Genomic DNA, 115343 nt, shown 5'->3' with positions numbered 1-115343 from the left:
CCCGCAGCTGTGGTTCAGGTTCCGAAAGGTTTTTACGCACCCGGCGCAACGTCTGGTCTTGCTCGTCCGTGTGACCGGACAGGCAGACGTCGGCGATCAGGGCCGTCAGAAGCTGCATGGCCGACGCCCGGAAGAAGTCGTCGCGCGCAGAGGCCGAGCGGGGATTGTCGGTCATGATCCACGTTGCGACGGCGACGATGTCTTCTTCTTTCGTGCTGCCATGTCGCCCGATCCAGTCGAGCGCGTTGAAGCCGACGCCTGACGCCGAGGGATCGAGAATGATCACCTTTCGGCCAGCCTTGCGTCTATGCTCCGATACCATCGGCGCGACCTCGCTCGATGGATCGAGGACAACGAGACCGCCACCCCACTTGAGCGCGGTCGGGACCGTTACCGACGTCGTCTTGAAACCGCCGGAGCCGGCGAAGACGATGCCATGCGACGAGCCGAAGGAGCCATCGAAGCACAGGAGCGGGCTCTTGCCCCCCGCACCCCAGGTCGACGGATCGTCAGTGCGGAACGACACAGCCGCAACGCTGTCGCGATCGACGCGATACCGTTCGCCGATGACGATGCCGCCGGGATCGGGGAAAAGTCTTGCGGCCTCCTGCACTTTCATCCAGTCGGCCTCGCCATGCACCGCTCGCTTTCCGCCGATCCGCCGCGGTCCGGCTTTGGCAAAAGCAGCGTTTCCCATCATCGCGACGCGCAGCGCGAAGACGCCGGCGAGGAATGTTGTCGATGCGCCAAGCATCGTTGCGGGGTCCGCATATCCTAGCACGGATTGACCTTTCGGAATGTCGCCAGCGATCCCGGCCAGGCGAAGCCCGTCGCGTAGCACCGCGATGAGGATTGCCACTCCATTTCCGCCGACGACACCCCATCCTGCCGCCTTGATGCTCGCTGCGCCATTCGCCGCGAACAGATAGATCATACCGATTGCAGCCGCAGCGGCATAGGGCAGCGCGAGGCCGATACGCCCGAGCATCAGCTTGGCTTGCGCGGTCTTGCCGAACGCGGCCAGCCAGTGTTCGATCCCCGGCATGAAAACCACGACGACGATCATCGTCGTGGCCGGGATCGCGGCGAGGACCACTTTACTCGCCGTCATGAGCGAACGCCTCCGCGCCTATCGCGGTAAGTCGCGATTGCTCCGCATCGTTGCCCTTGAGGCGGCGACTGGCATCGATCAGCAGGCCGAGCAGTAGTGCCCGCTTCTCGTAGCGCAGTCCTGCCTTGACGATCAGTCCACCGAGTGCGATTTTTTCGCGCGTGTCTTTCTTTCGGGCGTCGGTCGTTATCGTGTGGGCCATCCGTTCAAGCCTCACGACCGCTGCCCGCAGCAGTGCCAGTTTCGATCGTCGTGACCGTCTCGCCTGCGGTCCTGCCGTCACCAGCATTTCTCTTCCCGGTCGAAGCCGGCTTGCCTCCGCGAAACCGCCCGGCGATCTCTTCGAACGCAGCCTGTAGCTCGCTTTCCTCGATCTCGATCTCACCGAGACCGGCCTTCAGCGCGATCCGGCCGATGCGCTCGGCCTCGCGTGTTTCTGCTTGTCTCAGTTGATCCTGCAATCTGGCGATTTCTTCCCTGATCTTCGATGATGGTTTCTTCATTCCGGTCGCATCTCCCTGGAAATCTTGGCGGCTCTGTCACGCTGCAAGACTTTCCCAAAAGCACCTCCGAAGGAATGTGCAGATCTGCACGTCGGCAAAGCCGACACTTTGGAGGATGATCCCGCCGTTCCGAAGGAGCGGATCCAAGGGCGCAATTATACGTCGCTGATGCGACGTGCTTGCCCACGGCCCTGCCAAGGCGGTCAAGAGGGCCGTCGTAGGGTTGCCCGCTCGCCTGGCTGCTCTTTGGGAACGAGGTTCGAACCGGGAGTGTTTTACGCCGTGGCCATCGCCCATTTCTCAGCCAGCATCGTCAGCCGCGGCGGCGGCCGTAGTGCCGTGCTGTCTGCGGCCTACCGGCACTGCGCGAAGATGGAATATGAGCGCGAGGCCCGCACCATCGACTACACCCGTAAAGAGGGGCTGCTGCATGAGGAATTCACGCTTCCGGCCGACGCCCCGAAATGGGTCCGCGCGATGATTGCCGACCGCTCTGTTGCCGGAGCTTCGGAAGCCTTCTGGAACAAGGTCGAGGCGTTCGAGAAGCGCTCCGATGCGCAGCTTGCGCGCGACCTGACGATTGCGTTGCCCCTGGAACTCACGCCCGAGCAAAACATCGCCCTGGTAAGGAACTTTGTGGAAAAGCATATCCTCGCCAAGGGCATGGTGGCCGACTGGGTTTACCATGACAATCCAGGCAACCCGCATATCCACCTGATGACCACATTGCGTCCGCTGTCCGAGGATGGGTTCGGATCGAAGAAGGTCGCAGTCATTGGCGAGGATGGCCAGCCCGTCCGCACGAAGTCCGGGAAAATCCTCTATCAGCTCTGGGCCGGGTCGACGGATGACTTCAATTCCCTACGCGATGGATGGTTCGAGCGGCTGAACCATCACCTGGCGCTCGGCGGCATCGATCTCCGTATTGATGGGCGTTCCTATGAGAAGCAGGGCATCAAGCTTGAACCCACCATTCATCTCGGCGTCGGGGCGAAAGCCATCGAGCGCAAGGCGCAGGAGCGGGGCGTCCGGCCAGAACTCGAACGGATTGAATTGAACGAAGAGCGGCGGAGCGAAAACATCCGCCGCATTCTGAACAATCCAGCCATCGTGCTTGACCTGATCACGCGAGAAAAGAGTGTCTTCGATGAACGCGATATCGCCAAGGTTCTGCATCGTTATGTCGATGATCCGACTGTTTTCCAGCAACTGATGTTACGCATCACCCTGAACCCGGAAGTCTTGCGTTTGCAGCGCGACACGATCGAGTTCGCGACCGGAGAAAAGGTGCCGGCCCGCTATTCGACCCGGGCGATGATCCGGCTCGAAGCGACGATGGTGCGGCAGGCGTCGTGGCTGTCGAACCGGGACGGTCATGCTGTCTCTGAAGCTGCTTTGGACGCAACGTTCCGGCGGCATGAGCGGCTCTCGGAAGAGCAGAAAACCGCGATCGAGCGGATCGCGGGTCCCGCCCGGATCGCCGCCGTGGTCGGCCGTGCAGGTGCTGGCAAGACCACGATGATGAAGGCTGCCCGCGAGGCGTGGGAACTGGCCGGATATCGTGTGGTCGGCGGCGCGCTTGCCGGCAAGGCGGCGGAGGGGCTGGAAAAGGAAGCCGGCATCCACAGCCGGACGCTCGCGTCTTGGGAGCTGCGCTGGAATCGGGGCCGTGACGTTCTCGATCACAAAACCGTCTTCGTCATGGACGAAGCAGGTATGGTCGCCTCAAAACAGATGGCCGGCTTTGTCGATGCCGTCGTCAGAGCAGGTGCCAAGATCGTTCTGGTCGGCGATCCCGAACAGCTCCAGCCGATCGAAGCGGGCGCTGCCTTCCGCGCCATCGTCGACCGCATCGGTTATGCCGAACTCGAGACAATCTATCGCCAGCGCGAGGACTGGATGCGCAAGGCGTCACTCGATCTGGCTCGGGGCAATGTCGAAAAGGCGCTGACCGCCTATGATGCCAATGTCAGGATCACGGGAACGCGCCTAAAGGCTGAGGCAGTCGAGCGGCTGATCGGAGACTGGAACCACGATTACGATCAGACGAAGACAACGCTGATCCTTGCGCATCTGCGCCGCGACGTGCGGATGCTGAACATTATGGCCCGCGAAAAACTCGTCGAACGCGGCATTGTCGGTGAGGGCCATGTGTTCAAAACGGCTGACGGCATTCGCCAATTCGACGCGGGCGACCAGATCGTCTTCCTGAAGAACGAAGGGTCGCTCGGCGTCAAGAACGGCATGATCGCTCATGTCATTGAGGCCGCACCGAACAGGATCGTCGCTGTCATCGGAGAGGGTGATCAGCGCCGGCAGGTCATCGTCGAGCAACGCTTCTACAGCAATCTCGATCATGGTTACGCCACGACGATCCATAAAAGCCAAGGCGCGACCGTCGACCGAGTGAAGGTGTTGGCAAGCCTCTCGCTGGACCGGCATCTGACCTATGTGGCGATGACCCGCCATCGCGAGGATTTGCAGCTTTACTACGGCCACCGGTCCTTCGCCTTCAACGGCGGCCTGGCCAAGGTACTCTCCCGAAAGAATGCCAAGGAGACCACGCTCGATTACGAACGCGGAAAGCTTTACCGCGAGGCGCTGCGGTTTGCGGAAAGCCGCGGGCTCAACATCGTTCAGGTGGCCCGCACGCTCGTGCGCGACCGGCTCGACTGGACGCTGCGCCAGAAGACGAAATTGGTCGATCTCGGCCAGCGCCTTGCTGTCTTTGCAGAGCGTCTCGGTCTGCACCACCCCTTAAAAAACCAAACGATGAAGGAGGCCGCGCCCATGGTCGCAGGCATCAAGATATTCCCCGGTTCTGTAGCCGATACGGTGGAGAACAAGCTCGACACCGATCCAGCCCTCAGACAACAATGGGAAGAGGTCTCGACCCGTTTTGCTTACGTCTTTGCTGATCCCGAGACCGCCTTCCGGGCGATGAACTTCGATGCGGTGCTAGCGGATAAGGAAACGGCCAAACTGGCGCTTCAGACGCTGACGACCGCCCCGGCGTCGATCGGACCGCTGAAGGGCAAGACCGGCATTCTTGCCAGCAAGACTGAGCGCGAGGACCGTCGCGTTGCAGACCTCAATGTTCCGGCCCTGAAGCGCGATCTTGAGCAGTATCTGAGGATGCGCGAGACCGCCGTGCAGCGGCTGCAGGCTGACGAGCAGGCATTGCGTCAGCGCGTGTCGATCGACATCCCGGCATTGTCGCAGGCAGCACACGTGGTGCTGGAGCGCGTGCGTGATGCGATCGACCGCAACGATCTGCCGGCGGCCATGGCCTATGCACTCAGCAATCGGGAAACCAAACTGGAAATTGACGGGTTCAACCAAGCCGTCACCGAACGGTTCGGGGAACGCACACTGCTCACCAATGCCGCGCGCGAACCCTCCGGAAAGCTCTTCGACAAACTCTCCGAGGGGATGCAGCCCGAGCAGAAGGAGCGTCTGACAGAGGCCTGGCCGATCATGCGCGCGTCCCAGCAGCTCGCCGCTCACGAGCGCACCGTCCAGACCCTGCGGCAGGCCGAAGATTTGCGTCTCGCCCAGCGCCAGACGCCGGTGATGAAGCAATGAGGCGGCGGCTTCTCCTGTTCCTGGCCGGCGCGGGCGGGGCGATCGCGGCACTAGTGGCAGTCGCCTATATGGGCGGCTTTCGGTTGAACCTGACGCCGAGCGAGCCGCTTGGGCTCTGGCGTATCGTGGCCCTGCAGCGTCCGGTCGAAGCCGGCGATCTCGTGTTCATCTGCCCACCGGCAACCGCTTCATTCGAGGAAGCACGGCACCGCGGCTATGTCAGGCGTGGCCTCTGCCCCGGTGGCTTTGCGCCGCTGATCAAGACAGTGGCGGCGCTTCCCGGACAGCATGTGGAAATAGGCGCGAATGTCACTGTCGACGGTAGGCCTCTCGCCTCATCGATCGTTCGCGCGAGCGATGGCGAGGGCAGAGCGATCACACCGTTCAAAACCGGCATCGTGCCACTGAGATATCTGTTTCTTCACTCATCCTTTGCGAGCTCCTATGATAGTCGGTATTTCGGGCCGGTTCCGGACACGGGCCTTCTCGGCCTGGCGCGGCCGGTCCTCACATTCGATCCATAACTGGCGGCGATCCTGCCTGCTCATCGCGGTATCCGTCGCATGCGGCTGGACTGCCTGGAGCGGCCATGTCTTGACCCTTCCGGTTGCTGTGTTGTTTCCGGCGCTCTGGGCGATGTCGCCGTCCAGACTGACCGCGTTGCTCGTGTCGGCCGGATATTTTCTGGCTGCTTCGCGTGGGCTGCCGCAGGGTGTCGCCAACTTCTATGCCGCCGATCTATGGCCTGGGCTTCTGCTCTGGACATCTGCTTCACTCACCTTCGCCGGCGTGCATGCGGTGCTCTGGAAGGCGCGACCGGAAGGCAAGTCTCCGGGAGAAGGTCGAACGGGATTGGCAATGGCGGCGCGCTATCTGGCGGCGGCGGTGCTTATGGGGCTGCCGCCCTTCGGCATAACCGGCTGGGCACATCCGCTCACCGCTGCAGGCGTGCTCTTTCCGGGATGGGGATGGTGCGGGCTGGTCGCCATGACAGCCGGCCTCGCGATAATGACATCGCGATGTTGGCCGGCTGTCGCCATCGTCCTGGGAGGATTCTGGCTCTGGTCCGCCGCTACGTGGACATCACCGAATCTACCCGAGGGATGGAAGGGCGTCGACCTCGAACAGGGCTCGAGCCTCGGACGAGACGGCTCGCTTGACTATCACCGTGACCTGATTGCAACGGTGCGCGCGGCGGCATCAGAGAAAACCCGTTTCATCGTTCTTCCCGAAAGTGCATTGGGCTTCTGGACGCCGACCGTCGCGAGGTTTTGGAGCCAAGGCTTGCGAGGCTCGGAGCTCACTGTGATCGCCGGCGCTGATGTCATCGATCCGGGCGGCTACGACAATGTCATGGTCGCGATTTCGGCTGACGAAGCTCGAATTCTCTATCGCCAACGCATGCCGGTCCCGGTGTCCATGTGGCAGCCATGGCGGGCATGGACCGGGCAGGGCGGTGGTGCCCGCGCCAACTTCTTCGGCAATCCAGTTGTGCAAAGCGACGGCCAGAAGCTCGCCGTGCTGATCTGCTACGAACAGCTCCTGCTTTGGCCGGTCCTGCACTCGATGCTGCATTCCCCCAGCGCAATCGTCGCCCCGGGCAATGGATGGTGGACCGCGGGAACGTCGATCGTTGCCATTCAGAACGCGAGCGTGGTCGCCTGGGCAAAACTGTTCGGACTGCCCGTCGTCACGGCGTTCAACAAATAAGGAGATGTTCGCGATGGTCGATGCCGCCCTCATCAAGGAATGCAGCGATCCCGGCCTGAAGCCGGCGATCGTCGAGCAGTTCATAGAGCGGGCAGGGGTACCGGACCCGCTCGCAGTCACGGTCCGCTCCGGAAACCGCGTCATACTGGTGCCCAGACCGAAGACGGCGGAGGAGGCGTTGGTGCTGATCCGCGACAACCTTGGTCGCAATACCGTTCGTGTTGGCATTACGCAGTATCCCGCAGGGCTCGGCATCGTGGAGGCGGGCCAGCTGAAGCCGGACCTGGTCGATGCTTGTGAGAACATGCGCTTGGGCACGGCCCTGTTCGCCAAGGTCTACCGGATCGTGACCAAATGGTACGGCAACCCGACCGAGAGGCAAGTCCTGCCGCAAGTGTTCGACGATGCGATCATCGCCTGGCAGACGGGATTTTTCGAAGGAACGGCAGTGTTTCGGGCGGAAGATCCGGGTAATATAAAGCTCGCCCAGCCGGGGCCGGTCAGGCGCGAAGGCACCGACACACAAGCGGGCCTTCCGGAGGATGAAGCCAAGCCCGAAACACCAGCCGAAGCTTCGGGATCCGATCCTAACAAAGCAGGGATCAGGATCGACCTGTCCGGCATCGGTGCTCATCAAAAGTAGGCGTTACCATCGGTTGATCAATCCAAAGCAATTGCCCAGCAACGGTTTCAGAGTGCTTGGGCTACGCTCGAAAATACTGATCGGAACGGAATCCCTGGCGTCGGACGCATCTTGGATGTGAAGATTTGCACGTTCGCGATGGCAATCCCCGCTGGCATCTCGTTGAAATGACTCTTATAAAGGCCGGGACGCAGTACGTGCTGTGTTGCGGCTTAGAATCCGCAGATGAAAGGTTGGCGCTGACCGAAATGGCGCCAGGAATCCTCTGACCTTATGGCCGGGGGCCTGTGACTCATGTCCAGGCGCTTCGGTGCTAAAGGTCTCAGGGCCGATTCATCTCGGATTCTAACCCCCGGCTAGGGTTCATAGGGTTCAACGTCAGCGGGGGCGGACCGCAGACAAAACCAGGGTTGGAAGAATGGAATCGGAAGATGTGAACTTGTCGAAGGAAGTCGAGCTCCGGCCAGTGGTGGGGCTAACGCGGGGACTACCTCCCGCCGACTTGGAGAGCCTTACCGTCGACGCGATCCGAACGCACCGGCGGTTAGTCGAAAAGGCTGACGAACTGTTCCAGGCACTGCCGGAAAGCTATAAGTCAGGTGAATTGACCGGTGGCCCACAGCATCTTTGTTTCATTGAGGCCAGCATCGAGATGCACGCGCAGATGAGCGCAGTAAGCTCCCTGCTTAGCATCCTCGGCTACATCCCGAAGGTGACCGTTAACTGATCCGGTTTCAGTACCACGCCTGGTGAGCAATTCGGCGACAGGCGCTCTCACATCAGCTTTCTGCGGATTGCAAGCGCGGTGAGATGGGCCTTGCTCCGAACTTCGAAGCGCTTCATCGCCTCACGAAGCTTGACGCGGACGCTGTTGTATTTGACGCCCTCCACATCGGCAATCTCCTCCATCGTCATGCCGACGGCGATCCATCTGAGATAGGTCGCTTCTTTAGGATCGAGCCAGGCGGCATCTTCCACGGTCGGAGTGGTCTGAAGGAACGAGATGCGGGTATGGAGTTGTCCGACAGCAGCCGCGGCTGCGACCGCGTCGATCTCGCGGTTGAGATCGATCTCTGGCCGTTCTGACGCCAGGGTGAACATCGACATCGAGCCGTTGGCAGTCTTGATCGCAACAGTGACCCCGGAGCGGATGCCGAAATCGGCAGCATGCGCATAGAAGGCACGCTCTTCCTTCGATTGCTTCGCGCGATCCTGTTCGCTGGACCACGTAAATATTTGCTTTCGTGACTTCGCGCGTTTGACGACGGGATCTACCTTGTCGAATTTTTTGTCGAAATAGGTCGACCGCCAGTCGCGATGATAATTGGTAACCGCGATGATATGTTTGTGTTGGATATGGAGATAGGCGTAGCCGGTGAAGCCAAAATGTTGGGTGAGGTCGGAAAGGCCCTGCGTCAGGATGCTTTCGTCGCCTTGTATCGCCGCGAGATCGGTCAGCTTGTCCAGCCAGTGCTGCATTTTCTCACTCCGTTTTAGTGGTCAGGTGGAACAGATCATGAGAGTCCCTCAACGTTTCTTATAGCACCAATCTGATGAACAACCTAAGATTGTATAGGATAAATTATGGAACTTTTCATTTCGAGAAGATTGAGCCCGGCATCTCATGCCGGGCGAAATTGGCTCTGGGCCAATTGCGTCGTTCGCGCTTGTAAAGCCTCAGGCAACGATCTTTCCCGGAAGGACGGCATTGTCCTGCGGGCTGGCGGCGCGGGTCGCAGGTGCCGCCACTAGGCTGCTCACTTCGTCAAGGCGCCTGACCTGCTCGGGGTCGAGTTTGAGCGAGATGGCGCCGATATTACCTTCGAATTGGCTGAGCGTGCGCGGCCCGATCATCGGCACTGCACCATGAAGGGTGGCCCAGGCGATCGCCACCCGATCGGGACTCGTGCCGAGTTCATCGGCAATAGCCAGAACGGTATCGAGAATACGGGTCCGCTGTTCACTGTTTTCAGCCTGGAACACACGGCCGCCCATGCCCTCGGCGCGGCCGGTTTCACCCTTGCGATATTTGCCGGTAAGCACGCCGCCACCGAGCGGCGACCAGGTTACGATGCCAAGACCAAGCGCCTTGGACGCAGGGAAAAGATCTGCCTCGGGTTCGCGATGCACAAGGCTATGCTCAAACTGGGCGGCGGCGATCGGCACGGCGCGGGTCAGTTCTGCAACGGTGACGGCACGCGCCAGCCGCCATGCCGAAAAATTCGACAGGCCTGCATAAAGGATCTTGCCGGCACGTGCGAGATCGTCGAGACCACGGACGATCTCTTCCGAAGGCGTCAGGCCATCGGGGTGATGAACCCAGTAGATGTCGATGCGGTCGGTCTTGAGCCGCCTGAGGCTCGCTTCGACCGAAGCGACCATGGCCTTGCGGCTGTTGCCGGTCACCAGACGATCGGCGTTGGGCGCGGCCCCGTTAGTGAACTTTGTCGCGAGCACGAAATTCTCGCGGCGGCCCTGAAGCAGCTCGCCAAGAATTTCTTCGGATTGGCCGAACTGGTAGACGTCCGCTGTGTCGATGAAATTGCCGCCAGCATCGACGTAGGCATTGAAGATCTGGGCGCTGTCTTCTGCCGTGGCGCCATGTCCCCAGCCGGTTCCGAACGACCCTGTTCCAAGTGCAATCTGCGACACACGCAGGCCGGTGTTTCCGAAAACTGTGTAGTCCATGGTATTTCCTCTTTTGCTGGATTTTTCAGGCGGTCTGCAATTCCGGTCCGGGTTGTGCCCGGTTGATTGCGAAGACTGCGAGTGCTGCGATCAGGCACAGGATGCCGGCGATGTAGAAGGTAGGGAGATAGGTTTCGTATACGATGCGGGTCAGACCTGCCCCCCAGGCTGCGAGTGCGGAGCCAAGCTGGTGGCCAAAGAACACCCAGCCGAAAACGATCGTGGCGTTGCCTCCGAACCTCTCGGCTGCAAGCTTTACCGTCGGCGGCACGGTGGCCAGCCAGTCAAGGCCATAAAAGACGGTGAACAGCGTCAGTTCGTAGAAGCCGAAATCCGTAAAGGGAAGGTAGAAGAGTGAGAGACCGCGAAGGCCATAGTACCAGAACAGCAGCCAGCGACTGTCGAAGCGATCGGAGAGCCAGCCGGAACCGATGGTCCCAACCAGATTGAAGGCACCGATGGCGGCAAGCATCCAGGCGGCGGTGATCGGCGCGATGCCGAAATCGCCGCAGATGGATACCAGATGGGTCTGCACGAGCCCGGTCGTGGTGGCGCCGCAGATGAAGAAGGTGCCGAACAGGATCCAGAAGGTTCCCGAGCGCGATGCGTCGACGAGCACCCGGATCGGTGTGACAAGCGTGTGAGCAAGCGACGATGCTTGTGGAGCCTCGGCAGGCGCTTCACTTGCCCCGTAAGGAAGAAGGCCGACATCTGCCGGATGATCGCGCATCAACATTAACACAACGACGGTAGCCACCGCGAGTAGTCCGAGCAGAAGGCTCAGCGCGATGCGCCATCCCCATGCCTGCTCGAGCGCCGCAAAGGCGGGCATGAACAGCACCTGGCCGGTTGCAACACTCGCGCTCAGAAGACCGATCACCAGCCCGCGACGCGCGACGAACCAGCGCGTCGCGACTGTGGCGCCGAGCACCATCGCCGTAAAACCGGTCCCCAGTCCGACCACGACACCCCAAAGCAGGAAGAGCTCGGCCAGGCTGGACATGGTGAAAGAACCAACGACACCCATGGCAATCAGGACAATCGAAAAAATCGACACTCGCTTGACACCGAAGCGGGTCAGAAAAGCGGCTGCAAACGGGCCGACAGCGCCGAACAGCAGAAAGCGTATGGCAAAGGCTGCGGAAATGTCGGCGACGCTCCAGCCATATTCCTTCTGCAGTGGCCCAATCAGGACGCCAGGCGCACCGACCGCACTCGCCCCGACCATCATGGTGAGAAAGGTGACGGCGACCACCACCCAACCATAATGAATTCCTTTTCGGGACAGGTGGGCTGCAAGCGGCGAAAGTTTTTGCGAGTAGGCGTCGGGTGCTGTCATGAGATCCTGCTTATTTATCGGCATATGCCCGTTTAAGGCTAAATTTCAGAAGGAACGCAGGATTTCCTGCAATGCCGTCAGTTTGATCGGACCAAGCCGGCTCTCGATTTCCTGTTGGCAGTTTGCCCACAGGGGACGCGCCTCCCCGAGCACATGCGCGCCCTGATCGGAAAGCGATGCGGCGGCTTCCCGATGATCGTCCGCGCCACGCGTCATATCGACAAGTCCCGCCCGCTCAAGCACACGGACATTCCGTCCGATAGTAGAACGGTCAAGCCCAGCATCGCGACCTAGCTCTGTTATGCTGACGGGTTGCAACCGTTCAATCGCTCTCAACAGCGAATACTGCGCAATATTGATGCCAAGAGACGCGAGCGCCTCGTCGTACACTGAGCTGACTTTGCGGGTCGCCTGGCGGAGCATTGTAGAGTAACATATTGTCATACTATGCGTATATACCCTGAAATCGGATCTGTCGAGCCATTTGGCCATCCTGCCCTCTGATCGTGATCATCGAGAATGCTCCTATAGACAAGGCGCACCAGGACGGAGGGATACCCCGAAATGCTTCAATCCCCTCCCTGGCCCCCTCCTTCCAGTACGCTGACGCGAGCCTGGAGTCGTTGAACTTCGCTCTCGAGGGCACGCAATCGGCGATCAACCGCAAACATATAATCGCCCTGCGGGTCGTCCATTCCCGAAATTATGTCGAGGAACAACCTCGACTTTTCGAAGAACTTCGACGTCGAGGCTCTGAACGTTGCATACATCTGTTACCTGCTTTCCGGGCTACCTTATCAAACCGGGTGGAAGGTAGCCCTCTTCACCGGAGGGAGCTCTTCTACTCATCCAGGAACTGGATGGCGTGGCTGAGGAAGCGTTCTGGATATTGGAACTGAGCGCCATGGCCGGCACCGGGATAGACGATCAGTTGGGCATTCGGAATGTTCTGGACCATGTGCCAGGAATTGATCGTGGCGATCATCACGTCGTTCACTCCATTCACGATCAGCGTCGGCTGGGTGATCTCCGACAGATGAGCGAAGGGCTGTTCCGGGTCGAGCGGCGTTACGAAAGCGGTGTTGGCCTCGATCTCGGCCTGCATGAGTTCAACCGAGCTCGGCGGATCCTGATCAACCCGTTGGTGTCTGCGCTCCCAGAAATCACGACCAGCCTGCTTCGCGGTCTCCGATGGTCCGAAGAACAGGAACAGGAAGTCATCCACGACCGGTAGCGGCCGCGGCGCGACCTCAAAAATCTTGGGATTCGGGTCCGGGTTCCCGCCGCGCGGCTGCGTACCGAGCAGCATAAGTTTGCGAACGAGGTCAGGATGACGCCGGGTAAAGTCCTGCGTGACCATGCCGCCCAGAGAAAAGCCGACGACATCGACGGTTGACAGTCCAAGCGCCCGAATGACGCTCGCGGCATCGTCGGCGTAGTCTTCGATGCGGGTCCGCGGCGTTCCCGTTGAGGACGCGCAGCCACGGTAGTTGTAGAGGATCACCTCCCTGCCCTCTGCGAGGCCATCGGTCATGATCGGATCCCAGTGGTCCATGCCACCGCGGAAATGCTGGAAGAACAGAAGCGGTGGCTGGCCGCTTTCGGCATTCCCCCAGCGACGATAGGCGAAATTTGTGCCGTCGATGTCAACGAAACTCGTCGGTGCGGTGAGATGGTTGTCGGACATTGGGTTTCCCCTTGATATTCTCCGAATAAAATGATGGTCATCATCGAAATGTCAAGCTATAATGATGTCGGTTATCATTTTTACGAGCTGCGACGAGGAAACCTGCAATGCGCGTGACGAAGCAGAAAGCTCAGGAAAACCGCGACAGAATTGTCGCCACGGCGGCTTCCCTGTTCCGTGAACGTGGTTTCGACGGCGTTGGTGTCGCGGACCTCATGGAGCAGGCGGGCTTTACGCATGGCGGGTTTTACAACCATTTCCGCTCGAAGGAGGACTTGGTCGGGGAAGCGACGATCAAAGGCTTCAAGGAGCTGAATGAGCGCTACCAGGATGTCGACGCAATGACCGCGATCGATCTCTATATTTCTCGCGAACATAGGGATGCGCCTGCCCAGGGCTGCCCGGCGGCAGCGCTTGGCGGCGACGCGGTGCGCCAACCCGAAAGCGTGCGGTCAAATTTCGCGGACGGTATAGAGGCCATGACTGCAATAATCGAGAAAGGTTTGGCGTCTGCGGGTAGAGGAGAGACGGATCTGCGTGCCTCAGCTCTGGGCATCGTCGCGCAGGCCGCCGGCGCGATCATGCTTTCGCGCGCGTGTCCAGACGACTCTGCCCTCGCCGACGAGATCCTGGAGACATGCCGAGCGCAATGTTTCTCCCTCATCGAAGCAGCGCGATCGAGATCGATTGCGGGCTGATCGATGGAATTGACGGGTTTTTGACAGGGATACGATATGGCTGCCAGAGTTTTTATCGATGGTGAACACGGCACGACGGGCCTGCAAATCCGCGCGCGTCTGCAACGTCGCACCGACATCGAATTGCTTTCTATTCCCGAACAGGAGCGTCGTAATCACGGCCTTCGCGAGGAGATGCTGAATGAGGCCGATGTGGCCATTCTATGCCTTCCTGAAGACGCATCGCGTGAGGCAGTGGCGATGGTCGAAGGAAACAGCAATCTGCGCATCATCGACACGTCCACGGCTTTCCGCGTCGATCCGGACTGGGTTTATGGATTTGCAGAAATGGACAGTTCGCAGCCGGACGCGATCCGGTCAGCTCGGCTCGTTGCCAATCCGGGTTGTTTTCCAACAGGTGCGATAGGACTGATCCGGCCACTCAGGATGGCCGGGATCATGCCGAAGGATTATCCTGTCAGCATCAACGCCATCTCCGGCTACACGGGCGGTGGAAAGCGCCTTATAGCCCAGATGGAGGATGAGAACGATCCCGATCCGATCTCGGCGAACGCCTTCCTCTACGGTCTGACGCTCACCCACAAACATCTCCCGGAGATGAAGGTTCATAATTTGCTTGACCGGTCGCAAGGAATGATAGTCCAGAGTGCCACTCTTCACCGATCAACTTACCCCGAGACAGGGGATCCGGTCGGTCCACGAAATTCTTGCCACGCATTATCAGGGGAAACCGTCGGTCTCCGTCGTGCCGCTCGAAACAAGCAGCACATTGGTCCGGATCGATGCTGAGGAGCTCGCCAACACCGACAGAATGAAGCTCTACGTCTTTGGGGCCGACGAGCACATCAATCTGGTCGCCGTCCTCGACAATCTCGGCAAGGGGGCGTCTGGAGCTGCTGTGCAAAACATGGATCTGATGCTTTCGGGGTGATCTGGGCAAGGGAGCGCCGGAAGACTTCCTTCGATCTCGCATCACAGCTGGGCAAACGCAACTGAAGACGGTGGGACGCGTGCATCTTAAGGACAGAGACAAAACTTTTCATGACAAGAGTGCCGAGTTACTTTCGCATTTGGCGAACTGCAATCGGCTCGATATCTTGCGGCTGCTCCTCGACACTGAAATCAGCGTTGGAGATCTATCCCGAAAAATCGGCTTGTCGCAGTCGGCACTCTCCCAACATTTAGCAAGACTTCGGTCGTCAGGTCTTGTCGAGACACGGCGGGACGCACAGACGATTTATTATACAACGCGGCACGATGGCGTGCGCAAACTTCTGCAATGCCTGGAGGAGATAACCTCAGATGGTCTACAGGAGAAACTGGCACGTTGAAGGCAACAGTGCTGAGCGGCGACCTCTGCTAAAGCAGCTGCTGTGCCGCTGGTCGATGCATGTTCAGCGTCTCTCTACTTTTTCAGAGCACGGATGGCGAACTCAGCCAGCTCGTCGACACTGGCGCTCGCCCGCTTGTCCCTACATTGGGCAACTATTTGCGGATGGCAGAGGTTCATCGTCGCAGCACTGAAGCATCTTGTCGCCGACACCGGGTCCTGTTCGGCGAACTCACCATCCCGGATGCCCTCGGTGATGATCTCGCAAATTAGGGCCTGAACGCTCTCGACATGACGCTCGATGACGTTCCAGTCGTGCTCGATGGCGACGACAATGATTTCGTGCACGTTGGCGTCATCCAGCAATACATCGTTGGTCCAGCGATGGTGGTCTTTGAGATACGTGCGCAACCTGACCGTCGCGCTCGCCGGACTGTGGCGCGCGTCATGGGCGATATTGTAGCAACTATCAAGTATGCGAGCACACAGGGCCTGATGAATGTGCCGCTTGGTCGGGAAGAAACGGTAGATGTTCGCGCTGGACGTGCCCAGGCTGTCGGCAATATCCGCGACCGTTGTCTTGCTATAGCCGAAATGCCTGAACGTCTGATCTGCCGCATCGATGATACGATCGATCGTCATATGTCGCTTTTCGCGACTGTCAGTTTTGGAAGACCGTTTCATAATCGTGTCCACGACGCGTCTGCAAATATCCTATTCGAGTAACGGTTATCTTGTGTGGCGGGAGGGAGCGCAACCCCCTCCCGACGTGAACGCGTAGCGTCAAAAATGTGCGTCGATATCGACGATGTCGATCAGCTTGTGATTGACGAACTCTTTCAGTCCAAGGCCGATCAATTCGCGGCCGTAACCCGAACGCTTGATGCCGCCGAACGGAAGATCCGCCTCGACCTTGGTCGGATGGTTGACGAACACCATACCCGTTTCGATCTGTCGAGCAACCTGCGCACCGTGCGCGGGGTTGGAGGTGAAGACCGAGCCGCCGAGGCCGAACGGAGAGTCATTGGCAATGCGTACTGCATCTGCCTCGTCCTTCGCACGGAACAGCATCGAGACAGGACCAAAGAACTCCCAGTAACGGGCCGGATTGTCGTCTGCGAGATCGGTGAGGATGGTTGGCTGTACGAAGGCGCCCTGGTTAGGCACGGGAGGACCGACCTCCTCGGCCTTGGCGCCGAGCTTGACCGCCTCGCGGATCTTGTCCTTCACCTCATCCGCAGCGCCCTTCGACGATAGAGGTGCGAGCGTCGTCTTCGGATCGAAGGGGTCGCCCGCGACCAGTCCCGCCACACCCTTGCGGTACTTGGTCAGATATGCGTCATAGACTTCATCGACGACGATCATCCGCTTGGAGGAAACGCAGACCTGACCGCCGTTCCAGTGACGTCCGAAGACACCCCAGTTGACCGTCTTGTCGAGATCGGCGTCGGCGAGAACCACAAAAGCGTCGGCGCCTCCGAGTTCAAGCGTTGATTTTTTCAGGGCTTTGCCGGCCTGTGCCGCAACAACCGACCCGGCACCTTCCGAACCGGTCAGCGCCACGCCATGCACGCGATCGTCATTGAGGATCAGTTCGATCTGCGACCGCGTGGCGTAGAGATTGCGGAACGCGCCATCTGGCAGTCCCGCCTGCTTCATCAGATCCTGGAAGGCCGCGGCACTTTGCGGCACGTTGGAAGCATGCTTCAGCAGCACCGTGTTGCCTGCCGAAAGCTGCGGCGCGATGATGCGGGCGATCTGATAGTAGGGGAAGTTCCACGGCTCGATAGCCAGCAACACGCCGAGCGGCTCGTGAACGAGGATCGCCTCGCCCTCAGTTGCATCAAGCACAGGCAGCTTTTCCGGCTTCAGCAGCGCCTCAGCATTGCGGACGTAATATTCGAAGATCTTCGCCGACAGTTCGACCTCGGCCTTCGCTTCGGTGAACAGCTTACCCATTTCCAGCGTCAGCAGTTTTGCGTAGTCGTCGCTGTTGGCGCGCAACAGATCGGCCGCCTTCTGAAGGATACGCGCACGCTCGGCAAAAGGCGCTGTCCGCCAGCCGAGGAAGGCGTTATGCGCTTTGCCGATGGCATCGCGAACCTCCGCGTCCGTCGCATCCGGGAAGGTCTTGAGCGTTTCGCCCGTATAAGGGTTGATGGTAGCGTAAGCCAAAATGAACTCCTGTCGTTGAAAATGCCGGACGCACCTGAGTTGCAGGCGACTTTCGGGGTGATGAAGCCGAAGTTGATGGGTCATGTGTGGCGCCGGCTCCGGCAAGCCCGTCGAAGCGCCAAAACGCCGTCCGGTGTGATGACACTCCTTGTTTGAATTGCATCCTTATGTCATCTAATATTGATACTTATCTTTCGTTAGTACCATCGCTTCAATTAGCTTTGTCAAAGTGTCGCACTGGCGCGACACTCCTCGTTGGATCTTGAGGTGAAAGTGGCCCGCAAAGACTGGAAAACCCGTCGCGGCAACCTGATGGCTGAAGCCTGTCCTTCGCGTCTCGTGCTGAAGCGGATGACCAACCGTTGGGCGATCCTCGTGCTGATCGCACTTCAACCTGGGACGCGTCGGTTCAGCGATCTGCGTCGTACCGTTGGCGGCATCAGTGAGCGAATGCTGTCGCAGACATTGCAGGGGCTCGAACGCGACGGCCTGGTTGAGCGTAAGGCCTACCAGATCGTGCCGCCGCACGTGGAATATACGCTGACGGAGTTGGGAAACGAGGCGGCATCACAAGTTCGCGCGCTGGCAGACTGGATTGAAACCAGCCTGCCGGTTATCGCAAAACACTGGGAATTACATGGGACGATGCCGCAGGGTGAAGATTGAGCCAGGGGCACCTGTGGACCGCCGGCAGGACTGAAAGGGATGGGAAAATGCCAAACGACCAGCGTCACGATACCGGCGCGAACCACAACAATGCAGGCGCGCAAACCCGCGCCAAGCGCCTTGTGAACGACCCGGTCTGTGGCATGGCCGTCGATCCGGCCACAGCAAGCAACACCCTACGCTACGGCGGCGATGTTTTCTATTTCTGCTCGGCCCGATGCAAGGCGAAGTTCGAGGCCGGTCCAGCTCAGTACGTCGTGGACGATACCTCGCCCCAGACGCATCAAGGCGCGCCCGATGGTCACCATCAGGCGCCGATGCAGACCGCCGGCTATGCCCATCAAGAACATCACGCCGAACACCACCATCACAGCCACGGCCTTGATCACGGGCATGGACACGTCACTCATCGTCACACCTCGCCCGTAGTCTCCGGCCCTGTTCCCGAGGGCACGATCTGGACCTGCCCGATGCACCCGGAGATCCGCCGTGAGGGTCCGGGTAGCTGCCCGATCTGCGGCATGGCGCTCGAGCCACTCGTGGCGAGCGCCGATACCGGTCCAAGCCCTGAACTGAAGGACATGACCCGCCGGTTCTGGGTCGGCCTCGTGCTGGCGCTACCCGTGTTCATGCTGGAAATGGGATCGCATCTGATCCCCGCCCTGCATCATCTGATCCCGACCCGCATATCGATCTGGGTGCAACTGCTGCTCGCGACACCCGTGGTGCTTTGGGCTGGATTGCCATTCTACGAGCGTGCCTGGGCCTCGCTGGTCCATCGCAGCCTGAACATGTTCACGCTGATTGCCATGGGCACCGGCGTGGCATGGGCCTACAGCATTGTTGCGACACTGGTTCCTGGCGTTTTCCCTGCGGCTTTCCGTGCTGCGGACGGCACAGTCGCGGTCTATTTTGAAGCGGCAACCGTGATCACCGTGCTGGTTCTGCTCGGTCAGGTGCTGGAACTGCGCGCCCGTGAACAAACCTCCGGCGCAATCCGGGCGCTCCTCGATCTGGCCCCCAAGACGGCGCGCAGGATTGGCGCGGACGGTTCGGAAGAGGACGTGCCGGTCGACGCCGTCGTTCTCGGCGACAGGTTGCGGGTCCGGCCCGGCGAGACGGTTCCCGTCGACGGCCTGGTCGAGGATGGGCGCTCATCGCTCGATGAATCGATGATCACCGGCGAATCCATGCCGGTCACCCGCGCCACCGGCGACAAGGTCGTCGGCGGCACGCTGAACCAGACCGGCGCGCTGGTCATCCGCGCCGAGAAGGTCGGCCGCGACACCATGCTTGCCCGCATCGTGCAGATGGTGGCGGATGCACAGCGCTCGCGTGCGCCAATCCAGCGCATGGCCGATCAGGTGGCGGGCTGGTTCGTGCCCGTCGTGATCGCCATCGCAGTGCTGGCATTTGTTGCCTGGGGGATCTGGGGACCGGAACCGCGTCTCGCCCATGGACTGGTCGCCGCCGTATCGGTGCTGATCATTGCCTGCCCCTGCGCGCTCGGGCTAGCGACCCCGATGTCGATCATGGTCGGCGTCGGCAAGGGCGCGGGTCTCGGCGTGCTGATCAAGAATGCCGAAGCACTCGAATGTATGGAAAAGGTCGACACGCTCGTCGTCGACAAGACCGGCACCCTGACGGAAGGCAAGCCGGCCGTCACGCGGATCGTCGCCGCCGACGGGCAGTCCGAGGATGAGATCCTGCGGATCGCGGCAGGCGTCGAAGCGGTTTCCGAGCATCCATTGGCGCTCGCCATCGTTGCGGCAGCGAATGCGCGTGGTATCGCAATCCCACAGGTTGCGGATTTCGATAGCCCGACCGGAAAGGGCGCGCTCGGCACGATCGAAGGTCGCCGAATAACCCTCGGCAATGCCGCGTTCCTGGCTGAGAATGGCATCGACGCAGCGCCACTCTCGACACAGGCCGATGCGCTGCGCCATGACGGGGCGACCGCAATCTATATCGGCGCGGACGGACGGGCGCTCGGCATCTTCGCAATCGCCGATCCGGTCAAAGCAACCACGCGTGTTGCGCTCGAGGCGCTTCACGCCGAAGGCATCCGTATCGTCATGCTGACCGGCGACAACCGCACTACGGCGAAGGCCGTCGCACGTACGCTTGGCATCGACGAGGTCGAGGCCGACGTCCTGCCGGATCAGAAGGCGTCCGTGGTGGAACGGCTGAAGGCAGAGGGCAAGGTGGTTGCCATGGCGGGCGATGGCGTCAATGACGCGCCTGCCCTTGCAGCCGCCGATGTTGGTATTGCCATGGGCTCGGGCACCGATGTGGCCATCGAAAGCGCAGGCGTAACGCTGCTCAAGGGCGATCTGACCGGCATCGTCAAGGCGCAGCGTCTATCGCAGGCGACGATGCGGAACATCCGCCAGAATCTGGTCTTCGCATTCATCTACAACGCTGCCGGAATTCCGGTCGCGGCGGGCCTGCTTTACCCCGTCACTGGCTGGCTTCTGTCGCCAATCATCGCAGCCGCCGCCATGGCGCTGTCTTCCGTCAGCGTCATCGGCAATGCGTTGCGGCTACGGGCGAAGAGCTTTGAATGAGCAAGCCACTGGCGAGACCGCCACAACGCCATCAGACAAGGAGATCAGAGTGAAACATTTTCTGTGTAAATACATCCCGCCACGGGCCGATTTTCTGGCGACCCTTACCGACGAAGAGAAGGTCTGGATGGGTCGCCACAGTGATTTCCTGAATGACCTGCTTGGCGAAGGCACGATCATTGCACATGGACCCGTCATCGATCCGAGCGGTACTTACGGCGTGTCCCTGTTCAGTATCGGAGACGATCACGATATCGCGGAGATAACAGCCCGCGATCCCATCGTCGCCCAGGGCATCGGTCACTACGAACACTATCCGATGCTGCACATCAAAAGCCGAAACTGAGGGGCGAACGCCGCCCTCAACCCAGCTCAACCACGACCTTGCCCTTGGCGCGGCCGCTCTCGACGAGGCTGAGCGCCTTGTTGAGGTCGCGGAAGGGGAAGGTGCGGTCGAGAACCGGCTTGATCGTACCCTCTTCGATGAGTTTTGCGATTTCGGCCAGTTGCCCACCATCGGCGCGCATGAACAGGAAGCTGTAGTTCACGCCAAGCCGCGCCGCAGCCTTCCGCGCCTTGCGGCTGATCAGGCCGAGCACCAGGCGTAGGACGAAGTTCAAGCCTTGCGCCTTGGCAAAGGTCGGTGTCGGTGGTCCCGATATCGAGATCAAATGCCCACCGGGTTTTAGGACCCGCAGCGATTTCTGCAGCGTTGCGTCGTCCTGGCTGTGCAGCACGAGATCGTAACCCGACAGCTCCTTTTCGATATCCTGCGTCCGGTAGTCGATGGCGACGTCCGCGCCGAGACCCTTCACAAGATCGATGCTGCTGGCGCCGCAGGTGGTGGCAACCGTCGCGCCGAGATGCTTGGCGAGCTGAATGGCGATCGTTCCGACACCCCCCGATCCCGCCTGGATGAACACTTTCTGGCCCGGTTTGACCTGGCCAACCTCGACCAGTGCCTGCCAAGCGGTCAGCGCGACGAGCGGCACGCCCGCAGCTTCCGTGACAGAAAGATTGGCGGGTTTCAGCGCTACATCGTCTTCATGGATAGCGATGGCTTCGGCAAAAGCGCCGATGCGCCCGTCACGCGGGCGGGCATAGACGGCGTCGCCGACCTTGAAACGCCGCACCTGCGATCCGACAGATGTCACCGTGCCGGCCAGATCGTGACCGAGGATGAACGGCGGCTTGTAGGCCAAGATCGGTTTGAACTCGCCATTGCGGATCTTGATGTCCAGCAGGTTGAGACCGGCCGCTTCAATCCGAACCACAACGTCTGACGGGCCGGGCGCCGGCGCCGGCAGGACATGCTCGACAAGCGGCTCACCCTTTTTGTATTTCTCCACCACATAGGCTTTCATTTTCTTCTCCGTTTTGCCGCCCGAGCGCCTTGCGCAAGTCCGTCAGCGATTCAATTGTTCTCGTTGTCAGTTCGTCGGTCGGCGTTGCACGACCAGATTGCCGACGGAGACCTGCACCGGTTCGTCATTCTGGTTAAGCGTGGTCGTGCGCACCTTGACCATTCCGCGATCAGTCTTCGAGCGCGAGGGACGCACCTCCAGCACCTCGATCACCAGATGCAGTTCGTCGCCCGGCCGAACCGGGCGTGGCCAGTTCAATTCGTCAAAGCCCGCGCCGATGATCCCGCCAGCCAGCGAAAAGCCGCTATCGACGGTCAGCCGCATGGTGATCGCCGCCGTGTGCCAGCCGCTCGCGGCAAGTCCGGCGAACAGCGTGCTCTTGGCCGCCTCCCCATCGAGGTGAAACGGCTGCGGATCGTATTCCCTGGCGAAACGATGGATCTCTGCTTCATCGACCCTATGCCGCCCGCTGATAAAGCGCTGACTTTCTGACAGGTCTTCCAGATAAAGCTTCGTCATGTTTCCGATTCCCTCCTCATCATTCAGCCGTGCGGGTTCCGCCGGGTTTCGGATATACGGCCATGCAGGTCGAGGTTCCGTGCCCGTGCAATTTGGCTTCCGCGCTCTCCGCCCTGCCCTCGCAGGCGATCGTGGTGCGGCCCCGCGAAAGAACCCGGCCTGTCACCAAGATTGGTCCGCTGCCCACCGTTATCGGGCGGAAGAACTTGACGGCGGTTTCATGGGTCGGCGCGAGACCGCCGGGATCGAGCATTGTCAGCGCCGCGAGGCCCATCGCACTGTCAAGCAAGGTCATCAGCCACCCGCCGTGGACGATGCCCATCGGATTGTGGAAACGCGTTTCAGGCACAGCTGCGAGCTTCACCTCGCCTTCATTGACACTCACCAGCTCAAACGGGATCACGTCATTCATCGGCGGCGCGCCCCTCGGCCAGCGCCTTTACATAGTCGAGACCGGAAAGACGAGCGATCTCGCTGGCGTCGAGAAGCGCGGGAGCGACAGTCATTGCAGCGGCTCACGCTTCGGCTTTTTGTCTGCGGCGTGCGAGAGCACATTGCGCGTTGCAGCGGCAAGGATTTCGTCCGACAGACCTCTATCCTCGACTGCTCTGGACAGCATCAGCGCGCCGACGAGGGTTGAAAGCGTGGCGATGGCCTGCTCTCGCCTGTCATCGTCGCTTTCACCTTTGACGCTGGCCTCCAGTTGCTGCAAATACTCCTCCACCCCCTTCTGCATGACGTTTCGCACCTCAGGGCCCTGACGCGCGACGTCGGGTCCAAGCGCCGCAAGCGCACAACCGTCGCCTACAGCGCTGCGGTGCCAGTCGGATAGATAGTATCGCACGACCGTGTCGAAGGCGTTGTGACTGTCTTTCTCGACAGCAGAAGCAATCCGGTCGCGGGTCTGATTGAGAGCAACCTGCGTCGCCTGCGCGATCAGATCGTCCTTGGACTGGAACTGCTTGTAGAAGCCACCATGCGTCAAACCGGCGGCCTGCATCAGCGTGCTGACGCCCACACCATCAAACCCTCTTTCCCGGAATAGCCGGCTGGAGGTTTCGATGACGTTCTGGCGGTTTTCTTCGGCCTTCTCGCGACTGACTTTCATGGCCTTTTCCTCTGACGTTCGATCACTTCTTACATATGATGAGTAACATCTTACTCAAGTCCCTGCCGCGGCGATTAGAGGTTGCCTCTGGGGTAAGCAGCCAGCGCCTATTGTGATGCTGCGAGGTGGCGCAGAAAGTCGGCCTTGCCGAGCGCAGCACCGTTGGCGCGCAGCAGCGCATAGGCCGTCGTGACGTGGAAGAAGAAGTTCGGCAGCGCATATCCGGTCACATAGGCTACGCCATCGAACTGCAATGTGCCGAGCTTCGGATAAGGGAACAAGATCGAGCGGTTTTCTGCACCATCGAAATCCAAACGGTCGATCGACCGCAGATAATTGATCGTGCGCTGGCATCGGGCTTTGAGTTCGGCGACGCTTTGCTCGGTGTCCGGCATCGAAGGCGCGGCGATCCCTGCCAGTCGCGCTACGGCGTTCTTTGCGGTGTCGGAGGCACGCTGAATCTGCCCCGGAAACGGCAGCATGTCGGGCGCCAGCCTTGCTTCAAAAATGGCGGTTTCGGAAATTCCCTCGCTCAACGCCTTTTTCATCCACACCTCAAGATTGCCAAGGGACTGGATGAACACGGGTATCGTTGCGTCGTATAACTTGAGCGTCATGGGATGCGCCTCAACCATCGAGGAAACTGCGGGCAGTTGGTACGAACTCCGCGTGATACTGGAAGATGCCGCCATGACCTGCATCCTTGTAGATATGCAGTTGTGCACCGGGGATGCGCCGCGTCAGGTCATGGCTGTTTTGGGTCGGCACCATGATGTCGTGATCGCCGTTGGAGACGAGAACCGGCTTGCTGATCTGGCCGAGGTCCTGCGGAGCCTGTAAACCCCAGGCCTTGATCGCCTTCAACTGGCGCAGAAACACTTTCGGCGTGACCGGCTTGTCACGATCCTGCGTCCGTTCCTTCAGCCGTGACAGAAACGCTCTGGCAGCCTGGCGGCCATTGGCAGTCGAGGTGAAGAACAGATAGGTTTTCGGGTCGGTGAAGGTCAGCAGCCCCTTGATGATCAGCGGCCATGACACTGAACCGACCTTCGATATGCCGAAACTGCCCGCGGGTCCTGTGCCGGTCAGGATCACTTTGCGGATCAAGTCCGGCTCCCGCAGCACGACTTCCTGCGCGACAAACCCGCCAAAGGAGAAGCCGAGCAGATCGATGCTGCCGAGATTGAGCGCCCGCACGACGTCAGTAACGTCACTCGCCGTCTCGCTCACCGTCAAAGGCGCCTCGCCGCCCGACCGGCCGACGCCGCGATAGTCAAGCGCGATCACACGTCGACCGGCGGCAAGGCCATCGACAATGCACGGATCGAAATTGTCGAGGTTGGCGCCCCAGTGGTTCAGCATCACGAGCGGCGGCACGTCGCCAGTCCCAAGATCCCTGTAAGCGAAGTCAGTACCGCCGACCCGGATTGTCCGAGTCGGTGCGTTGACGAAGCGAATTTCGCCAGCTTCGGTGTGTGGATGAACCATATCATTACTCCTGTCGCCGGCACGGTGTTAGCCTCGCCCTTTTTGCGTCAGTTCATAATCTAAGTGAGCTGGAGCAAGCTTTCAATATTGATGATGATTGTAATTTAAAAAGAAGCTTGAAGTATCTGCTGATACCGATCTCTGCCCCAAACTCTTTTCACGCTATTCAGCGACGAAACTGGCACCCGTCGCCGGCCAATGAGAACGTTCTGCCCATCGATCGTGCTCGATGGAGAAGCCCAGCACATCGACCTGCGACAGGCCAAGGGCCTTGAGAAAGACAGCGCCGCTATCTGCCATACCGTCGACCGTCGTTGCATTCTCGCCAGACGAGTTCGCCACGCCCACATAGTTGAACAGTATCACCTGACGGCCTTTGGCAAGACCATCGGTCACCAGCAAGTCCCAGTTGCCCAGGCCGCCACGGAAGTGCTGGAAGAACAGCAGCGGCGTGCCCGTCTCGGCGCCAAAGCGCCGGTAGCCGTAACGCACGCCATCGGCTTCGACTTACTGGTGGGTGCAGTGATATGGGTATCGGTCATCTCGTCCTCACATTTTCTATGGGTGTTTGATCGGGGACGGCAGCGAGACCTCCTCCCTTGCCTGTGCCCATCTCAGCCGCAAGCGTCGGCTCGACCAGATCCGGATTGGCGATGAACGGCCGGCCAAAGGCGACGAGGTCAGCCTCGCCGGCAGCCAATGCTGGTCTGTTCGATTGAGGTTGTAGCCGTTGTTGGCGATGTCAGTGTTTTGAACCTGCTACGCAGCGCGGCGTAATCGAACAGTGCAACATCGCGGTGACCGCCGGTAGCGCCTTTGTTCTGTTGGTCATGAATGCAACTGTCTTCCCTCGTGCGCGCTCTTAGATTACGAGGAATATAATTAAATATGATGACTGCAATCAAAAATGTCAAAGGGAAGGCCGGGGGGGGGGGCTCATAAAACATAAATATGTTTCCCATCATGAATACTTGCCTGGAAATCCGAGGCTGATAGAGTGTCCCTGAGCGCCCCAAAGACCGCCGGCATGAGACCACCAGATCGCCGCACCCATCGGCTCTGCGTCACTGTGGTTAGATTTCATCGTGTTGGCGGGTGAAACAGCACCGTCCCACGAAGAGAAGGCGAAGCGGATGAAAACCATGAAAGCCGTCCAGTTTATCGAAGCTGGCAGACCACCAGAAATCGTTGACCTACCCGTGCCTGCCCCTGGACCGGGCGAGGTGTTGATCCGCGTCGCCGGCGCAGGCGTTTGCCATTCGGACCTTCATGTTCTCGATCACGGCATTGGTCGGCCCGGTCAATTTACGCTGGGACACGAAAACGCCGGCTGGATCGCGGCCCTGGGCGAAGGTGTCAGCGGCTGGAAGGAAGGCGATCCCGTTGCGGTCTACGGCCCCTGGGGATGCGGCACTTGCCACAGTTGCAGCACGTCCGCGGAGAATTACTGCGAACGCCATGCCAGCATTCCCAGCATGGGCGGCGGTCTGGGTTCCGATGGTGGCATGGCGGGATACATGATCGTTCCCTCGGCGCGCCTTTTGGTGCCGCTCGGCGATCTCGATCCGGCAAAGACCGCCCCGCTCAGTGACGCCGCCCTGACGCCCTATCATGCAATCAAGGCGGCACTGCCCTTGATGACGCCCGATGCCACCGTGCTGGTTCTTGGCATCGGCGGGCTCGGCCACATGGCGCTACAAATCCTGCGCGCACTCACCCCCGCGAGAGTCATTGCGGGTGATATCGATGCCGCGCGACTTGAGCACGCACGCGAACTCGGCGCGACCTATACGGTCAATACGGGCGAGAAAACAGCAGCCGAGGAAATCCGCGACATCACAGGTCCACGCGGCGTGACGGTGGCGCTGGACTTCGTCGGCGCACAGCCAACCATCGACCTTTCCGCAAGTGTCGTCGGCAGAAACAGCCGGATCGCGGTGGTCGGTCTCGCCGGCGGCGTATTGCACTACGCAGCAAACAACCCGCCTTACGGGACGCAGGTGAGCGTTCCTTACTGGGGCTCACGCACGGAACTGATGGAAGTGATCGCGTTGGCGCAGACCGGCAAGATTGCTGCCCAGGTCGAGACCTTTCCTTTGGAGCAGGCGGTCAATGTCTATGAACGTCTGCGCGAAGGTAAGATTCACGGCCGGGCCGTACTAATCCCGTAGAAATTCGGGCGCGGCAGAGCGACAATTTCTGCCCGTTCTCCGCACTGAGGGAGGCTCAGCTTTCCAGTACGACGCGTAACAGGCCGGGAAAACGGGCTTCGAGGTCATCGTGCCTGAGGCTCAGCACCCGGCCACGACCCACCGGCTCGTTTCGCAGCACGCCCGCTTCACGCAGGACCTTCATGTGGTGGGACTTCGTCGACTTCGGCACCGACGGGTTCTGCAGGTGGCAGTTGGCCATTTCGATTGTGCCGCCCGCCACCTGCCGCACGATCTCCAGCCGGGCTGGGTCGCTCAAAGCAAACAGGACGTCGGTCAGGACAAGGTCTTCCCTGTCCGGATGAAACAATTCGAGGGGTGCCGGTGCGTCTGAACTCGCCATGGTTCGAATATAGTTGAACCATTCGGCAAACGATAGTAAAAATCGGTTCCAATAATCTCGAACCGAAAAGGGGAGCCCAAGCCGACTCGCCCTGGAAAGCCCCATGACGCTGACACCCGGCCTCTCCTACACGCCTCGCCACCGCGCAGGCTTCGCCATAGCCTCGCTCGGAAGCGGGCTGATGATGGCGAGCGCCAGTGCGCCCTCGCCCTTCTATCCCGTCCTGCAACGGCAGATGGCCTTCTCCGAGGCGACCATGACCGCGATCTTCGCGGTCTATGCGATCGTGCTGCTCTTCACGTTGCTAACCGGCGGTTCGAGTTCGGATCATCTCGGCCGCCGCCCTGTCCTTTCTCTTGCCTTCCTGGGCCTCGCGGTCTCGGCGCTCGCTTTCGAGCTCGCCACAACCCCGACGGCCCTGATCGGCGCGCGCGCGCTGCAAGGCATTTCCTGCGCCTTCCTTCTCTCGACCCTGTCGGCGGCGATCGTCGACCTTGAGCCACCCGACAAGCCGGGACTGGCGGCGGTCTGCAACACGACCATTCCACTCATCGGTCTTGCGGTCGGCGCCCTGGCATCCGGTCTCGTCATGGAACATGCCGACCATCCCAAGGCTGACGTGTTCATTGCAATCACCGTGATCAGTCTGATCCTCTCTGCGGCCGTGTGGCTTCTGCCAGAAACCTCGCCCCGTCATGAAGGATTGCTTGAAGCGCTCAAGCCGCGGCTTGGCGTGCCGGCTCCCGCACGCTCCGCCTTCTGGCAGAGCGCGCCAGCCATTTTCGCGGGCTGGGCGACCGGTGGCCTCTACCTCTCGCTCGGTGCGCCGATCATCGCTGTGGTCTTCAGCATCAGCAGCTTTTTCATGCAGGCGATCGTCGTCACGCTGTTGGCCGGTATGGGGGCGCTGACCTGCTTTCTCGCGCGTGGTTACACGCCACGCCAGATCATGCTTTACGGCACGACGGCGCTCGCGCTTGGCACCACGCTGACGCTTGTCGGCGTCGCCATCAGCTCTCTCGGCCTCTATCTGTTGGCTCTGGCCTTCGCAGGCACGGGCTTCGGCACCTGCTTTTACGCCTCGCTCCGGACCATCGTACCCCTGACCCCGCCAGACGAGCGCGGCGAACTGTTCGCCTCCATCTTTACGCTCAGCTATCTCGCGTTCGGTGTCCCGGCTGTTCTCGCCGGCCTCGTTATCCCGCATCTAGGCTTTGTGCCTACGGTCCTCGCTTACGGCACCATCATCGCCGTCATGGCGGCAATCGCCGGGCTGTGGCGCAAGTTCGGCACGGGAAGCTAAGGCATGAACCGTCCGAACGAACTCCACCTCGACCGTCCTGATGCAAACACGCCCGGCCACATCGCAAGACGTCGGCCGTCTTCGCCCTTTACCCCCTATCAGAGGAGCATGACCGTATGACCGAGGCTGATCTCACCAACCGCCGGATATTGCTTGCCTCCCGACCGGACGGAGAACCGTCGTCCGAAAACTTCGGGATCGAGGTTGCGCCTGTGACCGGCCCGGCCGACGGTGAAGTGCTGCTGCGGGTTCTTTACCTCTCCCTCGACCCCTACATGCGCGGCCGCATGAGCGCGGCGAAATCCTACGCAAAGCCGGTCGAAGTCGGCCAGGTGATGGAGGGTGGGACCGTCGCCAAGGTGGTCCAGTCACGCCATCCGGAGTTCTCCGAAGGAGACATCGTGCTCTCCCATTCCGGCTGGCAGTCCTATGCCATTTCCGACGGCAGTGATCTGCGCAAGCTCGATCCATCCCAGGCGCCTGTAAGCACGGCGCTCGGCGTTCTTGGAATGCCGGGCTTTACCGCCTATTCAGGGCTTCTCACGATCGGCAAGCCAAAGCCCGGAGAAACGGTTGTTGTCGCGGCCGCCAGCGGTGCGGTCGGTTCCGTGGTCGGGCAGATCGCAAGGATCAAGGGCGCGCGGGCGGTAGGCATTGCCGGCGGACCTGATAAATGCGCCTTCATACGCGACGAGCTCGGCTTCGATGCGGTCGTTATCATCGGGCGCCGGATTTCGCAGCCCAGCTTGCAGTGGCCTGCCCCGATGGCATCGACGTCTATTTCGAGAATGTCGGCGGGCATGTCTGGGATGCGGTGTTCCCGCTGCTCAACGACTTCGCCCGCATTCCCCTCTGCGGTCTGATCGCCCAGTACAATCACGGGGGCGAAGCATTTCCCGGCCCTGACCGTCTACCCACGGTGATGCGCGACATCCTCAGCAAGAGCCTCACCCTTCGCGGCTTCATCCAGCGCGAGTTCATCGATCAGCGCCCCGACTTCTACCGCGACGTCGCGCAATGGATCGCATCGGGAAGCCTGCGTTACAGGGAAGACATTGTCGACGGTCTCGACAACGCGCCGGAAGCCTTCATCGGCCTCCTCAAAGGTCGCAACTTCGGCAAACTGATCGTCCGGGTCGCGAACGAACCAGCGTGATGCGGCGGCCGGCCGGCCGTACAGATTCAAAGGAGGATGACATGACCGACAGACAGCCAGAAACATCCCGGGGCAGTGTCCTCGTTGCAGGGGCCGGATCGATCCAAGGCGTCGGCGCGGCGATCACCCGCCGTTTTGGCCGCGAGGGCCATTCGGTCCTCATGGCCGGCCGGAACGAGGAGAAGCTGCTGACGGCAGCCGCAGAGCTCAAAGCCGACGGCATCGACGTCCACCCGCTTGCGGTCGATCTCTCCAGGCCCGAGGATGTCCGTCGTGCCGTTGAGGCCGCGCAGGCGCTCGCGCCGCTGGAGATCGCCGTGCACAATGCTGGCAGCAATCGCCCGGCGCCGTTTCTCGAACAGGCTGAGGACGAATTCGAGACACATTGGCGCGAACATGCGCTCGGCGGCTACAATCTCGCCCGCGCCTCATTGCCGGTTCTGCTTTCCAACGGAGCCGATGGAAACCAGGGGCAACGCGCCAGCCTGATATTCACCGGCGCCAGCGGCAGTCTGCGCGGCAATGCGGGGTTTGCTGCATTCAGCGCCGCGAAGGGAGCACTCAGAAACCTGTCGCAATCGCTCGCCCGGGAGTTCGGTCCAAAGGGCGTCCATGTCGCCCATGTAGTGATCGACGGCGGCATCAACGGTGAGCGCCTTCTGTCGAAACGGCCCGAGCTTCGCGACAGCCGGGGAGAAGACGGGCTCCTGAACATCGACGCCATCGCAGAAGCCTACTGGACCCTCCACCACCAGCATCGCAGTGCGTGGACACAGGAACTGGATCTGCGTCCCTGGAGCGAAAGCTTTTGACTGTGCTGGCGATCGACGGGCGGCGGCTTCAGGCCGGGCGATCAGCTATCATCAGTTGACACAGTCGTGAATTGGAAACCGCATGTTGGATGTCGGCAGTCTCTTGCTCGCATGACATCGGCTACTGACGGGCGGTCGACAACAACGTCCATTATCCCCCCCAGCCGTCGCTGGGTGACCGTCAGTGAACCTCAGACGCGAGCCGCGTTACCAGTGCTCTGGTCTGATCACGCAAGACCTCCAGCCCTTCGATGTCCAGCCCAACGGACTTGGCAAGGGCGCCCGGTATGCTGGCCGCATCTATGCGGAGTGCGTGACCCTCCTCAGTTAAGGAGATCAGGACGCGGCGTTCATCGCTGGTGTCACGAGATCGCGAAATAAAGCCGGCACGCTCCATCCGCTTGAGAAGCGGACTGAGCGTGCCGATATCTAGATGGAGACAGGCGCGGATATCGCCGACAGGAAGATTGTCCCCTTCCCACAGCACGAGCATGACGAGATACTGGGAATAGGTAAGTGCGAGGGGCTCGAGTAAAGGACGGTAGAGCCTCTGGATCAGGTTGGTGGCCGCGTAGAGGGGAAAACAAACTTGGCGGTCAAGCCGAAGCTGATCACTGTCTTCTTGCATCGTGCTTGCCTCCGCCCCGGTTTTTTTCATTGTGTCTTGACCGAAATCGCCACGTCAATGTTGCCGCGGGTCGCGTTGGAGTATGGGCAAACCTTGTGTGCGTCGGCCACAATCGCCTCTGCAGTCGCCTGATCGACCACGGCGAGTATAACCTCAAGAGCGACTGTGAGCGCGAAGCCGCCGCCTGCGCCCGGAACCAGACCGACGGTCGCCGCGACCGTAACATCATTATCCCGGATCTTGTGGTCCGACTTCCGGGTTACGTGGATGACAGCGTTGCCGAAACAAGCAGCATAGCCTGCCGCAAAAAGCTGTTCTGGATTGGTCGCGCCACCCTTGCCACCAAGGCCTTCGGGGAGCGCAAGACCGACATCCAAGATGCCGTCCGTGCTTTTTACATGCCCACCTCGTCCACCAACTGCATTCACGGTCGTCGAGTAAAGTGTCGTCATCGTCGCTCTCCTTCACCTTGAAACATTGCAGGCCATAATATGGCTAGCAATATAAAATGCAAGTGCATGCTTTGGCGCTGAGGAGGTCGTTCCGGCGCCTAGCGCTCTATTCCTAGAACCTCAAAATTATGAATGGCTTCCGAGCCGAATGGCGGGAAGTATCGATAAGACCGAACCAGAAGCGCACGGATCGCACCTACGACATGCGCTAAATGCCGTCTGTCCGAAGAACCAGACGCAAAAATGCAAATGGAGAGAAATCGAATTGAACTCGACGAGCCGGACCGTTATATTGATGATGATTATCATTAAAAGGCGCTGGCATCATGCCGCTGCATGTTTAGACACAAGTGATTGGAGAAGACCCTGCCTATCGATCCACACCTGAACGCCCTTCTTGCCAGCCAGGCAGAAATGCGGGCGCCAACCGGCATTCCGGAGATTCGTGCCCGTGCGGAAGCCAACGCGAAAACCCTGCCCCGTCGTAACATCAACGTTGCGACGACACGCGAGTTGACGGTCACAGGAAGCGCCGGGCCGATCAATGCCCGACTGTACCTTCCGACATACGGTGATCCACATCCGCTTACTGTCTTCTTCCACGGCGGAGGGTTCATTTCCGGGTCGCTTGCGACGCATGACCACCTTTGCTGTGAGTTGGCGCAGGGCGCGGCGACGGCTGTTTTGAGCATCGACTACCGGCTTCTTCCAGAGCATCCGGTCGCAGCGGCCATCGATGATGCCTATGCCGCGCTTTGCTGGGCTGCGGATCATGGAACGGAACTGGGTGTCGACTCCACGCGCCTGGCGTTGGCCGGCGATAGTGTTGGCGGGCATCTCGCCCTCGCCTCCTCTCTGCGGGCTCGGGACGAGGGTGGACCGCATATCAAGGCGCAGCTTCTGCTTTATCCCCCCGTCGACTTCACAGGTACGACCTATCCCAGCATCGAAGAAAATGGTGAGGGATTCGGGCTGACCGCCGAGCAGAACAGCATGCTGCAGGCGTTGATCGCACCGACCCGGGAAATTGCCGAGGATCCGCTCGTCAGTCCCCTGCGTTTTGCGGATTTCGCCGACTTACCTCCATCCCTCGTCGCGACTGCCGAATTCGACATCCTTCGCGATGAGGGCACCGCACTGGCTGCGGCCCTGCGTTCTGCGGGGGTGGATGTCACCCATCATTCCTGTCAGGGAATGATTCATGGCTTTGGCAATCTGACCGGCGTTTCAACGGCTGCGGCGGCTGCGCTTGACGCTGCGACAAACTGGTTAAGGCAGCATCTCGACAACCCTCATTCCGGACGGTGAAGGCTCATCTGGGGCTTCTACCGCTCCGCGGACCGAAGCAGCAGGTCTGACGTCGCCGCGACCACCGAACGGAGTCAATCGCGTTTGAGATAGACACGGCCTCCCGCTTCCTTTTTGCCCTTATCCTCGGCATGGGAAAAATGTCCCTTCTGGACGAGTTTCACCTTCTCGCCCACAAAAAGTTCATCCCAGTCCGACCCATAGTTTTCGGGAAAGTGAAACTCTCCTGGTTCGAGCGCAGGCATTGCCGCGTGGAGTTACGCTATCCGTTCTTCATCCATATGGGTTTTCCCTTTAATGCCCATGCCGCCCTTTTCGAACGATACCGCCAGGCTTATCTGGCAACACCGTCCCGTAAGTGCGGCAGCGCGCTCAGCCCGTCATCTCCGAGTTCTGCCGGCAGAAGGTCATCGGGGAGATCCTGATAGGAGACGGGCCTGAGGAAACGGCGGATGGCAAGGATGCCGACCGAGGTCGTGCGGCTATCGGATGTCGCCGGGAAGGGTCCGCCATGCACCATGGCGTGGCTGACGTCGACACCGGTCGGCCAGCCGTTTGCGAGAATACGCCCTACCTTGCGCTCAAGCACAGGGATGAGTGCGCGGGCATCGGCATGATCGTTCGGGTCGATGTGCAGCGTCGCCGTCAACTGGCCTTCGAGCTTTTCGGTCACCTCGATCATCTGCGCGACGTCGCGGCAGCGAACTAGGAGGCTGCTGGAGCCAAAGACTTCTGCGGAGAGCTTTTCATCCTCCAGAAAATGCTCGACATCCGTTTCGAAGAACGCCGCCGGGCTGCGATTGACGCCATCGGCCGGCTGCCCTTTGCCCAGAACGTTGACGGCGTCATGCCCGGCAAATCCGGCCACGCCCTTGTCGAAAGCGGCATGAACGCCGGATGTCAGCATGGGGGCGGGCACCTTTTGCGCGAGTGCTGCGCTGACACTTACGATGAAGCGGTCGAGATCGGGACTATCGATGGCGAAGATCAGGCCGGGATTGGTGCAAAACTGATCGGCGCCAAGTGTCAAGGATTCGACGAAACCGGAACCTAGCGCTTCTGCCCGAACAGCGAGCGCCGCAGGCAGCAGATAGACAGGGTTGATGCTGCTCATCTCGGCATAGACCGGGATTGGTTCCGGCCGCGCCGCCGCAATTGCCCCGAGCGCGAGACCGCCGCCACGCGATCCGGTGAAGCCGACCGCCTTGATGCGGAGATCGTTGACGAGAGCGGCGCCTGTCTCGTTGGCGCCATTCAGTAGAGAGAAGGTTCCCTCCGGCAATCCTGAGGTTTCGACGGCCTCGCGGATGGCGCGTCCGACCAGTTCGCCGGTGCCGGGATGCGCGAGATGCCCCTTGACAATCACCGGGCAACCGGCGGCTAGCGCCGAGGCCGTATCACCGCCGGCGACCGAGAAGGCGAGCGGGAAGTTGCTGGAGCCGAATACAGCAACCGGTCCAAGCGGGATCTGGCTCAGCCGCAGATCGGGGCGTGGCAGAGGTTTGCGGTCCGGCAGCGCCGGATCGACGCGCAGATCAAGGAACCGGCCGTCACGCACGACCTCAGCAAAGAGACGAAGCTGCCATACCGTCCGGGCACGCTCGCCTTCGAGACGCACCATGGGGAGTCCGCTTTCCGCATGGGCACGTTCAATGAGCGCGTCGCCGATATCCAAAATGTTGGCGGCGATCGTTTCAAGAAAAGTGGCGCGAACCTCGAGCGAAGCGGAGCGATAGATGTCGAAAGCCTGGGCCGCGAGCGTGGAGGCGCGCGCGACGTCGTCATTGGTGGCGATGGCAAATGCGGGTTCGAGCGTTTCGCCAGTGGCAGGATTGGTCGCGCGGAAACTGCGGTCGTCGCCAGGAACACTGATTGCCGATCAAGAGATCGCCGGTGATTGCATAAGGCTTCGGCATGAGAACTCCCTGCTATGTTGGTGATCGAAGCAAACCTGTGAGTTCACCTGTGTTGGTGCAGGCATCTAACGTTTGACATCAATCATGATGATTGTCATGAAAGTAGGTGAATCTTGGAGGAAGGGCAATCCATGGAGCGACAGTCTGATGAACACAGCGCGGCCAACAGATCCGGAAACGTGTTACAACGGACGCCTAAGGCAGGTGACACGACGCGTCACACAGTTTTACGACAGGCGCATCGCGTCAAGCGGCCTGAAGTCCACCCAGCTGAACATTCTCATGCATATCGATTTTCTTGGCAAACCAACGCTCAAGGTTTTGGCGCAAGGTCTGATCATGGACCTTTCGGCACTTGGCCACAGCTTGAAGCCGCTCGAGCGCGGTAGCCTGATTGAACTTGTTGCCGATCCGAATGACGGCCGTGCCAGGCGTGTTTATCTGACCCGGAATGGCAAGATCATGATGACTGAAGCGATGGCCCTTTGGAGCAAGGCGCAGGACGACCTAGAAAACATCATGGGTGCAGACAAGGCGCAAGCTCTCCATTGCCTGCTTGGCTTCGTCGCATCAGAAGATTTTGAGCGCGCTTTTCGGGAAACCCAAACGGTCGTGTAACTCTGCATAACCTGGTGTGCACGACCGTTTGTAATTAGTCCGAGCTGATCGCAAAAAATTCGATCAACACCTTGGCTGTTTGCTCCGGCGCTTCTTCCGGAAGGAAATGTCCCACAGGAAGCCCCTGCCCGCTTACCTGAACCGCCTTGTCGCGCCATGTCCCGACCACATCGTAGAGCTTTCCGACAAGCCCCTTCGAGCCCCAGAGAACGAGCAGCGGCGCCTGAATCCGCTTATCCCTGTCGGCTTCGTCGTGGATCAAATCGATCGTCGCCGCTGCACGGTAGTCTTCGCAGGTGGCGGAAAGGCAGGCAGGCTCGCGAAAGGCCTCGCAATATTCAGCAAGCGCTTCTTCGGAGTAGACCTCCATCCCGCTTTTGCCCCAAGCCGCCAACTTGCTGCGCAGATAGAAATCCGGGTCTGCCGCGATCAGCGTTTCCGGAAGCGACGCGGGCTGGATTAGGAAAAACCAATGATAATAGCCGGTGGCAAAATCACGGTCTGTACTGGCGTACATTGTCGCGGTCGGCGCGATGTCGAGGACGGCGATCCGTTTGACCGCATCAGGATGGTCGAGAGCCAAGCGATGCGCAACCCTGCCGCCGCGATCATGACCAACCAGAAAAAAGCGATCATATCCCAGCATGAGCATCAGTTCGACCTGATCAGCGGCCATCAACCTCTTGGAATAGGTCATATGATCCGGCGCGGACGCAGGCTTGTCGGATCCCCCGTATCCGCGAAGATCAGGCGCCACGACGGTAAAACCGGCAGCGACCAGTTGCGGAGCAACGATATGCCAGCAGGCAGATGTTTGCGGATAACCATGCAGCAGAAGGATCGGAGGTCCCTCGCCACCCTTACGTACGCGCAAGGTGAGCCCCGACTGCAAGACGATTTTTCTGTCATCGAAGCCTGGAAACAGGGTCATTGCAAAAGCTCGCTCAGGAATTGAGGGGCTCGACCGGAGAACTTTCCTCCCGACTATCAGGGATGCGATTGATCGCTGTGCTAATCCAGCCACGTGTCTGCTCAAGCACCTCATTCGAGAGTTCGGGATCATCGATCGCACGTGAGAGAATGACGGCACCGATCATCGATGTCCAGCATCCAATCGCCGCCTGACGGCTGCCGCCGTCGCTCAGTCCCTCAAGTTCCCGGCTCATTCGTTCAATTTGAGCACTGATACCTTCCGTCATGGCGGCCCGCACGTCAGCGGCCTGGTGCCGCGTTTCCGCGGCGAGACCAGCTGTGGGGCAGCCACGACCCGGATTATCCCGATGCTGTCGCGAGAGATAGCTGTCGATATAGACCCCAAGGTCGAAGTTGGTGCCCGTCGATGTGCCCAGCGTGCGCTCCAGAGCCCTGGCGATGAGATCGTCCTTGGACCTAAAGTGGCCGTAAAAACCGCCATGTGTCAGACCGGCATCTTTCATCACGTCTGCGATTGTGACGGCCTCGAAGCCTTGCTCTCGAAACAGCCGACTTGCCGAATCCAGAATGCGCAGGCGGTTTTCCGCCATTTGCTCCCGGCTGACTTTCATCTCGAATTCTCCGAAACCGTTGACATGGCCATGGTCATCTCTATGATCCAATCATGATGCTTGTCATCAATATAACTGATAAGCTTGAAAAGAGCAATGCGCCGGTTTGGGGTGCTTGTCGGACGATTTCTATCTTGGGAGGATGATCATGTCGGATCAATTTGCATTATCCGTGACTTTTCATGTCAAGCCAGAGCATGTCGAAGAGTTCGCGCGGCGGGTGAAGGAAAATGTCACCGAGACGCGGAAGGATAATGGCGTGATTGTTTTCAATTTTCACAAGGTCGCTAGTCAACCGACATGGGTTCTCTACGAAATCTGGGAAAGAGAGCACCATTCGGACATTCATCGCCAGAAGCCGGATGTTCAGGAGTTCTTTGCACAATGGGACCGCCTGCTCTCGCGCGAGCCCGAGATCTACCGGCTCGAGCCGTCGGCCTAATCAGAACCTGAAAACTCCATGCAGCAAATTGTGAGAGAACGCATGACGGATATTGACCAGACTCCGGCGGAGAGCACTGAGACACAGATGAAAATCGCAGTCGTGCTGCGATGTGAACTCGAGCCCTGGCAGAGACTGAACGTCGCTTCGTTCACGATCAGTGGTGTGGCGAGCCAGGAAGGCGCCGTGGGTGAAGATTACCGGGATGGCTCGAACAACCGCTATCTGCCGATGTTCAAGGAACCGGTCCTCGTCTTCGGTGCAGATGGCGGTGAGATTTTGCGCACGGCTGACCGGGCGCGCAGCAGAGGCATCTCGTTTTCGATCTTCACGCGGGATCTATTCGACACATTTAACGATGTCGACAACCGGGGGGCCGTTGAGGCTGTGGCGGCAGATGCGCTGGATATCGTCGGAATGGCGTTTCGCACGGACAGAAAGACCGCTGACAAGGTTCTGAAAGGCCTAAAACTTCTGCGGTAGAAGACGGCCTGCACATTAATCCCCTTCCCCGAACTCCCCCCGCGGCTAGGCGGATAATGCTGTGATAGCGATCACGATCAACACGCCAGTCGGCAGGAGGGCATGGCGGAATTCGTGATGGCGTAGCAGCGTTGCGATTGCGGCAACCATGATCGCCGCTCCTAGCGCCATACCCCAGGCCCTCGACAAGGCTGCGATCAGCAGAATTGCAACGATGAGCTCAAGAACACCGGTCAGGCGGTGGAACCAGTCCGGATATCCCCAGCGCACGTAATCCTCTCGCACATGCCCTGGAGCAGCCCAGTTTCCAAGGGCGCCGACGAGGAAGAAAGCGGCGAGCAACCAGGATAACAGGTCGTAAATCGCAAAACCGAAGATCACGGGAAGACGTCTCCAATCGAAACCGAGGCCGTGGTGGCGCTATCGGTGCTGAAAAAATTATGGCTGCCCGGATGGCGGCGGACACGTTCCAGGCAGCCTCCGGGGTCAAGCCAGGACGGCCAGATCGGCGGCGTTGAAGCCACCCAGTTCGTCCAGGCGACCGTCGGAAACCTTGCGCGCCCATTCCGCATCCGAAATCAGCGGACGCCCCACGGCGATCAGATCGAACTCCCGGCGTTCCATCCGCTCGATCAGGGTATCGAACGAGGCGCTTTCGGACCCCTGCCCTCCGAAGGCACCGAAGAAATCCGATTCCAGTCCGACCGAGCCGACGCTGATCGTCGCAGCACCCGTGAGCTTCTTCGCCCATCCCGCGAAGTTCAGCCCGGCGTCTCCGTCGATCTCGGGGAATTCGGCCACCCAGAACCGGCGCTGCGAGCAATGCAGAATGTCGACGCCTGCCTCGACAAGGGGTAGAAGCCACGACGTCATCTGGTCGGGTGTGGTCGCAAGGCGTGCGGCATAGTCCTGCTGCTTCCACTGGCTGACACGCAGGCTGAGCGGGAAGTCGGGACCAACGGCTGCACGAACCGCACGCACGGCTTCGCCAGCAAGGCGTGAACGCTCAGTGAGGGTGGCGCCGCCATAAGCGTCGGTTCGCCTGTTCGTGCCATCCCAGAAAAACTGGTCGATCAGGTAACCATGCGCGCCATGAAGCTCAACGATATCGAAGCCGAGACGTTTGGCGTCCGCGGCAGCATTCGCATAGGCGGCGACGGTGTCGGCGATATCCTCCTCGGTCATCGTCCTGCCGCGCGGATCGCCCGGACCGACGAGGCCCGACGGGCTTTCGACCATATCGTCGGGCTGCGCATCGCTGCGGGTCGAACGCGCCGATCCGGTGTGCCAGATCTGCGGGCCGATTTTTCCACCGGCTGCATGGACGGACTTCGCCACGTCTTCCCATCCCGCAAGAGCGGCTTCGCCATGAAAAAATGGAATGCCCGGATCGTTGCGAGACGCAGGGCGGTCGATCACCGTGCCTTCGGTCAGGATCAGGCCGACACCGCCGGCGGCGCGGCGGCGATAGTATTCAACCTGTGCGGCGGCGGGTATGCCGCCCTTTGCCAGCGCACGCGTCATCGGCGCCATAACGATACGGTTCGCCAGCGACAAGGTTTTCAGAGAAAAGGGTTGAAACAGGATATCGGTCGACATTCGTCTTTCCTTTCGGTGACTAGGTCCGGTTCAAGCGTTCACATCGACGATGGTGCGGCCCTGCACTTCACCCTTCAGGATGCGCGGAGCAAGAGCGACCACCTCGGAAAGGCCGATCACAGAGGCGGTGCGGGCGAGTTTGGCAAAGTCGAGGTCCTTTGCCAGACGGCTCCAGGCTTCGAGACGAACCTCCTGCGGCGCGTTGACGGAATCGATCCCGGCCAGCGTGACGTTGCGCAGGATGAACGGCAGGACCGTCGTTGGCAGATCGCGTCCCTGCGCCAGACCGCAGGCTGCGACAACGCCGCGATATTTCGTCTGGGCGAGCACGTTGGCCAGCGTGTGACTGCCGACGGAATCCACGGCGCCGGCCCAGCGTTCGCCTGCAATCGGTGCGCCCGCCTCCGACAGCGTGTTGCGGTCGATGATCTCGGCCGCGCCGAGCTCGCGCAGATAATCGGCCTCATCCAGCCGCCCCGTCGACGCGACTACCCGGTAGCCCAGCTTCGAGAGAAGCGCGATCGCAATGGAACCAACGCCGCCATTGGCGCCCGTCACCAGAATGTCGCCCTTGTCGGGAGTGACGCCGCCATGTTCCAGCGCCAGCACGCAAAGCATGGCGGTGTAACCGGCTGTACCGAGCGCCATGGCATCTTTGGTAGAGATATTCTCCGGCAGCTTGACCAGCCACTCGCCGCTCAGCCGGGCTTTCTGGGCATAGCCACCGTGGTGGGTCTGGCCGAGGCCCCAGCTATTGGCGACAACCCGATTACCGGGCTCAATGCCCGGATAGGTCGAAGTCTCCACAACACCGGAGAAATCGACGCCGGCGATCAGCGGAAAGGTCTGGATGATGGGCGCGAAGCCGGTCAGGGCCATCCCGTCCTTATAGTTCACCGTCGAATATTCGACGGCTACGGTGACGTCCCCGGACATTAGGTCCTGTTCGTCGAAATCAACGACAGACGCTGAGATCGCCTTATCCTTCTTGGTCGCCAGAAGAGCCTTGAAAGTCATGTTCTTATCCTTTGGTCGCAAAATCTGTGAGAGTACGAAATTAGTTTGCTGCAAGGTAACGCGTGCCGGGGGTCGTATGTCCGATGTCCTGTAGCAGGGCGCTGCGGGCAGCTTCCAGCGCGGCCCAGCGCGCTTCATCATGCAGCGGCGGGATGGTCACCGCCTCGCGGCGGTCGAACCCGGCCAGCGCCGCGTCTACCAGATCCACCACTTCCATCATCGGCGGCAGCTTGGACTGGTCGGCGAAGTTCCAGATTTCGGTGCGGGTTGCCGCGGGAAGCACGGCCTGGACATAGACGCCCTTGGGTCCGAGCTCGGCCTGCAGCGCCTGGGACAGCGACAGGACGAACGCCTTGGTTGCGGTGTAGACCGATGTGCCCCATTCAGGCGCTAGCCCCAGAACCGAACTGATGTTGACGATAGCCCCCTCGCCCTTCTCGGAAAAGCGCGGCGCGACAGCATGGCTCAGACGGAGCACGCTGGTGGCATTGAGCGTGACCAGCTTCGTCAGTTCTTCCGCGCCCTGGGTGACGAAGGTACCGCCGACATTGCCACCGGCATTGTTCACCAGAACGCCGATCGCGGTATCCTCGCGCAACCGTGTCTCGACGGCAGAAAGTTGAGACACGTCGGTCAGATCGGCAGGGAGAAGGTCGACGGTTACCCCGAACTTCTCACGAAGATTCGAAGCATTTGCTGCCAGTTTCTCGACACTGCGCGCGACGAGCACCAGATTGTGCCCACGTGCTGCGAACCTCTGGGCGTAGGTGGCGCCTATTCCGGTCGATGCGCCAGTGATAAGGACTGCGGGTTTTGTAGACATGAAGGTTCTTTCGTTGCGTGCTCAATAATGATGATAGTCATCATGATAATGAGTAAACATGACGTCCATCATCTATTCTGTCAATGGCCATTCGTCGCGTGCGTATTGCGATCGATTTCAGATTTTCGGTGAGTGGGTCGAGTGATCGTCCTGACCCTACGGGTTACTCCGCTTCGGGTGCCAAAAATGGTGTCTCTGCCTCCTGGCGGGCAGATTTGCTGCTCACAACTCGTCAGAGATGTCGGGTCCTGAGCACCTTTGGCTATTGGTGGCCGCGGCAACACAGCGGTCGTAAGTTGTTTCGGTCAGCCTCGCTCCCGTAAGTCCCTAGAGGTTACATCCTCGTTCTTTTTGCTTGATATATCGGCATAAACATGACCATCATCATGATAAATTGGTAAAGCGGTAACCGCCACCATTTTTATCAACGATCCTCTGTATGAGGATACGGATGATTCTGAACGAGTTGAATAATCTACTAAAACTATCGATGATAAAATAAATATGCTTTTCTAAAGCCTGCGGACAAGACATACAGGTCTTTCTCTTGTGAGGAAAACGTATGAGACTGCTGACGCCACTGAAGACAGAATCCCTTACGCTGAGGAACCGCGTCGTTCTCGCCCCGCTGGTACGGGCGCGGTGTGACGATGAGCGCGCGCCTACACCCATCATGGGCGAGTATTACGCCCAGCGCGCGTCAGCCGGGCTGCTTATCACCGAGGGAACGCATGTCTCTCCCTACAGCGCCACACGGAAAACGGCCGCGGGCCATCACACCGATCGCCAGAACGAGGCCTGGAAACACGTGGTGAGCCGTGTACACGAGGCCGGCGGCGTGATCTTTCAGCAATTGTATCACGTCGGGCGCAAAGCGATTTCCGAGTCACTTCCTGGAGGCGCATTGCCCGTCGCGCCTTCGGCGATTGCGGCAAACGGCGGTATACCGACTCCGAATGGATTGCTGCCGTTTCCCACGCCGCGAGCGCTTGAGTCCGACGAGATCCGCGGCGTAATCGCCGAGTTTCATAAAGCCGTCCGCTACGCCGCCAAAGCAGGGTTCGATGGTGTCGAGCTGGCGGCGTCCAGCGGCTTTCTCATCGAGCAGTTTCTCAAGGACGGCACGAACCTCAGGACGGACGCCTATGGCGGCACGCTCGAAAAGCGGGCCCGGTTTCTACTGGAAATCGCGGATGGAGCTGCGGAGATTATCGGGCCTGACAGGATCGGCGTTAGACTGACGCCGCACTTCAGGGCGGATGGCATCGAAGATTCCGACACGATCGCGACCTATACCTATGTCAGCAAGGAGCTTTCCAGGCGAGGTCTCGCATACCTCCATGTTCAGGAAGGAACGGGACGGGACGACAATCCCCGTTTGCCCCTGCATCTGCGGCAACTCGATCGAAAGATCATGATTGGTCCCTCCGGCGACGAACCGTTCCTTGCGCCGCTGTTTCGGCAGCATTTTTCCGGTCCGCTGATCCTCAACGGCAATTACGACGCCCGGTCGGCAGAGCAGGTTGTCGCAGACGGTACGGCGGATGCGGTGTCCTTCGGCCGCATGTACATCTCGAACCCCGATCTGGTTGACCGCTTCCGGCTGAATGCACAACTGGCCGAGCCGGATACGGCCACCTACTATTCCGGCGGCGCCAAAGGTTACACCGACTATCCAACGCTGACTGCCTGATGGCAGTCGGCCGACTTTCCACTACCCGATGATATGTGAGACATGAAATGAACAGCCATGGCGCCATTGGCGGTCGCGTTCTCGACGATACATTGCTTGCTTCCCTGACGGAGGAGTTTTCAAGAAGTGCAGCGGAATACGACGAAACCGCCGCCTTTCCGTTCGCGAATTTTGAACGTCTGTCTCAACTCGGGCTTCTGGCGCTGACCGTGCCGAAATCATATGGCGGGCTGGGCGGGGGGCTTCGCGATACGTGCCGCCTCGTTCAGGCGGTCGGTGGCGGCGAGGCTTCCACCGGTCTGGTTCTGGCCATGTCGCTCATCATGCATCACATGGTCGGCTACGATCGACCGCCGGTCTATGAGGATGTCGCCAAGGCAGCCATCGGCGGGCGGGGTATCCTGAACGCCCTGAGGGCGGAGCCGGATCTCGGATCTCCGTCGAGAGGCGGGCTGCCGAATACGGTTGCACGGCGTCTGCCGGATGGCTCGTGGCAACTCAACGGTCGCAAGGCCTATGCGACAGGAAGCCCGATCGCGCAGTGGTGGCTGATGTTTGCCCGCACGGAAGAAGACCAGCCGCGCATCGGCCGCTGGCTGGTGCCGGCGAATGCTCCTGGACTGGAAGCCATTCCAAGCTGGAACCATGTCGGGCTGCGCGCGACCGCAAGCCACGATCTCAAGGTCGAGAACGTCGTCGTTCCGGCAGAATCCGTTCTGACGCTCAACGATCCGCAAGACCCGGAAGTCCGCGCGCGCGGCGCCATTCTGGAAACCTGGAACGGTCTGGTTCTCGCGTCCCTCTATACCGGCATAGCCCGCGCCGGCCGCGACTGGCTGGTGAAGTTCCTGCATGAACGCACGCCGTCCAATCTCGGTGCGCCACTTGCGACCGTACCTCGTTTGCAGTCGGTGGTGGGTGAGATCGATTCGCTTCTTTTCATCAACCGGACCGTCATCAATGAATCGATCGCCAATGCGGAGATCGCTGAAAAGGCCGATCCGACGGAAGCGATGCTGGCCAAGCACATTGCGACGTCCAATGCCGTCAAGGCGCTGGAACTGGCGCTGTCCATCACCGGCAATCATGGCCTCGACCGGGCAAATCCGCTCGAGCGTCACTACCGGGATGCGCTGTGCGGACGTGTCCATGCGCCGCAGACCGACACCATTTTTCTGAATGTCGGTCGTCAGGCCGTCGAAAAAACGAAGGCCTGACCGGCGCGACACTTCCGCAGCCCTCGCGACATTACTTGCATATCCGTTCCCAACGTCCGGCCGATCGTCCCCGATGGCCAGGCGCGACGCCAACAGGAAAGTCTGTTTATGAGCCACCAGAAGATCGACACCTATCGCCGGCAACTGCTGCTCGGAACCGTCGCCGGCCTCGCCTGGTCACAAATCGCCCCCGCGACGGTCGCCAATGCGGCGAGTGGCGAGGATGCAAAGCAGCCGGTTCGCGGCGGCACGCTGGTCGGGCTGTCGCTGCTGGCCGGAGAGCCGCAGGTCTTGACGGCGGCTTTCAACCAGTCGGGCGTCAATGCCTATATTTCCTCGAAGATCTTCGATGGTCTCGTGCGGTTTGGTGTCGATTCGGTTCCCCAGCCGGAACTGGCGGAATCGTGGTCCATATCGGACGACGGCAAGACGCTGCAGTTCAATTTGCGCCAGGGCGTGAAATGGCACGACGGCACTCCGTTCACATCCGCCGACGTGGCGTTCACCTATCAGGAAGTCTGGCTGAAGCTCCATCCCCGCGGCCGCTCGATCTTTGCCGCCGTCAGCGCTCTGGAAACCCCGGACGCCCACACGCTGGTCTTCAAGCTGAATAGTCCGAGCGGTGTGATCTTCAGCGCCCTGAACAGCGGCGAATTGCAAATATTGCCGCGCCATCTCTATGAAGGCACGGACATCGTCCGCAATCCGTGGAACCTCAAGCCGGTCGGCACCGGGCCGTTCCGTTTCAAGGAATGGGAACGCGGCAGCCGTATCGTTCTCGAGCGCAACCCCGATTACTGGGACACGGGCAAGCCTTATCTCGACCAGTTCGTTCTGCGGATCATCCCCGATACGACCGCACGTTACGCGGCCTTCGACACCGACGCCGTTCAATACGGTGTCCTGTCGCCTCTGGCGTTCAACGATGTGGAAAGGGCGCGCAAAAATCCGAAGCTCGCAGTCGAATTCCAGGGATATGACTGGCTTTCTTCACGCGTCGCGCTCGAGTTCAATCTTCGACGCAAAACGTTGGCCGACGTGCGCGTGCGTCGTGCGGTCGCCCATGCCATCGACCTCGATGCAATGGCGAGGATTGCGGCGCGGGGCCTGGCGACGCCCGGTACTTCGCCGGTTCTGTCCAGCCTCAAGCGTTTCTATGACGGCGATGTGCCGAAATACCCGTTCGATCCGAAGCTCGCCGAACAACTGCTCGACGAAGCAGGCTTTCCCCGTGACGGTGAAGGCAGACGCTTTGCCATCACCGTCGATTGGCTGCCCTTTGGCGGCCAATACCAGCGCTATGCGGAATTCATCGTTCAATCGCTCAAGGCTGTCGGCATCACGGCGCAGATCAGAGGACAGGATCTGCCGCAGTTCCTCAAGCGCGTCTACACAGACTACGACTTCGATATCACCATCACCCATCTGGCCGGCTATGGCGATCCGCAGCTGGGTGCCGAACGCCTGTACTGGTCGAAAAGCATAACCCAGGGCATTCCGTGGTCGAATGCATCCCGTTACAGCAGTCAGGAGATGGACGGGATTATCGAAAGCGCGCATGTGGCGGCGACGGAAGCGATCCGTGTCGAGGCTTACAAGAAGCTTCAGGTTCTGGCCATGACCGATCTGCCCAGCTTCACCCTTCTGGAAAACCGGCATTTCACCATCCATTCGCGCAAGCTGCATGGCCTGAACCTCGGTTCGGCCGGGTGCTACGATTCCCTCAAGGATGCTTGGCTGGAGGCATGAACGTTCGCGTGAGAGAGAGTTCGCCGACCGGATCGCGTTTCGCGATCCGGTCATCGCCGGGTATGGGTTGAGGATAGGTTTATGAGTTCGCGCCCAACGGAAATGCCTGGCGTTGCGGGTGCAGACGAAGCTCGTTCTGAACGGGCATCGTCTGTGCGATATGTTGCGCTCCGGCTGGTTCAGATCCTGCCGACGCTTTTTCTGATTCTGCTTGTCGCTTTCGTGCTGCTGCAAATGGCACCGGGCGATCTGGTTCAGGTGATGGTGGGGGAATCGGGCGGAGCAACACCTGAATATGTCGCACGGCTGCGGCAGACATTCGGGCTGGACGAGCCTTTGTATGTCCAGTTCCTCAACTATGCGCTGAACGTGGTCAGCGGCGATCTCGGGTTCTCGTTCAGAAACAACATGCCCGTTCTGCAACTGATCGCCAGCCGGCTTCCGGCAACGCTTCTCCTGGCTGTCACGGCTCTGATCGTCTCGGTCGTTCTGGGGCTGGCAGGGGGCGCTGTCGCGGCGACGTCACGGGGCAAGTGGCCCGATCATCTTGTATCGCTGGTCGCATTGTTCGTTTATGCCACACCGGTGTTCCTGTGCGGCGTGGGATTGATCCTTCTGTTTGCCGTGGCGCTTCCCTGGTTTCCGATCGGCGGCTTTGCCGACCTGTCTGGCGAGCGTGGTGCATGGCAGGCTTTTGTCGATGTCGCCGCGCATCTGGCGCTGCCGGCATTCACGCTCGGCACGGCCTATGCCGCCATTTATGTCCGACTGACGCGCGCGGCGATGCTCGAAGTTCAAGGTCAGGATTTCGTGCGGACAGCCCGAGCGAAGGGCGTTGCGCCGGCGCGTATCGTCTGGCGTCATACCCTGCGCAACGCGCTGCTGCCGCTTGTCACCGTTATTGGCATGCAGACCGGTTCGATGCTGGGAGGCGCGATCCTTGTCGAGACGGTTTTCTCATGGCCGGGTCTGGGGCGGCTGGCTTTTGAGGCGTTACAACAGCGCGACTATAACCTTCTTGCCGGGTTGATCCTGTGCAGCGGTGCGCTGGTCGTCTTGATCAACCTGCTGGTCGATCTCGTTTACACCCTGCTCGATCCACGGGTTCGAATTCGATGACACAAACCGAAGGCTCTGCGGTCGCCACACCCGATCGCCCGACCCGTTCCCGTCAGCACGGCTTTCTTGCCAGAATTCGAGGCGTGGCCGTCTGGCCGTTGCGGCTCAAGCTGGGTCTTGTCGTTCTGCTCGTCGAGGTTCTGGCTGCTGTCCTGGCGTCGCATCTTTATCCGGGCGATCCCTTTGCGATGGTGGAAATTCCGTTCCTGAAGCCGGGCGAAATGTCGGGTTATCCTCTCGGCACGGACCTGATGGGCCGGGATATCGCGGCGCAACTGCTTCACGGCGCGCGCTTCTCCCTGTTGGTCGGTCTCGCGGCGACGCTGATTGCGACCGTCGTCGGCGTCACGATCGGTCTGTTGTCGGGGTATTTCGGCGGCGTCATCGACCATTCCCTGATGCGCCTGACCGAACTATTTCAAGTCATCCCGCATTTTTTGCTGGCGATAACGCTCGTGTCGATCCTGGGTGCGACGCTTGGCAATATCATCATCGCCATCGGCATCACCAGCTGGCCGATGATCGCGCGTCTGGTGCGGGCGGAAACCCTCATCCTGCGGGAACTCGACTATGTAAAAATTTCGGCGGTGATGGGTGCTGGCACGGTGCGTGTCATCGTCACCCACATATTGCCCAATGCATTGCCGCCCGTGGTGGTCGCCGCGTCGCTCCTGACGGCATCGGCCGTCCTCATGGAATGCGGCCTTGCTTTTCTCGGCCTCAGCGATGTCAGCCGTGTCAGTTGGGGTGGAATGATCGGCGCGGCGCGAGAGGCGTTGCTCGATGCTCCCTACATGACGCTCATTCCGGGGGCGGCAATCGTTTTGACCGTTATGGCGCTCAGCCTGATCGGTGATGGCCTCAACCAGCTCCTCAATCCCAGGGGGCACGCATGACTGATGAAAACGGCGCCGTCGCCGTGCTTGCTGCGCACGGCATTACCGTGCAGTTCAACGTGCCGGCCACCACCGGTGCGCCGGCGCGAACGGTGGTCGCAGTCGAGGGGCTGGACCTCTCGGTCGGCAGGGGCGAGACGCTTGCGATCGTGGGTGAATCGGGAAGCGGAAAGTCTGCCACCGCGCTGGCGCTGACGGGGCTTCTGCCCCCGAATGCGGTCGTTACCAGGGGCGAAGTCGGTCTGATGGGTGAACGCATTACCAACCTGCCCGAAAGCGCGATGCGCCGGATCTGGGGGAACCGGGTCGGCCTGATCTTTCAGGACCCGATGTCCGCGCTCAATCCGGTGCTGACCATCGGAGAGCAGATCCAGGAAGCTATTCTGGCGCATAGGCCGATGAGCAGAGCTGCCGCCCGTGCCCAAGCCGAGGCCCTGCTGGCTCAGGTAAAGCTGCCCGATCCGGCCCATCGGCTCGATGACTATCCGCATCAACTGTCGGGAGGAATGCGGCAGCGCGTAATGATCGCGATTGCCATCAGCAACCATCCGGACGTCCTGATCGCCGACGAGCCGACGACGGCGCTCGATGCGACCGTTCAGATGGAAATTCTGAGCCTGCTCAAGGATATTCAGGCAAAATCCGGCATGGCCATCGTTCTGATCACCCATGATCTGGGCGTTGTCGCCCGCTGGGCCGACAGGGTCGTCGTGATGTACGGGGGACGTAAAATGGAGGAAGGCGCCACCGCCTCCCTGCTGCTGAACCCGAGCCACCCCTACACACGCGCGCTGATCGCCGCACGGCCAAGCCGCAGGCCGGCGACCGGCCGGCGTCACCGCCTGAGCGAAATTGCGACGACGGGGTTCGCCCCACTCTCTCCCGCCTCCCGCACGGAACCGGTATCATGACGACAGCCTCGAGTTTGCTCAGCGCGCAGGGCGTGAGCGTATCGTTCAATGGTGCACGAGGTCGCGTCGATGCCGTTCGCGATGTATCCCTCGATATTCAGCCAGGAGAGGTTCTTGCTGTCATCGGCGAGTCTGGTTCCGGCAAGAGTACGCTCGCGCGGGCGCTGCTCGGCATGGTGCCGATGCGGTCCGGACAGTTGCATCTCGACGGAGAGCATCTCGCGGCGGATACGCGACGAAGGACGCTCGCGCAAAAGCGCCGGATCGGCATGATCTTCCAGGACAGCGCTGCCGCCTTCAATCCCCGGTTTACGATCGAGCGAATTCTTCTCGAGCCGTTTACCTTGATGACGAGCGGCAAGGATCCGCATAAGGCCCAACGACCGGCCGAACTTCTCGACAAGGTAAGGCTCTCGTCAGATTTTCTGTCGCGCTACCCGCACGAATTATCCGGCGGTCAACGCCAGCGCGTCGGTATCGCCCGCGCGCTAGCGGGGGATCCTGATCTTCTGATCTGCGATGAAGCGGTTTCGGCGCTCGATGTCTCCGTGCAGGCACAGATCCTCAACCTGTTGTCCGACTTGCAGGAAGAAGGCGGGCTGTCATTGCTGTTCATTACCCACGACCTGTCCGTTGTTGAATATCTCGCGGACCGGGTGGCGGTCATGTTCAGAGGAGAATTGTTGGAAACCGGCAGCTTGTCCGAAGTGTTCGATGCGCCGAAAACCGACTATACACATCGCCTTTTGCAGGCTGTGCCCAGACTTGACGATTTTGCTGGCGACCTCGTAGGCATCGCGCCGGAGCCTCTCGGGCGATCATAAGATCGACTGCGGAATTATGTGCGAGGTTGGGTGTTATGGATCAAACCTTATCGTTAAGCTGATCGTTCTCCGGGGGCAGGAGCTCCAGCGCTGCGGAACAGGCATTGCGAATAAAATATGAGTTTCGGTAAATCAGGACCGATGTCATCGCTCCGTCGTAGAGCAGCGACAATTGTTCTGCGATACGATCACCCGAATTTCCAGGTTGGCCGATCGCGTCCCGGATCAGCATTCGCACAGAATCCTTGTGGTGCATTGCCACACGCCTGATCGATTCAGATTCCTGATGCTCGGCAACCGCCAAGACGAAGGCGCAGCCCTTGAACTCGTTCGCATCCGAGGTCCTTTGCAGCTCTTCGAAGAGAGCCGCAATTCGCATTCTTGGCGACTCCCCTGCCTTGTCAACGATTGCCTGAAGGGCGGCAAGCGCACGCTCGCTGCGTGTTTCCAGATAGGCAACGATGAGATCGTCCTTGGAAGGAAAGTGCCGGTACAATGTGGCCTTGGCGATGTTGGCTTCGGCGATCACCCTGTCAACCCCGACAGCTCGAATTCCGTATTCGTAAAATAGTCGGGATGCCGTTTCCAGGATGTGGTCTCGCATTCGAAGTCCGTCTTTCTCTGTACACAACGTCCCATCGAACCGATGATCGGTGGGATAACGGCCTGCCAAGCTTGGCCTCCGCGTACATCAGGGGTGCCGCACAGTGTCAGGTGAAGGTTGTGTTCGCTTGCTCAAACGGAGTCAACAGATGGCACATCTGCAGGAGCTGTTTTGCCTGGGTTCCCGTACTAACATTGGTTTTCCCGGCATTTCCAACTCCACCCGTGTCGAACTGACCAGATCCTATGCGTGATTAAAAATTGATGGCGAAATTCCTGATAATCACGACGTGCTTTGGTGTTGATTGAGATACTCTGTGTGGTTTGACGGCCCTGACCGGCAATCCGGACTATGACCCGGACCCGCCGTCATCATCGGCGGACGGGCAATTATAGGGCAGGCACTTTACATACGAGCGCTTGTCGCCGCACGCCTCAACCCAAATCTCAGGGGTAAATATGAAATGCTCAACAAGGCCGGTAAAGCTCCGAAGAGGGAATCACGGCACACATGCGAATGATCATCGTCCTCGCAAGCGCATTACTGCGCAAACAGCAAAAATGGAGGCCACAACGGTCAAAGATGAAAGCCTTTGAGAACCAACGCTTACCAGTTCCTGACCTTAAGGAGCGAGTTGTAGCTCGCTCCGTTCAAGTGCCCACTCCTCGATCAGCCCGATGATTGTGGCATTTAGCGCCGATGCAGCTGTCTTCGGTGTCCAGGGTGCCGGAAGCTTGCTTCTGCGGTTCGCTTCGACGAAAAATCCTTGCAATCGCATCGCCGCGATGGCGCTGCTAACCACTTCGCCGGACTTCTCCGCATCGTCCCGGGTGGTTGCGACAAGCTTCCCGGTCTCATCGGCGCGCTGGCTTGAATCTGCGGCAGCTGTAGTGATCTCCTCCAACGCGGCGGCCATCTCCTCGACGGAGGCGGTCTGCTATTCAGTGCGCTTAGACGAATCGTCGGCTGCTGAGCGGATCTGCTCCGATCCGGCGAATTGCTTCAGCATTTTCTCCCACGGCGCGCATGGCGCCCTGCAGGTTGGTCATGGCCTCGTAGCCCATTGCGCAACAAAACTTCGGGTTTGCTGTCAGGATCTTGCCGTTGAGGGTCAACTCGATAATGGCCAGCGATTTGCTCATAGCAGCAAGTATTGCGGCGGCGTCCGTGCCGAAACCAATGGACAATGCCTTCACGGTATCGCCCTGTATCCCTAAGCTCGACGATCAATACAGGGCCGGCCCGCCGCCTATAGGTCCGGTTCCTAGCTTCATGCAGCACCCGAACGTGCGACAACGACACTCAGCGTCCTACAAAAATGAGGAAAAGTATGACAACAGCGAACGGCAGGGACGCTGCGCCAGCGATGCAGGCTCCGAGCGCGATCTCCCGATACGCCTCTCTCACGTCATTTACGTTGGTAGAGATCGGAACAACTATTCCACAGCACTCGATGAATTGCATCGGCGTCTTTGAAATTACAGTCGGCATTCTACGTCCTCCTCCGTTCACCGAATTCCGCCGGGTTCCTCAAGCAAAACGGACAGCAACTGCCGACCGCGCCAAGCGAAGCTCCTCCCCCGCTATCAGTTCACCCGACTGGCCCCCTAAACCCGCCATGTTGCTTGCTTGCCGGGCCTTTCGCGATTACGAGCAATATACGAAAGAGCCGTTAATGTCGATATTTTTATATTTTGCCTTTTTTATTCCACAAAGGCTAGAAGGGAATGTCTGGTGCACCATCGAAATTAGACTTGTTTTGCGTTACAGTTGCGGTCGTATGGGTTAAATGGACATCGACGCGGTCTAGAGAACGCGACATTTTCCTCGACAATCTTTTTTCCGAACTTTAGGTTTCCCGCTCATGAACGACAAATCGCTATCGACGCTGACCGAAACGACATACCGGAAGCTGCATGCCCATGTGATGGGCTCGCAGGTGAAGCCGGACGGCAAGCTGAAGATCGCCGAGCTGGCGCAGTTGCTTTCGGTGAGCCCGAGTGTCGTGCGCGAAGCCCTCTCACGGCTTGTGTCGGAAGGTCTGGTGGTGGCCGAGCCGCAGCGAGGCTTCCGCGTCGCCCCGTTCGAGGCCTCCGACATCAACTATCTGTTCGAGGCGCGCATAGAAATCGAGCGCCTGTGTCTCACCGACGCCATCGAACATGCCGATCTCGCCTGGGAGGGACGGCTGGTGGCGGCGCTGCACGAACTGGGAAGAACGCCGGAGGAGCGCGGGCAGCGCGGGCAGGATGTCTCCGAGGCCTGGCTGAAAGCCCATGCCCATTTCCACAGCGTGCTTGTCAGCGCCTGTCGCAATCCTTGGTATCTGAAGATGAGGGCCAATCTCTATCTGCACAGCGAGCGCTTCCGGGCGCTTGCCCTGCAGTTTCCGGTCACCAACAGGGATCTGCATGCCGAGCACGAACAGATCGCCCAGGCGGCGATCGCGCGTGACACGCAAACCGCCTGCGCTCTCATGACGGTTCATCTCAAGAGGACCGTCAACGAACTCGTCTGGGAGGAGTGTGCTGCGGGGAGCGGAGTGATAAACCTGCGGAACGCGGATTGATGGAAAGCGTTAGTTGCGGGCTGTCATGGTTCGCCGGCGGCGGTCACGATAGGCATCGCGCCACCAACATCGATTTTGATGCTCGCAAACTCAGACATCTGCTAGGTAGTGGCACCAACTGACCATGGTACAAATTCACTGTCCCCATAGCCAAGAATTTCCGATTTTGTCCGTTCCCCGGACGCCACAGCAAGAATCCTTCCAAAGATTTCCTCGCCCTTGCTTGTTAATGAAACACCGTCGAGGACATCGCCGCAGTTGATGTCCATGTCCTCGTTCATGCTCTCGTAGATAAACGAGTTTGTGGCAAGTTTGATCGACGGAGTCGGCTTACAACCGAAGGCTGACCCCCGACCCGTCGTGAAACACATCATGTTGGCACCACCGGCAACCTGACCAGTTGCCGAAACGGGATCATAACCGGGAGTGTCCATGAATACCAAGCCCCGGGCAGTCACCGGCTCGGCGTAGCCGAACACACCGGCCAAATTGGTGGAACCACCCTTCACCGAGGCTCCCAGCGACTTTTCAAGGATTGTCGTCAGACCTCCGGCTTTGTTTCCCGGAGATGGATTGTTGTTCATCTCCATGTTGTTTCGTTTCGTGTAGTCCTCCCACCACCGAATCCTCTCGGCAAGCCTCTCTCCGATCGCGGATGTTTCTGCCCGTCGTATCAACAGATGTTCGGCACCATAAATTTCCGGCGTTTCGGAAAGAACGGCCGTGCCACCTTGCGCCACGAGCAAATCGACAGCAACGCCAAGCGCCGGGTTGGCGGTAATACCCGAATAGCCGTCAGATCCGCCACACTGCAGGGCAAGCATGAGCTCGGACGCCGGTGCGTCTGTACGCGACGCGTGGTTGACGGTTGGAAGCATTTCGCAGATTGCTTTAACACCCGCCTCCACCGTCTTGCGGGTACCGCCAACCTCCTGGATAATCAGCGAACGGAAACTTTCGCTCTCCGTCACGCCGTAAGATTGCATCCATCGTGGTATCTGAAACGATTCACAGCCGAGCCCCACCATCAACACTCCGCCGATGTTCGGGTTGGTCGCATAGCCCCATTGGGTTCGCCTGAGCAGTTCGTAATCCTCTCCGTGCAGGTCAAGCCCGCATCCAGAGCCATGAACCAACGAAATCACGCCGTCGATGTTTGGATAGTCCTCCAGGATTGACGATCGATTTATTTGCTCGGCGATAAACCGGGCAGCGCTGGCCGAACAGTTCACCGAGGTCATGATCGCAACATAATTGCGGGTCCCGTATCTTCCGTTGGCACGCTTGTAACCTTGAAAGGTTTTACGCTCGGCAGCCGGAGCGTAATAAGTCGGTTTCGCGGCGACGCCGAATTCATAATCCCTGTCAAATGAACGGATATACACGTTTTGCTCGTGGACCCAATTGCCTGGCGCAATATCTTCTTTTGCGAAACCGATGATCTCGCCATACTTAACGACCGCTGCATCTTTAGCGATCGGCTGTACCGACATTTTGTGCCCCCGGGGCACGCGTTGCGCGACACTCACGCCGCCAACCTCCTCTCCCGGCGCAAGAGCATCGATTGCCAGCAGCACATTATCCGGATCGGCGAGTTTGATGTAGCGCGGCATTATTACCTCCCATGATAAGCGGATGATTGAGACCGGAGGATTCTGGCACGTTACAAGGAAGTAACGCGTCGCGACCTAGTTCGTCTCAACAACAGTGCATCAAAACATCGGATGCGGAGGGAGCGCTGCCCCTCCGCATCCGTTATCCAATTCACGCAGACTGGCGTTGACTGATCAGTCCAAGGCCGGCCTTCCCAGTTTCGCCGAGATTTGCTTTCGGATGTTCACGCAGCACGACATTGATATGCTCGCAGGACGAACCTATCGCCTTGTTGGTCACGTCGATCATCCGCGTGATGATTTCGGTCTTCTGGCCTTCCGAAAGGCCTTGCTCGATATCGCATTGAATGAAGGGCATTTCAGTCTCCTTTGGTTTGCGTTTACGTGTGCTTTGCCGCCGCCCGTTTGCGGAGCTGTTCCGCTCCGGCGATATCCTCGCCATTCGGACCTGGCACGTAATCGGGAACGTGTTCGCCGGCATCAAGGAAGTTGAAGCCGGGCATTTCGCGCGTGACGACGAAGATGTTTTCGATCGATACTCCAGCCACATCGACGAGAACCTGACTCAGCCCTTTCGCCAGCTGGCTCTTCTGCTCCGGGGTTCGACCATTGCGAATATCGCAGGTGATAATCGGCATTTCAAATCTCCTTTCTTGTGTGTTTGTTGAGGCAACACGTTGCCTCGCTTCGAGAAGGCCGCGTTTTACGACTTCGCTTCCAGACCCGTTCCGAAGACGAATTTCCATTCCTGGATCTCGACCGTCTCGTAGACGTCCAGCGCCGAGAACGGATCCTTCGATGCCCATTCCTTTGCGGATGCGGCATCTGCGACGTCGATGAGGAACAGGCCGCCGATAGCATGGCCTTCTGCCCCGATCAGCGGTCCCGCTCCAACGATGATGGATCCGCTGCCTTTGACATACTCCAGATGGGAGGGCCGGTTCTCGGCCCGGACTGGACCGGCTGACGCTTTATCTCTGCAATGGACGGCAAACATGGTGCTTCACTTTCCCTGTTGTTGAATGATGATGCGACGCGGCCGCTTCACGCTCGCCGGAGCAAACCCTTGTGCACTACCCCGATGGCCAGGGCGACGATCGCCCCCAGGACCGGGACTGCGGCGATGCCAATCAGTGACAAACCGAAGTCACCGGTGAAGTCCTTCATCCACCCCACCCAATAGGGCGCGACAATACCGCCGATCGTGGCGAGCGAGACAACGAGCGCGATGGCAGCGGCGCTCTTTTCACCGGTCAGCAATTGTGTCGCCAGTGCCCAAAACGGTGGTGCCGCGGAGAAGACACCAATCAAGGCAAGGCTGATACCCACGACTGTCCACACCTGACTGGTCGCCAACAGACCAGCAGTCAAAAAGCCCACCGCGCAGATCAACATCGCAAGGGCAAGATGCCAGACGCGTTCACCCGACCTGTCGGAGCTGCGGCCCCACAGGATCATCGCGACAGCCGAAACGATGTATGGAATTGCTGAAACAAGACCGACCTGCGAAACTGTAAGGCCGAGTTGCTTCATGATCTGCGGAAACCAGTAGCTGACGGAATAGAGCCCGACGAGCACGCAAAAATAGACGAACCCCAACATAATCACACGAGAGTCGGCAAACAGGGTCAGGAATGGCTGATGTCCGGATGCGTGCTGGCCCTTGCTCCCACTCGAGAGACCCCGTCGGACTTCTTCGGTTAGAGCGCGCTTTTCATCCTGATCCAACCATTTTGCTACGGCAGGTTTGTCCGAGAGGTAGAAATAAGCAACGATACCGCCAACGATTGCCGGCAGGGCCTCGAACAAGAACATCACTTGCCATCCGCGAAGGCCCCACAGGCCCTCAAAGCCGAGAAACCAGGTTGACAATGGTGCGCCGAATATGCCGGCAACAGGCATGGACGCCATAAACATTCCCACGATGCGCCCTCGCGACGATGCCGGAAACCAGTAAGTGATGTAAAGGATAACGCCCGGAAAAAAGCCTGCTTCGGCGACGCCCAGTAAAAACCGTAGGAGATAGAAGGTATAGGGACCCTGAACGAACATCATACAGGCGCCGACGACCCCCCAGCTTATCATGATGCGCGCAATCCAGATACGCGCGCCGACGCGCTCCAACATGATGTTCGACGGCACCTCGAACAGAATGTAACCGACGAAGAAAAGGCTGGCGCCCAGCCCGTATGCTGTTGCCGAAAGCCCGATATCGGCGTTCATCGTCAGCGCCGCGTAGCCGATGTTCACCCGGTCGAGAAAGTTGATGATATAGGCAACGAAAAGGAACGGCACCAACCTGATCGTCGCCTTTTTGAGCCCGCTCTGCAGCGCGCTCGTCTGCGTATCCACCCCTACCAAAACAGTCATTTTTTCCTCCCAATGACAGAATTTCCGGCTGACTTTACTTCACGCCATGCACTTCCACTGATCCGATGCCGGAAAACTCCGCCACAAAGCGATCGCCCACCGCGATTGGCTGTTGCCTCAGGAAAGATCCCGTCATGATCAGCGAACCGGGCTGAAGCGCGACGCCGTAGAGTTCAAGGCGCTGCTTCAACCACAGGATCGAGTTGAGAGGATTTCCGAGAACGGCCGTGCCATTTGCCGTCCCGATGGTTTCGCCATTGACGCTCAGACGGCATTCTACCTTCGAGAAATCAATGTCTGCCGGTATGGCAATCCCCTTTCCAAGGACGATCGCCGTATGCTCGGCATTGTCAGCCATCGCGCCGCCGAAGTCGGTGATGGGCACGCGCTTCTCAATCATTTCAAATGCTGGAAAGCATTTCGAAACGGCCCTTCGAGCATCGTCGATCGTAGTTGCCGACGAGATGTTCTCGTTGATCTCGAAGCACAGTTCACACTCGCCGTGCGGCTTCACGAGGTTGGAAAGCGACAGATCATGACCGCTCTTGTAACTGCGGGACCGGCGCAGGCTACCGAAGGCGGGCTCGGTGATGCCCAGCTGCTGCTGAACGGCAGGGTTCGTCGCCGCCACCTTCCAGCCCACACGCGGATCGCCGTTGCCGTCATACAGGTTCTGCACGCCAATCTGCACACGGAACCCTTCCTCCGCACCGAGCTTGTTTTCAAGCCCGGCGGGTACGCCCACCTTGCTTCGACCCGCCCAGAATACATCCACCAATTCATTGATATTCGACAACTCGACCTCCCGTCGTACCATTATCCACGCCGCTTCCGGCATCCTCGTTTTTCACCGTATTGCGGAGGAGGCCAATTCCCTCCACCTCGACCTCGCAAACGTCGCCGTGTTTCATCCACAAAGGCGGTTTGCGACCTGCACCGACCCCGGCCGGCGTGCCGGTGATAATGGCGTCCCCCGGTTCGAGGGTCATCGTCTTGCTGAGATCCGAAATGAGCTTTGCCACGGAGAACACCAGATCGTTTGTGTTCGCGTTCTGAACGACCGTGCCGTTCAATCGCGTGGTGATCGAAAGCCCGGCGGCGCCGAGAGGCAATTCATCGGCCGTCACCAGCGCCGGTCCGAATGCGCCTGTGCCGTCAAAATTCTTGCCGATCGTCCACTGCGGGGTCCGCAACTGGTAATCGCGGATCGAAGCGTCGTTGAACACCGAATAGCCAAGCACATGACCGAGCGCGTCTGCCTCGGAGATGTAGCGACCGCCCTTCGACAATATGACGGCGACCTCGCCTTCATAGTCGAGCTGATCGGACGTAGCCGGCTTGATGATCGGATTGAGGTGGCCGATGAGGCTTGACGCGAACCTCGGGAAAACGGTCGGGTAATCCGGAACCTTGAATCCGGTTTCGGCCGAGTGGTCGACATAATTCAGGCCGACGCAGATCATCTTCGAAGAGCCGGCGAAAGGAGGAAGGAATGTTGCCGACTCCAGGTGTATCTCAGGTCCGGCGGACAGTTTTCCGCCCAGGTCGCCAAATGACGCGTCTTTGAGGAGGGCCGGGGAGAGATCTCCGGGATAACGTTCGTCCGACGCCAGCCAGCCTCGATATGTGCCTCCATCGCCAATGGCCAATCCGAGTTGGCCTCCGATCAAAAAGCGTGTCAACCGCATAGTCTTCCTCCATGTCCTTGTCTTGTTTTCGAGAGCCGCGCGTTATGAAACAGTGCAGCACCATCCTTGGTCGATGATGAGGATGCTAACAACCAAATTCCCTCACCGTCAATCAAAAATATCTTTTTTTTGCCTTTAGAAGATAGAATTGAGATTTGCGGCGCCCTCTCAATGGCCATCTATGGCCGATCGCCAAACGACTGGACGGGCCTTGTCGAGCGTCATTCCGCGTCAGAATTACACGAAAATGCGAGTTATAACAATAGAATAACGCGACCTGCGCACCTCCAGGGACCTGCGCCTTTTTCCACGAAATGCCAAGGCGAGGCCGTCCTGATAAAATCGAAGAAGGAAAAAGATAAAGATAATATGCTTTTTTATAGACATGTTTTTGCTTCTCTGCGATGTTCCCGCTCATGAACGACAAATCACTATCGACCTTGACGGAAATGACGTACCGCAAGCTGCATGCCCATATGATGGGCCCGCAGGTGAAGCCGGACGGCAAGCTGAAGATCGCCGAGCTGGCGCAGTTGCTTTCGGTGAGCCCGAGTGTCGTGCGCGAAGCCCTCTCACGGCTTGTGTCGGAAGGTCTGGTGGTGGCCGAGCCGCAGCGAGGCTTCCGCGTCGCCCCGTTCGAGGCCTCCGACATCAACTATCTGTTCGAGGCGCGCATAGAAATCGAGCGCCTGTGTCTCACCGACGCCATCGAACATGCCGATCTCGCCTGGGAGGGACGGCTGGTGGCGGCGCTGCACGAACTGGGAAGAACGCCGGAGGAGCGCGGGCAGCGCGGGCAGGATGTCTCCGAGGCCTGGCTGAAAGCCCATGCCCATTTCCACAGCGTGCTTGTCAGCGCCTGTCGCAATCCTTGGTATCTGAAGATGAGGGCCAATCTCTATCTGCACAGCGAGCGCTTCCGGGCGCTTGCCCTGCAGTTTCCGGTCACCAACAGGGATCTGCATGCCGAGCACGAACAGATCGCCCAGGCGGCGATCGCGCGTGACACGCAAACCGCCTGCGCTCTCATGACGGTTCATCTCAAGAGGACCGTCAACGAACTCGTCTGGGAGGATCAGGAGCCTCGCGGTCAGCAAGCATCGTAACCGGCGGATTCTCCGCCATCAACATCTTCAGCAGTGGCAGATGCGAAATCGCAGATCTTCTCGCCCGTGGCTGGATCCTCCGAGGCAAAGGTGCCGCCATCGGAAGCGTCGCGAAACTCTCCGTTGATGAAGAGCTGCTTCGGGCGCGCCGCAAACGCCACAGCTTTCTGCGAGAGCTGTGCCGACGGGTCGTGGATGAGTATATTTCTGGCTTGCACGTTCATGGTCTTCCTCCTTGTGGTACTGCTCGATTTCAGGGTGCCGGCCGGAACGGCCTATTGGCGCCAAGGCGGCGTGAGCCTCAGATGTCGGCGTAACATTCCTCGTCGGGCTGCGCGCCGGGATGCGTCACCGCCCCTGAGAAGGCGGGACCGACTTGCTGCGCGTATTTCCAGATGGCCCCTGACTGGTACCGCTTGCTTTGCGGCGGACGCCACTCACATTGCCGGGCCTGGAGTTCTTCATCGGTTAATTCAACATTGAGCTCGCCGGCCTCCGCATCGATTACGATGATGTCGCCATCGCGAAGAAGTGCGATCGGCCCGCCGACAGCAGCTTCGGGACCGACATGCCCAATACAGAAGCCGCGGGTTCCGCCGGAAAAGCGCCCGTCGGTGACAAGCGCCACCTCTCCCGACGGGTCCTGCCCATACAGCATGGCGGTGGTCGCCAGCATCTCACGCATTCCCGGCCCGCCCTTGGGGCCTTCGTACCGTATGACGATGACATCGCCCTTTTGGTATTTTCGGTCGCGGACTGCGGCGAAAGCATCCTCTTCATTATCGAAACACCGCGCCGGGCCAGTGAATGTCCTCTTCGCCAGGCCCGCAACTTTGACGACTGCCCCATCGGGCGCCAGGTTTCCACGCAGAGCAATTACGCCGCCCGTCGGGCTTTTCGGTGCGCTTACCGGATAGATGACGTCCTGATGCGGATTCCATTTCACGCCGGCGAGATTTTCCGCGACGGTCTGTCCAGTGACTGTCATACAGTCACCATGAAGGAAGCCGCCGTCCAGCAGGGTTTTCATCAGCAGGGGCACGCCACCCACATCGAACATATCCTTTGCAACGTATTTTCCGCCCGGTTGTAGGTCGGCAATGTAAGGGGTGCGCTGGAAGATCTCGGAAACGTCGAACAGGTCGAACTTGATGCCGCATTCGTGCGCCAGCGCTGGAAGATGCAATGTCGAATTGGTCGATCCGCCTGACGCCGCGACAACGGCGGCGGCGTTTTCGAGGGACTGACGCGTGACGATGTCGCGCGGGCGGATCTGCCGCCTGATCAGTTCCATGATTTTCTCACCCGAGACGACGCACAGGGCATCCCGGCTCAGATACGCTGCAGGAGCACCAGAGGAATAGGGCAGTGCCAGGCCGATCGCCTCCGACACGGCGGCCATGGTGTTTGCCGTCGCCTGCACGCCGCATGAACCGGATGTCGGACATGACACGCGTTCCATCTCGTCAAGCTCTTCCGTGGACAGTTCGCCGATCGAGTGCTTTCCGGCCGCCTCTACCATGTCCTGAACGGTGATGGATCTGCCGGCATATTGGGCGGGGAGCTGCGAGCCTCCATAGACGAAGATCGACGGCACATTCAGACGGATCATCGCCATCATCAGGGCCGGCAGCGTCTTGTCGCATCCTGCAAGGCCGATGAGGGCGTCGTAAGAATGGCCCCTGACCGTCAGCTCGACCGAATCCGCTATACATTCCCGCGACGGCAGCGACGCGCGCATTCCTTCGTGTCCCATAGCCAGGAGATCGGTCACAGATATCGTCGTGAATTCCCTCGGCGTGCCACCACCCCGGACCACGCCTCGCTTTGCGGCCTGCGCCTGGCGCATCAGCGAGATATTGCAGGGTGCGGCCTCATTCCAGCATGAAACAACGCCGACAAATGGCTGGTGAATCTCCTGCTTGGTCAGGCCCATCGAATATAACATTGCCCTGTGCGACGCGCGCTCATAGCCCTGGGTGACGTGCCTGCTGGGCAAGCGCTGCTTGGCAAAGTCATTGTCCGACATTGATTTCCTCCTTGATGAACCATGCTTTCCGAAACCCACGGCCGGCATCAAAGACGCCGACCCTCTCCTGTGGGATCTGGTCACTTTCAAAATGCTATCGTGTGGACGCCATATTGTCTACATAAATATAAAACATCTTTTTTATATTTATCTAGATAACGATGCGCGTCGAGTTGCGGCTCCGATGGTGTCCTGGTTCGATCTGCCGCACCCTTCCGAGTGCATGCCCAATCTAACCGTCAACTCAATTCAATCAATTATATAGGAACAAGAACCTCACATAAAAACCTAAGCATTCACGATGCAAGAAAGAACGTCCAGGGCTCGACAGCCACCGATCGAAGAAAAATAAATGGCAGCCTGGCTCAACGCAACAGAAAGACGGCGATATTTCATAAGAAAAAAGATTTTAATTGACCGGCGGCAAAATCATGATTGTATAGAGCCGTTGTCGTGAAACGCTACGACAATGCCTGCGCTCGTCAAAGCGGACAACGGATTGATCAACGGCTACCTGGTTGCGCCGACTGGAAACCCGCGAACGCCGGCTTTGCGCGCAATTGTGTGGGCGACGCTGATCATGCTCCGGAAGGGGTTCATGACCGAAACCGATCGACGAGAGAAGGGACTACTCCGCAGATCAATCCATGGTGCTGGTGATTGCGGCGTGCTCTGGAGGCAGTGAACGAATGAACAAGGTTTATCGCGAAGCGACGGCAAGTCTCGCCGAACTTCTTCGAGACGATATGACAATCATGAGCGGAGGGTTTGGTCTTTGCGGCATTCCCGAAGCGCTGATCGATGCCGTGCAGGCCTCAGGGGTCCGCGGCTTGACGGTTATATCGAACAACGCGGGGGTGGACGGAACCGGTCTCGGAAAGCTGCTGGCGACGCGGCAGATCAGGAAAATGATCTCGTCCTATGTCGGAGAAAACAAACTGTTCGCCGAACAGTATCTCTCGGGAGATCTGGAGCTGGAGTTTTGCCCGCAAGGGACTCTGGCGGAAAGAATTCGGGCCGGAGGAGCGGGCATACCCGCTTTCTTTACCAAGACAGGAGTCGGCACCATCATCGCCAAGGGAAAGGAGACCGCCGTCTTTAGCGGACAAACCCACATCCTGGAGCGTGCCCTGCTCGCGGACCTTGCCCTGGTTCATGCTTACAAGGGCGACCACGAGGGCAATCTCGTGTTTCGCAAGACGGCGCGCAATTTCAATCCGGTCATGGCGACGGCCGCGCATACCACGATTGCCGAGGTGGAGCATCTCGTGAATCTCGGCGATATCGATCCCGACGCCATCCATACACCGGGCATCTACGTTTCCCGGATCGTTGAGATCCCCAACCCGGTCAAGCACATCGAGCAGCGAACGGTTCGCCCGGCGATCCTCACCGAGGGAGCATATGCATGACATGGAGCCGTGAACAGATGGCACAGCGTGCCGCGCGCGAGTTGCGGGACGGCTATTACGTGAATCTCGGGATAGGAATTCCGACTTTGGTCGCAAACTTCATCGCAGACGACATCTCGGTCAAGTTGCAGAGCGAGAACGGCATGCTGGGCATGGGACCTTTTCCGTTCGAGGGTAACGAAGATGCCGACCTCATCAACGCCGGAAAACAGACGATCACCGAGCTTCCCAGCAGCAGTTATTTTTCCAGCGCGGAGAGTTTTGCGATTATCCGTGGCGGTCATATCGATCTGACGATCCTTGGCGCTATGGAGGTCGCGGAGAACGGTGATCTCGCCAACTGGATGATCCCGGGAAAGATGGCCAAGGGCATGGGCGGGGCGATGGATCTGGTAAATGGCGTCAACAAAGTTGTCGTCCTGATGGAGCATACCGCCAAGGGAGAGCCGAAACTCCGGCAGCGCTGCACCTTGCCATTAACCGGCCAGCGCGTCGTCGACATGGTGATCACGGACATGGCCGTGTTCACGCTCGAAAGGCAGGGTGAATCAAAACTGACCCTGGTCGAACTTGCCGATGGCGTTTCCGTAGACGATGTCAAACTTGCTACAGAAGCCCGCTTTGCCATCGAACTGGGATAGGTCGACGATTACGCCGGACAGCGATCGTCCGGCCGCACCACGAAATGCAACACCAGACCGGGCCTCAGTTCCGGCAAGTTTCAGTGCGGCTCAAAAATACCGGCGTTGCCGATGTGCGACGCTCGTAGCTTCGGATGCGTTCGTGTCCCCTGATTTCGAGCGCTTCATTAGCAAACGCGCAGCCCTGACAGTTCAGCCACAAAGTGGAGATTCGATTGCCTATATCCAAGATCCTTGTCGCCAATCGTTCCGAAATTGCGATCCGTGTTTTTCGCGCTGCCAACGAACTGGGGATCAGCACGGTCGCGATCTGGGCGGAGGAAGACAGGCTCGCGCTGCATCGTTTCAAGGCGGATGAGAGCTATCAGGTTGGCCGCGGTCCGCATCTGAAGCGCGATCTCGGTCCCATCGAAAGCTACCTGTCGATCGAGGAGGTCATTCGCGTCGCCAAGCTCTCCGGCGCCGACGCTATTCATCCCGGTTACGGTCTTCTCTCCGAGAGCCCCGAATTTGTCGATGCCTGCGATGCCGCCGGTATCACCTTCATCGGCCCGTCGGCTGATACGATGCGAAAGGTCGGCAACAAGGTCGCCGCGCGCAATCTGGCAATCTCGGTCGATGTCCCGGTTGTGCCAGCCACCGATCCGCTGCCGGACGATATGGCGGAAGTTGCGAAGATGGCTTCATCGATCGGCTATCCTCTCATGTTAAAGGCCTCCTGGGGCGGGGGCGGCCGTGGTATGCGCGTCATCCGCTCGCAGGCCGATCTCTCCCGGGATGTGACCGAAGCCAAGCGCGAGGCGATGGCGGCCTTCGGCAAGGATGAGGTCTACCTTGAGAAGCTTGTTGAAAATGCCCGTCACGTCGAAAGCCAGATCATCGGAGACACGCACGGCAATGTCGTCCACCTATTCGAGCGCGATTGCTCCATCCAGCGCCGCAACCAGAAGGTCGTCGAGCGTGCGCCGGCGCCTTATCTCAGTTGGGAGCAGCGACGAGAAGTGGCGGCCCATTCCCTGAAGATCGCAACCGCTGCGAACTACGTCGGCGCCGGCACCGTCGAATATCTGATGGATGCCGACACCGGCAAGTTCTACTTCATCGAAGTCAATCCACGCATCCAGGTCGAGCACACAGTCACGGAAGTGGTCACCGGCATCGACGTCGTCAAGGCGCAGATCCGCATTCTCGAGGGTGCCGCGATCGGCACGCCGGAATCGGGCGTGCCGAAGCAGGAGGACATCCGTCTCAACGGCCATGCGCTGCAGTGCCGTATCACGACTGAGGATCCCGAGCATAATTTCATTCCGGACTACGGTCGCATCACCGCCTATCGTTCCGCCGCCGGATTCGGTGTGCGCCTCGATGGCGGAACGGCATATTCGGGCGCCTATATCACCCGCTACTACGATCCGTTGCTGGTGAAGGTGACCGCTTGGGCGCCGCGGCCAGGCGAAGCGATCGACCGCATGCATCGTGCGTTGCGCGAGTTCCGTATCCGCGGCGTAGCGACCAACCTCACGTTCCTCGAAGCGATCATCACCCATCCGAAATTCAAGGACAACAGCTACACGACGCGTTTCATCGATACGACGCCGGAGCTGTTCCAGCAGGTGAAGCGCCAGGACCGCGCCAGCAAGCTTTTGACCTATCTCGCCGACGTCACCGTCAATGGCCACCCCGAAGCCAAGGGACGGCCGAAGCCCGCCCCTGATGTTGCAAAGCCGGTCGTGCCGATTGTCCACCGCTCGGCGCCGATTCCGCACGGCTCGAAACAGTTACTCGACCAGCTCGGGCCGAAGAAGTTCGCGGAATGGATGCGGGGCGAAAAGCGCGTACTGATCACCGACACAACGATGCGTGACGGCCATCAGTCGCTGCTCGCCACCCGTGTGCGCACCTATGACATTGCCAGAATCGCCGGTACCTATGCACATGCGCTGCCAAACCTCTTGTCGCTGGAATGCTGGGGTGGCGCCACCTTCGACGTCTCCATGCGCTTTCTGACTGAGGATCCGTGGGAGCGGCTGTCGATGGTGCGTGAAGCCGCGCCGAACCTGCTGCTGCAGATGCTTTTGCGCGGCGCCAACGGCGTCGGCTACAAGAACTATCCCGATAACGTCGTCAAATACTTCGTCCGCCAGGCCGCTGCCGGCGGCATCGATCTCTTCCGCGTCTTCGACTGCCTGAACTGGGTGGAAAACATGCGCGTGTCGATGGATGCGGTGGCGGAAGAGAACAAGCTCAGCGAAGCGGCGATCTGCTACACCGGGGATATCCTGAACTCGGCGCGACCGAAGTACGACCTGAAGTACTACGCCGATCTCGCCGTTCAGCTTGAGAAGGCCGGCGCGCATATCATCGCGCTGAAGGACATGGCCGGCCTCTTGAAGCCTGCCGCCGCCAAGGTGCTGTTCAAAGCGCTGCGCGAGGCGACAAGCCTGCCGATCCATTTCCACACCCACGACACATCGGGCATTGCAGCTGCAACGGTTCTTGTCGCCGTGGATGCGGGCGTCGATGCCGTCGACGCGGCGATGGATGCGCTCTCAGGCAACACGTCGCAGCCCTGCCTCGGCTCCATCGTTGCAGCGCTTGCCGGCGGCGAACGTGATCCCGGGCTGGACGCAGACTGGATCCGCAAGATCTCCTTCTACTGGGAAGCCGTGCGCAACCAGTATGCTGCCTTCGAGAGCGAACTCAAGGGACCGACCTCGGAAGTCTATCTGCACGAGATGCCGGGCGGTCAGTTCACCAATCTCAAGGAACAGGCCCGCTCGCTCGGCCTCGACACCAAGTGGAACAAGGTCGCTCAGACCTATGCTGACGTGAACCAGATGTTCGGCGACATCGTCAAGGTCACGCCGTCCTCCAAGGTGGTGGGCGACATGGCGCTGATGATGGTCAGCCAGGATCTGACGGTGGCCGACGTCGAAAATCCGACGAAGGACATCGCCTTCCCGGATTCGGTCGTCTCCATGCTAAAGGGCGATCTCGGCCAGCCTCCAGGCGGATGGCCGAAAGCACTGCAGAAGAAGGCGCTGAAGGGCGACACGCCCTATATTGACGTTCCCGGTTCGCTGCTGCCCACGGCGGATCTCGACGCCGAACGCAAGGCGATCGAGACCAAGCTGGAACGCGAGGTATCGGACTTCGAATTCGCCTCCTACCTGATGTATCCCAAGGTCTTCACTGACTTCGCACGGGCATCAGACACCTATGGTCCGGTCTCGGTTCTGCCGACCCCTGCCTATTTCTACGGACTGGCGGATGGCGACGAGCTGTTTGCCGATATCGAGAAGGGCAAGACGCTCGTGGTCGTCAATCAGGCGATGAGCGGCACCGACAGCCAGGGCATGGTCACCGTGTTCTTCGAACTCAACGGCCAGCCGCGCCGCATCAAGGTGCCGGATCGTACCCATGGTCCTTCCGGGGCTGCTGCCCGCCGCAAGGCGGAGCCGGGCAATGCCGCCCATGTCGGCGCGCCGATGCCGGGCGTTATTTCCCGCGTCTTCGTGTCTCAGGGGCAGGCTATCAATGCCGGCGACGTGTTGGTGTCGATCGAGGCGATGAAGATGGAAACGGCACTGCACGCAGAGATGGATGGTACGATAGCCGAAATCCTGATCCAGGCCGGCGACCAGATCGACGCCAAAGATTTGCTGATGGTTGTGGATTGAAAAACGCGGAGATAGCGAAATGGATTTACAGCAAAGTGGCCGTCGCAAGGACGTCTTGCCAGAGGGCGCAACCAGTGGCGATATCGGTGGAAAGCTCAGGCGCGAACGATTGGCTCTTGGCTACAGCATTGATGACATGTCGGTCATTACCGGGTTGACCAGACAGGAGATTGACGATGCCGAACGCGGCATAGGCGGGAACCCGGCGATATTCATGCGCCTTCGCGCTGCTACGCGGAAATTCTGACCCAGACATTTCAACAAATTGAGATCTGCTAGGCGTGGTGCAGACGCAGCCCAATCTCATCATCTCTACGAAACCACTGTCGGCATCGCCGACAAGGAATCTATTTTGATGGATACGCCCACGGTCGGGCTGAACTGCGGCGTGCTGGGCAGAACGTCTTTGATGAGGGGGACGATCCGCGGCAGCCGGGGTGGGTCGCGCTGCAGGCTTTATACACGAACGATGACGAGCGTTCCCGTTGGTGTTCGTCCCGTACTTTCAAGCACACGCAAAATCCAAGCGCTTGAACTCCGCGATTGCCGCAATGGCCTCTGAGAGCGGCACGATGCGGGCCGTCGCCGGAAGGAGTATGCCTCGCTCTGCCGCCTTGGAGACCCACCGACATCGATCAGCCGTTTTTAACCGAAGCTGTTCCGGTGACGCCCGGCGGGCGGTCAGTCCGCCACCAGAGTCGGCCACTCTTCCTTCACGTGGCAAGCGCCGGGACGATCTGCCGCCGCAAAACGACAAGATTTGCTAGGAGACTCTGGACGATCTCGTTGTGCTGGTTGCGCGTTGCGCTGCGAAGTACGACAATTCCGCGGTCTGGCCTGGAACGGGAGGGCGTAATTTTCGTCACCTCACTTTCAACGGTGAGCCGATCTCCAGGCCGCGTTGGTCGAGGCCAGGAAATCTCCCCTCCTGCCCCGATGATGCCATTTGCAAAAGGCACGCTCTCCGATATCAACCGCATCGTGATTGCCGCCACATGCCAACCGCTGCTTGCGAGGCCACCGAATATCGTGCCTTTGGCTGCCTCGTCGTCGAGATGGAACGGTTGAGGATCAAACTCTGACGCAAATTTCTGTATCTGTTCGGCGCTCAGATCGAAAGCGCGACTGACGAACTTCTGCCCTTCCATGAGATCTTCCAGGAATAATTTTCCGCCAGAACTCACAGCGTCAGGCGTAACGGTATCGGTTTTCTCCATAATTTCACGCTCTCGCTTCCAAGTATCGTCGTCCGACAAGTGGTCATAGGTTATTTACCGGAACCACACGCCGGATCGGACGGCGAGCAGATTGATCGCGCCGTAGGCGACAAGAGCCACTGCGATCGCTGCGAAAAGTCCGTTGAGCGAGCCCGTCACGCGCAAGGCGATCCAGCCGCCGATTAGAGCAATGGTCGTCCTCAGGAACCCACTTCCAACCGGCCAAAGCAGACGCCCGGCACCTTGTGAGGCAAAATACAGCGAAAGACCCAGGCCGAAAAAGCCGTAGACGGGCCCGACGATCCGCAGATACGCCGTTCCGGCCTCTATCATGTCGGCGTCGGCACTGAAGAGCTCCAGCCACTGATGCGGCCAGATAGCGGCGGCGAGGCCAATGGCTTCCGTCAGCAAGAATGCAAGCGCGCCGCCGGTCAGCGCTATCTGCACTGCGCGCTGACGGTTTCCGGCGCCAATATTGGTTCCAACCATGGCGACGAGGGGGGCGCCGATGCCGAAGATGAGCGGAATAAGCAGATATTCGAGGCGTGCCCCGGTTCCAAAACCGGCGACGGCTCCGACGCCTGCGACGGACGCAACAAGTGCGGTCGCTCCACCGATCGTGACGTTGGTCTGGATCGACGTGAGGGCGGAAACGGCGCCCACGCGCAGAATGCTCCGCAACGTCACCCAGCTAAGCCTATCCCAACGGAACCGAACCGAGCTGCGGCCAGCGAGTATATACCACGCCATTGCCGCCGTGCCAGCGACATAGAAAATGATTAGCGCTACGCCTCCCCCGGCAATACCCATCGCGGGGACGGGGCCTGAGCCGAAGATCAACAGCGGCGACACCGGGACGAGAAACAGGACGCCGACACAGATGACGCTGGCGGGATAAAGCATGTTGCCTGTTCCCCGGATCACGCTCGCAAGCCCATTCATCAACCATATGAAGATGTTTCCGGCAAAAACGGTGTTGGAATAGATCAAAGCTGCTTCGAGCTCCGCGCCCTGCCCCCCTAGCAGACGATAGATAGGTTCGCCGAAGACAAGAAATATCAGGGAGAAAGCAACGCCCAGACAAATATTGATGACGATCGCGTGGAGTACGATGGCATCGGCCTGAAGCTGGCGTCCGCCTCCAAGCGCACGCGCGACGGCCGAGGAAATGCCACCCCCCATCGCTCCGGCCGATATCATCGTCATCAGCATGACGGGGGGGAACACCAGCGCCATGCCCGCGAGCGCGTCTGTTCCGAGCTTCGCTACGAACCAGGTTTCGATCAGGCCCACGGCAGCCTGTGCGACCATGATCACAACGTTCGGCCACGCCAGGCTGAGAAGCAAGGGAACGATTGGCGCCTCGAGAAGGCGCCGGGTCCGTTCGTCGTGATGGTCTCTTCGGGACGGCCCCGCGGCTGCATCTGTCACGATCTGCCCTCATAGCGCTTGCGCGTTCTCTCGTTCGCAGCCGGACCGGGGACGAGCCTGAACACCGGATCGCTGATGGGCAGGCCGCTCACAGCATCGACAACGGTCGGATCGGCTTCCAGTCCCGTTTGCCGGTTGATCAGCACCACGCTTTTGCCTTCGGGCGCATAGTGAGTGGTGGCCCAGCTTTGAAGCATCAGCATGACCGGCCGGAAATCCCATCCACGCTCGGTCACGATGTACTCGTTGCGTGGTGGCCGGTCGCAATAGCGGCGCTTCTCGAGCAGACCGGCCTCGACGAGCGCCTTGAGGCGAGCGGTCAGGATATTTGGTGCAATGCCAAGATTTTCCTCGAATTCATCGAACCGCGTAAGCCCGTTGAAGGCGTCACGCAGGATCAGCATCGTCCATCTTTCGCCGACGCGCTCCAGACCTCTCGCGATAGGGCATTGCATCTCACCGAAACTGATCTTTTTCATGAGCTAGGTCCGTCAGTTCAAAGAGGCTTGCGTTTTGCAAGTAACCAGACTATCAAGAATGATGGTCTTTGCAAGAAAAAGATCATTGTTTTAAAAAAAGATTTTATTTGACCTACAGCATATGGAGCAATAACTAATCTTGCGCTGGTCATGATGGTTACCGTGACGTTGCGCTTTTGAATCGCGGGACGAGCGAGGCGATATGTTGTTTTCGCATGAAACACTGAGGGCGAGTCGAGGCCGGCGCACGGACTTTCCAATCATCGTCGCTATCCATTCGACGATACTTGGCCCTGCGGTCGGCGGCTGTCGCGTGAAGGACTACGGGGATTTTTCGTCAGCTGTTGCAGATTGCCTGCTGCTTGCCGAGGCGATGACCTACAAGGCCGCAGCGGTCGACAACGGAACGGGAGGCGGCAAGAGTGTCGCCTGCGTTCCCAAAGACTGGGCAGGGTTTTCTCGACACCGAGACCGGGCGCCTCTTTTCCTCGATATCGCGGATATCGTCGCGGAACTCGTTGGCCAATATCACGTCGCGCCTGATGTCGGGTCGACCCCTGATGACATGGGGGTCGTTCGAAGGCGCACGCCCTATGTCGCCGGCTTGCCACTGAGCCTCGGTGGCGCCGGTGGAACGGCGTACGGCACGGCGATAGGCGTTTTCGCCGCCCTGGAACTGGCCTCGTCGACAATACTTGGCTCTCAGAGCCTGCGGGGAGCGACCATCGCACTCCAGGGTTTCGGTGGCGTCGGCAGCCTGTTGTGCGATCTTCTGACAAAAGCTGGTGCGTCGGTTGTCGCGACCGACATCGACCTGTCGAAGAGGCAAGCTGTCGAGCAAAGCGGCGCCAAATGGGTTGCGCCGGAGACGATCTGCGCCCAGGACTGCGACGTCTTCATGCCTTGCGCACTCGGCGGAATTCTCGATGATAGGGTGATTGCGGATTTGCGATGCAAGCTCGTCGTCGGCGCCGCCAACAATCAGCTGGCGAGACCTGAAAGCGAAAGCCTCATGACGCAGCGCGGTATTGTTTACATTCCAGACTTCGTCGCCAACGCCGGCGGCTTGGCCTATTCCAGCGGGATCGAGATCCATGGATTGTCTGCCCAAGCCTCGAGCGAACGGCTTGTCACCCGAATAACCGGTGCGCTTCGGACAGCGTTCGATATGCGGGATGAGGGCCTGTCGCTCACCCGGGCCGCCTACAGAATTGCCGAGGACCGACTGCGCGATGGCGGCTATGCCGGCCCTTCCGCCCTGCCCGGCCCGGATGGCAACGCCTGAAACACGGGACCGACTCTTGAACAGACTCATCAACAATCGATGAACCGGAGAGACTTACCGATGACGCCAACTCTTTTCTCACCTCTGGATATCGGTGCCCTTCACTTGTCGCACCGGGTCGTGATGGCACCGCTGACGCGCATGCGGGCCTCATCGCCGGGGAATGTGCCGACCACACTCAACGTCGAGTATTACCGGCAGCGGACAACCGCCGGCGGCCTCATAATTGCCGAGGGTTCGCAGATTTCGCAGAAAGGCCAGGGCATGCCGGCCACCCCGGGCATCTACAGCGCTGCACAAATTGAGGGATGGCGGGCAGTCACCGACGCCGTGCACGAAAAATCGGGCCTGATCGTGCTGCAGCTCTGGCATGTCGGGAGAATTTCGCATTCCTCGCATCAGCCGAACGGCGGCCTTCCGGTTGCTCCCTCGGCGATTGCGGCGGCGGGGAATGCCTTTACGGCGAATTCCGAGCGAGTGCCCTTCGAGCAGCCGCAGGCGCTTGAGGCTACGGAAATCCCGGCCTTGATCGAGAGTTACGCGCAGGCGGCGCGCAACGCAAAGGCTGCAGGTTTTGATGGCGTCGAGATTCACGGGGCCAACGGATACCTGCTCGAACAGTTTCTGCAAAGCCGCAGCAATCACCGGGACGATAACTATGGTGGAAGCGTCGAAAACCGCAGCCGGCTTGTCCTGGAAGTGGCAGCGGCTGTGTCGGCGGAATTCGGCGCCGATCATGTCGGCATTCGCCTTTCTCCTTACGGGGTCGCAAACGACAGCGGTGAGGACGATCCCCTGCCCCTCTACACCTACCTGATATCCGAACTTGCGAAACTTGATCTCGCCTATCTCCACCTGATCGAACCCAGGGCCAGCGGAGCCGGACAAGCCGAAGTCGACCACAAGAACGTACCGTCTGCCTCGGAACTGTTCCGGCCGGTGTGGCCGAATGTGTTGATCGCAGCCGGCAACTATCGGGGCGATTCCGCCGAGACGTTGATCGCGAAAGGACATGCCGATGCTGTCGCGTTCGGGCGGCTGTTTATCGCAAATCCCGACCTTCCCGAGCGTCTCCGCCGAAATCTGGACCTCAACGCCTATGATCGGGGAACTTTCTATGGCGGCGGTCAGGAGGGATATACCGACTATCCTGCGGTCGCATCGTAGTCGGCGGCTTCTGAAGACGGAATGCGGTCCATAAAAAAAGATATTACCCATGTTTGTAGACATTCTTGAAACCCCAGTTATGTTTGCGGGCATAGAAGGCCATTCAGCCTACACAGGGATTGGACTGCGGCGAGTGCCGAGCAGGTTCGCATGCGCTCTCGTTTCGAGATTGTGCCGGGCCAACTGGCAACAGCAGCGTTACCAGGGCCGGGTGGTTCAGGCCGTGTGCTCTGGAAATCGGAAAGGACTAGCAGTGTTTGTTTCGCAAGTGAGGGGTTTGAACGGGGAGATCGTCGTGGTCTTCCGTGACGCGGAGGGGTTGACACGCTCGGTTGCGAATGCAACCAGCGTGTATGCGCTCACGATAGAAGCTGCAAACCAGTCAAGCACGCTCGCATCTGTCATCGAATTACATGGTTATGGCGACGTCATCGACCTCGAGGCCGCCTATGTTGAAGGGCGCCTCCTGCCGCCTATCACCCATCCGGACCCTGCTCATCTGCATCTGACCGGCACCGGCTTGACGCATCTCGGCTCTGCCGCCTCGCGCGACGAAATGCATAGGAAAGCCGCCCAGGATGCGGGAGGCCCCGTGACGGATTCGATGAAGATGTTTCAAATGGGTCTGGAAAACGGCAAGCCCGGAGAAGGCGAAATCGGCGTCCAGGCCGAATGGTTCTACAAGGGCAACGGTTACATCTCCGTGCCTCCGGGTTCTGCCCTCGTGTCTCCTTCCTTTGCGCTCGATGGTGGTGAAGAACCGGAACTGGCCGGCATCTATGTGATTGCCGATGACGGCCGGCCGTGGCGTATCGGCTATGCGTTGTCGAATGAGTTCTCGGACCATGTGACGGAACGGATCAACTACCTCTACCTTGCCCACTCCAAGCTGCGGCCGGCGAGCTTCGGACCCGAAATCCGTCTGGGCGTGGCGCCCGAGGACATTCGCGGAACCTCGCGTATCAAGCGCGGCAACGCCGTAATCTACGAGAAACCGTTTCTCACGGGTGAGGCAAACATGTCTCACAGCTTCGCCAACCTCGAATATCATCACTTCAAATACAAGCTCAATCGTCTTCCCGGAGACATTCAAATCCACATGTTCGGCACGGCGACACTGTCCTTTACCGACGGGGTCAGAGCCGAGGACGGCGACGTTTTTGAAATCGAGGCCGAGGGCTTCGGATTGCCGCTACGCAACACCATGAAAGTCGCGGACGAGGAGCCGATCGTTGTGGGGCAGCTCTGACGCTTTGATAGAGGCGAAAGCGTAAACCGGCCGGAGGAGGCTGCTCGCGTCTACAGCATCTGAAAACGCGCCACGCAGCCTCGGAGGACTAGAAGAGGGGCACAACGGAGAATTCACCAACAGCAGTAAATGTGGAGATGCGTCCGTCCTATCGTTGGCGCATGGAGGAAAAGACAGTGAAGAAGAAAGTCGATTGGCCCCGCAACCTTCGCTCCTACGAATGGTTCGGCGGCAAAGGCAAGAATGCCATTATGTGTCGTTCCTGGATGAAAAACCAGGGGCTTCCGGCTGACACGTTCGACGGACGCCCGATCATCGGCATCTGTAATACCTGGTCGGAATTGACGCCCTGCAACGCACACTTGCGTGATCTCGCCGAGCGGGTGAAGCGGGGCGTCTACGAGGCCGGCGGTTTCCCTGTCGAATTCCCGGTCTTCTCGACCGGCGAAAGTACGCTTCGTCCTACCGCCATGATGTTCCGCAATCTTGCGGCGATGGATGTGGAAGAGGCGATCCGCGGCAATCCGGTCGATGGCGTCGTGCTCCTTGGCGGCTGCGACAAGACGACCCCGGCGCTGCTGATGGGAGCGGCATCCGTGGATATACCTGTCATCCTCGTCTCAGGCGGCCCGATGCTGAACGGCAAGTGGCGCGGCAAGGATGTCGGCTCCGGAACCGCCATCTGGCAATTCTCCGAAATGGTGAAGACCGGCGAAATGACGATCGATGAATTCATCGATGCGGAGCAAGGCATGGCGAGGTCCGCAGGTAGCTGTATGACGATGGGCACGGCCTCGACCATGGCGTCGATGGCCGAGGCGCTCGGCATGACGTTGCCCGGAAATGCTGCAATTCCCGCAGTCGATGCCCGCCGCCGCGTTATCTCACAGCTTTCCGGCCGTCGAATCGTCGACATGGTGAAGGAGGATCTGAAACCGTCCGATATCCTGACAAAGGAGGCGTTCGAAAATGCCATCCGCGTCAACGGCGCCGTCGGCGGCTCCACGAATGCCGTCATTCATCTGCTGGCGCTTGCCGGTCGCGTCGGCGTCGATCTGTCGCTCGACGACTGGGACCGCCTCGGACGGGACGTACCCACGATCCTCGATCTGCAACCATCGGGGAAGCATTTGATGGAGGAGTTCTATTATGCCGGCGGCTTGCCGGTCGTCATCAAGTCGCTTGGCGAGATGGGCCTGTTGCACAAGCAGGCGGTCACCGTCACCGGTGAAAGCATTTGGGATAGTGTCAAGGATGCGGTCAACTACAACGACGCGGTCATTGTCCCGCGGGACAAGGCGCTCACGCAATCAGGGGGCATTGCCGTCCTGCGCGGCAACCTCGCCCCGAACGGCGCCGTCCTCAAGCCTTCGGCGGCCTCCCCTCACCTGATGAAACACAAGGGCCGAGCGGTCGTATTCGAGAGCATAGAGGATTACCACGCCCGCATTGGCGACGATGATCTCGATATCGACGAGACCTGCATCATGGTCCTCAAATACTGCGGCCCGAAAGGGTATCCTGGTATGGCGGAAGTCGGCAATCTGGGTTTGCCGCCAAAAATCCTGAAAAAAGGCATCAAGGACATGATCCGCATTTCCGATGCCCGCATGTCCGGCACCGCCTATGGCACGGTCATCCTGCACACTGCGCCGGAAGCCGCCGATGGCGGTCGCCTGGCCTTAGTCGAGAACGGCGATATGATCGCTGTCGATATTCCCGCCCGCACCATCCACCTCCACGTCTCCGACGAAGAGCTGGCGGTTCGCCGCTCGGCTTGGATAAGGCCGGAAATACCGATCACCGGCGGTTACGGCAAGCTCTACATCAATACCGTCATGCAGGCAGACCAGGGGGCAGACCTCGATTTCCTCGTGGGGACACGCGGTTCGAGGATTCCGATGGATCGCAATGGACACTGAACGATGATGTCGGCAACAGCCGATGCGCGGTCGGAGCCGGCCTGTCGCGGCTCAAGGCAATAAGCCCGGCATACACTACGGGCTCCAGATGTCATTGCTTGACCGCGGGGAACGGCCACTGAAACTGAAAAGAGGATCATAGTCATGAGCACCCGCGAGATCATTTTCGCCCATCCGGTCCGTACGGCGATCGGCGGATACAATGGCACGCTCAAGAGCGTGCCTGCCACCGAACTCGGCGCACTCGTCGTCCGAGAAACCCTGCGCCGCGCCGGGCTTCCTGGCGACGACATTGACACGCTCGTCATGGGCAACGTCATTCAGGCCGGCAACAGAATGAACCCTGCACGGCAAGCCGCCATCGGCGGCGGCCTTCCGGTTTCCGTCCCGGCGCTCACCGTCAATCGCGTCTGCGGTTCCGGCGCACAAGCGATCTTGTCCGCTGCGCTGGAAGTCTCCGCCGGCGATAGCGACGCGGCGGTTGCAGGCGGCATGGAGAACATGGACCGCGCCCCTTACCTGATGGATGGCGGACGCTGGGGCTACCGCATGGGCCCGGCCCAGATTCTCGATAGCATGCTCACCGACGGGCTCAACGACGCCTTCTCAGGCGAGCATTCCGGCTGGCATACCGAAGACCTCGCCACGAAACTGCAGATCACTCGCGAGGCGCAAGACGCCTTCGCCGCGCGCTCCCAGCAGCGTTTTGCTTCCGCCCGAGATTCAGGCCGGTTTGCCGAGGAGATCGTAGGAGTGGAAATCAAGGGTCGGAAGGGCATTGAATTATTCCAGAATGACGAAGCGCCGCGTCCCGATACGACGGTCGAGACGCTCGCAAGGCTCAAACCGGCCTTCCGCCCGGACGGGACGATAACGGCAGGAAACGCGCCGGGGCTGAACAGCGCTGCCGCCGCAATGATCATCGCCGACCGGAGTTTCGCCGAAGCAAAAGGCATCGAATCCATGGCGCGACTTGCGGGCTACGGCGTCGCCGCGGTCGAGCCTGGCCTGTTCGGCCTCGGGCCTGTTCCGGCCGTTCGCAAGGCGCTGGACAAGGCAGGATGGGCGCTTGGCAACGTTGAGCGCATCGAGATTAACGAAGCATTCGCGGCGGTCCCGATCGCGGTCGTCCAAGAACTCGGGCTTCCGGAGGATATCGTCAACGTGGAAGGCGGCGCCGTCGCGCACGGCCATCCGATCGGTGCAACAGGAGCGATCCTTACGACACGCCTTCTCCATTCGATGAAACGGGACGGGCTTTCGAAGGGGATCGTCACGCTCTGCATCGGCGGCGGACAGGGCATCGCCCTTGCGATCGAAATGCTCCGCTGATGCAAGATTTGCCGACTCAAGCTTCGTGGTGATACTTGGTCCATCAGATTAATTAGACGACAAAGGACGTGGTCAAAGTACCGATTGCAGGCGCCATGCATCCAACGCGACTACCACGTTCATTCCTGGTTTGCGCTGTTGTCGGTGGTTTACCCGGCTGCGAATGGCGCGGATGAGATCCAGTTTTCGCCAAAGCCGCTCATAGAACTCGCCACCGGCTGACAGCAGGCCACCGGTCGTACATGCACAAGGTATTCATTGTAGTCAGGAGGAGAGCATCTTGAGGTGATTTGGATCATGATCCCCAACTCAGTTAGGCGGAAATCCAAAGTTGGAGCCTGGGGGGGTGTCGTTCTCGGGTTCCTGACGCTTGCACTGGCGTTCACGGTCCGCGGGTCGCTCTCTCTGGCGATGCCTGCCTGGCAAACCGAGTTTGGCTGGTCGCGCAGCTTCATCTCAGGCATCGCCGCCGCCGCGCTGCTTGTCATAGCAGTTGTGGCCCCGTTCGCTGGCAGTTTCGTCGACCGTCGTGGGTCCCGGCCCCTTCTCGTTTTCGGGCTTGCGGCAATCGGTTCCGGTGTCGTGCTGGGCGCGTCTGCGCAAGCAGGATCGACGTCGTGGTTGCTGCCGATCGGCTTCGCCGCGATTGGCGCCCTTGGTTTCGGCACGATCGCCCAGCACGTCGTTGCGGCGGCGATCACGCAGCGGATCGAGCACAATCGTGGCCTAGCCGTCGGAATCGGCACGGCGGGCTCGACCGCCGGGCAACTTCTGTTGATGCCAGCGCTGGCGTTCTTGATGCAGAGGGGCGAGTGGCGTTTGGCTTTCCTGCTGCTCGCAGCATCCTGCTTTATACTCATTCCGGTGGCCTGGCGTGTTTTAGCGGCAGATGGAAAGACCTCCACAAGACACAGGCCTGGGCATTGGTGCACGAATAAGATTTCAACGATTGTTGTCTATGCGGTTGAGATCTTCACCAGCTTGATTGATCCCGGATGCCGCACAAACATAACGCCGCCCGCCGTCATCACATCGGTAAAATGAAATTCAAAGTGACGAACTGGGCGGAGTATGAAACGGGCCTTCGCCGCCGTGGCGGTTTAACCCTATGGATAACACCGGAGGCGCTGGCAGGCTGGGCCGCTCCACGGCGCAAGACGCGTGGTGGCCAGCCCCTCTATTCGGATCTGGCGATCGAAACCACTCTGATGCTGGGCATGGTATTCGGATTACGGTTGCGCCAGAGCGAAGGTCTTCTGAGTTCGGTGCTTGACATGATGGGATTGGACTTGCCTGTGCCCGATCACACTACGCTGAGCCGACGGGCCAAAACCTGGAAATCGTCGGCCGGAGGCGGCGAACGGTAGCGCGTGGCGGATGCGCCCATTCACGTTCTGGTCGACAGCACTGGGCTGAAGATCTATGGCGCTGGCCAATGGCTGGAAGAAAAGCATGGAACAAAGTCCCGGCGTGGCTGGAGAAAGCTGCATCTGGCTGTTGATGCCGACAGTGGCGAGATCATTGCTCATAGCCTGACAGAGCAGGAAACCGGCGATGCCTCGCAGCTGGAGCCGTTGCTGGATCAGATCGATGATGAGATTGGCCAGTTCACTGCCGATGGAGCCTATGATGGCGATCCAGGCTATGATGCTGTCCTGCGTCACAGCCCAGGCGCAAGGGTCGTCATTCCACCTCGCTCGAACGCGGTTGAAAGACCCAACGCCCAAGCGTCCTGCCAGCGAGACGATCACATCGCATCCATGCAGATCAGTGGTCGGCTGAAATGGCAGACGTCCACCGGCTATGGCAAACGGGCTTTGGCTGAAACCGCGATGGGTCGATACAAGGGCGTGATTGGGCCGCGGCTGCGTGCCCGTTCATTGCATGCGCAGCAGACTGAAGCCGCGATCGGGGTCACCATACTGAACCGAATGCTTGCGTGCGGACGCCCGAAATCCGTTCGGTGCCGTGCCTCGACAGGAGTAACCAAATAGGCGGCCCCATCAAAGACCGAATGATGACCTGTCGATGAACGCTGCACCAACGCCGGTTTCGGCAGATTAGGATTGAGCTCTCCAAGGGCTGGATGTCCCGATCGGGCGCGACCGCGCTAGATCGCGCCATCCTTTGTCGATGTTCCAGCCGACGGTCAGCTTTTGAAGGCTCCCGGGAAAACAATGTCTTGATCGACAAGGACATTAAACTTGTAGCCAGGTCGAATTTCGAGGGTCGGCTGAACATCCATGTTCCGTTGGATGGTACGATCAGCAACCCGCCCAAACGTCTCTGCGAAATTCCGCCGCGTCGCATCCGAGGCAGTATCCTGTGTCGCAAGCGTCGAGCTTTGCGGAACGGCCATGTCGATACCTGTTCCGATCAGGGCAATCAGCACCGCCGACCCGAACGTTTTCAGATAATGGTTGTTCACCTTGTCATTGAAGCCGCTATACCCCTGCGCATCCGTCCCCGACATGCCGCCGATCTGCAAAGTTGAACCGTTGGGGAAGATGATGTCGGTCCACACGACGAGAACGCGTTTCTGACCAAAAGACACCTTGCTGTCATACCGACCGAATAGTTTAGTCCCTTGCGGAATGAGCAGACGATGGCCTGTCGCGCTGTCATAGACGTGCTGGCTTACCTGCGCGGTGATCCGGCCGGGAAGGTCGGAATTGATACCGGTGATCAGCGTTGCCGGGATGACCGAGCCACGTTTGAGTTCAAAGGGCGACTGCTGGGGGACAACTCGGTTGGGCAGGTAGCCAAGCTCTTTCAGGTCGGCGTTGAAGAAGTCTTCCTTGGCGCCTTGGGCATTGGGGTCAAAGTTCTGACCACCGAGCCCGGCGCGAAGCGCTGCCGCATAAAGATCGGGGGAGCTTTCGGTGCTTGCCGGAACTGTCGCGGCTCTTGCCGCCGTGTCCGCGGTCGCATCATGCGTTTCAGCACGCCCATCCAGTTTGCCGCGATCGATGGCAAGCGGCGCATCATAGGCAGCGTTGTTCGCCTGCAGGCGGGCCATCCGCTGGCGCTGCTGCTCACGCAGAAGCTGCTCCTGTTGTTCTCGCTGAAGACGGGCACGCCAGACCCCTTCCGCTTCGAGATCCTGACCGCGCTGCTGCACCTCGCGTTGGCCTGGCTGCGGCGTGAAGGGATTGTTGGTCTTGTCTTCGGCCTGCTTTGTTTCGACCGGCGTCGGCTGGAAGGTGGTCTGCTGCTGTGGCTCGCCGATGATACCGTCGGTGACTCCGCGTTTGATCTGGTCGGCAAACGTCGAGGCGGGGTTTCCCGAACTTGTCTCCGGGCCGCTGTCCTTGCCGAAATACAATCCGCGCGAGGCGAGCCCATAACAGATGACGCCAAGAAACGTGACTGCCAAGACGGCAATGACGATGATCGGCAGACGGTTGATCCGCCGGATAGTCGATGGGGCCTGGCTGTTCGGGGCGCCGCCGAGATTGAGAGATTGCACCATACGATCCTCCCTCACCCGCGCCGCATGAGCGAGAGCGCGCTCGCTGGCGTCGCACCGTTGGCCGTTACCGTGTAGGCACGACCGAGCTCGACTCTTTTTGTCGAAAGACGGGCCAGCACCTGACCATCGACAGTCAAGATCACATAGGCGAGCTGGATGACCGTCGTGCTGCTATCTGTCTTCTGGTCGGTGACGACGGCATAACCCCATCCCTTGAGCGCCGCTTCCATCGCCTGTCCGAAGGGCGAGGTATCAGTCTTGAGCGCAACGGTCGCTTTTCCCGGCCCGATCTGTTCGGCAAGGCGGCTCACCATATCGCCGGCGATTGCGCCGGCGGCGGGGCCGGAGATTTCCGGTGGCGCGGTGCTGGTAACGAGCCCTTCTGTTCCGGTCGACTGGCATCCGGAAAGAAGGGCGGCTAGGGCGCAGGCTGCGGCAAAATTGCGGAGGCGTTGCAAGGCGCGCGAATGGGAGAGAGGGATGTTCATGACCGCCCTCCCCGCTTGATGGTGATCTTTTCCTGTTTCCAACCGACCCCCGACACGAGCACCGCGCGATCGACATGGTAATCGACGACCATCATGTCGCCCTTCATCCGGTAGTTAACGATCCGGTTCTGCCCGCCTGAGGTGACGAACAGCACGGGCGCATCCTGACCGGAAATCGAGCGGGGGAACTGGATGTAGGTTTTGAGCCCATCGGAATAAACCCGTGTAGGTCGCCAACCAGCGCTGCCCGAGACCGAATAGGAAAAGTTCAGCTGCTCGGCCGGAACGCCAGCGCCAGGGATGGTGCTTGCCTCGATCCGGGCGTTGATGTCGGCCAGCTTCGCCGAAACATCCTCCGGATATTCGAACCCGACACGGGCCATATACTGGGTCGAATGAGACTTGAGCTGGATGTGATAGGTGCGACGCGACGTTGTCACTACCATCGAGGTCACGAGACCCGGCTCCGCCGGTTTGACGATCAGGTGAATCGCCTGGCCACCGGCAGCCCCCGAAGTCGCAGGCTCGACCTTCCAGCGCACCGTGTCGCCGACGAGCACGTCTCGGACCACCTCGCCGCCCTGAAGCTCGATATCGCAGACCTGCAGCGGCGAGCAGACGACGGAGGGCTGCACCTCGCCATAGAGGAAGATCACCTTGCCGTCGGCGCCCTTGGTCACCAGCCCGCGAGAGCCGCGCCACTGTGTGGAGATGCCCATGCCTTTTGCTTCGTTGGCTGTGACGCTATCGGCAGCATATGCATACAAGGGAGCGACCACTGAAGACGCCAACAGTGCCGAGGCGAGAGCGCCCGTCAGCGTGGCCCGTGTTCTTGTGTACGGGATGATCATGTTTAGGGCCATGCCTTTCAAAGCTGTGCTGTCCAGTCGAAGTCGCGGAGATAAAGACCGATGGGGTTCAAGCGAATGACGCCCTCGTCCTGCGGCGGCGTCAGGGTCACGGTGGCGATGCCGCGGAAACGACGGACGGCGGTTTCCTTGCCGCGCCGGTCGCGCTCGAATTCAGTCCAGTCCACCTGGTAGCTCTGGTTCGACAGCGCGACGATGTTGTTCACCTCGATGGCAACGGTCGAGTTCTTCGCTTTCTCGAACGGTGAGTTGGAGCGAAACCAGGCATTGACCTTCTCAGTCGCTGGGTCGGATGTCCTCAGCAGCCCGTAGGTCCGATCGATATATTGCTTCTGGACAACCGCATCCGGCGTTACACTGCGAAAGTTCGAGACGAAGCTGCCGAGGGTCGCACGCACCACGCGCGGATCGGCATATTCGATCTGCTGCGGAAATCCGGCATTGACGGCCGTGCCGAGCTTGTCGACCTCGACGATATAGGGAACGAGCTTGACCTGCGTGCTTTGGTAGAGCGCGTAGCCGAAGCCGATCACAGCCATGGTCATGCCGGCTATGCCGACGATGCGCCATGCGGCGGCGGATCTGACATAGGATCCATAGCGCTCGTTCCATTCGTTGCGGGCGGCGATATAGGGATTGGCAAGATCGGGATTATCGAGCGGATTGTGTCCGGCCATGGCTGATCGGCCTCCAGTTATTTGGTCTCGTTAAGTGGCGGTGGTGGAGGCGATGCGGTTCGACCCGACTGCTGGTCGAGTTTGGCATTGGCAAGCCCCAGCAGCGATCCGGCATAGGCGCCGGGGGAAGCGATCGCCTTATCCTTGGCCGCTGACCCGACAGCACCTGCCGCACCACCAATCCCGGCCTCCATGCCACGCATGGCGGCACTGCCGAGGGACGCTCCCCCTGCCCTTGCCGCACTTGCAGCCTGAAAACCTCTGCTGGCTGCTGCCGTCGCCAGAAAGCCGGCACCCGCCGCAAAAGATGCGGCCTGTCCGCCGTGGCGGATTGCTTCCATGCCACCGGAAACGGAGGCGCCTTGAACGACACCCTGCAGGATTGGCGGCACATACATGGCGATGACGAAGACCACGACAGAGATGCCGGCGATCGCCAGCGTCGTGATGAACTGCTCTGATGTTGCTGTCGGTGCTTCGGCCAGGCCCAGCAGGATGTCGGAGCCAATCTTGGCGATCATGACCAGCGCCATCAGTTTCATGCCGACGGAGAAGGCGTAGACCAGATATTTGATGGCAAAATCCTTGGTATAGGACGTACCGCCCAACCCGAGCATGATCATGCCGGCGAGCAAGCCGACATACATTTCCACCATCACCGAGACGAAGATCGCGGCAACGAGCGAGAAGCAGACGACGACCACGACCATGGCGAAGACGGCGGCGATCGCCAGGGAGTTATCCTCGAAGAGGCCAAACTTCGCCTGTTCCGACATCTTGGTCGCGACACGAATGCCGGCGTCAAAAATGTTGGCGGGGGAGGCCGACCCACCGCCGGCACCGATCTGGTAGAGACTGTCGACCACGGCCTTGGCGAAGGCCGGCCCCCGATCGAGGATGAAGGCAAATAGCCCGATGAACATGATGCGCTTCACGAGTTCCGCGAACCAGCTGTCGAGCGAGGCAGCGTTAATTGCCAGCCATACTGCGGCAATGCCGACCTCGATTCCGGCAAGGATCCAGAACAACGACCGCGCCGCATTCATGACCGTCGCCTCCCAGCCCTTGGCGGCCGCAACGACGGAGTTCTCCAGGGTCGTCAGCACTTGACCCTGCTGCGCCAAGGCCGGCGTGCTCGCTATCAGGACGAGGCCGATCGCGACGAAGGCGAGCTCCACGCGCCGGGAGGGATGAACGATCACCATCTCGGCTTCATCTCCTGGCCACTGCCAATGTCGCGCTCGGCGTTGCCGCCAAAGAACTTTTCCCGGTGAGCCCGGCGGTCTGCGTCTGATGCAGCTTGCGGTGAGGCTTCGCCCGTTCCGGACAGGGCTGCTGGAGGTGGCTGGACGATCCACCTGGCAATGCTTACGCCGGACGCGATGATCCCCACGACAACGAGGATGATGACAAGGCGCGGGCTCACCAGCGGGGCTCCATCGTCTGCCCGCCACGGATATCATGCTCGCTTCCGCTAAAGAATTTTTCCCGGCGCGCCTGAGCGAGATCCTTTTGCGCCTGTTCCGAGTGAAACCACGTGCCCATCATCGTCATCTGCTGAGAGACGAGACCCCGCAGTTTTTGCATCTGCGCGACCTGCTGGGCGGCGATCTGGTGTCCAACCTGCAGCGCCTTCATCTGCCCGTCGGCTGATTCCGACATCGAGCGCAGCGATGACATCGTGCTTTCCTCGCTCGAGAACTGGTCGGCCGTCAGGTTTGCGGCCTTCAAAGTGCCCCCGATCGTATCGCGGTTGGTGTCGGACCAGTTCTGATAGGTGGACGAGAAGCCTGCCCCGTCGGGCAGGTTGCTTTTCATCTCGGCGAAGCTTTGGAAACGCTGCTTGAGCACGTCGTCGATATTGCCCATCGAGAAGGCGACCCCCTGCCCCTGCTCCACGACGTTCTGCAGGTTCTTCAGGTCATTCTCGACCTGACCCCAGATGTGGCTCGGCAATTGCGCTGTGTTCTGCAGCATATTGTTGTAGATGTTGATCTGGTTCTGGATCTGCTCGGCAAGCTGCGAGATCTGGGTAATCTGGTTGTTGACCTGTTCGGCCGACTTGCCCACGAGGGAAATCAGTTCGGTATTGTTGGCGATCTGGGTCCATTCGGTCGCTTGGCCTGTCACGCCGCCAGCATGAACTGAAGCCGGAGACATGGCGGGTATAATGACGGCTGCTATGGCAGTGGCCCACACGATATTATTCAGTCGGAAAAAATGTCTCGGCATGGGCGATCCCCCTTTGCTGGAGCCAGTGAAGAGGCCATGCGGCCCCGTGTTCGGAGTGCAGGCTACGGATGCGCTTGAGGTCTTCCTTGCCAGTCGCCCCGACAAACGAGAGCGCGACCGGACCGAGCGCCATGTTGAAGAGCCTCCGGCCTCCCGGCGAGACGACGTAGTATTCACGCTTGGGAATTGCAGTTGCGACGATCTCGATCTGCCGCTCGTTGAAGCCGATGCGCTCATAGAACTCCCGCGTGCCCGGTTCGCGTGCCGCCCCGTTTGGCAGGCAAATCTTGGTCGGGCAGCTCTCCTTCAGCACATCGATGATGCCGGACCGCTCCGCGTCGGAGATCGACTGGGTGGCGAGCACGACAGCACAATTGGCCTTGCGCAGCACCTTCAGCCATTCGCGGATCTTGTCCCGAAACACCGGATGGCCGAGCATCAACCAGGCCTCGTCGAGAATGATCAGGCTAGGCGCGCCGGTCAGGCGTTTCTCGATGCGCCGAAACAGGTAGGTGAGAACGGGGACGAGATTGCGCTCGCCCATGTTCATCAGTTCCTCGATCTCGAAGCACTGGAACGCGCCAAGCGCCAGGCCGTCCTGCTCGGCATCGAGCAACTGGCCCATCGGGCCGTCGACGGTGTAGTGATGCAGAGCGTCCTTGATTTCGCGCATCTGCACGCCGGAAACGAAATCTGACAGCGAGCGGCCACGGGATTCCGCCATCAGCGACAACTGCCTGGAGATGGCGTTGCGATAGTCCGGGGTGATGGTCACACCTTGCAGCGCCACCAGCATCTCGATCCACTCGGAGGCCCAGGCGCGGTCGCCGTCGGTCGACAGTTCAGCGAGCGGGCAAAATGCAAGCGCCTTCACCTCACCACCAGCCGACGGGCCGATATCGCCGCCGATCTGGTAGTGATCACCGTCGATGCCCATCGTCAGCGGCAGCATCGAGCCGCCCTTGTCGAAGGCGAACACCTGCGCATCGGCATAACGTCGGAACTGGGCGGCAACCAGCGCCAGCAGCGTCGACTTTCCCGACCCGGTCGGGCCGAAGATCAGCGTATGGCCGACATCTTCGACATGCAGGTTGAGCCGGAACGGCGTCGATCCGGAGGCCACCTGCATCAGCGGCGGCGACGCCGGCGGATAGAACGGGCAAGGTGCTACTGGACTGCCCGACCAGACGGAATTGAGCGGGATGAGGTCGGCTAGATTGCGGGTATTGATCAACGGCTCGCGGATATTGGCGTAGGAGACGCCTGGAAGACTGCCGAGAAACGCATCCGTGGCGTTCAACGTCTCGATACGTGCGCCAAAACCTTCGGCCTGGATCAGCCGGCGGATAGCTTCGCACTTTTCCTGGAGGCGACCTGAGTCTTCTTCGAAAATGACGATGACCGGTGTGTAATAGCCATAGGCGACGAGCTGCGAGGAGGCTTCGGCAATAGCGTCTTCGGTTTCCGCCACCATCAGCATGGCGTCCTGATCGACAGAGCGGCTCTGGGTTTGGAAAAGCTGATCGAAGAACGGTCGTACTTTCTGCTGCCACTTCTTCCGAGTGCGCTCGAGCCTTGCCCTTGCTTCCTCAGTATCGAGGAAGACGAAGCGGGAAGACCAACGATAGGTGAGCGGCATCCGGTCGAGCGTATTGAGAATGCCCGGCCAGCTTTCGGCCGGGAGGCCATCGATCGCGACCACACCGAGAAACCGGTTCTCGACCATTGGGGTCAGGCCATGCTGCAACTCGGCCGTCACCAGCCAGTCGAGATACATTGGGATGTCTGGTAGGCGCACCGGATGGTTCTCTCCGGTCACGCAGAAGCGAATGAACTGAAAGAGCTCGTCGTAGCGTGCGACGCGGAACCCACCGCGATCCGACGTTTCCCGCGTCATCATCCGGCGGATCGACACGACATTGGCGAGATACTGTTCGACCTCGCGGATCGAGGTGAGGAAACTCTCGAGTGCCTTGTCGGCATAGGTGGCTGAACGGCTGGCCGCATCCGAATAGACATACCGCGTCAGCCCGGAGCGCCGTGGCTCCGGTGGCCGCCAGGTCAGGATCAGAGCATGCCGGCTCTCAAAATGCCCCTTCTCCTTCTGGAAATGCATCCGCCGCTCGTCGTCGATGGCGCGCGTGACCGGATCGGGAAAATGGGATTCAGTCTCGGTCGGGTAATCGCTAGTTGGCACCCTGATAGCCTCGACCTGTATCATCCATCCCGAGCCCAGCCGCGACAAGATGGCATTGATCTGTCGCGACACCTCGTTGCGCTCGGCGTCCGTCGAGCTTTCGCTATCCGGCCCGGCAAAGTACCAGCCGGCCATCAGCGAACCGTCTTTCAGCAGGATAACGCCATTGTCGACCAACCCGGCATAGGGCACCAGATCGGCAAAGGACGGTCCGGAGTGGCGGAATGATTTGAGGGCGACCATCTGAAATCCTCAGAACTTGCGCCACGGCGAAGAGGTCGCGCGGTAGAACGTCTTGTAGGAAATATGCCGGAGGTAGACCCGGCGCATCAGTGGATCGGATTTGGCCATCATGCGCAGCGCCGCGACTGCGACCAGCCAGATCGCAATGCCGAATAGTGCCGCGTACCAGGTCAGGACAACGAAGATCAGGATGATGGCGGCCAGCGCCGTCAGCAGCACGAGCTCGCGGTCTGCGCCCATCAACAGGTTCGGACGCGATAACGCCCTGTGCACACGCGACCGTGCCAGAGAGGAGCCGGCCTCAGCCATGAGCCCCCTCCCCCGCTATGGCCGGCCTCATCCTCGGTTCGGGAGTTCCTTGCTCGGCCTGTGCGTGGCCCTCGCCGATGGAGGCTCCGGTCGCACCGAAGAGAGCAACGATCTGGGTAGCACCGAGGAGTACCCCGCCCACCAGCGCGACATAGCAAAGCCGTCGCGCGAAATCATTCAGCTCGCCTCCGAAGATCAGCATGGCGCCTGCAATGGCGACAGCGGCCAGTGCAATGAACCCGGCGACAGGTCCGGTGATAGATTGCTGGATCTGCTGCAGCGGCGATTCCCAGGGAAGACCGCCGCCGCCCGATGAGGCCAGCGCCGGTTCTGCAAGACCGACTGAGACGGCGACTAGCGCCGCGCAGGTGAGTAAAATATTGGTTCTACGCGACATGGCTGTCCTCATCGATTTGGGCATAATGTTCGGTCTGGTAGCGGCCGTTGCGGTATCCTTCGATGTGGATCACCTCACGGACCCGCCTTCCCTTCCCCGTTCGCTCAATAGAGACGACGAGATCGACGGCCTCGCCGATCACGTCCTGCATCGGCTGCTGGCTGGCTTCTGCCGTCAATTGCTCTAGCCGGCGCAAGGCCGACATCGCCGTGTTGGAATGGATCGTGGTGACGCCGCCGGGATGTCCGGTATTCCAGGCCTTGAGCAGCGTCAGTGCCGCGCCGTCGCGGACCTCGCCAACGATGATGCGATCCGGACGCAGGCGCATCGTGCTCTTGAGCAGACGCGCCATGTCGATGGTATCGCTCGTGTGCAGCGACACGGCATTCTCGGCCGCGCATTGGATTTCTGCCGTGTCTTCGAGGATAACCATCCGATCGTCAGGGACAGCCGCCACAATCTCGGCGATGATGGCGTTGGCAAGCGTCGTTTTTCCGGACCCGGTGCCCCCGGAGATGACGATATTCATCCGAGCGTCGATCGCGCTTCGAATCGCCGATGCCTGAGCCTCGGTCATCACCTTCGACTTCACGTATTCTGTCAGTGGAATGAGACGCGAGGCGCGACGGCGTATGGTGAATGCTGGTCCGGAGACCACCGGTGGCAGCAGCCCCTCGAAGCGGTGTCCGCCAATCGGAAGTTCGCCCGAGATGATGGGCCTCTCGTCGTCGGCCTCCGACTGCAGGGCATGCGCAACACTGCCGATGACAACTTCGGCTGCGGCGGTGCTCATTGCGCCGGCCGGTGCGACGCCGTGCCCCAGCCGTTCGATGAACAGCCGGCCGTCCGGATTGAGCATGATCTCAACCACCGTCGCGTCATCGAGGGCGATGCAGAGTTGGTCGCCAAGTGCATCCTGCAGTTTGCGGACCAGGCGGGGATGGGAGCGGAGTTGGGTCACGCAGCGCTCCTGAGCAATGACCCATCGATCTGCGAGGTCGAATGGAAACCCTGCGGGCAAACCTGCTCAAAGCTGCTAAGGTCGGCCGGCAGGCTTCCAGCGATAGCGATGGTGTTACCAATCGTGGCCGGTTCACCGAGACGCTGCATCGGCCATCCCGCTCGCTTCAGGATGCGCTCGAAGCGGAGATCGGTAGCCGTGACGATCTCGCTGTAGCCGCTCGCCATCGACCATTCGATGATACCGGCGAACAAGGTGAGCGTCGCAAGATGCAGTTGGCTTGCCCCCCTCTGCGAGGCAGGTGAGGTATCGACGCAGAAGCGTGAACTCTCGACCATCCCAGAATGAGGGCGAAGTGAACTTGCATTGAGAAGCTGGGGGAAGGTCTGCTCCAGCATTGTGGGACCGGAAGCTGGAAGGAGACGAACGCAACCTGCGACGTTTCCACCGTCGGCAATTGCCAGAAGATAAGTCGGTCTGCAATCATCGTACTGGTCACGCTCTTCTCCCGCGGTGATGGAGACGTCCCATGCGAGACGTCCGCCAAATACCATCGCGCGAAGACGGTGCATCTGTCTCAGGTCATTGCGATGGCGCTCGTATTGGTCGGGTGCGACGGTCAATATCCGCATGATGATCTCCGCTTGAACAAGGTCATGCGGACAGAAATCATCTCCTTCAACGTGTGCCTATGTGCAGATCTGCACCTCAGGTGATTCTAGCGAGTCGCTGGTCCAGCTCTTAGAAAGTGAGCGTATGGTGAGCGAGGCTGAGGAGATTCATGTGCAAATCTGCATTTCGCCCTAACGAGATCGACTTGCGCAAACAGATGTAAGTGACAGATTCAAATAAAGGAATTGGGATGAGCGGCTGATACGACGAAAACGCGTTAACTATTGATTAACTTTAAATATCTTGCAAACCATGGTGAAATCGGTTGTGCTATCCACGGCAAATAGGTGTGTTTACGAAAATTACCGTGTGTACGAGAGGAAGTCGTGGAAAATCCCGCTCAGCTTCAAAAGGCTATTCATAAACTGATCGCGGCCCACGCGCGAGACCTCTCGGGTGCGCTGCACGAACATCGTGTAAAGTTGTATCCGCCAGAGGCGCGCAAAACTTTGCGTTCCTTCTCCTCGACGGAAGCTGCAAAGCTTATCGGTGTCAACGACGGATATCTTCGTCACCTTTCGATCGAAGGCAAAGGTCCTCAGCCTGAAATTGGCAACAACAATCGTCGCTCCTATACGGTCGAAACGATCCAGGCCTTGCGCGAATACCTTGATCTAACCGGGAAAAACGATCGCCGCTACTCACCCAAACGATCAGGCAAAGAGCATTTGCAGGTCATCACGGTTGTCAATTTCAAAGGTGGCAGCGGGAAGACGACAACAGCTGCACACTTGGCGCAATATCTCGCCCTGAACGGCTATCGTGTTCTTGCGATTGATCTTGATCCGCAGGCCAGTATGTCGGCACTGCACGGCTTCCAGCCGGAGTTCGACGTCAAGGACAATGAGACGCTTTACGGTGCGATGCGCTATGACGCTGAACGTCGCCCGTTAAAAGACGTGATCAAGAAGACCTATTTCGCCAACCTTGATCTGGTGCCAGGCAACCTTGAGCTGATGGAGTTCGAGCACGATACGGCAAAGGTCTTGGGCTCGAACGATCGGAAAAACATCTTCTTCACGCGCATGGACGACGCGATTGCTTCAGTCGCGGACGACTATGATGTCGTCGTCGTCGATTGCCCTCCGCAGCTTGGCTTTCTAACCATTTCCGCTCTGTGTGCAGCAACCGCCGTCCTCGTCACGGTTCATCCGCAAATGCTGGACGTCATGTCCATGTGCCAGTTTCTTTTGATGACATCGGAATTGCTGAGCGTCGTCGCCGATGCAGGCGGAAGCATGAATTACGACTGGATGCGGTACCTAGTCACTCGCTACGAGCCCGGTGATGGTCCTCAGAACCAGATGGTATCGTTTATGAGGACGATGTTCGGTGACCATGTCCTAAATCATCCAATGTTGAAAAGTACAGCTATCTCCGACGCCGGGATTACGAAGCAGACGCTCTATGAAGTCAGCCGTGACCAGTTTACGCGCGCCACCTACGACCGGGCGATGGAGTCGCTGGACAACGTGAATACTGAAATCGCACAGCTCATTCAAAGCGCATGGGGGCGGAAATGAGGACGCTCGCATCTCGCGTAGAAGCGCAAAAGTTGTCAGCCGGAAACTTTCGGAAAACCCCTTATTGTGGGGCGGCAATCTCGACACCCGAGGGGGCTACTAATGGCTAGAAAACACCTGCTCTCCGACCTTGCTGGACCAAAGTTGCCAGCCGGAAACTCCGAAGACATTGCCGCGCAGGATGCTGCCACTCCGCAGTATTCCCCACGTGGTGCGATAGGTGCGGTCTCGCGCTCCATTGAGCTTTTGAAGTCGCAGTCGCTTACGGAACTCGATCCAGATCTCATTGACGCGCCGCTCGTGGCAGACCGCTTGGAGGAGTCTCCAGAGCAGTTCGAAGAGTTCGCTCGTAACATAAAAGAGCACGGTCAGCAGGTTCCCATCCTCGTGCGCCCTCACCCGTCTGTCGAAGGTCGATACCAGATTGCCTACGGGCGCCGACGCCTGAGAGCAGTGAAGGCTGCCGGCATCAAAGTGAAGGCTGCGATTCGCACCTTGTCGGATGACGAGTTGGTTCTGGCGCAAGGGCAAGAGAACAGCGCTCGGCAGGATCTTTCATTTATTGAGCGCGCCCTATACGCCGCAGAGCTTGAAGCCGGTGGATTTCAGCGGCCGGTCATCATGGCGGCTCTTGCGGTTGATAAAAGCAATCTTTCCCGGTTGATCCAGGCCGCCAAACAGCTTCCAGCAGATATTATCCGCTTGATCGGCGCGGCCCCTAAAACCGGTCGGGACCGTTGGTACGAATTGTCAGGCCGCCTGGGACAAGATGGCGCTTCCGAAACTGCCCGTACGTTACTCAATGACGATGCGGTGAAAAGCTTGAATTCTGACGAGCGTTTCGCTCGAGTATTCGAAGCTGTCACCCCTAAGAAGACAAAGGCAGTGAAGACTGAAACGGAAGTTTGGAAAGCTGAGGACGGCACCAAGGCTGCTCGTTACAAGCAAGACAAGCGTACGCTGACTTTAATGATCGACAAAAAGGCCGCTCCGGATTTTGCGGACTTCCTGATGTCGGCCCTCCCAGAGATCTACGCTTCGTTCAAGAGGTCGAAGCAGTAGGGCAAATCGCAAACAGGAAAGGAACGATAGCGCAAAGAAAAAGCCCTCCGAAACGGTGTTCCAGAAGGCCTCTCTCAGTTTGGTCGCTTAGAGAATCGCATTTCCCGGAATCTCAGTCAAGAGTCAACGCCGTCTTGGCGAAGCCTTTTCTTTGCCTTTTGAAAGGTGAAAGAAATGCAGACAGGAAGTGTAACGACGCCCTTTGGGCGGCGGCCGATGACGCTCGCCTTGGTGAAGCAGCAAGTGGTCACAAACGATATCAAGGCCGGGAAAACGGTCGACAAATGGAAAGTCTTCCGTGATGCCTCGGAAGCGAGAGAAGAACTCGGCCTGCAGTCGAACAGCCTAGCTGTGCTCGACGCGCTCCTGAGCTTCTATCCGGAAAACGAATTGCGCCAGGACGCGCAGCTCGTGGTGTTTCCTTCAAACGCGCAATTAATCCTTCGAGCCCACGGCATGGCAGGCGCCACGTTACGTCGTCATCTTGCGCTTCTGGTCGATGCGGGCCTTATTGTTCGCAAGGATAGTGCCAACGGTAAACGCTATGCGAGGAAGAACGACGCTGGCGAGATCGAGAATGCGTTTGGGTTCGACCTTTCGCCAATCCTTGCCCGATCCGAAGAGCTTGCCGTCATCGCGCAAAAAGTCGTCGCTGCTCGGTTCGCATTCCGTAAGTCAAAAGAGAACCTGACAATCTGCCGCCGGGATGTCCGCAAGCTCATCACTGCTGCGATAGAGGAGGGGGCGGACGGCGACTGGATGGCGATTGAGGCGATGTACATCGACCTCGTTGCCCGCATTCCACGGTCCCCAACCCTCGCTGACGTCGCCAGCATCCTCGATGAACTTGAGCTTCTTCGCGAGGAAATCCTTAATCTGTTGGATACGCAGTCGAATTCAGAATTTAATAGCACCAATGCTGCCCATAGTGAGCAGCACATACAGAGTTCAAAATCCGAATCCTTGCATGAACTTGAACCTAGCTCTGAAAAAGAGCAGGGCGAAAAGCCGAGCAAGAGACGCGGGCCTAACAACGACACGCTGAAGGCCTTTCCTCTGGGTGTAGTGCTGAAGGCATGCCCGCAGATTACCGACTATGGACCGGCAGGCGCTGTGGGTGGTTGGCGCGATCTCATGTCTGCAGCGATCGTGGTGAGATCGATGCTGGGCGTCAGTCCGTCCGCCTACCAGGAGGCCTGCGAAACCATGGGGCCTGAAAATGCAGCTGTTGCGATTGCCTGTATCCTGGAGAGGGCAGGGCACATCAATTCCGCCGGTGGCTATCTGCGTGATCTCACCAACCGGGCGGGGCGTGGCGAGTTTTCCCTTGGACCGATGGTCATGGCACTGCTGCGATTGAACGGTGAAGCCGGACAGAGATCGGCGTAAATGACAGTTGAAAGAAAAGACGCTCCAAACCTTAAGAACGCCATACGCCGAAGAGGAGCTTTGTCGAATTTACCACTCACGCCGTTCTATTCCGAGCCGCGGCGAGGTGTCAGTTTTTCCAATGATCGGAGCGTGAAGCGACTGATGGTACAGTGATATTTTTTTTTCGCTGTTAGAGTTTCCGGCTGGCAACTTTTTTCCGGGACGTGGAAATTGGATTCAATCCAGTGTCATTAATGGCGTGATGAAACGGTTGGCGCATGATGCCGAAGATAAAAATATCGCTGCAAATTGAGCGGCTGCTGTCCAAGACCGACTAAAGGAGTTGGACAGCGACCGCCTAACAGATTTGCACCAGCATCTGCCATCGTGACATGTGCATAACTCCTTATTCTGCGACGCCGCATAAGTCGGAAAAACAAGTCTCGCTTTAATCGGGAGTTCTGCGACAGACCGGAGTTTGGTTTTCTCTTTCTGAAAGAGATATGCTGTGCTTTGCAGCGACATCTCTACGTCGAGTCCCACAGCGCCCTTGTCGCTGCTTCCGAAAAGGCAGGAACCGCGAGCACAAAATTGCTGCTGAGGAACTGATCCGCGCCTCCGAACTCCTGAAGTTGTTGCAGTTGGCTATTTCGATTGCAGCACGGAGCGCATCAAAGATTATCAGGGAGTCAATGAAGCGGAATGATCGCTTATGAAGCGTGCCCAAAACCGGAGCGATTGCGCCTGGCACCTCCTTCGCGATCTGCAACTCCGCTACGAACTGGCAAGCTCACATGAGGTTCGATTCCCGAGCCTGCCAGCTTTCTGCGGACAAGATCTCCTGGAGGATCGGCTTTAGCTCGGAGGCGCATTCCAGCCGTGAAAAAGCGGTTCCGAACCACTTGGCATAAGGTGCGTATTGACGCTCAATCAGCATTGCAAGCCGCATGATATTTCCGACCATGCGAGCAGCTATAATTCGGGAGCCGATTTCGTCGCCAGCCTCCCCGGTTCGTCCGATATAGGCGCGCTCTTCGGCTATCCTCCCCCATTGCGCTGCGAGTTTGTACAGCCAGACATCACGAGGGAAGTAGGCCAGTCTGTTCCGTAGAGCCGTCAACTCACCGAGATCGTCACGAAAGACCGAGCCCGCCGTCACCATCATAAAAAGCTGTTCCGAGTAGGACAACCAATCCCGTGCGGAGAGGTCTTCGGAAAATTGGCGGCCGAGGAAGCGTTCGCACCAAGCGTGCAGCGTGTAGAGTTCGACCCCGTGATCCGAGCCCAGCATTCCTGGCTCCCGTACATCTACCCTAGCAGGCCGCACATTAGTTGGATACCGGACGGCCCACTCCTCGAATTTAGCTGGCAATCGTCGGTCAAGAACTGACATCAGTTGATCTGCGGTGCAGCAAAATCAGCCTCTGAAAGAAGTACCTGCACACAAGGGCCATAGTCGTGATCAGCCGAAATCTCCGTTTCATAGCCGAGGACTTCAGAGCTAAGACCGATCCGGCATGCCGCATATGGCAACTCGGAGAAATGCTCCTGCATGATGGGGGCTACGAGCGTTCGATAGAACCTTTCCGATAGACCTATCCCGATCCCTTGTGGCACTCGCTTCACTACCGTCGTCAGTTCCCTTTGAGCTGTTCAGCATAGCTCCTGGTCGGTTTTATGTCGGAAGCATCCGCCGCAAAAATCCTAATTTTGCAGCGCTTCAAAAGTCGGGCTAGTATATCGTGCGAGATTCGAGATTTTCGCGACGCCAGAGACATACCAACAGTGCTGCGGATCGGCTAGAAAAGCCGACAACATCACACCAGCACTTTGAAAGTATCGCAGGAATGAATGACAAGACCGCTGATGACAAACGGCAGATTCTGGTAGCTCCAGCCCCCAGTTCATCGAGACCGTCGTGAACAAGTTGAAAGTCTCAGACATTCGTCCGTTCATTCCCGCGAAGGATTTCGCGTTGTCCAAACGGTTCTATGCCGCGTTGGGCTGGGAAACCCGCGATGTTGGGCCGAAACTAGCGCTGGTGACGCTTGGTGACGAACAGCACTTCTACATCCAGGATTACTACCTGAAGGATGTCGCCGAGAACACCATGCTCCACATCACGGTCGATGACGCCCTTGCTTGGCATACGCACGTTGCGGCAGTGCTAAACGACGACAGCTTCGCGGAAGCACGGGTGCAACCAGCATCCAGGCAGGCCTACGGTGCGGCCGTGGTCTTCGTTCACGACCCAGCCGGCGTCCTGCTGCATTTGTGCCAGTGGGACGGCTGAGCCAGCCGCCGCCAGGCGCTGCAAACGTCAGCTATGAAATTCGAGCAAATCCGGGACATTTGCAAAACCGGAGATAAGAATTGACCCTAAGGCCATGACCGACGCAGCCGCCCATATCATAGATCTCTATCGTCGCCATGCAGGCGCCTGGACAAGTGCTCGCGGTACGGTGCTGTGGGAGCGTTCATGGATAGAGCGGTTTGCCGACATCCTGAGGCGAGGAGCGTCGGTGCTCGACATTGGATGCGGATCGGGCGAGCCGATCGCCCGTTACCTTGCCGCCAGAGGTCATCCGGTTACTGGCGTGGACAGCTCGCCCGAGATGATCGACCTATTCCGGGCAAATCTGCCAGGCGAAACGGCGGAAGTGGCGGATATGCGCTCGCTGAAACTGGATCGGAGATATGGCGGGCTTATCGCTTGGGACAGCTTCTTTCACCTTGCGCCTCACGATCAGCACATGATGTTCCCCATCTTCCGCGAAAATGTCGAACCGGAAGCACCATTAATGTTCACGAGCGGTCCCAACTTCGGCGAAGCTATCGGGACGTTGCAAGGGGAGCCCCTCTATCATGCCAGCCTCGACCCCGACGAATACCGCCTGCTGCTCGACCAGAATGGCTTTGATGTTGTGGCCCATGTTGCGGATGACCCTGACTGTGGCGGGCACACGGTCTGGCTGGCGCGTCAGCGGTAGCCGTGAGGGTATCGCAAAAATCCTGATTTTTGCGACAGCTTACCGCAGCAGGGATCCAACCCGCTATGGCTACGGCGGCGACCTAAGTGGGCCGGCAGCCCGCGAGAAGTCGCGGAGGCTTCTATTGATCGGCCGAATGGGGGCGTAAAGCCGGCCAGCCGATGAGACACTTGTTTGCGTCAACCTTGCCGGTATGGACCCGAGATTTTCCCGGGTGACGATGGACTGGACGATTTAGCTACCTTCCAACCTACTAGACAAAGAACGAGGCTCTAAAAGGCGTCCCATCACCAGGACGTCCCGAAATTCACCTTCCAGAAACCGGGCTTTCTGTTTGCGGCCCTCTTCGACAAAGCCCACCCTCCTATACAATCTAATGGCGCGTTCGTTATGGGCGTTCACCGTCAACTCGACCCTTAGGAATTCCGCGGCGTCGGCCGCCTCCAACGTCGCGTGGATGAGGCGACGGCCAATGCCGTGCTCGCGCCACCCCGGTATGATGCCCATGCCCAGTGACCCGCAATGGCGTTCAGCCTCGAAGCTTGGACGAACGATGTCGCACCAGCCGACGATGCCGCCATCGTGTTCGGCAACAAATTGGGGGTTGCCGTGCTCAATATTGCTGCGTACGAAGGCCAAGGTGCCCTCGGCGCTTGGGGCGTCGGTCAAGCGGATATAGATGCGCTCGCGCGCCACCGTGCCCACGGCCTGGCGAAAGCCCTCGGCGTCCGCTTCGGTGATCGGCCTGATCCTTACCTTGGTGATATCCATGTCCCGCTCCTCTGGGCAGCAACACTGCCGCCGACAGTCTCAAATGCAACCTGGGGCACTGGCCTTTGAAGAAGACTGTCGTCCACTTTCTCATACCGCAATCTGATAGCGGTCGGCTAGCCACCCCATTTTTGACGTTCCGATCTGTCGCGAAACTTAGGGAAAGTGAGCGAAAACTACTGAATAAGCCTTGCGGCCCGTCCTGTCCGTCTGGTTGCGTTGTTGTAATAAGTGGAGGCCTGCTGGACCGATTTGTGTCGCGACTGCTCCATGGCTTCTGGCAAAGGAACGCCACGATTGGCGGCCTCTGTGAGATAACCCGACCGCAGCCCGTGCGCCGAAAATTCCCCCGCATCTAACCCTGCCAGCGCCGCCCGCTGCTTCACGATCTGGTTGACCGCACTCGGCTCCAGTGCCCGCTTCGAAACATTGCCCCATCGATCGATCTTCCGAAAAATACTCCCGCCTTCAATCCTCGCAGCCGAAAGCCAGGCGTTGAGCGCCTCCACCGGCCGGCCGGTCAGATAAACGACCTCATCGCTTTCCGCACCGGACGTCTTGGTGCGACCGAGATGGATAGCGAGAGAGGGGAGGGGAGGGGCACCCTCGACGGTGATGGGTGGCTCGACGGTGAGCTGCTCTCTGCGCAGACCGGCAATCTCACTTCGACGACGACCGCCCGAGGCAAAAGCCACCATCAGGATTGCCCGGTCGCGGATGTCACGAAGGCTGTCGGTGCTGCAGGTCGCGAGCAGCTTTGCCAGCACGTCGCCGGTGACGGCCTTCGCGCTCTTGCGTTTCCTTGGCCGCGGCGTCGCCCGAACGGCGAGGCGTATCGCGGACTTCAGCGAAGGGGAGGAGAAGACGCCGGTCAGCCCGCGCCATTTGGTTAGCGTCGACCAACTGGCAAGCCGCCGGCGCACCGTATCGGGCGCATGCGGCCCTAGCGATCTGAGAAACCGTTGTTCGCGCAGGCTCTGCTCGACATCAGCCGGCATTCCGTGTTGGGGGTCGATGTCGCGCTGATCAGGCTGCCAGAGATGGTGGGCGACGAATTTCAGAGCCAAGGCTTCGGGTGCCGGCCAGGGGAGGGAGGCACCGGTTGCGGCCAGCGACCAGGCTTGCAGATAGGCAAGGTCGGAGGTGAGCGCGCGCAGGGTGTTTTCGCCCATGCCTTCGTTGACCAGGTGGCGCAGCGTTTCGATGTCCTGGTCGGTGAGCAATTCAGCCAGTTCGTCGCGGCGGTCGATCGGCAGCACGCTGGCGATGGTGTCGAGCTCGTCGGCCCGGCGATCGACGGCGGTCTTTGAACGGGGCGGCATGGCCATAGAAAACCTCCGGATCGACGGCCGAGCGGCCAAGGGATTTACCGGATTCTTTCCGATTTTCGGCTTGAAATCAATCACATTCGATAAGAGGTACTTATCGATGGTCAGGACACCATCTGGCGATCATACCATGTGGCGAACGGCAATATTGATATAGAGTTCTTTTAAAGGATCGTTTACCATGATATCAATGGCTTACGATCTCGCGAAATTGCCCATTTCAAACTTGGTTCGGCCCGCTTTTGACGCGGGCATGGCGCTCACTCGTCTCGACGAGCGCATTGCTCGCTCAGCGGTCGGCGCCGGCTTTCGCGAGCGGCAAAATTTCGCCGACGCCTGCGCCTCGCTGTGGATCGACGGCGAGCTCGTCAATCTCGAAGACCTGGTGCTCCACGATGCCTTTCGCGACACCCGCACACCAACCCACGAACTCACCATTGCCCGCGACGTGCTTCGCACCCGCCGACGGATTTCTGGGCAGGGGCCGGACTGGGCTTTGTCCGCCGACGGTATTCGGTCTTTGCGACAGACATCGGACATTACGTCGGACGGCGCCGAGGCGTCGGAGCTTGCCGACGTCATGCGGCCCGCGGCCGCGGCAAAAAATCCGGGAGGGGAGGGGGAGGATGGTGACGAGGCAGAAAATCTGCCGGGCGTCGATTTCGCCGCCATCGATGCGGTGCTCGCCCGATCGGAGGCCGCGATCGAGAGCGCCAAGCGACCCGGCCGTGGCAGCGTTCAAGACAAAGACCCGATGATCTACGATCTCGACTGGGACGAAGATGCCCGGCTCGACGAGTGGCGCGGTGTGCTGCGCCAGGCCGAAAATCTGCCGGCGATACTGCAGGCCATCGTCGCGCTCGATGCCTGGAACGAACTGTCGGTGCTGCAGCACGCGCCCTGGCTCGGCCGGCTCTTTGCATCGTCTATTCTGCGCCAGGCCGGCATCACCACCGGCGCGCATCTCGTTGCCATCAATCTCGGCCTCAAAACCATTCCCGTCGATCGGCGCCGGCATCGCGACCGCGAAACGCGGCTGCTTGCCATCGCCCACGGGCTTTTGGCGGCCGCCGAGATCGGCATGAAAGAACATGACCGGCTTGTGTTGGCGAAGACGATGATGGACCGAAAACTGGAAGGGCGCCGAACATCCTCAAAGCTGCCGGAACTGGTCGAGCTTGTTATGGCCAAACCGTTGGTGTCGGCAAAAATGGTGGCGAAGACGCTCGAGGTTACGCCGCAGGCGGCGCGGCGGATCGTTTTGGAACTCGGCTTGCGGGAGATGACCGGGAGGGGGAGGTTTCGCGCGTGGGGAGTGATCTAGCCTCGATCACTTCTGTAACGACTCCATCGGGTATCGTCCCTAATCCAGTAGAGGCTCGATAAGGCGTCAACTGGAACAAATGGTATAAGGGCACAGCGAAAGATTCGGGGTAGGGCATTAAGTGACAATAGGCAGACTTGTACAGGTTCCGCTTCGCGAAGTCTGGAAACACGAAGCGTATGATTTTACGCAATGGCTCCAAGATAACATCGAGGTCGTGAATGACGCCCTCGGGCTCAACCTGATGAACATCGAGCGAGAACAGGCGGCTGGCCCGTTCAGCATCGATCTGGTTGCAGAAGATGAGAATGGCAACAAGGTCATCATCGAAAACCAGCTGGAAAAGAGCAACCACGATCACCTCGGCAAGCTCATCACCTACCTCACGTCGATGGGCGCCCGAACTGCCATCTGGATCGTGTCAGAACCCCGACCGGAGCATGTTGCCGCGATTGCGTGGCTGAACGAGAACAGCAGCGGCACCTTTTATCTGGTGAAAGTTCAAGCGCTGAAAATCGGGGATTCCGCTCCAGCGCCGTTGCTCACCGTCATCGTGGCCCCTGCTGAGGACAAGTCGGTGGTCGCGCGAACGAATAAGGAATTTTCCGAACGGTACGACATCCGCCTGCATTGGTGGACGCTCCTCATCAAAAGGCCCGATGCCAAGCTTCATGCGCACCTCTCTCCGAAAACATATTCGTGGATCGGCACATCATCCGGCTTCCGCGGCCTCGCCTTCAATTATTCCGTGACGCAGAAGGAATGCTCGGCCGAGCTATATATCGACCGCGGTTTGCCGTCTGGCGATGAAAGCAAGCGGATCTTCTACATGCTCCAAGAGCGAAAGGCAGAGATTGAGGGGGCCTTTGGCGGCCCGCTGATCTGGGAACCGCTGGATAATGGTACAACCCGCGCAACCCGCATTAAGTCGGTCGTGCCGGGTGGCTATAAGTCCGACGAAAGCGAATGGGAAGGCATTCAAAGCCGGTTGGTGGACGCGATGAACCGCCTATATGCTGCTTTCAAAGAACCTATCAAGCAGGTTCGCCAGCGGCTGGGTGAGACGAGCGTCGAAGGCTAAAACGTCAAGCGCCGACAGAGGTCAGCCAAGCCTCTACGGCAGGTTTGACAATCCGCGAAAGCGCATCGATCGCTAGAATGCCGGAAGCTAGAAGCGCCACATGGAGCGGGCCGGGTGATCCTAAGCAAATTCTCCTGACTGTGATTGCAAGGTGTCTGCAGTTCTAGGGGCTATTCACTGTCCGGCGCGAGCGCTGCCTGGTGATTGCTCGTAAGAAGAGTCCATTCGGGCATCGTTGCAAGTAACCCACTCGAAAAGCGCTGCAATGAAGCGGTCATAATTCGGGTTCGTCGGTAACGACAACTCACAACCCCACACAGTCTTAACTCGCCAACCGAGCCGTTCAAGTGCTAGCACCGCAGCTTGATCACGTTCGCGATTTCTCGCAAATTTCGCATCCCAAAAAGATTGGTTTGATTTCGGACGGCGGTATGTCCCGCAATCATGTCCGTGCCAGTAACACCCATGTACAAATATAGCCGCTTTAAACCGCGGAAGCACGATATCTGGAGAGCCAGGTAGATTTTTGACATTTAATCGGTATCGCAGACCTCGCCTATGGAGTGGTTTGCGCACCAGTAACTCAATAGAAGTGCTCCGCTTGGGAACGGCGGCCATATGACTTCTGACGTTTGTAGGCGTTCCATGATCCATGACTAATCGATAGATCAGGATGATGACGAAATTTTGCTAAGCGATACTCGATATTAATGCTGCAATGAACTTCTCTCGTCCATCATTGCCGCTGGGTATTATAGGTAAGGTTAATGAGGTTAAATTAATAGATGGATCTGTGTTGCTTGTAAATATCTCGGCCAGAACATCATCAGACATAGTTGGATACACAAGAAAAACATTAGAGACACCCAGAACCTTTGCGTACGCAAAGACCTGGCGAAGGTCACCTGGCTGATAGAACGAAGCTGTCTCGCTAGGCGCGACTTTCCACTTAGTCTCCACAACTGCGCGGTTGAAATTTCCGTCGATTAGAAAGTCGGGACGCAAAAGTCCGACTGAGCGACCATCTGCATTGGAAAACAGATAATGTTCTGACTGTTGCTCGTGAACAATATCCCCGAGAGAATTACGCAAACATTGACCCACATAGCTCTCGAATAGCTTGTTCATATCAAACAGCATAGTTGGTCCGAGTGCATCTACTCCGATACGTAACCCAGGCCTTATATGATCGAGCCATTGGAGGGATAGCTGGTAGCCGTGCTGCCAGCGTTGCGTGAGTCGATTGAACACCACCAATCTATCTGATGGCATGAAAATGCCGACCTCAGCATCCTTCAGGGTTTCTAGGCCGCTTCTAATTTTAGCCTTCAACCGCTGAGATGACACGATCTTCATCATTTCCCGAAGTCCCGCTAAGATTGTACGGTTAATGGGAGTATCAAAAGATGGGGACAGCACTTGCTGTACGAAGCGATCTCGGCGTGAGCCGTATCGAGCAACTTGGCCAGCATGGTGCACCTGTCCACGTAGCGACGGAAGGTCAGCCTTTACGGTATGAAAATCACGGTGCAAGCCTTGACTTAATTGCTTCAGTATCTCCGCAACGGTCATGCCTATAAGCGTCTCTTCCATGGAGTCGAAGCGTGAGACTTGCCCGATAGCGCCCAGAACGGATGGCGTTCGAGCGGTATACGAAACCATGTGTGCTAGAACATCATTGCCTGATTTTTGTGAATCTAGCTTTGGAAGGATCTCAATGCTTAGGTTTCTGGCAACGTGGACAAGACCTGCGAACTGCTTGAACTTGACTCCGACATGACCCCGATGAAACGCCATTTCAAAGAAACTGGCATTGTGTAGCTTCTCTGAAAGTTTAGATAAGGTATTCAGATAGCGCGGCGGCAGGTCATCATTACCGTGTCCCAAAGGCAAGAAATCATATTCATTGACCGTTATAACTCGCCGCTCGATTTTACGCTCCCCGCATAAATGTTCTTGAACATTTCAGCTGTCCACAACTCCGAACTGCTCAGCAGGTGCTGCTCACCCGTTCCATCACTGTCGACCGCAACCGTGAAAAATCCAGATGGTTTGATGGCATTGTCCTTTAGCACCAACTCTATTTCCGATTTGTCGTCGTAAAAATACTCTTGAAGCAACGGGAATATTTTTCTGCTGAAGCAACGCTTTAGATCGTCGATTGACGCAACGCCTGCAAACCATCCGTGTCCAATGAGCTTGCCCTCGTCTGTCCGTCGCCTTAACCGTGAGTTTATTGCATCAAGCATTTTCGGTAAGTCGACACCGTCGACTGAACCATCGACTATTCCCTTGGCTTTTAACATCTGCAACAGCGCAGCACTTGACGGTGCTAATTCTCGAAACTCGAATCTCCTTCGTAGTGCGATATCAAGTGCTGAAATTGATTTATCAGCCGTATTCATCGCTCCAATTATATAAAGATTCGGAGGGACTGAAAATTTAATCTTCGAATAGGGCAGTGTCGTCGACAATGTCCCGCGTTTGTCGATTTCCAATAGTGAGATTACATCGCCAAAAAGCGCATCGATTTTGCCGCGATTTATCTCGTCAATAATTATTGCGTAAGGAACTTCAGGATCGGCCTCTGCTCGGAGCGCGATGGCTTTAAAAACGCCATCCACGATATCGTATTGAGCAGATCCTTCTTCTAAGGGCTCAGTACTCGGCTTCAATCCCTCGATGAAATCTTCGTAGTAATATGACGGATGAAAAGTTGTGAAAACAAACCGCTCGGAACCGTCGGCATCTCTGAAAAGGGGGAATATATCTTGGATCAGTTCTCGCGTTTTTCCCGTGCCCGGTGGACCATATATTATTAGATTTAGCGGCATTTGTATATCATCTGCCGTAGACACCAGCTTTATATTGCTTGGTATGGAGGAAAGGCTGTCGTCTTTCCTGTCAGATGAATGAAATATTTTTATCAACAGCTTGTCTATTTCTGATTGCGCGGGGCATTCAGCTTGCAAAGTAAAGTCGGAATCTAGTTCCATGTCGAAAAGAACTTTTCTCTCTTCTTTCGTCAAATGAAATTCTTTAGCCCAAAATTCTAGAATTTCTTTTCCGGTAGATCCGCTTTCTTTGTCCGGTGACCTGGCAGCGCATATCGCAGCAAGAGGCCAAAACGGAATTTTTCGACCTTTTTCAAGAAGGCCGTCCGTTTTTCCTAGGGTATCAACGTAGTCTGGTGCAAATCGCAATCCTACGTCTTTCTCACCGCGCTTGGCTTCCGCTCTCCATAGCAAAGCATTGCGCCACCTTGGCTTCCGGATCTCGCGGGCCGGGGTGTACTGTGAGCCGTGAGGGTAACTGCGATTATGGCGTGTTCCAGTAAAAGGGTTTATGTACTCGTCGTTCGGGAGCGAAAGAAATCGGTTGAAAAATGCACCGCGCATATGATCAGAGCTGCCAAATGCCTTGTGGCTTTTGTCATCAATTCCCGAAATCTTCATAGCGAGAAACGTGGGCGCACTTGGGCTGACTTCGGCAGCGATCAAGTGATGGATGCCCGCAGCGATAGCCTCTAGGGTCGGAAACGACATTGTTTAAGCCTTCTTCTTATGGCTTAAAAAGAGAGGCCGGTTTACATCTGTTGAGCCTGTGTCCGGATCGATGGCGTACCTAACCGTGGCGAAATGGTGAGCAGTCCAATTGTTCGGGCGTCTTCTTTGAGGTATTTTGTCCAAAGCCGAACTCGTGCGTACATAACGACCGCTTACATCGGCTCCATCATTTCCGGCCCACATAGCTAGCCGCGAGCAATCGAAAATAGCCTGCTTTAACTGCGTTTCGTTCAAGCCAGCGCAATCTGCTAGCAGATGGTCCCATAGACGCTCGGTACGAGCTAAGTTAAATTGAGAGCCATGCGCAATCTTGCCGCGTTTCCATGGCATTTTGTTGTCGTGAGCGCTTTGTAGGGTATTAATCGAGTTTTTAAGGGACTTGATGCTCTCTTTAGCTGTTGATGACAGCGCGTTCTCACGCACCGCGGCACTCACAACGGGTTCAATATCTTCCAATTCCATACGCAATTGTTTGCGCGACATGTCCACATGCGCCAACATTGAAATCCCGAGGACTCTCGCTAGAAGTGGCGGGACAGCGTTGCCGATCTGCGAAGCGATGCCGCTAGGGTGGAACTGAAAGTGATCAGGAAATGACTGGATCCTCGCCGCTTCACGATGCGTCAAGGCCCGGTCCTCGTCAGGGTGCGTGAACGCGCCGGAGGATACGTTCCGGTATACGGTGGTGATAGTGTACCCCGGACGGTCCCATCGCAGTCGATAATAGAGCGTAGTGCAATCTTTCCGGAGAATTTTTGCAAATCGTGACGGAAGAAGATCTGCGGGAATATCGAGCCAATCCCCTCCGCTGGGAATATGACGAATACGTTCAAGGTTTTCTCGTGGCGGCGGCGCACCGAAGTGAAGCGATAGAGCTCCCGCGGACCGTCGTGACCATTGCTGAAACGGTGTCACTGGCGGTAGCGCGTAGTGTTTTGGAGAATGGTCAGCCGTAACGCCAATTCCAATCATGGGCAAATCACCGATCGCATCGGTGAGACTGGTATAGGCCAGCATCTTTCCTGTGTGGTCATTCGCGACCACGTCTGGTGGAAAATGACTGGGAGCAGGAAACTCAAAAGGAACGCCGATTTTGTTGGCGACAAAGAAAATTCGTTTACGCACTTGCGGAACGCCATAGTCAGCGGCCTGCAGTTGAGCGAAGGAAACTTTGTACCCCATCGACGACAAGTCCTTGATGATTTCATCACGGAACCGCCCGCCGCCATAGCGTAGCAATCCTGTGACGTTCTCCATCAGGGACCAAGTCGGCTTAATCTTCGCGATAAATTCAAGGTATGATTTATACAGAAAATTGCGTGGATCGTCAGCCAATCTTTTTCCATGGGTGCTAAAGCCCTGGCAGCTTGGCCCCCCGACGACAACGTCTATATGACCGATCTCAGCGATGATTTCGTCGATGTTTGCTTTGCGGATGTCCACGCAGTAAGTTTTTGCATTCGGATGATTGAGTTTGAAAGTCTCAATACTGCTTCGATTGAAATCGAGGCCTGCGACGACCTCGAACTCAAGGTCCTGGTAGCGCGCATCGGATATCCCGAACGAGAGGCCTCCACAGCCGCAAAATAGGTCTAACACCCGGAGCTTGGCCATATGTACCTCTACGCTTTTCAAATCTCGTGAATCACGGTTTGTTCTTGCCTTGCTTTTCGCCGCCAATCAATTAAAAATATGCTAGTGTCCCCAGGTGTCTGTCTGGGAAGGGCTTTTCGCACTGTTCGTTGCAGGCAAGCCTTCTTATCTTGAGGGCTGTCTGAAAGTCGATGTCCGGCAAATTGGAAGTGGAGCCGCGGCTCTGCATTGACAGAGTGTGTTGATTCCCACTGAGAGCTGATGGAGTGGATGCCCCCTCCCGACGGCATCGCAATGTGCCAGAGTGATATCCGCGAGAACGTCACTTAGAGGAGAGAGCATCCATGAAGGAAGTTAGCATCGTTTGCCTGGACCTTGCAAAGCGGGTATTTCAGGTTCATGCCGCGGCAAGCGATGGAAGAGTGGTCTTGCGCAGGAAACTGTCGCGCGGCCAATTGGTCACCTTCTTTGCTGAACTGCCCAAATGCACTGTCGCGATGGAAGCCTGTGCCACAGCGCATTACTGGGCGCGTGAGATCGGCAAACTTGGCCATGATGTTCGCTTGATCCCGCCGGCTTACGTGAAGCCTTTTGTCAAACGGCAGAAGAATGATGCGGCGGACGCAGAAGCAATCGTTGAAGCAGCGACCCGGCCGTCGATGCGGTTCGTCGTTCCGAAGTCGGAATCCCAGCAGGCCTGCTCCATGCTATTCCGAACGCGAGACCTCTTTGTGCGTCAGCGAACGCAGCTTATCAATGCTCTTAGAGCACATCTGGCCGAGCATGGTATCATTGCACCTCAAGGCATTGCAAATCTGGCACTGCTGGCGAAGATTATTGAAGATCACGAGGCTGGCCTCGAACTTATCGTTGTAGAGACCGGCCGACTGTATCTGGATCAAATCGACGCGCTGTCCTCTCGGATTGCATCGCTGGAAAAGGCGCTGAGATCGGAAGCGAAGCGTTCATAGAGTACCGCTCGCCTCATGTCCATGCCCGGCATGGGACCGATTACTGCCATGGCAGCTGAGGCCTTCGCGCCCACGATGACTACCTTCCGCAGGGGGCGAGATTTTGCGGCCCGGCTCGGCTTGGTGCCAAAGCAGCATTCGAGCGGGGGAAAGCAGGTTCTCGGCCGAACATCGAAGATGGGACAACGCGACATCCGCCGGCTTCTTATCATTGGCGCGATGACCGTCATTCGATGGGCGTGCCGGAAAGCTCCACCCGAGAGCTCGTGGCTGGCACGAATGCTGGCGCGCAAACCTCGCATGCTCGTCGCGATCGCCCTCGCCAATAAAATGGCTCGATCCATCTGGGCAATGATGACCAAGAACGAAGATTACAAGGATTCCGTTCTGCCCGCAGTGTAGGCGAGTGCTGAACTAAGGTCAGGACGGATCGTCGGCGTGTGAGGAGGTCAGCGAACGGTAAGGACAAAGATCGGTGAGAGTGGGTTTGGGAATGCATCCGGGTCAGTGAGCCACGAGCTCGTAGAGCTGATTTTGCACCAGGTCCGCGTAGCTCCATACCGGCCAGCGGCTGTATTCGAGCCGCACAATAGGCCTGATACATGACCGCACCCGATCACACGTTCGAAATCGCTCGAAGAACTGCTTGCATGAACGGGGGCATCCATACATGACCCGGCGCAGCCCCATATTTCCATTGAGAATTGACCCATGTTTCAACCGTCCCCTGCGAGTTTTCAGCGGGTGACCTGCTGACCTGCCACTGAGAATTTCCTCCAGATTGGATTAGAGTCCGGCCCATCGAGGACGGACTTATAAAGAAGCAGAGATTTACGGAAGAGCAGATTATTGGGGTGCTGAAGGAGCAAGAACCGCCCATCATTCGGTGGTTCCGGGTCTGTTGCGAGCATGAAGGCCGACGCAGACAAAAACCTGTCGAAGGCTCTATTACTCGGCGCGACTGAGGCAGACATCAAGGCGGCCCGCACACGTATCAACGGTCAACTGCAGAGTACTATCTTCCTGGTTGGCCCCATGGAAGCTTGTAGCGCCTTCATGAACCGCCTTGCTTGGGCAGGCGCCTCTACGCCGGTCATTCAGCCAGCGAGAAAGAAAAAGTTCGGTCGGCAAACGCTCCATGTGGCAGCGTCTCGAATATTCATTTCTGAGGCGCTGCCACTTATGGATTGCTGACTGGGGTTTGAGGGCGGCTTAATAGTTGTCATCGCGAAGGATGGAAAGACTCCACCGACACCATGAACGATGCAAGCCATCTCCCTGCTTCCATGCGCCTTTGGACATAATAGCGGTAAGCTAGAGGGGTGAGGGGCTTTTTCGCCTTGTGTCGAGCACTGTTGCAAAACCAGCATGCGGCCACAATGTTGTCCGACGTATCGCCGCCTCCATCAGATCGAGCGCAGAGGTGTTCCGCGGTGCAGCGCAGATGCGACGATAACCGCAGGTTCGTCTTGGAACGGCTTGAGTATTGGTGTGTGCTGCCATCCCACATTTGGAGGCCGCAATAATAGCACAGGCCATTCTGCTCGATCATTTTCTGTGTACGGATTCTCGATAGTTTTCCCATAATGCGGGCTCCATTCGACTTCTTCGTGAGAAGCGAATGCGCGGCGTCCAAAAGGAACACTCCCCGGCTGGAAGCTTCTGCTCGCGCGATACCCGATATTCGTGGTTTCGCATGCCGGATCATGGTGTCTGCGGTAGGCCGCAGACCGTACGAACCTTTTGGTCCGTAAAAGACGCGAGAACGTCTCCATATGTTATCGGTAATCCGCCAAGCGGACTGTGTCAACGCCTCACCAAAACTGGAAAGTCGCAGCCAAAGCACTGGACCCCGATCTGCCCTATAAAATTGCATATGTTTAAACTGCGCAATTATTAACGTTGGGGCACTACCATCTTCACGATGGGGGACACATGCTGACCGATATCGAGATCACGTATTTTCGCAGTCGGATTGACGACGTGCTACGCGATGGCAGCCCAACGGCGTGGCAGCGGCAATTCCTTACCGACATCCGAGCGAAGATCGATCGCGACGGGACGAAGACCAAGCTTTCCGACAAACAGCTGTCCATGTTGCGCAAGCTCACCAAACTCGAAGGCACGTCCGTCGTCGAGCTCCCTCAGCCTGGTGATCGATGGAAGCCCAGGCAGCCCCGATTTAACACTTGGCGCGCCCCGAGCAGGCGCTGGCGATATAGAGAGATGAAATGGGCCGCCATCTTGATGATGTTCATTATCATGGGCGTGGCTCAACTGTTCACAGGTGGTGGCACCCCGTCGGCGGTAATCACTGAGGTGAATGCCCCTTCGCCATCATCGTTTCGTTCGCAGGGATTCACTGTCACGGATGGCGACACGATCAGAATGGCTGACGGCACCCCCGTTCGTCTGGTGGGTTTCAATACGCCGGAGAAGTTCGAACCGATGTGCGCGCGTGAGGCTGAACTCGGAAACCGCGCAAGCGATAGGCTTAGGCAACTTGTTGTCTCTGGGACGAGTACCGTGACCAAAGTTGCCTGTGCGTGCGCGCTAGGAACCGAGGGGACCAGCAAATGTAACTTCGGCCGAAGCTGTGGAATCTTACGCGTAGACGGGAAGGACGTTGCCCAGACCCTTATCGCGGAAGGCCTGGCCGTGTCGTTTCAATGTGAGCGTACACAATGCCCTAAAATGCCACGGCCCTGGTGCAGCTGACTGCGGGAGGGGCAGATGTCCGATATCGTCCAGTCACTGGAAGCCGCGGCGAACACAATCTACGAAATCCGATACCCGGAGCGCCGTTGTCTGATCCTGGCTAGTTACATCAGTCGGGCTCAAATCATCCTGTGCGGTGCATTTGTCAGCTTTCTTGAGTGCCGCACTGCCGTCTTGTTAAAGGTTTTGACAAGGCAAATCCGACAGTTAGACATAGGCGTCGAAGATGGAATTGTGGGTGCGTATGTTCGAACCTCATCAGATCAACTGATCTGATTTCTTAGAACGTGTGCAGTTCAAAGAAACATCGGAACGAAGTGCGCGTGCCGGCTGCTTCGCGCTTCCATTTCGGCCACAGGGACTCTCCTTGCCTTCGCCCGGAAGCAGTCATCCCGCTTCATCACTTCCCCGGGCGCAAATTGGGGACATCATGGTGCATGCAGTGCTCTATGGCAGGGCCGTCCACCCAAGGTTGGCTTCGATCCTCCGCCTGTACGGGGTGTCGATCTGCCGGGGCGCATGGCGGATATAGCGTTCTGCCTCGTCTTTCTTTGCACCTTCGAGTCCCTGTAAGTAGGAGACGACCTGCTCAATGGTCGGGGCTACCGAGTGTCCGTCGAACTTCGGGGGCAATGTAGTCCAAACCACGCCTTCCACGCCATGCGCGGAGGCCCAGCCCGGTAGGCCCGGCAGCGCCTCCGGCGCGGTCCCGCCCTGCGACCAGGTCGCCACCCAGTCGTCGTTCTTCGTCCCCTCGCGCTCCATCAGATGCCGTTTCGCGAGCGCCAAATCGTCCGTGTCCATAATGGCCCAGAACGATCGCACCTCTGGTGCTGTCGGCTCCAGCACAAGAGTTATGCGTCCGTTGTTCGACTGGCGCGTGAATTCCACCCTCAGCAGCGGCCCATCGTCAAACCACTTTCGGCGGATAGGAAGCTCTCGTGGATCCCAAATCAACGATCCCCAACCTAGGCACGCAATCGCCATTCTCTTCCCCCTATCCCAACGCTCCTGAATATGTCGCACATTCCAATGTCGCTAACCACCCAGTGGCGGTGCTGCTGCGAGCGGTAAAGTGTTACCCAAATACCATCGAGCTTCACTAATCTATTTAAGGTTGCTGTTGCACGAGATGCGCCTTCTCCGCTAATTGTTCAATGAAACAACGGGGGAGGGGAGAATGGCGGTTATGGCGGCCTTTGGCTTCGATGAAAACGCTGATCTGGAGAGCAACCTAACCAAGTTCAAAATGCATCTCGGGTTACATGACGCGGCCCTGAGCGCACAGCTCGCGACCTTCTACCCCGTCCTCCGCGATGAAACCTATACGTCCTCGACCGTTTGGAATGCTATGTTCCAAGCGATCCTTGATACAGAAGCCGCTGCAGCACAGCAAACCACTGCGACCACGCCTGCGGCAACTGGCGCAACCGCAGCTGCGGCAGTTTCGCCCGTTGCCGGCCCCACTGGCTGGTTTCTGGAAGGTCTGAGCATTGAGGGCTTCCGTGGCATAAACAATGAGGGCAAGGCGCTCGAATTGAAGTTCAAGTCCGACAAGGTCAACAGCGTCTCCGCCGTAAACGGCGTGGGCAAAACATCCGTATATGATGCCATCCGGTATGCGATATCCGGGCGGCTGCCGTGGTTGGAAGAACTCCCTCCGGGCGATCGTGACGGTGACTACTACCTCAACCGATTCCATCCTGCCCAGACGGCGACTATCAAGCTTTCGCTGCGCGAAATGGTGACGAACCAGCCCTGTGAAATCAAGGTCAAAAGGGATAGCTCGGGAACTCGAACGGTATCCGCATCCGGCAATTGGGATGGCAACGCCATCCTCCATTCCCTCAATCGTGAATTCGTGCTGCTCGACGGGCCGACCTTCCAAAATTTCATCGCGGCCAAACCCCAGGCGCGGGGTCGCACGTTCGCGGGTCTGCTGGGGCTCTCAGATTATAGCAGGATGCGCCAAGCCCTTGCGGCACTGGCAAATACGCGGGCGTTCAACAACCACTTCGGCGCGCAGGCCCGTACACAAGCCCAAGCCCACGCGCAGAAAGGCGTCAATGACGCAACGGATGCCCTGAGACGCGACCACCTGATCCTGGCGGGCGACGAATGGGGCACGATGCCACTCGCCGATGGCCTCGCCAAGTGTTTCTCGGCACTGGAGCAGATCGGCCCGCTGACTGCACTCTGCGCAGGCAAGACGTTCGGTGAGATTGACGTGGACGCCTGTATCGAAGCCGTCAAGGCTGCCGAGGGCGGCCCGCAACGGGAGCGCCTCGGAGAATGTGTCCGGCTTCGGCAGGAACTGGTCATGCTGAACTTGCAGGCGCCCGATGCCGAGCGCACCAACCAGCTGGCGAATGTCGCGAAGAACCGCGAGGAGGCCCTCGCCAAGACGGCCGGCGATGTCATCCTCCAGCTCTATCAGGCAGGGGCCAAGGCTCTTGATCTGCCTGAGTGGGCGAACGCTGTTATATGCCCGCTGTGCGACAGTGCAGTTGCCCATGACCTTCACAGTCACGTCGGCACTAAGCTCTCCGCATTCACCGCACTCGACGAAGAGACGCAGGCGGTGGGACTGGAATGGAACGAGGCGGGCTGGGCTGACCTGACGGGACTTGAGAAGCTGTTGGAACCCGATGCCACCAAGCGCCCGATCGCTGCCCTGTCGAATACGGCACAAAAGGGGGTCCTTACCGAGGCGCAGGCCAAGGACCTTGCCATCTGGCTGGGGACGTTGCGCGAGCGCGCGGGCGCCCGGGATACGGCGTTGGAGAAAGAGCAGCGTGAGCTGGAGAAGATCCTTCCCCAGTCTTCAGTTGAGGTAACAAAGAAGGTTGAGGCGGCCCGCCGGATGCAAGAGAGCCTCGGCAAACTCGATGCGGCACAGACTGACCTTGACCGGGAGAAGACCCGCGCCGGCCGCGTGTCGCGTTTGAAGATATTTCTGGACCGGGCCTCGGACGATTTTGGGGTTGCAGAGGCGGCAATCAGCAAGGCCCGTCTAGCCGCCGTGGAACCCGTATTCAAGGCCAACTTCGCGGAGATGTCGTTTTTCGGTGTCACGCCAGAGGTCGTCAAACGGGCCAACAGCGAGGATCTTCAGATCCGCTTGCAGGAGTTCCACGGGCTGGCCGACCTGTCGCCCCAAGCGCTGTTGTCGGAAAGCTACCGCAATGCCTTTGCCATCGCGCTCTATCTCGCCGCCGCGTCATTGTACGGCGGGATGCCCAAGTTTATCGTGCTCGATGATGTGACCTCCAGCTTTGATGCGGGCCACCAGCTCTATCTCGTGGAATTGCTTCGAAAAAGCTTTGCCCGGCCGGCCAATCCGGACGGGCTGCAGGTGATCCTGCTGAGCCACGACACCATGCTGGAAAAGCTCTTCAACAAGCACACTGGCTCCGGCGTCTGGTGGCACCAGCGGCTCGAGGGCAACCCTCAGTTTGCGGTGCTGCCGCAAGCCGGCGCGGTGAACAAGGTGCGTGATCTTACAATTTCTATGCTGCAGGCCGGACAAGCTGACTTCGCCAAAGAGGGGGTCCGGCAGTATCTCGAATACCGGCTGAGCGATCTCATCAGCAAGCTGCGCATCCCCGTACCTGTGGACGTCGCCTTCAACGATAACAAGCAGCTGGCGGGGGAATTCCTCGGTGCGATCGACGCCGCCATGAAACTCCACAAGGCGGGGGGATCCCTCATTCTCGAACCCGCTCAGGAGGCAGGCTTGAACGCCAACATGGCGACGATCGTTGGAAACTTCACCAGTCACTGGGGAACGGGCCAGGCTCTGGCCTTCACGGCGCCGGCGCTGCTCGGCGTAATGAACGCGATCGACCAGTATTGCGACTGCTTTACTTTCGTCCCGAATCCCGGGGATACTCGGAAATTCTACAAATCTCTTAGCCAGAAGCTGTGACGAGGATCATAGCGCTTAGTACTGGCCGTCAAATAGGTAACCCAGCGTCCGCGTCATGAGAAAGGCCAGTCTTCGGCGCCGCAAATGCTCGGCCCGGTCATGGATGATGTGGCACTGCTGGCAGAACGCCTGGAGATTCCGCTGGTCATTATGACCGGATTGTCGTCAAGGTGCTCCATCGCCAGATAAGCGAGCGAGCACGTATCGTCGGGGTGGAAGCAAACGGCAAAGAAGTCCCAGGCAGTAACTCGGTCCAGCGATGAGCGGTGACAGCATCCGGTTGCTATTCTCTCTTGAGCGCCTCAAAGCAGACGGTCCGCTGACGGCCCCATCAGCCATTCCCAGAGCAAGTAGGGGCCAGAACAAGAGCAGTCCGAAATCGTACGCTAAGGGCGAACGAAATAAGAACTTATGCGACCCGCCGTAGCCCGGAGGGCAGGCGGAGCGATCGAAATCCGTTGGGCATCTGATGTTCAGCATCCCAGGTGTAGATGCCGGTAAGGTTGATATGTTCCCAGCTGAGCGGCGAGATGTGCTTCGACAGAGTATCAGGAATATCTCG

General features: G+C 58.8%; 108 protein-coding genes and 7 pseudogenes (1 of these 115 running past the window's edge). 52 read left to right on the top strand and 63 right to left on the bottom strand.

Going from position 1 to position 115343, the window contains the following annotated elements; genetic code table 11:
• The 3 genes in view from traG to traC are tightly spaced (at most 4 nt apart) and all read right to left on the bottom strand, a layout consistent with a single transcriptional unit that may run on beyond the window.
• Positions 1-1111, bottom strand: the 5' portion of a protein-coding gene (gene traG / locus EDF70_RS25610) for a Ti-type conjugative transfer system protein TraG (protein ID WP_132279646.1). 860 nt of this gene lie to the left of the window's left edge; 1111 of the gene's 1971 nt are visible here — the first part of the coding sequence; it begins with the start codon at positions 1109-1111; its stop codon lies off the left edge, out of view.
• The gene (locus EDF70_RS25605; protein WP_165932136.1) at positions 1098-1313 is read right to left on the bottom strand and encodes a type IV conjugative transfer system coupling protein TraD; all 216 of its coding nucleotides are present in this window, start codon (positions 1311-1313) and stop codon (positions 1098-1100) included. Before EDF70_RS25605 ends, traG begins: the two co-directional genes overlap by 14 nt.
• Positions 1314-1317: 4 nt before the next feature.
• The gene (traC, locus tag EDF70_RS25600) at positions 1318-1614 is read right to left on the bottom strand and encodes a conjugal transfer protein TraC (RefSeq protein ID WP_132279643.1); all 297 of its coding nucleotides are present in this window, start codon (positions 1612-1614) and stop codon (positions 1318-1320) included.
• Positions 1615-1896: 282 nt separating this feature from the next.
• Between traC and traA the strand changes: the two genes are divergently transcribed.
• The 5 genes from traA to EDF70_RS25575 all read left to right on the top strand — a co-directional run bounded on the left by traA (position 1897) and on the right by EDF70_RS25575 (position 8279).
• Positions 1897-5199, top strand: a complete 3303-nt coding sequence (gene traA, locus EDF70_RS25595; protein WP_132279640.1) for a Ti-type conjugative transfer relaxase TraA — start codon at positions 1897-1899, stop codon at positions 5197-5199.
• Positions 5196-5723 (top strand): conjugative transfer signal peptidase TraF, encoded by a 528-nt coding sequence (traF, locus tag EDF70_RS25590; protein ID WP_132279637.1) that lies wholly within the window; start codon positions 5196-5198, stop codon positions 5721-5723. The genes traA and traF overlap by 4 nt, the downstream gene beginning before the upstream one ends.
• 16 nt (positions 5724-5739) lie before the next feature.
• On the top strand, positions 5740-6909 hold the full coding sequence (locus EDF70_RS25585; RefSeq protein WP_245519364.1) for a conjugal transfer protein TraB: 1170 nt from the start codon (positions 5740-5742) through the stop codon (positions 6907-6909).
• 13 nt (positions 6910-6922) lie between these two features.
• Positions 6923-7552, top strand: a complete 630-nt coding sequence (locus tag EDF70_RS25580; protein ID WP_132279631.1) for a TraH family protein — start codon at positions 6923-6925, stop codon at positions 7550-7552.
• 418 nt (positions 7553-7970) lie between these two features.
• Complete coding sequence (locus EDF70_RS25575; RefSeq protein ID WP_132279628.1) at positions 7971-8279, top strand: transcriptional repressor TraM; 309 nt, start codon at positions 7971-7973, stop codon at positions 8277-8279.
• Between the two features lie 47 nt (positions 8280-8326).
• Here EDF70_RS25575 and traR read toward each other — a convergent pair whose 3' ends face one another.
• The 5 genes from traR to EDF70_RS25545 form a co-directional block, all read right to left on the bottom strand.
• Positions 8327-9031 carry a transcriptional regulator TraR gene (gene traR, locus EDF70_RS25570; protein ID WP_132279625.1) on the bottom strand — a complete coding sequence of 235 codons (705 nt, stop codon included), beginning with the start codon at positions 9029-9031 and terminating at the stop codon, positions 8327-8329.
• A gap of 198 nt (positions 9032-9229) precedes the next feature.
• Entirely contained in the window at positions 9230-10240 is a 1011-nt protein-coding gene (locus tag EDF70_RS25565; RefSeq protein WP_132279622.1) for an aldo/keto reductase, read from the bottom strand.
• Between the two features lie 25 nt (positions 10241-10265).
• Complete coding sequence (locus EDF70_RS25560; protein ID WP_245519353.1) at positions 10266-11579, bottom strand: MFS transporter; 1314 nt, start codon at positions 11577-11579, stop codon at positions 10266-10268.
• A gap of 45 nt (positions 11580-11624) precedes the next feature.
• Positions 11625-12002: a MarR family transcriptional regulator gene (locus tag EDF70_RS25555; RefSeq protein ID WP_245519352.1), complete on the bottom strand. Its 378-nt coding sequence runs from the start codon at positions 12000-12002 to the stop codon at positions 11625-11627.
• A gap of 418 nt (positions 12003-12420) precedes the next feature.
• Positions 12421-13266: an alpha/beta hydrolase gene (locus EDF70_RS25545; RefSeq protein ID WP_132279616.1), complete on the bottom strand. Its 846-nt coding sequence runs from the start codon at positions 13264-13266 to the stop codon at positions 12421-12423.
• A gap of 107 nt (positions 13267-13373) precedes the next feature.
• Here EDF70_RS25545 and EDF70_RS25540 point away from each other — a divergent pair, with 107 nt between their 5' ends.
• From EDF70_RS25540 to EDF70_RS25530, 3 genes and pseudogenes are all read left to right on the top strand, one after another.
• A complete protein-coding gene (locus EDF70_RS25540; RefSeq protein WP_132279613.1) occupies positions 13374-13964 on the top strand; it encodes a TetR/AcrR family transcriptional regulator in 591 nt (196 codons plus the stop codon).
• Between the two features lie 36 nt (positions 13965-14000).
• Positions 14001-14895, top strand: a pseudogene (gene argC, locus EDF70_RS25535) (N-acetyl-gamma-glutamyl-phosphate reductase).
• 79 nt (positions 14896-14974) lie between these two features.
• The gene (locus EDF70_RS25530; protein WP_132279610.1) at positions 14975-15295 is read left to right on the top strand and encodes a metalloregulator ArsR/SmtB family transcription factor; all 321 of its coding nucleotides are present in this window, start codon (positions 14975-14977) and stop codon (positions 15293-15295) included.
• 74 nt (positions 15296-15369) lie between these two features.
• Here EDF70_RS25530 and EDF70_RS25525 read toward each other — a convergent pair whose 3' ends face one another.
• Positions 15370-15936, bottom strand: a complete 567-nt coding sequence (locus EDF70_RS25525) for a TetR/AcrR family transcriptional regulator (RefSeq protein ID WP_245519351.1) — start codon at positions 15934-15936, stop codon at positions 15370-15372.
• Between the two features lie 141 nt (positions 15937-16077).
• Entirely contained in the window at positions 16078-17469 is a 1392-nt protein-coding gene (locus tag EDF70_RS25520; RefSeq protein ID WP_132279604.1) for an NAD-dependent succinate-semialdehyde dehydrogenase, read from the bottom strand.
• Positions 17470-17781: 312 nt separating this feature from the next.
• On the opposite strand from EDF70_RS25520, the gene EDF70_RS25515 reads away from it, so the two are divergent.
• The 3 genes from EDF70_RS25515 to EDF70_RS25505 are packed head-to-tail and all read left to right on the top strand — an operon-like array spanning position 17782 to position 21048.
• A complete protein-coding gene (locus tag EDF70_RS25515) occupies positions 17782-18135 on the top strand; it encodes a helix-turn-helix domain-containing protein (protein WP_132279781.1) in 354 nt (117 codons plus the stop codon).
• A gap of 47 nt (positions 18136-18182) precedes the next feature.
• Positions 18183-20702: a heavy metal translocating P-type ATPase gene (locus EDF70_RS25510; RefSeq protein WP_132279601.1), complete on the top strand. Its 2520-nt coding sequence runs from the start codon at positions 18183-18185 to the stop codon at positions 20700-20702.
• Positions 20703-20751: 49 nt separating this feature from the next.
• Complete coding sequence (locus EDF70_RS25505; RefSeq protein WP_132279598.1) at positions 20752-21048, top strand: YciI family protein; 297 nt, start codon at positions 20752-20754, stop codon at positions 21046-21048.
• Positions 21049-21064: 16 nt separating this feature from the next.
• On the opposite strand, the gene EDF70_RS25500 is transcribed toward EDF70_RS25505, so the two are convergent.
• From EDF70_RS25500 to EDF70_RS30445, 8 genes and pseudogenes are all read right to left on the bottom strand, one after another.
• Positions 21065-22066, bottom strand: coding sequence for an NADP-dependent oxidoreductase (locus tag EDF70_RS25500; protein ID WP_132279595.1), 1002 nt, complete (start codon positions 22064-22066; stop codon positions 21065-21067).
• A 66-nt stretch (positions 22067-22132) separates the two neighbouring features.
• Entirely contained in the window at positions 22133-22585 is a 453-nt protein-coding gene (locus EDF70_RS25495; protein WP_132279592.1) for a MaoC family dehydratase, read from the bottom strand.
• 19 nt (positions 22586-22604) lie between these two features.
• Positions 22605-22997: a PaaI family thioesterase gene (locus tag EDF70_RS25490; protein WP_132279588.1), complete on the bottom strand. Its 393-nt coding sequence runs from the start codon at positions 22995-22997 to the stop codon at positions 22605-22607.
• Between the two features lie 90 nt (positions 22998-23087).
• Complete coding sequence (locus tag EDF70_RS25485; protein ID WP_132279585.1) at positions 23088-23693, bottom strand: TetR/AcrR family transcriptional regulator; 606 nt, start codon at positions 23691-23693, stop codon at positions 23088-23090.
• Positions 23694-23800: 107 nt separating this feature from the next.
• Positions 23801-24385, bottom strand: coding sequence for a DUF1993 domain-containing protein (locus tag EDF70_RS25480; RefSeq protein WP_245519350.1), 585 nt, complete (start codon positions 24383-24385; stop codon positions 23801-23803).
• Complete coding sequence (locus EDF70_RS25475; protein WP_132279582.1) at positions 24321-25181, bottom strand: alpha/beta hydrolase; 861 nt, start codon at positions 25179-25181, stop codon at positions 24321-24323. Before EDF70_RS25475 ends, EDF70_RS25480 begins: the two co-directional genes overlap by 65 nt.
• A 162-nt stretch (positions 25182-25343) precedes the next feature.
• Positions 25344-25673: an alpha/beta fold hydrolase gene (locus tag EDF70_RS25470; protein WP_132279579.1), complete on the bottom strand. Its 330-nt coding sequence runs from the start codon at positions 25671-25673 to the stop codon at positions 25344-25346.
• A gap of 139 nt (positions 25674-25812) precedes the next feature.
• A pseudogene (locus EDF70_RS30445) lies at positions 25813-25999 on the bottom strand (alkene reductase); the annotation flags it as partial.
• 315 nt (positions 26000-26314) lie between these two features.
• On the opposite strand from EDF70_RS30445, the gene EDF70_RS25460 reads away from it, so the two are divergent.
• Positions 26315-27352: an NAD(P)-dependent alcohol dehydrogenase gene (locus EDF70_RS25460; RefSeq protein ID WP_245519349.1), complete on the top strand. Its 1038-nt coding sequence runs from the start codon at positions 26315-26317 to the stop codon at positions 27350-27352.
• A gap of 55 nt (positions 27353-27407) precedes the next feature.
• Here the strand turns inward: EDF70_RS25460 and EDF70_RS25455 are convergent, their stop codons facing one another.
• A complete protein-coding gene (locus EDF70_RS25455; RefSeq protein ID WP_132279576.1) occupies positions 27408-27734 on the bottom strand; it encodes a helix-turn-helix domain-containing protein in 327 nt (108 codons plus the stop codon).
• Between the two features lie 103 nt (positions 27735-27837).
• Here EDF70_RS25455 and EDF70_RS25450 point away from each other — a divergent pair, with 103 nt between their 5' ends.
• From EDF70_RS25450 to EDF70_RS25440, 3 genes and pseudogenes are all read left to right on the top strand, one after another.
• Entirely contained in the window at positions 27838-29037 is a 1200-nt protein-coding gene (locus tag EDF70_RS25450; RefSeq protein ID WP_132279573.1) for an MFS transporter, read from the top strand.
• A gap of 116 nt (positions 29038-29153) precedes the next feature.
• A pseudogene (locus EDF70_RS25445) lies at positions 29154-30193 on the top strand (NADP-dependent oxidoreductase).
• Between the two features lie 41 nt (positions 30194-30234).
• Complete coding sequence (locus tag EDF70_RS25440) at positions 30235-31005, top strand: SDR family NAD(P)-dependent oxidoreductase (protein WP_132279570.1); 771 nt, start codon at positions 30235-30237, stop codon at positions 31003-31005.
• A gap of 181 nt (positions 31006-31186) precedes the next feature.
• Here the strand turns inward: EDF70_RS25440 and EDF70_RS25435 are convergent, their stop codons facing one another.
• Both EDF70_RS25435 and EDF70_RS25430 read right to left on the bottom strand, forming a co-directional pair.
• Complete coding sequence (locus EDF70_RS25435; RefSeq protein ID WP_245519348.1) at positions 31187-31663, bottom strand: MarR family transcriptional regulator; 477 nt, start codon at positions 31661-31663, stop codon at positions 31187-31189.
• On the bottom strand, positions 31660-32085 hold the full coding sequence (locus EDF70_RS25430) for an organic hydroperoxide resistance protein (RefSeq protein WP_132279564.1): 426 nt from the start codon (positions 32083-32085) through the stop codon (positions 31660-31662). The genes EDF70_RS25435 and EDF70_RS25430 overlap by 4 nt, the downstream gene beginning before the upstream one ends.
• 354 nt (positions 32086-32439) lie before the next feature.
• Here EDF70_RS25430 and EDF70_RS25425 point away from each other — a divergent pair, with 354 nt between their 5' ends.
• Positions 32440-33393 carry an alpha/beta hydrolase gene (locus tag EDF70_RS25425; RefSeq protein WP_207908327.1) on the top strand — a complete coding sequence of 318 codons (954 nt, stop codon included), beginning with the start codon at positions 32440-32442 and terminating at the stop codon, positions 33391-33393.
• Positions 33394-33467: 74 nt separating this feature from the next.
• Here the strand turns inward: EDF70_RS25425 and EDF70_RS30085 are convergent, their stop codons facing one another.
• The gene (locus EDF70_RS30085) at positions 33468-33638 is read right to left on the bottom strand and encodes a hypothetical protein (RefSeq protein WP_165932135.1); all 171 of its coding nucleotides are present in this window, start codon (positions 33636-33638) and stop codon (positions 33468-33470) included.
• A gap of 89 nt (positions 33639-33727) precedes the next feature.
• A pseudogene (locus EDF70_RS25420) lies at positions 33728-35309 on the bottom strand (aldehyde dehydrogenase (NADP(+))).
• An 84-nt stretch (positions 35310-35393) separates the two neighbouring features.
• Between EDF70_RS25420 and EDF70_RS25415 the strand changes: the two are divergent.
• Positions 35394-35927: a MarR family winged helix-turn-helix transcriptional regulator gene (locus EDF70_RS25415; protein ID WP_132279558.1), complete on the top strand. Its 534-nt coding sequence runs from the start codon at positions 35394-35396 to the stop codon at positions 35925-35927.
• 34 nt (positions 35928-35961) lie between these two features.
• Here EDF70_RS25415 and EDF70_RS25410 read toward each other — a convergent pair whose 3' ends face one another.
• Positions 35962-36858 (bottom strand): alpha/beta hydrolase, encoded by an 897-nt coding sequence (locus EDF70_RS25410; RefSeq protein WP_132279769.1) that lies wholly within the window; start codon positions 36856-36858, stop codon positions 35962-35964.
• A 13-nt stretch (positions 36859-36871) separates the two neighbouring features.
• Positions 36872-37471: a TetR/AcrR family transcriptional regulator gene (locus EDF70_RS25405; RefSeq protein ID WP_132279555.1), complete on the bottom strand. Its 600-nt coding sequence runs from the start codon at positions 37469-37471 to the stop codon at positions 36872-36874.
• Between the two features lie 148 nt (positions 37472-37619).
• On the opposite strand from EDF70_RS25405, the gene EDF70_RS25400 reads away from it, so the two are divergent.
• Both EDF70_RS25400 and EDF70_RS25395 read left to right on the top strand, forming a co-directional pair.
• The gene (locus EDF70_RS25400) at positions 37620-37913 is read left to right on the top strand and encodes a putative quinol monooxygenase (RefSeq protein WP_165932134.1); all 294 of its coding nucleotides are present in this window, start codon (positions 37620-37622) and stop codon (positions 37911-37913) included.
• Between the two features lie 87 nt (positions 37914-38000).
• Positions 38001-38396, top strand: a complete 396-nt coding sequence (locus EDF70_RS25395; RefSeq protein WP_132279766.1) for a DUF2000 domain-containing protein — start codon at positions 38001-38003, stop codon at positions 38394-38396.
• Between the two features lie 45 nt (positions 38397-38441).
• On the opposite strand, the gene EDF70_RS25390 is transcribed toward EDF70_RS25395, so the two are convergent.
• The 4 genes from EDF70_RS25390 to EDF70_RS25375 all read right to left on the bottom strand — a co-directional run bounded on the left by EDF70_RS25390 (position 38442) and on the right by EDF70_RS25375 (position 41835).
• Positions 38442-38777 carry a DoxX family protein gene (locus EDF70_RS25390; RefSeq protein ID WP_207908326.1) on the bottom strand — a complete coding sequence of 112 codons (336 nt, stop codon included), beginning with the start codon at positions 38775-38777 and terminating at the stop codon, positions 38442-38444.
• A 105-nt stretch (positions 38778-38882) separates the two neighbouring features.
• Positions 38883-39995 carry an NADH:flavin oxidoreductase gene (locus EDF70_RS25385; RefSeq protein WP_132279549.1) on the bottom strand — a complete coding sequence of 371 codons (1113 nt, stop codon included), beginning with the start codon at positions 39993-39995 and terminating at the stop codon, positions 38883-38885.
• 30 nt (positions 39996-40025) lie between these two features.
• The gene (locus tag EDF70_RS25380; protein ID WP_132279546.1) at positions 40026-41012 is read right to left on the bottom strand and encodes an MDR family oxidoreductase; all 987 of its coding nucleotides are present in this window, start codon (positions 41010-41012) and stop codon (positions 40026-40028) included.
• A gap of 40 nt (positions 41013-41052) precedes the next feature.
• Positions 41053-41835 carry an SDR family oxidoreductase gene (locus EDF70_RS25375; protein WP_132279543.1) on the bottom strand — a complete coding sequence of 261 codons (783 nt, stop codon included), beginning with the start codon at positions 41833-41835 and terminating at the stop codon, positions 41053-41055.
• Between the two features lie 562 nt (positions 41836-42397).
• Here EDF70_RS25375 and EDF70_RS25370 point away from each other — a divergent pair.
• The 7 genes from EDF70_RS25370 to EDF70_RS30245 all read left to right on the top strand — a co-directional run bounded on the left by EDF70_RS25370 (position 42398) and on the right by EDF70_RS30245 (position 50244).
• The gene (locus EDF70_RS25370; protein ID WP_132279540.1) at positions 42398-43528 is read left to right on the top strand and encodes an alkene reductase; all 1131 of its coding nucleotides are present in this window, start codon (positions 42398-42400) and stop codon (positions 43526-43528) included.
• Between the two features lie 47 nt (positions 43529-43575).
• Positions 43576-44745 (top strand): acyl-CoA dehydrogenase family protein, encoded by a 1170-nt coding sequence (locus tag EDF70_RS25365; protein ID WP_132279537.1) that lies wholly within the window; start codon positions 43576-43578, stop codon positions 44743-44745.
• Positions 44746-44853: 108 nt separating this feature from the next.
• On the top strand, positions 44854-46494 hold the full coding sequence (locus EDF70_RS25360) for an ABC transporter substrate-binding protein (protein ID WP_132279534.1): 1641 nt from the start codon (positions 44854-44856) through the stop codon (positions 46492-46494).
• Positions 46495-46575: 81 nt separating this feature from the next.
• Entirely contained in the window at positions 46576-47613 is a 1038-nt protein-coding gene (locus EDF70_RS25355) for an ABC transporter permease (RefSeq protein ID WP_245519347.1), read from the top strand.
• A complete protein-coding gene (locus tag EDF70_RS25350) occupies positions 47610-48509 on the top strand; it encodes an ABC transporter permease (protein WP_132279531.1) in 900 nt (299 codons plus the stop codon). Before EDF70_RS25355 ends, EDF70_RS25350 begins: the two co-directional genes overlap by 4 nt.
• Complete coding sequence (locus tag EDF70_RS30250; protein WP_207908325.1) at positions 48506-49420, top strand: ABC transporter ATP-binding protein; 915 nt, start codon at positions 48506-48508, stop codon at positions 49418-49420. The genes EDF70_RS25350 and EDF70_RS30250 overlap by 4 nt, the downstream gene beginning before the upstream one ends.
• Positions 49417-50244: an ATP-binding cassette domain-containing protein gene (locus tag EDF70_RS30245; protein ID WP_207908324.1), complete on the top strand. Its 828-nt coding sequence runs from the start codon at positions 49417-49419 to the stop codon at positions 50242-50244. Before EDF70_RS30250 ends, EDF70_RS30245 begins: the two co-directional genes overlap by 4 nt.
• A 40-nt stretch (positions 50245-50284) precedes the next feature.
• Here the strand turns inward: EDF70_RS30245 and EDF70_RS25340 are convergent, their stop codons facing one another.
• Together EDF70_RS25340 and EDF70_RS30440 are read right to left on the bottom strand one after the other, a co-directional pair.
• Positions 50285-50917: a TetR/AcrR family transcriptional regulator gene (locus EDF70_RS25340; protein ID WP_132279528.1), complete on the bottom strand. Its 633-nt coding sequence runs from the start codon at positions 50915-50917 to the stop codon at positions 50285-50287.
• A 706-nt stretch (positions 50918-51623) separates the two neighbouring features.
• Positions 51624-51900, bottom strand: a pseudogene (locus EDF70_RS30440) (chemotaxis protein); the annotation flags it as partial.
• 278 nt (positions 51901-52178) lie between these two features.
• Between EDF70_RS30440 and EDF70_RS25330 the strand changes: the two are divergent.
• Together EDF70_RS25330 and EDF70_RS25325 are read left to right on the top strand one after the other, a co-directional pair.
• Positions 52179-52637, top strand: coding sequence for a hypothetical protein (locus EDF70_RS25330; protein WP_132279525.1), 459 nt, complete (start codon positions 52179-52181; stop codon positions 52635-52637).
• 75 nt (positions 52638-52712) lie between these two features.
• Positions 52713-53417: a GntR family transcriptional regulator gene (locus tag EDF70_RS25325; protein ID WP_132279522.1), complete on the top strand. Its 705-nt coding sequence runs from the start codon at positions 52713-52715 to the stop codon at positions 53415-53417.
• A gap of 101 nt (positions 53418-53518) precedes the next feature.
• Here the strand turns inward: EDF70_RS25325 and EDF70_RS25320 are convergent, their stop codons facing one another.
• The 7 genes from EDF70_RS25320 to EDF70_RS25290 all read right to left on the bottom strand — a co-directional run bounded on the left by EDF70_RS25320 (position 53519) and on the right by EDF70_RS25290 (position 59088).
• The gene (locus EDF70_RS25320) at positions 53519-55030 is read right to left on the bottom strand and encodes an altronate dehydratase family protein (RefSeq protein WP_132279519.1); all 1512 of its coding nucleotides are present in this window, start codon (positions 55028-55030) and stop codon (positions 53519-53521) included.
• Positions 55031-55181: 151 nt separating this feature from the next.
• Entirely contained in the window at positions 55182-55388 is a 207-nt protein-coding gene (locus EDF70_RS30080) for a tautomerase family protein (RefSeq protein ID WP_165932133.1), read from the bottom strand.
• Between the two features lie 22 nt (positions 55389-55410).
• Positions 55411-55668 (bottom strand): tautomerase family protein, encoded by a 258-nt coding sequence (locus tag EDF70_RS30075; RefSeq protein ID WP_165932132.1) that lies wholly within the window; start codon positions 55666-55668, stop codon positions 55411-55413.
• Between the two features lie 65 nt (positions 55669-55733).
• Positions 55734-56027 carry a YciI family protein gene (locus EDF70_RS25305; RefSeq protein WP_132279510.1) on the bottom strand — a complete coding sequence of 98 codons (294 nt, stop codon included), beginning with the start codon at positions 56025-56027 and terminating at the stop codon, positions 55734-55736.
• Between the two features lie 47 nt (positions 56028-56074).
• The gene (locus tag EDF70_RS25300) at positions 56075-57400 is read right to left on the bottom strand and encodes an MFS transporter (RefSeq protein WP_132279507.1); all 1326 of its coding nucleotides are present in this window, start codon (positions 57398-57400) and stop codon (positions 56075-56077) included.
• Positions 57401-57434: 34 nt separating this feature from the next.
• Complete coding sequence (locus EDF70_RS25295) at positions 57435-58196, bottom strand: fumarylacetoacetate hydrolase family protein (protein ID WP_165932131.1); 762 nt, start codon at positions 58194-58196, stop codon at positions 57435-57437.
• On the bottom strand, positions 58180-59088 hold the full coding sequence (locus EDF70_RS25290; protein ID WP_132279501.1) for a fumarylacetoacetate hydrolase family protein: 909 nt from the start codon (positions 59086-59088) through the stop codon (positions 58180-58182). The genes EDF70_RS25295 and EDF70_RS25290 overlap by 17 nt, the downstream gene beginning before the upstream one ends.
• Before the next feature lie 416 nt (positions 59089-59504).
• Between EDF70_RS25290 and EDF70_RS25285 the strand changes: the two genes are divergently transcribed.
• The gene (locus EDF70_RS25285; RefSeq protein WP_165932130.1) at positions 59505-60194 is read left to right on the top strand and encodes a GntR family transcriptional regulator; all 690 of its coding nucleotides are present in this window, start codon (positions 59505-59507) and stop codon (positions 60192-60194) included.
• On the opposite strand, the gene EDF70_RS25280 is transcribed toward EDF70_RS25285, so the two are convergent.
• Complete coding sequence (locus EDF70_RS25280) at positions 60179-60418, bottom strand: hypothetical protein (protein WP_132279495.1); 240 nt, start codon at positions 60416-60418, stop codon at positions 60179-60181. The two genes, EDF70_RS25285 and EDF70_RS25280, sit on opposite strands and share 16 nt — an antisense overlap.
• 77 nt (positions 60419-60495) lie before the next feature.
• The gene (ilvD, locus tag EDF70_RS25275) at positions 60496-62223 is read right to left on the bottom strand and encodes a dihydroxy-acid dehydratase (RefSeq protein ID WP_132279492.1); all 1728 of its coding nucleotides are present in this window, start codon (positions 62221-62223) and stop codon (positions 60496-60498) included.
• A 689-nt stretch (positions 62224-62912) separates the two neighbouring features.
• Here ilvD and EDF70_RS25270 point away from each other — a divergent pair.
• From EDF70_RS25270 to EDF70_RS25255, 4 genes are all read left to right on the top strand, one after another.
• Complete coding sequence (locus tag EDF70_RS25270) at positions 62913-63635, top strand: CoA transferase subunit A (RefSeq protein WP_132279489.1); 723 nt, start codon at positions 62913-62915, stop codon at positions 63633-63635.
• Positions 63632-64276 carry a 3-oxoacid CoA-transferase subunit B gene (locus EDF70_RS25265; RefSeq protein ID WP_132279486.1) on the top strand — a complete coding sequence of 215 codons (645 nt, stop codon included), beginning with the start codon at positions 63632-63634 and terminating at the stop codon, positions 64274-64276. Before EDF70_RS25270 ends, EDF70_RS25265 begins: the two co-directional genes overlap by 4 nt.
• A gap of 215 nt (positions 64277-64491) precedes the next feature.
• Complete coding sequence (gene pyc, locus EDF70_RS25260) at positions 64492-67956, top strand: pyruvate carboxylase (protein ID WP_132279483.1); 3465 nt, start codon at positions 64492-64494, stop codon at positions 67954-67956.
• Positions 67957-67975: 19 nt separating this feature from the next.
• A complete protein-coding gene (locus tag EDF70_RS25255) occupies positions 67976-68203 on the top strand; it encodes a helix-turn-helix domain-containing protein (protein ID WP_132279480.1) in 228 nt (75 codons plus the stop codon).
• Positions 68204-68669: 466 nt separating this feature from the next.
• Here the strand turns inward: EDF70_RS25255 and EDF70_RS25250 are convergent, their stop codons facing one another.
• From EDF70_RS25250 to EDF70_RS25240, 3 genes are read right to left on the bottom strand one after another with little or no spacing between them, the layout of a single operon-like run.
• The gene (locus tag EDF70_RS25250; RefSeq protein WP_132279477.1) at positions 68670-69173 is read right to left on the bottom strand and encodes a MaoC family dehydratase; all 504 of its coding nucleotides are present in this window, start codon (positions 69171-69173) and stop codon (positions 68670-68672) included.
• 54 nt (positions 69174-69227) lie between these two features.
• Positions 69228-70604, bottom strand: coding sequence for an MATE family efflux transporter (locus tag EDF70_RS25245; RefSeq protein ID WP_245519346.1), 1377 nt, complete (start codon positions 70602-70604; stop codon positions 69228-69230).
• A complete protein-coding gene (locus tag EDF70_RS25240; protein WP_348639737.1) occupies positions 70601-71059 on the bottom strand; it encodes a helix-turn-helix domain-containing protein in 459 nt (152 codons plus the stop codon). Before EDF70_RS25240 ends, EDF70_RS25245 begins: the two co-directional genes overlap by 4 nt.
• A 226-nt stretch (positions 71060-71285) precedes the next feature.
• Between EDF70_RS25240 and EDF70_RS25235 the strand changes: the two genes are divergently transcribed.
• The 7 genes and pseudogenes from EDF70_RS25235 to EDF70_RS25205 all read left to right on the top strand — a co-directional run bounded on the left by EDF70_RS25235 (position 71286) and on the right by EDF70_RS25205 (position 80032).
• The gene (locus EDF70_RS25235; protein WP_132279471.1) at positions 71286-72368 is read left to right on the top strand and encodes a Glu/Leu/Phe/Val dehydrogenase dimerization domain-containing protein; all 1083 of its coding nucleotides are present in this window, start codon (positions 71286-71288) and stop codon (positions 72366-72368) included.
• 60 nt (positions 72369-72428) lie between these two features.
• Positions 72429-73535: an alkene reductase gene (locus tag EDF70_RS25230; RefSeq protein WP_132279468.1), complete on the top strand. Its 1107-nt coding sequence runs from the start codon at positions 72429-72431 to the stop codon at positions 73533-73535.
• 253 nt (positions 73536-73788) lie between these two features.
• Entirely contained in the window at positions 73789-74784 is a 996-nt protein-coding gene (gene araD1, locus EDF70_RS25225) for an AraD1 family protein (RefSeq protein WP_132279465.1), read from the top strand.
• Between the two features lie 176 nt (positions 74785-74960).
• The gene (araD, locus tag EDF70_RS25220) at positions 74961-76706 is read left to right on the top strand and encodes an L-arabinonate dehydratase (protein ID WP_132279462.1); all 1746 of its coding nucleotides are present in this window, start codon (positions 74961-74963) and stop codon (positions 76704-76706) included.
• A 144-nt stretch (positions 76707-76850) separates the two neighbouring features.
• Positions 76851-78038: an acetyl-CoA C-acyltransferase gene (locus EDF70_RS25215; RefSeq protein WP_132279458.1), complete on the top strand. Its 1188-nt coding sequence runs from the start codon at positions 76851-76853 to the stop codon at positions 78036-78038.
• Between the two features lie 297 nt (positions 78039-78335).
• Entirely contained in the window at positions 78336-79082 is a 747-nt protein-coding gene (locus EDF70_RS25210; protein WP_132279455.1) for an MFS transporter, read from the top strand.
• A pseudogene (locus EDF70_RS25205) lies at positions 79034-80032 on the top strand (IS5 family transposase). The gene EDF70_RS25210 and the pseudogene EDF70_RS25205 overlap by 49 nt, the downstream one beginning before the upstream one ends.
• A 155-nt stretch (positions 80033-80187) precedes the next feature.
• Here EDF70_RS25205 and trbI read toward each other — a convergent pair.
• The 12 genes from trbI to EDF70_RS25145 are packed head-to-tail and all read right to left on the bottom strand — an operon-like array spanning position 80188 to position 90515.
• Complete coding sequence (gene trbI, locus EDF70_RS25200; RefSeq protein ID WP_132279452.1) at positions 80188-81510, bottom strand: IncP-type conjugal transfer protein TrbI; 1323 nt, start codon at positions 81508-81510, stop codon at positions 80188-80190.
• 11 nt (positions 81511-81521) lie between these two features.
• Positions 81522-81998, bottom strand: coding sequence for a conjugal transfer protein TrbH (gene trbH / locus EDF70_RS25195; RefSeq protein ID WP_132279449.1), 477 nt, complete (start codon positions 81996-81998; stop codon positions 81522-81524).
• Positions 81995-82849, bottom strand: coding sequence for a P-type conjugative transfer protein TrbG (gene trbG, locus EDF70_RS25190; protein ID WP_132279754.1), 855 nt, complete (start codon positions 82847-82849; stop codon positions 81995-81997). The genes trbH and trbG overlap by 4 nt, the downstream gene beginning before the upstream one ends.
• 17 nt (positions 82850-82866) lie before the next feature.
• Positions 82867-83544, bottom strand: coding sequence for a conjugal transfer protein TrbF (locus EDF70_RS25185; RefSeq protein WP_132279446.1), 678 nt, complete (start codon positions 83542-83544; stop codon positions 82867-82869).
• 17 nt (positions 83545-83561) lie between these two features.
• Positions 83562-84749, bottom strand: a complete 1188-nt coding sequence (gene trbL / locus EDF70_RS25180; RefSeq protein ID WP_132279443.1) for a P-type conjugative transfer protein TrbL — start codon at positions 84747-84749, stop codon at positions 83562-83564.
• The gene (trbK, locus tag EDF70_RS25175) at positions 84743-84970 is read right to left on the bottom strand and encodes an entry exclusion protein TrbK (protein ID WP_132279440.1); all 228 of its coding nucleotides are present in this window, start codon (positions 84968-84970) and stop codon (positions 84743-84745) included. The genes trbL and trbK overlap by 7 nt, the downstream gene beginning before the upstream one ends.
• A complete protein-coding gene (gene trbJ, locus EDF70_RS25170; RefSeq protein WP_132279437.1) occupies positions 84967-85776 on the bottom strand; it encodes a P-type conjugative transfer protein TrbJ in 810 nt (269 codons plus the stop codon). The genes trbK and trbJ overlap by 4 nt, the downstream gene beginning before the upstream one ends.
• Positions 85748-88216 carry a conjugal transfer protein TrbE gene (locus EDF70_RS25165; protein WP_132279434.1) on the bottom strand — a complete coding sequence of 823 codons (2469 nt, stop codon included), beginning with the start codon at positions 88214-88216 and terminating at the stop codon, positions 85748-85750. The genes trbJ and EDF70_RS25165 overlap by 29 nt, the downstream gene beginning before the upstream one ends.
• 9 nt (positions 88217-88225) lie before the next feature.
• Positions 88226-88525 carry a conjugal transfer protein TrbD gene (locus EDF70_RS25160; RefSeq protein ID WP_080867871.1) on the bottom strand — a complete coding sequence of 100 codons (300 nt, stop codon included), beginning with the start codon at positions 88523-88525 and terminating at the stop codon, positions 88226-88228.
• Positions 88518-88922 carry a conjugal transfer pilin TrbC gene (gene trbC, locus EDF70_RS25155; RefSeq protein ID WP_132279431.1) on the bottom strand — a complete coding sequence of 135 codons (405 nt, stop codon included), beginning with the start codon at positions 88920-88922 and terminating at the stop codon, positions 88518-88520. Before trbC ends, EDF70_RS25160 begins: the two co-directional genes overlap by 8 nt.
• Positions 88912-89883 (bottom strand): P-type conjugative transfer ATPase TrbB, encoded by a 972-nt coding sequence (gene trbB / locus EDF70_RS25150; protein WP_132279428.1) that lies wholly within the window; start codon positions 89881-89883, stop codon positions 88912-88914. Before trbB ends, trbC begins: the two co-directional genes overlap by 11 nt.
• Positions 89880-90515 (bottom strand): acyl-homoserine-lactone synthase, encoded by a 636-nt coding sequence (locus EDF70_RS25145; RefSeq protein WP_132279425.1) that lies wholly within the window; start codon positions 90513-90515, stop codon positions 89880-89882. Before EDF70_RS25145 ends, trbB begins: the two co-directional genes overlap by 4 nt.
• A gap of 366 nt (positions 90516-90881) precedes the next feature.
• On the opposite strand from EDF70_RS25145, the gene repA reads away from it, so the two are divergent.
• The 3 genes from repA to repC all read left to right on the top strand — a co-directional run bounded on the left by repA (position 90882) and on the right by repC (position 94529).
• A complete protein-coding gene (repA, locus tag EDF70_RS25140; protein WP_020046783.1) occupies positions 90882-92078 on the top strand; it encodes a plasmid partitioning protein RepA in 1197 nt (398 codons plus the stop codon).
• A 102-nt stretch (positions 92079-92180) separates the two neighbouring features.
• Positions 92181-93140 carry a plasmid partitioning protein RepB gene (repB, locus tag EDF70_RS25135; protein WP_132279422.1) on the top strand — a complete coding sequence of 320 codons (960 nt, stop codon included), beginning with the start codon at positions 92181-92183 and terminating at the stop codon, positions 93138-93140.
• 174 nt (positions 93141-93314) lie between these two features.
• Positions 93315-94529, top strand: coding sequence for a plasmid replication protein RepC (repC, locus tag EDF70_RS25130; protein WP_132279419.1), 1215 nt, complete (start codon positions 93315-93317; stop codon positions 94527-94529).
• 772 nt (positions 94530-95301) lie between these two features.
• Here repC and EDF70_RS25120 read toward each other — a convergent pair.
• The gene (locus tag EDF70_RS25120) at positions 95302-95802 is read right to left on the bottom strand and encodes a DUF4037 domain-containing protein (RefSeq protein WP_165932129.1); all 501 of its coding nucleotides are present in this window, start codon (positions 95800-95802) and stop codon (positions 95302-95304) included.
• A gap of 627 nt (positions 95803-96429) precedes the next feature.
• Here EDF70_RS25120 and EDF70_RS25115 point away from each other — a divergent pair.
• Positions 96430-96804, top strand: a complete 375-nt coding sequence (locus tag EDF70_RS25115) for a hypothetical protein (protein ID WP_132279413.1) — start codon at positions 96430-96432, stop codon at positions 96802-96804.
• Positions 96805-96898: 94 nt separating this feature from the next.
• Positions 96899-97501 (top strand): class I SAM-dependent methyltransferase, encoded by a 603-nt coding sequence (locus tag EDF70_RS25110; RefSeq protein WP_132279410.1) that lies wholly within the window; start codon positions 96899-96901, stop codon positions 97499-97501.
• Between the two features lie 234 nt (positions 97502-97735).
• Here EDF70_RS25110 and EDF70_RS25105 read toward each other — a convergent pair whose 3' ends face one another.
• Both EDF70_RS25105 and EDF70_RS25100 read right to left on the bottom strand, forming a co-directional pair.
• The gene (locus tag EDF70_RS25105; RefSeq protein ID WP_132279407.1) at positions 97736-98272 is read right to left on the bottom strand and encodes a GNAT family N-acetyltransferase; all 537 of its coding nucleotides are present in this window, start codon (positions 98270-98272) and stop codon (positions 97736-97738) included.
• Between the two features lie 176 nt (positions 98273-98448).
• Complete coding sequence (locus tag EDF70_RS25100) at positions 98449-99600, bottom strand: site-specific integrase (protein ID WP_132279405.1); 1152 nt, start codon at positions 99598-99600, stop codon at positions 98449-98451.
• A 181-nt stretch (positions 99601-99781) separates the two neighbouring features.
• Here EDF70_RS25100 and EDF70_RS25095 point away from each other — a divergent pair, with 181 nt between their 5' ends.
• Both EDF70_RS25095 and EDF70_RS25090 read left to right on the top strand, forming a co-directional pair.
• On the top strand, positions 99782-100924 hold the full coding sequence (locus EDF70_RS25095) for an RHE_PE00001 family protein (RefSeq protein ID WP_165932128.1): 1143 nt from the start codon (positions 99782-99784) through the stop codon (positions 100922-100924).
• 121 nt (positions 100925-101045) lie between these two features.
• Positions 101046-102005 carry a DUF4268 domain-containing protein gene (locus tag EDF70_RS25090; protein ID WP_132279399.1) on the top strand — a complete coding sequence of 320 codons (960 nt, stop codon included), beginning with the start codon at positions 101046-101048 and terminating at the stop codon, positions 102003-102005.
• Between the two features lie 174 nt (positions 102006-102179).
• Here EDF70_RS25090 and EDF70_RS25085 read toward each other — a convergent pair whose 3' ends face one another.
• From EDF70_RS25085 to EDF70_RS25070, 4 genes are read right to left on the bottom strand one after another with little or no spacing between them, the layout of a single operon-like run.
• Positions 102180-102659 (bottom strand): very short patch repair endonuclease, encoded by a 480-nt coding sequence (locus tag EDF70_RS25085; protein WP_132279396.1) that lies wholly within the window; start codon positions 102657-102659, stop codon positions 102180-102182.
• 36 nt (positions 102660-102695) lie between these two features.
• Positions 102696-103898, bottom strand: coding sequence for a hypothetical protein (locus tag EDF70_RS25080; protein ID WP_132279393.1), 1203 nt, complete (start codon positions 103896-103898; stop codon positions 102696-102698).
• A gap of 20 nt (positions 103899-103918) precedes the next feature.
• A complete protein-coding gene (locus EDF70_RS25075) occupies positions 103919-105550 on the bottom strand; it encodes an AAA family ATPase (RefSeq protein WP_132279390.1) in 1632 nt (543 codons plus the stop codon).
• A gap of 3 nt (positions 105551-105553) precedes the next feature.
• Positions 105554-107185 carry a DNA cytosine methyltransferase gene (locus EDF70_RS25070; protein ID WP_132279387.1) on the bottom strand — a complete coding sequence of 544 codons (1632 nt, stop codon included), beginning with the start codon at positions 107183-107185 and terminating at the stop codon, positions 105554-105556.
• Between the two features lie 323 nt (positions 107186-107508).
• Between EDF70_RS25070 and EDF70_RS25065 the strand changes: the two are divergent.
• The 4 genes and pseudogenes from EDF70_RS25065 to EDF70_RS25045 all read left to right on the top strand — a co-directional run bounded on the left by EDF70_RS25065 (position 107509) and on the right by EDF70_RS25045 (position 111129).
• Positions 107509-108537: pseudogene (locus EDF70_RS25065) on the top strand (IS110 family transposase).
• A 507-nt stretch (positions 108538-109044) separates the two neighbouring features.
• A complete protein-coding gene (locus EDF70_RS25060) occupies positions 109045-109329 on the top strand; it encodes a hypothetical protein (RefSeq protein WP_132279384.1) in 285 nt (94 codons plus the stop codon).
• Positions 109330-110070: 741 nt separating this feature from the next.
• Positions 110071-110853: a thermonuclease family protein gene (locus EDF70_RS25050; RefSeq protein WP_132279378.1), complete on the top strand. Its 783-nt coding sequence runs from the start codon at positions 110071-110073 to the stop codon at positions 110851-110853.
• 15 nt (positions 110854-110868) lie between these two features.
• Positions 110869-111129: a hypothetical protein gene (locus tag EDF70_RS25045; RefSeq protein ID WP_132279375.1), complete on the top strand. Its 261-nt coding sequence runs from the start codon at positions 110869-110871 to the stop codon at positions 111127-111129.
• Between the two features lie 171 nt (positions 111130-111300).
• Here the strand turns inward: EDF70_RS25045 and EDF70_RS25040 are convergent, their stop codons facing one another.
• Positions 111301-111840, bottom strand: a complete 540-nt coding sequence (locus EDF70_RS25040) for a hypothetical protein (RefSeq protein WP_132279372.1) — start codon at positions 111838-111840, stop codon at positions 111301-111303.
• 193 nt (positions 111841-112033) lie between these two features.
• On the opposite strand from EDF70_RS25040, the gene EDF70_RS25035 reads away from it, so the two are divergent.
• A complete protein-coding gene (locus EDF70_RS25035) occupies positions 112034-114781 on the top strand; it encodes an AAA family ATPase (RefSeq protein ID WP_132279369.1) in 2748 nt (915 codons plus the stop codon).
• Positions 114782-115343: the final 562 nt, after the last annotated feature.

It is taken from the genome of Neorhizobium sp. JUb45 (genome assembly GCF_004343585.1).
Taxonomy (GTDB): Bacteria; Pseudomonadota; Alphaproteobacteria; order Rhizobiales; family Rhizobiaceae; genus Neorhizobium.
Note: the sequence above shows the minus strand (reverse complement) of the source record. Positions and strands in the feature narration are given on the sequence as shown.

Coding starts and splice junctions, on each gene's coding strand:
- EDF70_RS25605 (WP_165932136.1), bottom strand. CDS start 1,313: ATGGCCCACACGATAACGACCGACGCCCGAAAGAAAGACACGCGCGAA.
- traC (WP_132279643.1), bottom strand. CDS start 1,614: ATGAAGAAACCATCATCGAAGATCAGGGAAGAAATCGCCAGATTGCAG.
- traF (WP_132279637.1), top strand. CDS start 5,196: ATGAGGCGGCGGCTTCTCCTGTTCCTGGCCGGCGCGGGCGGGGCGATC.
- EDF70_RS25580 (WP_132279631.1), top strand. CDS start 6,923: ATGGTCGATGCCGCCCTCATCAAGGAATGCAGCGATCCCGGCCTGAAG.
- EDF70_RS25575 (WP_132279628.1), top strand. CDS start 7,971: ATGGAATCGGAAGATGTGAACTTGTCGAAGGAAGTCGAGCTCCGGCCA.
- traR (WP_132279625.1), bottom strand. CDS start 9,031: ATGCAGCACTGGCTGGACAAGCTGACCGATCTCGCGGCGATACAAGGC.
- EDF70_RS25565 (WP_132279622.1), bottom strand. CDS start 10,240: ATGGACTACACAGTTTTCGGAAACACCGGCCTGCGTGTGTCGCAGATT.
- EDF70_RS25560 (WP_245519353.1), bottom strand. CDS start 11,579: ATGACAGCACCCGACGCCTACTCGCAAAAACTTTCGCCGCTTGCAGCC.
- EDF70_RS25555 (WP_245519352.1), bottom strand. CDS start 12,002: ATGCTCCGCCAGGCGACCCGCAAAGTCAGCTCAGTGTACGACGAGGCG.
- EDF70_RS25545 (WP_132279616.1), bottom strand. CDS start 13,266: ATGTCCGACAACCATCTCACCGCACCGACGAGTTTCGTTGACATCGAC.
- EDF70_RS25540 (WP_132279613.1), top strand. CDS start 13,374: ATGCGCGTGACGAAGCAGAAAGCTCAGGAAAACCGCGACAGAATTGTC.
- EDF70_RS25525 (WP_245519351.1), bottom strand. CDS start 15,936: ATGACGATCGATCGTATCATCGATGCGGCAGATCAGACGTTCAGGCAT.
- EDF70_RS25515 (WP_132279781.1), top strand. CDS start 17,782: ATGGCTGAAGCCTGTCCTTCGCGTCTCGTGCTGAAGCGGATGACCAAC.
- EDF70_RS25510 (WP_132279601.1), top strand. CDS start 18,183: ATGCCAAACGACCAGCGTCACGATACCGGCGCGAACCACAACAATGCA.
- EDF70_RS25500 (WP_132279595.1), bottom strand. CDS start 22,066: ATGAAAGCCTATGTGGTGGAGAAATACAAAAAGGGTGAGCCGCTTGTC.
- EDF70_RS25495 (WP_132279592.1), bottom strand. CDS start 22,585: ATGACGAAGCTTTATCTGGAAGACCTGTCAGAAAGTCAGCGCTTTATC.
- EDF70_RS25490 (WP_132279588.1), bottom strand. CDS start 22,997: ATGAATGACGTGATCCCGTTTGAGCTGGTGAGTGTCAATGAAGGCGAG.
- EDF70_RS25485 (WP_132279585.1), bottom strand. CDS start 23,693: ATGAAAGTCAGTCGCGAGAAGGCCGAAGAAAACCGCCAGAACGTCATC.
- EDF70_RS25480 (WP_245519350.1), bottom strand. CDS start 24,385: ATGGCGGCATCTTCCAGTATCACGCGGAGTTCGTACCAACTGCCCGCA.
- EDF70_RS25475 (WP_132279582.1), bottom strand. CDS start 25,181: ATGGTTCATCCACACACCGAAGCTGGCGAAATTCGCTTCGTCAACGCA.
- EDF70_RS25460 (WP_245519349.1), top strand. CDS start 26,315: ATGAAAACCATGAAAGCCGTCCAGTTTATCGAAGCTGGCAGACCACCA.
- EDF70_RS25455 (WP_132279576.1), bottom strand. CDS start 27,734: ATGGCGAGTTCAGACGCACCGGCACCCCTCGAATTGTTTCATCCGGAC.
- EDF70_RS25450 (WP_132279573.1), top strand. CDS start 27,838: ATGACGCTGACACCCGGCCTCTCCTACACGCCTCGCCACCGCGCAGGC.
- EDF70_RS25440 (WP_132279570.1), top strand. CDS start 30,235: ATGACCGACAGACAGCCAGAAACATCCCGGGGCAGTGTCCTCGTTGCA.
- EDF70_RS25435 (WP_245519348.1), bottom strand. CDS start 31,663: ATGAAAAAAACCGGGGCGGAGGCAAGCACGATGCAAGAAGACAGTGAT.
- EDF70_RS25430 (WP_132279564.1), bottom strand. CDS start 32,085: ATGACGACACTTTACTCGACGACCGTGAATGCAGTTGGTGGACGAGGT.
- EDF70_RS30085 (WP_165932135.1), bottom strand. CDS start 33,638: ATGCCTGCGCTCGAACCAGGAGAGTTTCACTTTCCCGAAAACTATGGG.
- EDF70_RS25415 (WP_132279558.1), top strand. CDS start 35,394: ATGATGATTGTCATGAAAGTAGGTGAATCTTGGAGGAAGGGCAATCCA.
- EDF70_RS25410 (WP_132279769.1), bottom strand. CDS start 36,858: ATGACCCTGTTTCCAGGCTTCGATGACAGAAAAATCGTCTTGCAGTCG.
- EDF70_RS25405 (WP_132279555.1), bottom strand. CDS start 37,471: ATGAAAGTCAGCCGGGAGCAAATGGCGGAAAACCGCCTGCGCATTCTG.
- EDF70_RS25400 (WP_165932134.1), top strand. CDS start 37,620: ATGTCGGATCAATTTGCATTATCCGTGACTTTTCATGTCAAGCCAGAG.
- EDF70_RS25395 (WP_132279766.1), top strand. CDS start 38,001: ATGAAAATCGCAGTCGTGCTGCGATGTGAACTCGAGCCCTGGCAGAGA.
- EDF70_RS25385 (WP_132279549.1), bottom strand. CDS start 39,995: ATGTCGACCGATATCCTGTTTCAACCCTTTTCTCTGAAAACCTTGTCG.
- EDF70_RS25380 (WP_132279546.1), bottom strand. CDS start 41,012: ATGACTTTCAAGGCTCTTCTGGCGACCAAGAAGGATAAGGCGATCTCA.
- EDF70_RS25375 (WP_132279543.1), bottom strand. CDS start 41,835: ATGTCTACAAAACCCGCAGTCCTTATCACTGGCGCATCGACCGGAATA.
- EDF70_RS25370 (WP_132279540.1), top strand. CDS start 42,398: ATGAGACTGCTGACGCCACTGAAGACAGAATCCCTTACGCTGAGGAAC.
- EDF70_RS25365 (WP_132279537.1), top strand. CDS start 43,576: ATGAACAGCCATGGCGCCATTGGCGGTCGCGTTCTCGACGATACATTG.
- EDF70_RS25360 (WP_132279534.1), top strand. CDS start 44,854: ATGAGCCACCAGAAGATCGACACCTATCGCCGGCAACTGCTGCTCGGA.
- EDF70_RS25355 (WP_245519347.1), top strand. CDS start 46,576: ATGAGTTCGCGCCCAACGGAAATGCCTGGCGTTGCGGGTGCAGACGAA.
- EDF70_RS25350 (WP_132279531.1), top strand. CDS start 47,610: ATGACACAAACCGAAGGCTCTGCGGTCGCCACACCCGATCGCCCGACC.
- EDF70_RS30250 (WP_207908325.1), top strand. CDS start 48,506: ATGACTGATGAAAACGGCGCCGTCGCCGTGCTTGCTGCGCACGGCATT.
- EDF70_RS30245 (WP_207908324.1), top strand. CDS start 49,417: ATGACGACAGCCTCGAGTTTGCTCAGCGCGCAGGGCGTGAGCGTATCG.
- EDF70_RS25330 (WP_132279525.1), top strand. CDS start 52,179: ATGACAACAGCGAACGGCAGGGACGCTGCGCCAGCGATGCAGGCTCCG.
- EDF70_RS25325 (WP_132279522.1), top strand. CDS start 52,713: ATGAACGACAAATCGCTATCGACGCTGACCGAAACGACATACCGGAAG.
- EDF70_RS25320 (WP_132279519.1), bottom strand. CDS start 55,030: ATGCCGCGCTACATCAAACTCGCCGATCCGGATAATGTGCTGCTGGCA.
- EDF70_RS30080 (WP_165932133.1), bottom strand. CDS start 55,388: ATGCCCTTCATTCAATGCGATATCGAGCAAGGCCTTTCGGAAGGCCAG.
- EDF70_RS30075 (WP_165932132.1), bottom strand. CDS start 55,668: ATGCCGATTATCACCTGCGATATTCGCAATGGTCGAACCCCGGAGCAG.
- EDF70_RS25305 (WP_132279510.1), bottom strand. CDS start 56,027: ATGTTTGCCGTCCATTGCAGAGATAAAGCGTCAGCCGGTCCAGTCCGG.
- EDF70_RS25300 (WP_132279507.1), bottom strand. CDS start 57,400: ATGACTGTTTTGGTAGGGGTGGATACGCAGACGAGCGCGCTGCAGAGC.
- EDF70_RS25290 (WP_132279501.1), bottom strand. CDS start 59,088: ATGCGGTTGACACGCTTTTTGATCGGAGGCCAACTCGGATTGGCCATT.
- EDF70_RS25285 (WP_165932130.1), top strand. CDS start 59,505: ATGAACGACAAATCACTATCGACCTTGACGGAAATGACGTACCGCAAG.
- EDF70_RS25280 (WP_132279495.1), bottom strand. CDS start 60,418: ATGAACGTGCAAGCCAGAAATATACTCATCCACGACCCGTCGGCACAG.
- ilvD (WP_132279492.1), bottom strand. CDS start 62,223: ATGTCGGACAATGACTTTGCCAAGCAGCGCTTGCCCAGCAGGCACGTC.
- EDF70_RS25270 (WP_132279489.1), top strand. CDS start 62,913: ATGAACAAGGTTTATCGCGAAGCGACGGCAAGTCTCGCCGAACTTCTT.
- EDF70_RS25265 (WP_132279486.1), top strand. CDS start 63,632: ATGACATGGAGCCGTGAACAGATGGCACAGCGTGCCGCGCGCGAGTTG.
- EDF70_RS25255 (WP_132279480.1), top strand. CDS start 67,976: ATGGATTTACAGCAAAGTGGCCGTCGCAAGGACGTCTTGCCAGAGGGC.
- EDF70_RS25250 (WP_132279477.1), bottom strand. CDS start 69,173: ATGGAGAAAACCGATACCGTTACGCCTGACGCTGTGAGTTCTGGCGGA.
- EDF70_RS25240 (WP_348639737.1), bottom strand. CDS start 71,059: ATGCAATGCCCTATCGCGAGAGGTCTGGAGCGCGTCGGCGAAAGATGG.
- EDF70_RS25235 (WP_132279471.1), top strand. CDS start 71,286: ATGTTGTTTTCGCATGAAACACTGAGGGCGAGTCGAGGCCGGCGCACG.
- EDF70_RS25230 (WP_132279468.1), top strand. CDS start 72,429: ATGACGCCAACTCTTTTCTCACCTCTGGATATCGGTGCCCTTCACTTG.
- EDF70_RS25215 (WP_132279458.1), top strand. CDS start 76,851: ATGAGCACCCGCGAGATCATTTTCGCCCATCCGGTCCGTACGGCGATC.
- EDF70_RS25210 (WP_132279455.1), top strand. CDS start 78,336: ATGATCCCCAACTCAGTTAGGCGGAAATCCAAAGTTGGAGCCTGGGGG.
- trbI (WP_132279452.1), bottom strand. CDS start 81,510: ATGGTGCAATCTCTCAATCTCGGCGGCGCCCCGAACAGCCAGGCCCCA.
- trbH (WP_132279449.1), bottom strand. CDS start 81,998: ATGAACATCCCTCTCTCCCATTCGCGCGCCTTGCAACGCCTCCGCAAT.
- trbG (WP_132279754.1), bottom strand. CDS start 82,849: ATGATCATCCCGTACACAAGAACACGGGCCACGCTGACGGGCGCTCTC.
- EDF70_RS25185 (WP_132279446.1), bottom strand. CDS start 83,544: ATGGCCGGACACAATCCGCTCGATAATCCCGATCTTGCCAATCCCTAT.
- trbL (WP_132279443.1), bottom strand. CDS start 84,749: ATGGTGATCGTTCATCCCTCCCGGCGCGTGGAGCTCGCCTTCGTCGCG.
- trbJ (WP_132279437.1), bottom strand. CDS start 85,776: ATGCCGAGACATTTTTTCCGACTGAATAATATCGTGTGGGCCACTGCC.
- EDF70_RS25165 (WP_132279434.1), bottom strand. CDS start 88,216: ATGGTCGCCCTCAAATCATTCCGCCACTCCGGACCGTCCTTTGCCGAT.
- EDF70_RS25160 (WP_080867871.1), bottom strand. CDS start 88,525: ATGGCTGAGGCCGGCTCCTCTCTGGCACGGTCGCGTGTGCACAGGGCG.
- trbC (WP_132279431.1), bottom strand. CDS start 88,922: ATGTCGCGTAGAACCAATATTTTACTCACCTGCGCGGCGCTAGTCGCC.
- EDF70_RS25145 (WP_132279425.1), bottom strand. CDS start 90,515: ATGCGGATATTGACCGTCGCACCCGACCAATACGAGCGCCATCGCAAT.
- repB (WP_132279422.1), top strand. CDS start 92,181: ATGGCTAGAAAACACCTGCTCTCCGACCTTGCTGGACCAAAGTTGCCA.
- repC (WP_132279419.1), top strand. CDS start 93,315: ATGCAGACAGGAAGTGTAACGACGCCCTTTGGGCGGCGGCCGATGACG.
- EDF70_RS25120 (WP_165932129.1), bottom strand. CDS start 95,802: ATGCTGGGCTCGGATCACGGGGTCGAACTCTACACGCTGCACGCTTGG.
- EDF70_RS25110 (WP_132279410.1), top strand. CDS start 96,899: ATGACCGACGCAGCCGCCCATATCATAGATCTCTATCGTCGCCATGCA.
- EDF70_RS25105 (WP_132279407.1), bottom strand. CDS start 98,272: ATGGATATCACCAAGGTAAGGATCAGGCCGATCACCGAAGCGGACGCC.
- EDF70_RS25100 (WP_132279405.1), bottom strand. CDS start 99,600: ATGGCCATGCCGCCCCGTTCAAAGACCGCCGTCGATCGCCGGGCCGAC.
- EDF70_RS25095 (WP_165932128.1), top strand. CDS start 99,782: ATGATATCAATGGCTTACGATCTCGCGAAATTGCCCATTTCAAACTTG.
- EDF70_RS25085 (WP_132279396.1), bottom strand. CDS start 102,659: ATGGATCATGGAACGCCTACAAACGTCAGAAGTCATATGGCCGCCGTT.
- EDF70_RS25075 (WP_132279390.1), bottom strand. CDS start 105,550: ATGTCGTTTCCGACCCTAGAGGCTATCGCTGCGGGCATCCATCACTTG.
- EDF70_RS25070 (WP_132279387.1), bottom strand. CDS start 107,185: ATGGCCAAGCTCCGGGTGTTAGACCTATTTTGCGGCTGTGGAGGCCTC.
- EDF70_RS25060 (WP_132279384.1), top strand. CDS start 109,045: ATGAAGGCCGACGCAGACAAAAACCTGTCGAAGGCTCTATTACTCGGC.
- EDF70_RS25050 (WP_132279378.1), top strand. CDS start 110,071: ATGCTGACCGATATCGAGATCACGTATTTTCGCAGTCGGATTGACGAC.
- EDF70_RS25045 (WP_132279375.1), top strand. CDS start 110,869: ATGTCCGATATCGTCCAGTCACTGGAAGCCGCGGCGAACACAATCTAC.
- EDF70_RS25040 (WP_132279372.1), bottom strand. CDS start 111,840: ATGGCGATTGCGTGCCTAGGTTGGGGATCGTTGATTTGGGATCCACGA.
- EDF70_RS25035 (WP_132279369.1), top strand. CDS start 112,034: ATGGCGGTTATGGCGGCCTTTGGCTTCGATGAAAACGCTGATCTGGAG.